Genomic DNA, 86,986 nt, shown 5'->3' on the forward strand with positions numbered 1-86,986 from the left:
GAACTCGCAAAAAAATGAAAATCCACAAGATGCCAATACGAAAAAATATGTAGAACAGCTACAACAAGTGAACCGCGTGCATGACTTAATAGAAGAAAAAGAATATGAACAAGCTGTCAAAACAGCCAATCAAACGATGGAGAAATATACGCTATTTTCCTTGTCCAAAAAGAATGATCTGATTTAAAGAAAACAGCTGAATCAAAACAAAAGGAAATAAAAAAAGAAACGACCAAAACAAATACAACACCTAAAACCCAAACAACACCTCAAAAAGAGAATCTATATGCAAGCTATATGAATAAGGCAACTCTCATCGGGCAGAATTTCGATGAAGCAGCATACGCAATAGACGGTGAACGTCAAGATAGCTTTGACCCTATGTTAAAAGCGTTTGATACAAGTTATAAGCAGTAGGATGCTCTATTAAATGAAATTTATGGCACATTAAAATCATGTCTATCTTCATCCGAATTCACTGTGCTACGTGATATACAGCGTAATTGGATTAAAGAACGTGATTATAATGCTGGTAGCGCATCTGCTTATAGCGAATATGCACCAGAGATTGCCTATACAGAATCTTTAGCTGCTTCAACAAGAGAACGCTGTTATGCACTTCTTGAACAATACCGCGAAACATTACGCTAACCTGTAATAAGCCACTTTAAACAATCTAAAGTGGCTCTTTTTTATGAAAACGCTTCGAATAAGAATAAATTGTGACAACCGTAAAAAACACTTCCATTTTTCTAAAAATCATGTAGAATAACTTATAACAAGTTTTGTTATACAACAACAACAACTTGTAATATAACAAAGAATGGAGAATGACCATGTGGGTTGTAACAATTTTCAATAATATTCATGATATTCGTATGTTTGAGTACACAAATAAGGATGCTGCTACAGAAAAGCTAAAAGGATGCAACAACGCTATTTTATCTTATACAAAATAAATCATGAGGTTAAAAAAATGAATCAAATGCTTTATGAACCCTTACCTTCTATCTCGCACAATTAGATAGAAGGTCTTTTTTTCGTTTGAATGCATGGAAGTAAAACGTAAAACACATACATTTCATACTATTACAGTTCTATTCTCTTTTACAGGAAAAAATAATATATGGATGAAATTGGATAAAAAACATATATAATTGAACTAGTAATTATAGAAAGGACTTTTTAACATGAAAAAATTCGTTATATTTTTAGGCATTGTGATTTTAATTGGGCTATCTATTTTTGGATACATCGAAACTAAAAAGTATCTGGTTAAAAATGATGTTCATACATATCTATTAAAGGAAAAAAATATAAAAGAAGCTGACATTGAAGTATTAGATCCATTCGTAGCTAACTTAGACGGAGATAAAAATTGGCTAGTTTATGTAAAAATCAAAAATGATCCTAAAAAATATTACTATTATAAAAACAGTGATACAGACCGTATTCTTTTAGAATCGGCTGAGTAAGACTAAGGAGACAATAAATTGAAAATCATCGGTCTTTTAATACTAGGTATACTATTAAGCTTATTTTTAGTCACATTTTTAGAGGATATCGGCTTACTAATGCTTGCTGGGTTAGGTCTTGGTAGTTTGTTTGTCATCATCTATCAATTAGAAAGAAACTACAAAAATAACCAATAGAAAAACGATTTAGTCGAAGCTGACTAAATCGTTTTTCTATTATTCCTCTTTAAATAATTCTTCTAACATCTTTTCACGATTTCTCAAAAAGTATGTGGAGATTTGTACATGTGATGTTTCTTCATAAGCTACTTCGTGAATCGTTTCATCAAATTCATAAATTTTTGCGTTGGGGTATCCCAGTAAAATTGGTGAGTGTGTCGCTATAATAAATTGTACATTCTGTTCTTTCTCTAAATCATGTAAAATCCGCAGTAATGTCAGCTGCTTTGCTGGAGACAATGCAGCTTCAGGCTCGTCCAATAAATAGATTGCCTTTTCACGAAAACGATGTTGAAAGAGAGACAAAAAAGATTCGCCATGCGATTGGTGATGCAATGACTTTCCCCCGTAAGATTTAAAACCATCCTCATCCACTTCGTCAATGTGAGATGCAAATTGATAAAATGTTTCCGCTCTTAAAAAGAAACCATCTGTCACTTTGGGCATCCAAGATAGACGTAAGTAATCACCTAAATGTGATTCACTCGCATGTACATTATAAGCTCTTACATTTTGTCGACTTCCTCCAGCTGTATGAAAGCCAATTTGATCGGCAATAGCTTCAAGTAAAGTTGATTTACCTGAACCATTCTCACCTACAAAAAACGTAACAGTTTGATTAAGCGATAAAGTATCTAAATGATGAATCGTCGGAATCGAGAACGGATATACAGAAAAATCTTGTACTTCTTCTCTCTTTAAACGACAGCTTTTTAAAAACATCACATGACTCCCTCTTCTTATTTCATCGGAACCCAACCCGGGCGACTTTTAATAATTTCAAACATCGTCGTTGGTAAAACAGGTGGATTTTTCGTATCAAGTGCTGTTTCCACTTGTTCACCACGTTGAATTTTCTCTACCCAATGTGGTTCAATTAATAATTCACGACCAATTGCGAGTAAGTCTGCACCGATATGTGATGCATTCTCTAAATCTTTTTTACTGTAAATTGAACCTACTGCAATTAGCGGTAGTCTGCCTGCGATTGTTTCTTGAAGTGCTTCTACACGTGTAGTCGCTTTACCACTATAGCGACGTGGCTCTGAATCAAACTGCATTTGTGAGACATGTAAGTAGTTAAGTGGTTGGTCTGCTAGAACATCTACTAATTCTAGTGTCTGATCCATTGTAATACCATCTTCTTCAGGCTCTTCTGGAGAGAAACGGTAACCAACGATAAATGCGTCATTCGCATATTTTTCTTTTGCTTGTTGTACAGCTTGTACGACTTCTAAAATAAATTTCATACGGTCTTCACCATACACATCTGTACGCTTATTCGTGAAGCCACTGAAGAATTGTTGTAATAGGTATGTGTTTGCACCATGAATTTCGACACCATCAAAGCCTGCTTCAATCGCACGTCTTGTCGCTTCATGGAAGTCACGTACAATTTGTTGTACTTCTTCTGTCGTTAAAGCACGTGGTGTTGGCTGTCCATCACTTGTAATATCCGTTGCGCCGACCACTTCTGGTACTTCATTCGCAGGACTTTGACGACCTGCGTGGAAAATTTGCAAAATCGCTTTTGCGCCTCCACTTTGAATTGTTTTCGCTAAACGACGTAAACTATCAATATAACGATCTTCATGCGCTGAGAATTGTCCTAGGAATCCCTTACCATGCTCTGATACATAGGCAACAGCTGTAATAACAGCACTTACGCCACCAGAACGTTCTTTATAGTAAGCAATCTCCTCATCTGAAACAGTACCATCTGGATTACCAGAATATGTTGTCATAGGGGCCATAACTAGGCGATTTTTTAATCTCACACCATTATTTAAAGTAATTGGTTCAAAAGCATTCATACAAAAATTCCCTCCTCATATCTATGAGAAAATTATGAACGTGTTACATCGAAATTTCAAAAAATATGCTTATCATTTTAGTTGGGATTATGAATGGCTACAGCGTTAATTCCAAAAACACATAAGGGTCTTGTCGAACTACTCGACCAAATTTCACATCTAATGCCTGTTGAAAACAGGGTCCATCGATAACTGTCGTATGAAATTCACCTTGTTCACCACATGGGTCAATTCCTCGCTCAATCAATTCATTCATGAACTCAATCGACAACTCACGCCCTAAATCCGATGCCTTCATTCCGAGTGACTCATTTATCGTGACAATAATGGCACGATATCCTCTTTCTACAACTTCTTTTACAATGGATTTACGTTCTTCTTGCCATAATGGCATAGCGAGCTGTAATCCTGCTCGCGCTGCCACTTGTTCATGCCAGAGACCATGCTCTAGTAAATCTATATCTCCTGTCACAAGTACTTCTGCCCCTGCTTCTTTTGCTGCTTTTAACGCTTCTACAAAAGCTTCCTCGTAAGTTGCCCAACTTGCTGATACTTCAAAAACAGGAAGACCTATTGCTTTTGCCTGCGCGCGTACAAGCTCTGAACCTGTCGCATGTGAACGTGAACGCTCTCCTTGTTCCTCCATCATAACGAGTAAGCCCATTACTTCTCCTTGCTTCATCGCCCATTCAAGTGCGAGTGTACTATCCTTACCACCACTATAAGACACGATACTCTTTTTATTAGCGGCATTCTGTTTCCATGTATTCATATGCTTCATTCCTTTGGTAATGTAATCGTAAAGCAGCTTCCCACATTCACTGTACTCGTTACTTGAATCGTTCCACCATGTTGCTCAACAATCTCTTTTGCAATCGCTAACCCAAGACCTTCACCACCAGTAGAACGCGCGCGGTCTGTATCAACACGATAAAATCGTCTAAAGATATAAGGTAACTTCTCCTGTTCAATTCCTCTACCTTCATCAATCACTTCAAGCTTTGTGCCATATGCTTTAATCGTAATCTTCGAACTATCGTCACTATAACGAATGGCATTTTGTATGAGATTCATGACAACTTGTTGCATCTTCATAACATCCATCTGTTGTGATTGTGCTGACTGTAATACATAATTCATCTCACGTTTTTCCCCTAGCACTTCCAAAACAGGCATTAAATCTTCTACTAACTCATTAAAACTAATCATTTCTAACTGTAAGGGTTCTTGGCGATCTAAACGTGATAACTGTAGTAGCCTCTCAATCAAAGCACTCATTCTTTCTGTTTGAAGATGAATTTGCGTAACAGAATCTTCTACTTGTTGTACATTTTCAAAATTCGAACGAAGAAGTACCTCTGTAAAACCACGAATCGATGTAAGTGGCGTTTTTAATTCATGTGATGCATCAGACACGAACTGCTCTAATACTTTCTTCGTCTCCTTCTCTTTTTCAAAGGCTTGTTGTACACGTTGTTGCATCTTTTGAATCGCCTTTTCTAATTGCTCTACCTCAATTGGCGCCTGTTTAACTGAGACTGCTTTTCCCATTTGATCGATGGTTAATTCACGCACTTGCTCAGATAATTCATCTAATGGACGCAATGTACGACGTAAGATTTTCTGATATAGCCAAAAAACAATCGTAAAAATAATCGCAACAACTACTGTATAAATAATTAATTGTGTGAACATAATTTCATTTTCTTCATGTGTTGGGAAAGAAACTTTGAGTGTTTGACCTGCTACTTCTCTTTCGATTGTACGTGATGTGACTTTATCATCGTCATCTCCACGAAATGAACGAATTACTTCTCCATCCCATTCAATGCGAGCATTTAAAAATTGCTTTTCGAGTAACTCACGTGATTCGGGTGTTAATTCACCATTTCTTATGTCTAATTGTTTACTCGCCATTTTCACATTATCTTGTTGTTGGTATTCTACAGAGTATTTAAAAATCCCAATTTGTAAAATACCGAGTATCACATATAAAATGGCAAAAATAATCGATGTTCGAACAAGTAATTGTTTTTTCATTCGGTCACATCCAATTTATAACCGAAGCCCCTCAATGTTTGAATCACTTGATGTTCAGGGTCTTGTAGCTTTTGACGCAACGTTTTTATATACGCTTCAACGACATTATCATTTCCGTAATAATCGTACCCCCATACAGCATTCAAAATCGCTTCTTTTGATAGCACTTTGTTTTTATGTTGAATAAAATAGCGTAATAATTTGTACTCGGTACGCGTTAATGTAAGTGCCTCTCCTTGATAGGTGATTTGTTTTTGTTCGTCATCAATTGAAAAAAGCCCTGTTAGTTGTTCTTCATATTGTGGTGTATTGCGCAGTCGTGCTTGTACACGCGCAATCAGTTCTTCAAAGCTAAATGGTTTTACCATATAATCATCTGCACCTGCATTTAACCCCGTTACACGGTCGGTCACTTCTCCTTTTGCAGAAAGTAAAATAACTTGGCAGTTTATATATTTTTTCAAACTACGACATACTTCATACCCATCCATACCAGGCATCATAATATCAACAATGGCAACATCTGGTTTCCATTTCTCTGCTAATTGAATGCCTGTCATTCCTTCAGAAGCAGTGATTACTTCATATCCTTCAGCTTCAAGCCCCATCTCCAAAAATTGTGTAATACTTTCCTCATCATCAATGGCTAAAATTCGTGTCATATCCCCATTCTCCTTTTTTCAGCTAATTTTCAGCTACCCTTCATTTGAAATACAGCATCCTTTTCTATACTTGGTTTAACAGAAAGGATGATTCGTATGAATGCTAAATGGCTATCATTTCTTATATTTCTTTTACCACTTCCATTAATCTTTTGGCAAATTACAACACAAGATCATGGATTCGCTTTTTGGAACGTTGTCACCGTATCATTCGGTGCAATCGCATATAGTTACCTGTGCTTCATCTTATTCTTAGGTACACGTCCAAGATGGATTAAATATGAAGTAGCACAAAAATTCCATCGTGTTTTACCAATTCTTGCAATCGCAGCGATTCTTCTTCATAGCCAAACAGAAGACTTTGTAAATAATCCACATGGTTTACATGGTGCTGGTAGCTACGGTGAACTATCACAAAATGTATTCTTAATTATGGGTGGATTGAGTATCTTATTCTTAGCAACAAAATGGTTACGTTATACACCTTCTATTGTACAGAAATTCATGAAGATGTTCTCCTTTATCCGTTATGACTGGATGAAATGGGTACATCACTTACAAATCTTCGGGATTATCTTTATGGCTATTCACGTAATTCTAGTGAATATCGCCTACAATACACCGATGACAGCTGTCCCTTATATTGTGTACTTCGGAGTGGCACTTGTATTCTATATCCCATTCCTACTAAAAAAATTCGCAAGACGCAATGCAACCGTAGCATCTGTTACAGCTTTAAGCTCTGTAATGTATGAATTAAAACTACACATGAACAGTAAAAAACATGCACAACTTGGACAAGCAGCATGGATTCGCATCAACGGTATGGAACATCCATTCACGATTGCAGATGTGAATGACGATGAAGTAACCATCATCTTTAAAAAGGTTGGACCATTTACAAAGAAAATGGCACAACTACAATCCGGAGATCGTCTATACATGACGAAGGGGTACGGAAAGCTACCGAAATTTGAAAAACCAACCATTTATATTGCTGGTGGTAGTGGTATTGCTGTAGCGATGAGTTATATTAAAGCTTGGTCTAAAAATCCAACACAACCATTCCATCTTTACTGGTCTGTTCGTAAAAGTGACGAGTTAGTATATGACCGTTATTTCCGTCAATTACAACAAACAATTCCAAACTTTTACTACACACCATACGTAACACAAGAAGGGTTATGTGAGCGATTAACATATAAAGAGTTAGAACAAAATCTTTATTTAGAACAAGCTCAATGCTTCATCTGTGCATCAGCTAAAGCTAGCTTCGCCTTTGAAAGAATGTTACACAAAGTACAAGCTGATGATGTACATGCTGAAAACTTCTAAAACACAAAAAAGGTTTCGACAAATGTCGAAACCTTTTTCTTATTTTGCATCTTTATTTGTATAGTCTATCGTAGAGGGTTCCGTTGCTTTAAAGCCTTCTGGTGTGTAGAAACGTAGTAAATCTCCATTTACAATCTTATCTGAGATACTTAATTTCTCTGACACTTCAGCTTTAATTTTTTCAGCTTCTGGAATTTGATCTTCGCTTAATAATTCCCCCGTTTTATTATCATAATATTTATCATCTACAAAGAAATAGTTAGGAGTAGCGAAACCACCGTTACGGAAAGCTACAATTTCTTTATGATCTTTTGATAATAAGTCTGTACCCAATTGTACATATTTCTGTGTATCAACACCTAAAAGATGTAATAACGTTGGTAAAAGGTCAATTTGACCACCGTATGTGTGATCAACGCCACCTTTCATACCTGGTACATGAATGAATAATGGTACACGTTGTAAATTCGTATTTTCATAGGGTGTAATCTCTTTATCCATAATTTGAGCCATCGCTTTGTTATGGTTGCTTGAAATACCATAGTGGTCACCATATAGAACAACCATCGTGTTATCATCTAAGCCATCTTTCTTCATTTGTTGGAAGAATTGTTTCACTGACTCATCTAAATAACGTGCCGTTTGGAAGTAATCGTCTACACTTTGGTCACCTGTTTTTTCTTTGCCAATCGTCACAAGATCTTGATCCATTTTATATGGGAAGTGGTTCCCTACTGTAATCAATTTTGTATAGAATGGTTCAGGTAATTCTTTTAGATATGGTTCAGATTGTTTAAAGAATGGCTTATCTAATAAACCATACTCAGCCATATCTTTTGGTGAGCTTGTATCATAGAAGCTTGCATCATAGAAATGATCGAAACCGAATTGCTTATAAATCACATTACGGTTCCAGAAGCTTCCGTTATTCCCGTGGAATACTGCTGATGTGTAACCTTCACCTTTTAGAATATTCGGTGCAGCTTGGTACGTATTTTGACCTTTTGTAATGTAAGCTGAACCTTGTGGTAAGCCAAATAATGAGTTTTCTAACATGAACTCTGCATCTGATGTCTTTCCTTGCCCTGTTTGGTGGAAGAAGTTATCGAAATACAATGTCTCTTGGTCTTTCATTAACTTGTTTAAGAATGGTGTTACTTCCTCACCATCCACTTTGTAATTCAATAAGAATGTTTGGAACGACTCCAAATGTAAATAGATGACGTTCATATCTTTGGCAGCGCCAAAGTATTCTTTATTCGGTTTTGCATAGTTTGAACGTGTATAGTTCAATACATCCGTAATATCACTACTATCAGCTAGTACACGTTCTGAAGAAGCTTGAACCGTTTCATATGTGTCATATGCTGTGTAGTTATACATACCCAAGTATTTTACGATGTACGTGCGGTCGAAACCACGTGATAATAATTGTGGACGATCAATTTCAGCTAATGCTAAGTTTACAATTGAGAAACCGACTGATACAGCTAAAATTAATGTAGCATTTTTTAGCGTTCCACGTTTTTCATTCACTAACTTATGCGTTTTCTTTGAGAAACGTAAATACATTAATGCAAATACATCAATAAAGAATAGAATGTCATACCATTTTAATAACGATAGTACACTACCGCCTAAATCACCAAAGTTTTGTGTTTGCGTTACAGTTGGCAACGTAATAAAATCACTGAAGAAGCGATAATATACAGCATTGGCAAATAATAAAATCGTCATCAATGTGTAGATCACAACAAGTGCAGTTAGTTTTCGTTTGTCTTTCTTAAAGAAGAAAGACAGACCGAGTAGTAACACAACAGCGCCTAGTGGATTAATAACAAGTAAAAATTGTTGCAACACACCTTTAACTTCCAAGTTAAATTGTGTGACTTGTACAATATATGTTTTAATCCATAGCACAAGTACGGCTACTAAATAAATTCCCGTAAAGCGATTCATAGACGAGAATTTTTTATCTTTCAACATATTTTTTACACCTACTTCATAAAAATTAAGTTCATTTTCAATAAATCATAAGCTATAACGTTTTTGTTTGTGAAATGTTTCATAAAAGAACACTTAGCTTATTTTACAGTATTTTTCTTTGAAGTTCTAATATAAATAACTTGATTTTTACATTCACTTATTAAGTGTACACAATTTTGGCGATTTATGTAAACTTTTATAGTCTTATTCTTATCGATTGTAACTTTTATGTAAAGAGGTCATACATCCTATTCTGTTGTTGTTTTATTGTTATTTTCCTTAAAAAAATAGAGGAGAACCAAATAAACACTTACACCTATTAGCATTTCCTTTGTCACAATTGAAATAATAAATGTGACCATACTTCCTTCATTAAAATGTGACGCCTTTGGTAAATATTTTTCTGTTCCAATATGTAAGGTCATTAAATAACTAGTTAACACAATCACTACATATAAAATAATACTCCCCAATAGTAGGAGGGGATTTTTTCGTTCATTCACTTCTAACCAAATCGCACTAAATAGTAAAAAGAATGGACTCATTACCAAGATAAACAGAGATATCATATCTATATTATAGTAGGTACACCCAAGTACAATACTAATTAACACAACTTCTAATGCAATATAAAAGTAGAATCTACCACTGATGTTTAACATCTTTTTCTCCTTAACTTAAACGAATGTGTTTTTTAGAATATATTTTAACTATTACTTTATTATTATTTACAACAAAAGCAAATATGTATATAACACTACCATTTTAACAAAGTTTGTAACATGGTATAAATTAACCCTGTGTTGATAAAATTATGCTATATAAAAATACTTTTATTTCATTTTTATTCTTAAAAGAAAATATGTAATAGAATTTATTTTAAAATTGATACTAAAAGACTTAAATGAATTGTTTTTTTATGTAGAGAGACTTATTTACAATTACTTTTTAAAAATATCTTTCCTTGCTTATTTCGAGATGATATAGTGCCTCTTGAAAGTTAAGTAATGAATAGATTGCTTCTTCTTTTGCTAAACTTTCCTCCCCTTTTATTTAAATAAGTGTAAAATGAATCGAAAAATCGCTAGAATTAGATTCAAGAGAAAACTCAAAAAACCTTGAATAATACCTTCCCAAATCACTTCACGAATTAGATTTTTTACATCTCGAAAAAAATGTCGAATTCGTCCTTCTTTTTTTCGCATAGAATCTTCCTTTTTTAGAGATAGTATAACAAAAAGCAGGTGCAAAAGAATATGCACCTGCTTCACTTAACTATTTGTATTCTTCAAATTGCTTGTCAATTTTAGCTTCTTCTTTTTCATCATAATGATCATATTTTTGAATTTCATGTAATAAACGCTTAAATTCATGAATGACTTTCTTCTCTTCATACCATTCCTTCATGCGATGTGACTTATCATCTTCTTTATTCGCTTCTAACTTTTCAAGTACTTCATCCAATTTCATTAACGTTTCCGCCATTTTATCAATCATTTTGTCCTTTTTTTCTTCATAGTTTGTCATATATAAAACACTCCTTCTAATTTAGTGTGTAAACCCATGTACATGTGGTTCATCATCATCGTGGAATAAGACACGTGCATGATTTAAATCTTCGATACACTGTAAGAAATCTTCTATTAAAGAGTCCGCTAGGTTTTGACCTAAATCGGCTCGACATACAAAACGTTGAATGACAATATCATCTAAATCGGCTGGTAATGGATATGCTGGAACTTGCCACCCCTTCATTTGAAGACGGTCAGCTAATTCATATAAATTCCAAGATACATCGGCATCTTCTTTTAACGTATAACAAACAATGGGCAGATTTTCGCCATCATTATACAATTTAAAGAGTCCTGTCTCTTCAATTGCTTTTGAGATATTCATGGCTGCTTTCTGTGAATGTTTATGAATCTCACGATACCCTTCATATCCTAAACGGTAGAAATTATAGAATTGGCCCACAACTTGACTCGCACTACGAGAGAAGTTAATCGCCATTGTTGGCATATTTCCTCCTAGATAGCTCACATCAAAAATTAATTCTTTTGGTAGATATTCTTGATTTCGCCATAAAATCCAGCCAACACCTGGATATACAAGCCCATATTTATGCCCAGATGTATTAATTGATACAACATTTTTCAATCTGAAATCCCATGCAAGATCAGGATCAACGAATGGTACAAACATTGCACCACTCGCACCGTCTACATGAATAACAAGCTGATGTTCATGTGTTTCGTTGTACTTTTCAACAAGTTGATCGAGCGCCTCAATATCATCAAACTTACCTGTGTACGTAATACCTAAGATACCCACAATTCCAATTGTGTACTCATCTACATAATCCATTACCTTATCTAAATTAATGCTTAAATGTTCTTCATCCATTGGTACTTCACGCATCTCAATATCCCAATAGACACAGAATTTTTCCCAACATACTTGATAACCTGAAGAAATCACAAGATTTGGTTTTTGTGCATTTAAATCGAGTCCGCGTTCACGTGCAAGATTTCGCCAACGAAACTTCATTGCCATACCGCCAAGCATACAAGCTTCACTTGAACCAACAGTAGACGTTCCCATCACTTCCTCGGCATCCGGTGCATTCCATAAATCAGCTAGTACATTCACACAACTCGTTTCTAAGCGTGCTACTTCTGGATATTCTGATTTATCAATTGCATTTTTCTCCATTGTTTCAGACATTAATTTTGTGACTTCTGGTTCCATATATGTTTGACAAAAAGTCGCTAAGTTTTGTCTTGCATTTCCTTCATCAATTAACTGATCCTTAATTAATTGATAGGCAATATGGGCACTAATTGGTTTTTTACGTAACTTTTTCAAAACAACGTCTTTACCTGATGCTAACGAACCATACAAAGGGCTTGCATCATCTGGTAAGTGTTTTTTCTTCATAAAAGAACCTCCTTTCTAATTCAACTCTTTAAATGCTTCTTCTTTTTGAACTTTAAACATTCTAGGTTCTGTTGATTGTAAAAGCTCATCGGTCATTTGTACTTTAGCAATCTGATAATTCTCATACGATGTGTAGTAATACGTAAGTGACGTGTTACACATCGTTCCGACATATTGAGAAAAATCTTCTCGGTCATCTGCTGTAACAACAATTCCTTTTGGAATACGAACTGTTGAAAGGATATGATAGGCATTCGATACGCCCTCTGTTTCGTTCTCAGCTTGTTTAATATGTTCTTTAAAGAATGCCGCTCGAACGAATCGCTCAGGAGGTGTATAACCACCAGGTAACCCCATCGTTCCCGTTCCCTGTGAGAAAGCTCTTGCTTCATATTCACCAAATTTCACAGGAGGATATTGTTTCGGACGCACATGTAAATAGTTATGCAAATTCGAAAAATGCCATTGAATATTCGGCGTATTTGTCATAACACCTACAGGATTCTCTGTAATTGTTAGATTTTCTGTTAGCGGTTCAATAACAACGCATCTTCCTGTACGATCTGTCACAATCCAATGCAGTGGTGTAATAATGTTAATAAGCGGTGCCGATTTTGCTACAAGATGTACTTGATGTAATTCTTTTTCTAACTCATCAATCGTTGCAAAACGTTCAATTGCCCATGTAATAAATTCATGTGGTGCTAAATTAATTGCTCCTTCCTTACTATCTTCTGCATAATAAGCTTCACCTGGTAAATAAAGTTCAGCCATTGATAAGCCTTTTTCATTTACACCATCGGCAACAGTATAGAGACCTTCAATCTCTGTTCCTGCACCTAGTACGCCATACTTACCAACATACTCTGTTCCATCCACTACTGACTCAAATGAATGTTCTCTTGGTAAATAAACAGGTTGTGTATCGAGTTCAAACGAAAAGTCCATCGTGCGTGATAATAGATACTTACCATCTTTTGTTACAGTAAAAATACTTGTACACATATTTACACATCCTTTACTTGTTTATATTTCATATAGAAATGGTAAAAAACAAATGGAATTGCAACAGTTATGATGAAGCCTACAGTCAATGTCAAAATATAAGTGGACCCTTGAGTACCCTTCAATTCACTCGGTATGATGAAGGCTGAGACAATAGCTAAAATCGACAAAATCAAACCACTTGAAGCGACAATTATTTTTGAGATATGGCCTCCGGGAACATTATAAGAGCGTTCCAATCCTTTGTTTTTTGCTTTTAAAATTAATAAGAAGTAACTAATAAACAACATGACATAGGCAACTAAGTAGATAATAACCGTTAAAGAGATTGCGGTTAAAAATGATACATTATTGCCACCACCACCAAATGTTAAGATAGCAGTCCATATGCTTACTAAAAGACCTTGCAAATAAATTAGGGGTACAGGTACTTCATTTTTATTGGTCTTCTTAAAATAAGCTGGTAGCAAACCTTTTTGTGCTACAAAATGAAGTCCTTCAGTAGGACTAACAATCCATGAACTTACTTGTGCGAGTACACCAATTGTTAAAAGAATGGCTGCTACTTTTACGAAGATGCCTAGCTCAGGATGTCCTGTTAAAACAAGCGTTTCAAAAGCCTGTACAACTCCTGAATTCAAAGATAACTTGTCACTTGGTACAACCATTGATACAACACTACCACCAATGGTGCTTAGAACAACTCCTGCAATAACGAGATAAATCATAATTTTCGGGTAATTCTTCTTCGGATCATCAAGTTGTTTGATATGCGGTGCAGATGCCTCTACACCCATATATGCCAACATGAAAGATACAAGTGCCGCAAAGTCTGTTTGGTTTTTTGGGAAGAATCCATTCTTTGTAAAGGAACTCGCAATTTCGTGTCCATTATTAAAATATTGAATCGATAAAACGAGTAAAAGAACTACTGGAATAATAATCCCTACAAAAAAACCTACTTTTGCAAGACGTGCTGTTAGTTGCGTTCCTCTAAATTGTAAAAATGTACAAGCCCAGAAAATAAGTAAAACTGCGATAAATTTATAAACTGGATTTTGATTTATAGCATTAAAATCTAATGCATATGCTAATGCACCAATAATGAAGTAAATCATCGTTACAAATCCAACCGTAATTTGAAACCACTGAAAGAAAATAGCCGCAAATCCAAAACGTTCGCCCATCATACGACTAACCCAAATGAATAAACCACCGTCCTGATTTCCTTTTACCGTAGCTAGCTCTGCTGAGCAGAGCGCTACTGGTAAAAACCAAAAAATACCGCAAAGGAGTAAATAAAAGACAAGCATGACACCTGACTCAGCGAATGTTGGATATTCGTACACCGTTATAAATAACGATGCGGTCATCGCAAAGAACCCAAACTTTGATATACTGCGTTTTTGTGTCATTCCATTACTCCCGTCTGTTTAAATATAAGAAAATCTATAGAAGTCCCGAATCTTCTAAAAGTTCTTCAATGAACGTATCTTTAATTTTCTTTAATTCATGCTTTGCCAACATGCCTTCTAAAATTGGAACTTTCATATCGCGAATACCTTTTTTATCATTTAAATAATAAGAGGCGCGCAGCAACATACGAATGTCATATGAAGAAGCGAATACTTCTGGTACGCCACGTTCAATATCTAGGAATGTGTAAACTGCTTCCATCGCTGTACGAACAGAATATTCTGTTGTAAATACCGTATCGCGTTCTGTTTCTGCAAAGTTACCGATGAACGCTAAGTTTTTAGATCCTTTGGGAACAACGAGTGGACGATCACCTAATGCACGTGGCATGAAGTAAGACGTAATATATGGCATGTAACATGGGACTGTATTACATGAGTTACGTGCTAAATCTTCAATTTCATTCACTGGTACACCCATGTGGTATAACCATTCACATGCAATTTCCATACCTGTACATTCTGTAATTGGTTTTTTAATATAGTTACCTGGTTGATCTGAAATCAATGCATATACCCAAACGACTAATTCGTCTTTTGACTGTGCTTTAAAATGTGGCTGTCGATTTAATGTATAACTCATTTTCCAATTAGAGTCTTTAGCATGAACAATACCACCTGTTACAACTTTACCTGCATAGGGATCACGTTTACTAATTCTCTCAATATATGGTGCTACTTTATCATCTAATGTTGTAACGGTTGCTGATACAAACCAACTTGCCTTAGGGATATTTTTGTAGAATTTTTCAGGATATCCAAAGTCCGCATCCTGTGCAGCTAAATTTTTCCACAAGTCCCATCCACCGCTTGTTTTATATGTTGGCGGTGCGGGTTCGTCTTGTGTTCCATATGTTGAACTATCTGTGATTGAACCATTCGTTACAAATACAAGGTCGTCTTCACTTAATTGAACGACTTGCTCTTCACCTTTTACTGTAAGATGAAGTTCTTTTGCAACCTTCTCTAGACCACCTTTACTCATCATCACATTTTTTACTACTGTGTCATATTGGAAATGAACACCTTGTTCTTTTAAATAATTCATTAACGGTAAAACTAGCGATTCATATTGATTATATTTAGTGAATTTTAATGAGGAGAAATCTGCGAGGGCATCAATATGGTGAATAAAGCGCATGAGGTAGCGACGCATTTCCATTGCAGAGTGCCATTCTTCAAAGGCAAACATTGTGCACCAATACGTCCAGAAGTTTGATTCAAAAAACTCTTTAGAAAAAACATCTGTAATTTTTTTATTTTGTAAGTTTTCTTCTTTTTGAAGGCATAAATGTAAAATCTCTTTAACGGATTTTTCGCTTAACGTGAATTGACCGTCTGTTGGATAACGTTCACCTTTTTTATGAATAATACGACAATGAGATGAGTTTGGATCATCTTTATTCAACCAGTAGAATTCATCAAGTACAGAAGCATTCTCTACTTCAAGTGAAGGGACAGAGCGGAACAAATCCCATAAACATTCAAAATGCGCTTCCATTTCACGACCGCCACGAATAACAAATCCAGCATCAGGACGATCAATGCCATCCAGTGATCCTCCTGGTATCGAGAGTTCCTCTAAAATATGAATACGCTCTCCCGGTACTTGACCGTCGCGCACTAAAAATGCTGCGGCTGCTAAAGATGCTAACCCTGAACCAACTAAATAAGCGGATACGCGATCGGCTCTTTCTGGTTTTCTCGGTCGTGCAAATGCTTCATAGTTACCATTACTTCTATACATAGTTGATTCCTCCCAAATTACATGTGTAGTCTTTTGTTAAAAAAACAGTCTACCAACTGCCTCTTCGGGTGACGAACAATCGGGCTGATTTTTGTCATTTAAAAACCAACCACTCTACCACAATCCGTTCCCCCTATTCCATAACTTTAACCATTTTTAGCCGATTCAATTTTCCATATCCATTAAAAAATTACACCCTTTAAAGAACCAAAACAAGAAGAATAAACCACCTTCCAATTTTAGTTATAAATGATTATAATGAGGGTGTCTTGTTATAACGAGCTATAAAAGGAGTTCATTCATAATGAAAAAGATTTATAGTTTAGTTACAACCTTATTGTTACTCGCACTACTGACCGCTTGTTCGAATACAGAGACTTCGAAAGAATCTTCATCTAAGCAGCCAGTCGACCTTACTGTGTCAGCTGCCGCTAGTTTGCAGGATGCTTTAGTGGAACTTCAAAAAACATATGAGAAGGAACACACAGATGTCAACGTACAGTTCAACTTTGGTGGGTCTGGTGCTTTAAAACAACAAATTGCGCAAGGAGCACCTGTTGATGTATTCTTTTCAGCAGCTTCAGAACCATTCGATGCATTAGTACAGAGTGGTGATATTGAAAAATCCAAGCAAGTGAACTTATTAGCCAATGAATTAGTTTTAATTACACCAAAAGATACAAACAACAATATTCAGTCTTTTAAAGACTTAACAACAGCAAAAAAAATTGCACTTGGTACACCTGAATCTGTACCTGCTGGGCAATACGGTCGCGAAACGCTTGAAGCTTTAAAGCTTTGGACAAGCGTAAAAGACAAAATCGTCTACACAAAAGATGTACGCCAAGTCTTAACCTATGTAGAATCGGGTAATGTAGATGCTGGTCTTGTTTATGAAACAGATGCGCGTACTTCCGACAAAGCTCAATTAGTTGCGACTGCTAAAAGTGATACACACCAGCCCATTATCTATCCTGTTGGAATCATTAAAGACAGTAAACATCCAAAAGAAGCACAAGCTTTTTATGATTTCTTACAAAGTGATGAAGCGATGAAAACATTCGAAAAATACGGGTTCAAAGGAGCGAAATAGTGTATGAATACGGACATTTGGACGCCACTCAAGCTGTCGCTACAAGTTGCATGCATCGCGAGTATTGTCGTCCTTATTGTCGGTATTTTGCTGGGCAAATGGATGGCACATCGGCAGTTTCGTGGGAAGGTACTCTTTGAGACACTCCTTCTACTCCCACTTGTGTTACCACCTACTGTTGTCGGCTTTTTACTCATTGTCATCTTCGGAAAAAACAGTTTTGTCGGTGACGCAATTGAATGGCTCTTTCACGCACCCATTATTTTCACGTTTTGGGCAGCTGTTCTGTCCTCGATTGTCGTCGCATTCCCATTAATGTATCAATCGACAAAAACAGGTTTTGAAGGTGTCAGTCGTGATATTGAAAATGCTGCGCGTGTAGACGGTGCAAGTGAATGGAAAGTCTTGCTATTCATCTCCATTCCACTTGCTGCCAAAGCCATTATATCGGGTGGTATTTTAAGCTTTGCGCGTGCATTAGGTGAATTTGGTGCTACATTAATGTTTGCAGGGAATATTCCTGGTAAAACACAGACTGCACCACTTGCCATCTATACTGCAATTGACTCAGGGAATATGAGTGTTGCATGGACACTCGTCATTTGTATGGTAGTCATCTCATTCATCATGTTACTCTGTGTTCATCTCATTCGAGTTGATGCATAGACAAAACATGTCACTTTTTTAGCGTTTGAAACAAAAAACTGGAACCGCGCCAAAGCGCGATTCCAGTTTTTCTTATGTTTATATACATGCATGCCCAGACTATTTTATTTAGCCGCCACTAATCGGTGGAATAAATGCTACTTGGTCCCCTTCATTGACAATTGTTTGGTCGCGCGCAAATTCTTCATTCACAGCTGTCATTACCTGTCCTAAAGAGAGTAATGGATACTCTTTCTCTAACCAAGTTTTCACTTCTGCCACTGTTTTCCCTTCTAATGGCACTTCCATCTGTGATTGCCCCATACTTTCTTGTAATTGTGCAAAGAATAAAATCGAAATCATCTTATTCCGCCTCCTCTGGTCGTCCGTTTGGATACGGTACATTTTCTAGTTGGTCTCCAATCCAAGCAGTCCCGTCTTCCCAATGTTCTTTTTTCCAAATCGGAACAATTTGTTTAATACGTTCAATCGCAAATTCATTCGCTTCATAGGCAACTTTACGATGTGGCGAAGATACTGCGATCACTACTGCAATATCTGAAATCGCTAATAACCCGACACGATGCGAAATCGCTAATCGTACATCTGGCCACTGTTCTAAAATTTCATGTTCGATTTGTTCGAACATTTTAATCGCCATTGGTGCATAGGCTTCGTATTGCAGTGACAATGTTTTTTTCCCTTTTGTCATCTCTCGAACCGTACCGATAAATAATGTAACTGCTCCTGCGTTACGATCCATCACCTTTGCACGCATCGCTTCTACATCAATTGGTTGGTCTACAATCTCAAACTTATTCTCCTGCATGTTCAAACCTCATTTCCTTACATAAAAATGCTAGATAATCCTCTTTTGCGTCAATTGAAAAAGTAGGATAATCCGTTGGTAATTCACCTGTATAAGTCGGCCAATACAGCACACACATAATCTCATGTAACTCCGTCAATAACTCATAATCTTCTTCCATCTGTAAGATGACGATTTTCGGGTAAGAAGCATGTTTATACCCTTCAATTAAAATTAAATCAATCGGAAAATGCTGATATAAATCAAGGATATCTTCTAAATTCCATTGGTCTCTTTTGGCACTTAACCGTAGAACCCCACCACCTTCTACTGCTGCCACTGCTGCACCTGCTCGTTCATGGCGCATGCTATCTTTTGAACTTTCTACATCAGGAATACCGCCATGCCCATGATGTTTGATTGTTGCTACACGTAATTCAGTCGCGGTGGCTTCTCGAATGAGTTGTTCCATCAATGTTGTCTTACCGCTATTTTGATACCCTACAACTTGGAGTATTTTTTGATATTGTCCCATGGCCATTCACTTCCCTGTACATCTTCTAACAGTAAAACATCTACTGGCATATCTTTTTCATAACCTCTCGAACCACCCGGCAATACGATGAACGCATTCGCAGTTGCTAAAGAAGATACCGCACTCGATTTATTAAAACCAGATGGTGTCGCTACTAATTGACCATCATTATAATGCAGCGTCGCTCGAATAAAGCGCGTAAATGGATTCGCTTTCGTAAAGTCCTCACCTAATATCGCTTTTTCTCTACGTAAATGTGGTGTTGGACTACCAAAGCTTTTTCGAATAATTGGACGAGTGAATAATTCAAATCCAACATAACAAGCCGATGGATTACCGGATAAACCATAGAGTAGCTGACCATCTAAAGCTGCAACAGTTGTTACGCTCCCTGGTCGCATCGCCACTTTATTGAATAGAACGGTTGCACCAATCGCTTCATAAATCGCTGGTAAATAGTCGTAATCTCCCACTGATACGCCACCTGTTGTAATTAAGATATCCACTTGTGATAAAGCTTTTTTCACTTCTTCAATACATACATCTAAATCATCACTAAACTGCCCGAAGTATTTCGCAGTTGCGCCTGCTCGCTCAATTTGCGCCATGATCATGTACGCATTACTATTACGAATTTTACCTGCTTGAAGCGGTTCATTCGGTTCAAGTAATTCGCTACCTGTTGCAATTACACCGACCACAGGCTTTTTAAAAACAGGTACTTCCGCATAACCAAATGTCGCGAGTAATGCGATCACACCTGGGTTAATAAATTGTCCTTTTTGAATGAGCACTTCACCTTTTCGAACATCTTCACCTTGATATGAAATATTCGTGCCTGCTTCATACGAACGGTTAATCGACATATACGTTTGTCCATCCCGTACTTCGTCTTTTGTTAGTTCCAACATCACAACAGCATCACAGCCTTTTGGAATCGGGGCGCCGGTCATAATACGCACTGCTTCAAAAGCTTGTACTTCCTGTTCATACACAAAGCCCGCACCAATCTCACCAACTACTTTGAATGATACTGGTGTTTCTTTTGTCGCTTTTTGACTATCCACTGCACGAATCGCAAAACCATCATAAGGAGAACGATCAAAAGAAGGGACATCTTGGTCTGCAGCAAGATTTTCTGCCAAGAAGCGTTCATTCGCCTCTATGAGTGGAACCCATTCTACTTTTTCTGTATAAGCATAGTCCATCACACGTTTAACTGCTTCTGAAACAGCAATCGGATTTCTTTTCTCTACCATATTGAACACTCCTTATCCTAGTAATTGATAATAAATTTTTTTTGCTTGTTGCGGGTCTTGTACACCATGAATGACGACGCGACCATCTTGGAATAAAACAAAGCGATATGTATCCGTTTGATACGATAATAAATACGGATTACACTGCACATTCCCTTGTTTTTCAAGTTTAGACTGTAGTGCTTGAAAATCATATTGAATCGCTTTTGGCGGACGAATTTGAACTGCATCGCGCCCACATAAAACATCTAATTTCGTCTGATTTTCGTAGGCTAAGTAAGGATGTGTGGCTTGTTCTCCACAACATGGACACGCGGTATTTTGCATCTTCTCCACATTAATTTCAAAATGTTGATTTTGCCAAACATCAAATGTTTTATATTTGCGGTTCACTGCTTCTATATTCCCCGTTAATATTTTCAGTGTTTCAGCTACTTGGTATGCTGCTACAATTTGCACTGCTGGACTAATAATTCCTGCCGTATCACAGGTCATCGTCGTTTTAGGAATGACGTCAACTAAACAGTAAAAACAAGGAGTTTCGTCTGGAATAACCGTATAAGTTGCACCATAGCTACTCACACACGAACCATACACCCAAGGAATTTTATATTTAGCACTAATATCATTTAAGATAAAACGAATATCAAAATTGTCAGTCGCATCAATTAAGACATCTACTGTTTCAACGAGTGTTGGCAGTAATTCGCTCGAGGCATCTGCAATATGCGCTTCGATTTCTACATCCGAATTAATCGCTTGTAAACGTGATTTAGCTGCAATCACTTTCGGAAGTTTTTCAGCTGCATCTGCTTCTGTATAAAGTTGTTGTCTTTGTAAATTGCTCCATTCGACATAGTCGCGGTCAATTAACGTTAATTTCCCTACACCAGCACGCGTTAATGCCTCTGCACTCGCACTTCCTAATGCGCCAACACCGACAATTAACACATGTTTTTCACTTAATAATTGTTGTCCTTTTTCACCAATTGGGCGAAATAATTCTTGTCTTGAGTAACGGTCATTCATGACGACTCGCCACCTTTCTCTTACAATTTTTGTTTGACGTTTTTATTTATAGCTTTATAATAAGACTCAAAATACGCACAAGGAGGTCGCTGTCTTTGCACCCTACACATCAAGAAGTAGCGATTCACGCAGCCATCTTAACGGTTAGTGATACGCGAACGAAGGATACCGATACCGGCGGACAATTAATTCATACACTGTTACAAGATGCAAAATTTGAAGTTGCCGACTATGTAATCGAACGCGACGAACCCATTCAAATACTCGAACATGTACGCCAATGGTCTGCTCAAGAACACATCAATACCATTATTATTACAGGTGGCACTGGATTTTCACAACGCGATCAAACATATGATGCGATTACACCTCTTTTTGAAAAAGAGATGATCGGCTTTGGTGAGCTATTCCGTTCATTAAGCTATGACGAAATTGGTCCAAAAGCGATGTTCAGCCGAGCTACTGCTGGTTGCTTTAAACAGACAGCCATCTATGTCATACCTGGTTCAAAAAATGCAGTCAATCTAGCCATGCAAAAACTCATTTTGCCTACTGTACAACACTTCGTAGGGGAGTTGCACCGCATATGAATATTGCAGGTGTCGTATTAGCTGGCGGACAGTCCTCTCGCTTTGGTCGTCCTAAAATGTTTGAACCCTTACATGATGTACCACTTTATCAATATAGTCTTCAATCCTTGAAAGAAAATCAATTATCACGTTATATTATCGCAACAAATGATGATTTATTCCCCTTCTTTCAACCAGATGAACAACTGACATTTCTCATTGAAAAAACAAAACATCAAGGACCTCTTTTCGTACTACATGAACTGCTTCAAACATTCAAAGAAGTCGATTGGTTCTTTTTAATCGCAGCAGATATGCCTTACATGACAGCTGACTTTGTTCAAAAAATGTTGCATGAGATAGACGAATCATACGACGCCATCATTCCAAAACAACATGAACGCATCCAGCCACTCGCTGGTTTATACCATCGAAAGATTTTTAAAAAAACCGCGGAACTCATCGCACAAGAGCGACGAAGTATGAAGGCTTTGCTCGACCTCATCCACGTTCATTACGTTCCATTCTCGGATAACGAGCGTGTATTTACAAATATTAACTACGAACAAGATTTACCAAAAGGAGATTAACTTATGACAAACTTTACACATTGGAACGACGAAGGTAGACCGAAAATGGTCGATATTTCAGATAAAGATATTTCAAAACGTACAGCGATTGCACGCAGTACAATTACACTATCCGACGAAGTGTACGAAGCCATTCAAAATGGCGGTATTAAAAAAGGTGATCCAACACAAGTGGCACAAATCGCTGGAATTATGGGTGCAAAGAAAACGTCCGATATAATCCCGATGTGTCACCCTATTATGTTACAAGGTACAGATTTTACATTCGATTATCAAAAAGCAGAACAAGGCTATGAACTGCATATCGAAGTAGCAGTCAAATGTAGCGGTAAAACAGGTGTTGAGATGGAAGCACTGACAGCTGTTTCGATTGCGGCACTGACATTCTACGATATGTGTAAAGCAGTTGATAAATCGATGGTGATTAAAGAAACCTATTTAGTTCAAAAAACGGGTGGTAAAAGCGGCGTTTATAACCATCAATAAAAAGAGAGAGGCAAAGGTGAAATACCTTGCCCCTTTTTTATTTATTTTGCTGCTGCTTTTTTCTTGTTGTACGCTACAAAGTAGATTGCACCAACAAAGATTGCGCCACCCACTGCATTACCTAAAAATGCTGGTACAACATTTGAAACTAAGTCTGCCCATGTTGCATGTCCTGCGAAAATAGCTGCTGGAATAACGAACATATTGGCAACAACGTGTTGGAAACCAAGTGTAACGAATGCCATGACTGGGAACCAAATACCAACGATTTTCCCGATGAAGTCTTGTGCACCGAATGATAGCCATACAGCTAAACATACTAACCAGTTACAACCGATTCCTGATACGAATGTATGTAGGAATGAATCCCCAATTTTAGCGTCTGCGACAGCAATTGTCTTATCTAAAAATGGACCTGTCTCTGTTAATCCTAAAAAATGACCGAAAGCAAATGCCACAAATAAAGCACCTAATAAGTTGGCTAGTGTTACCCAGAACCAGTTAATACATAATTGCGTGAATGTGATTTTTCTTGCGTATAATGCTAAAGGTACGGTCATCATATTACCAGTGATTAAATCAGCCCCTGCTAATAAGACAAGAATCAAACCAAGTGGGAAGACAGAAGCTCCAATTAATGTGATGAAGCTTCCCCACTCTGCTGGCATAGCTGCCATAACACGAATATCTAATAAAAATCCTAATGCGATAAATGCGCCGCCTAAAAAACCAAGAACGAGCATTTTTTTGATTGGTGATGCGACTTTCTCGACACCAACATTTACAGCAATTTCTGCAATTTCTGCAGGTTTATTAAAACTCATGACTTCTTACATCTCCTCAAATTTGTACATTATCCACCAATATGAGACATCTCGATTTTATGTTTCTTTCTCTCTTTCATCGTCTGCTCATTTCGTTCATCTGAATAACGATCGATTCTGTTTTCCCAAACACGTGAAATCTGTTTTAATACGATTTCATCATCTTCTTCATTGCGAATTAAGTCTCGTAAATCCGTTCCTTTTGTCGCAAATAAACATGTGTATAACTTCCCTTCAGCCGAAATACGCGCGCGTGAACATGTAGAGCAAAACGAGTCGGTAACGGATGATATGACACCAATCTCTGTCTTTTGATCTGCGTATTCAAAGCGGGATGCGACCTCCCCTTTATAGTTCGGGTCAATCGGTTGAATGGGCGAAAAAGCATTTACTTTTTCAACAATCTCTTTTTTCGAAACAACATCATCTAAACGCCAGCCGTTTGAATTTCCGACATCCATATATTCAATATAGCGAAGAATATGTTGTCTCTCCTTGAAGAAAGCAGCCATCTGTTCAATATCTTGATCATTGACCCCCTTCTTCACAACCATATTAATCTTCACTTGAAGTCCTACTTCAGCGGCTTTTTCAATACCTTCTAAAACAGTTTTCACTCGACCACGTCGACCATTCATCTCAAAGAATCGATCCTCATCTAATGAATCCAAGCTAATCGACACTCTTTGTAAACCTGCATCTTTTAAAGGTTGGGCGAATTTTTTTAATAGTGTCCCGTTCGTCGTCATCGCAATATCTTTCACGCCTTCTACAGCGTCAATCATGTGAATAAGTGTAGGTAAGTCTTTTCGTAATAAAGGTTCTCCACCTGTAATCCGAATTTTTTCAACTCCGAGCGATACAAATACTTTTACCAGTCTTTGAATTTCTTCAAAACTGAGGATTTTATCGTGTGGTAAAAAGGCATAATCAGGTCCAAATACTTCTGCTGGCATACAGTAGCTACAACGAAAATTACAACGATCTGTTACGGATATTCGTAAATCCCTAAGCGGTCTTTGAAGTTGGTCTTTAACATGATTCATATGAAATTCCTCCTTCTTTTTTCATCCAAATTAACATTCGTCTTGTAATTGAATGCGTTCTTGATGTGTATATACATTCATTCCCTCTTTTCGAATGAAGCCTACTGTTGTAATACCTAAATGGTCTGCTAATTCTAAAGCCAAAGCTGTTGGTGCAGATTTTGATAAGACGATTTCACAGCCAATTTTTGATACTTTCAGTAAAATTTCTGAAGAGATGCGTCCGCTGAATACAATGATTTTATCTTGCATCGAGATTTGATTACGTAGGCAATAACCATAAATTTTATCGAGTGCATTATGACGACCGATGTCCATACGACTTAATACGATACCTGAAGCATCACAGAGTGCAGCATTATGCACGCCGCCTGTTTCCTGAAAAATTGTCGCATCATTTTGCATGTTGTGCATAAGACGATGACATTCTTCTGGTGTAACGCGCACATGTACTTCTTCCATCTTCTTTGCCACTAAAGCATCATTCGCAAAGACAAACCCTTGACGACTGGCACCACAACACGATGTAATGTAGCGCTTATTTTGCATCTGTTGGAAATATGGATTGACGCGTTTCGTTTTCACATGTACAAATCCTTCTTTCTCTTGATGCCAAATTTGTTCGATATCATCAAAATCTCGAATGACACGTTCAGAAGCTAGATAACCAATAACCATATCTTCTACATATTCAGGTGTACAAACCATCGTGACAAATTCTTCTTGGTTTACTTTTACAGTAACCGCGTATTCTGTCACAATCGTATCTTCCATTTCTTTCGCATTATTTCCCACAATACGAAGAACATTTCTTTTTACTGTGTTTTCCATCTGGCATCTCCCTCTACTCCGTAATATTGTCCTCAAAGACAAAAACAGAGATGGCAATATCCTCTTCAATTTTAATATCAGAGAAAAGGTGAACAAGCTTAGAGCCAACTAACTCCTCCATGCCATCAGGTGTTTTTTCAGCATATAAATCTTGAATCATCGAAGTTCTCGCAGCGTGAACCATTTTAAGTCCTTCTGGTGAATTTGCGATGAATTTTTCCGTTGGTGTGATATTTCCCACCAATGTCGATACTGCCATATTCTCCACAAAAACGGTGTGAATTCGTTCTGGACCTTTACCGAATAAATCCTTTCGTAGCTTACGAATAATATCATTAAACGCATGAATTTTTTGAGACATATTAACCATTCTCCTCACATGTTTTTACTTGATTTTACCATTTCAACGACGAGCCCACCCTTACAATTGGTTAATGATAAAGCAACTCCTCAGAAATTTAAAGAGCTTTTTTTATTGATAATAATTCTCAATAAAGAATATTTCTCGGATGATGTTGTATAATTTAGTCAATAGGTCTATAATTGTGTCAGTTATATGGATTTTTCTTTTCGTTATGATTTTTGGGATTTTCTTATTCCATTCGAATGGGTAAATGCTATTTTTCTTAACGATGAGTTAAGTCTAACAATTTAAAAAGTAGATTGGATTTTTAGCAAGAGATGCTAAGAATTTTATCCACCATGTCTAATCAACATACAAACATTTTGTGTGCTGATTCATGGTGGATTTTTTTTTACAAAGTTTCGATACACAGATCATCACTTGTTTATTTATTTTGTGAAATTTAGGGAATAGAAATACATAACAAGACAATTTTTTTAAAAAAGCTCATTTTTTCTATTCCCTCATTTTTTTCAAAATGAACGCGCTGATGATAACGTATCAAAATACAAAACGGAGGAACTAGCCCATGACACAAATCAAAATTAACGGTTTGCCTTATGACGTTGAACCAGATGCAACGATTCTTGAGACAATCAATAAATACAACATCGAACATCCACAAGTATGTTATGTACCTTCAGTTGATCCCATTAAGACATGTGATACTTGTATCGTCGAAGTAGACGGTCAACTTGTACGCTCATGTTCAACAAAAGCGGTTGACGGTATGAACATTCAACTCGACTCCCCTAATGCCAAAGGTGCACAAACAGAAGCGATGGATCGTTTACTCGAAAACCATATGCTTTATTGCACAGTTTGTGATAACAACAATGGTAACTGTACATTGCACAACACAACTGAAATGATGGGTATTGAACATCAAAAATATCCTTTCTCTCCAAAAGAAGAACCAGAGAATGCAGTAGATAGCTCTCACCCATTCTACCGTTACGATGCCAACCAATGTATCGCTTGCGGTCAATGTGTTGAAGTATGTCAAAACCTACAAGTTAACGAAACATTATCACTTGATTGGGAAGCTGAACGTCCTCGTGTTATTTGGGATGAAGGCGTCGACATCAATGATTCTTCATGTGTAAGTTGTGGTCAATGTGTAACTGTATGTCCATGTAACGCACTAATGGAAAAATCAATGCTTGGTGAAGCTGGCTTCATGACAAGTATTAAACAAGATACATTAGAACCAATGATTGATTTAATCAAAGAAGTAGAACCAGGTTATAGCGGTATTTTTGCAATTTCTGAAATTGAAGCAGCGATGCGTAGTAAACGTACAAAGAAAACAAAAACAGTTTGTACATTCTGTGGTGTCGGTTGTTCATTCGAAGTTTGGACAAAAGGTCGTAAAATCTTAAAAGTTCAACCTTCTGAAGGACCTGTTAATGCCATCTCAACTTGTGTTAAAGGTAAATTCGGTTGGGACTTCGTCAACTCAGAAGAACGTATTACAAAACCATTAATCCGTAAAAATGATGAATTCGTTGAATCATCTTGGGATGAAGCACTTGATTTAATCGCTACAAAATTAGGCGGTATCCAAAAAGAACATGGTCCTGGCTCTGTCGGATTCATCTCTTCTTCAAAAATTACAAACGAAGAAAACTACTTAATTCAAAAAATGGCACGCCAATTATTCGAAACGAATGATGTCGATAACTGCTCACGCTACTGTCAATCACCTGCTTCAGATGGTTTACAACGTACAGTTGGTATCGGTGGTGACGCAGGTACGATTAAAGATATCGCAAAAGCAGGCTTAGTTATTATCGTTGGTGCAAATCCAGCAGAGGGACACCCTGTTTTAGCAACACGCGTAAAACGTGCACATAAATTACACGGTCAAAAATTAATCGTTTCGGACGTTCGTAAAAACGAAATGGCAGAGCGCTCAGACATTTACATGCATCCAAACCAAGGCACAGACCAAGTATGGTTAATGGCTGTGACAAAATACATCATCGACCAAGGATGGCATGATGAAGCGTTCATCCAAAACAACGTGAACTTCTATGAAGAATTCAAACAAGTTCTTGATAAATACACACTTGAATACGCTGAAAAAGAAACAGGTATTTCAAAAGAGACATTAATCGAAGTAGCGAAGATGATTAAAGAAGCAGACGGTACATGTGTACTGTGGGGTATGGGTGTTACACAAAATAACGGTGGTTCTTATACTTCAGCAGCTATCTCAAACTTACTACTTGCGACAGGTAACTACCGTCGCCCAGGCGCAGGCGCTTATCCATTACGTGGTCACAATAACGTACAAGGTGCTTGTGATATGGGTACATTACCAAATGTATTACCGGGTTACCAAAAAGTAACGGACGATGCAGCGCGTCAAAAATTCGAAGAAGCATATGGCTCAAAAATCCCAGCTGAACCAGGTCGTACAAACATGGCAATGCTGGATGCGATTACAGATGGCGATATGAAGGCGATGTATTTAGTTGGGGAAGATATGGCATTAGTAGACTGTGATTCAAACCACGTCGATTATGTATTATCACAACTTGAATTCTTCGTTGTACAAGATTGCTTCCTATCACGTACAGCTCAATATGCAGATGTCATCTTACCAGCATCTCCATCACTTGAAAAAGAAGGTACATTCACAAATACAGAACGTCGTGTTCAACGTCTATATCAAGTACTTCCATCTCTTGGCGAATCAAAACCAGACTGGGTTATTCTACAAGATGTAGCACGTCGTTTAGGTGCTGATTGGAACTACAGTCATCCAAGTGAAATCTTCGCTGAAATGGCAAGCTTAACACCATTCTTTGCACAAGCAAACTATGACGTTCTTGAAAACTGGGGTAGCTTCTGTTGGGGTAGCCTAGATGGTAAAGATACACCACTTCTTTACGAAGATGGCTTCAACTTCCCAGACAAAAAAGCACGCTTCGCATTAAATGACTGGATTCCACCAGTAGAATATGAAGCACAATATGATTGCTTAATTAATAACGGACGTATTTTAGAACACTTCCACGAAGGAAATATGACGAATAAATCACAAGGTATTCAATCAAAAGTACCTGAAATTTATGTCGAAGTATCACCTGAACTTGCAAAAGAACGTGGTATTGAAGAAGGTGCATTACTTCGATTAGTATCACCAAATGGCGCACTAAAATTACCAGCGTTAATTACAGACCGTGTACAAGGTAACGAACTATTCTTACCGATGAACTCGACAAGTAAAGATTCAGCAATCAACTTCTTAACAGGTCAAACATTAGATGTGAATACATCTACACCTGCTTATAAACAAACAAAAGTACGTGTGGAAGTTTTAAAATCAAAAGGTAAATCACCGCTTCCAAGAACAAATCCACGTTCTAAAAAACGTCATCCGCAAAACGGTGTTGAAGTACAACGTAAATGGGATCGCCCAGGTTATGTACACTTAACAACGAACGGGGGAGAATAATTATGGCTGCACCAATTAATACGATTAAAAAACAAGTTCTAACAGAAGAACAAGTAACAGAACAAAAGCTAGAAAACTTAAAGCAATTAGTGAGCGAAAACGACAGTGCCATTCAACAAATCATGCAATTGATTGGTGAACTTGATTCAATCGGCGCTTTAGACGCAGCAAACAAAATGCTTGAAGCAAAAGAAGACGTAGCAAATATCGCATTAGGTCAATTAACAAGTAAACCTGTAACGAACATCATCAATAATATGATGGGCGCTGCAGGGGCACTTGCCTCTTTAGATCCTGCTGTTACAACAAAGTTAGTAGCAGGTTTGATGAGTGGCGTGGACGAAGCGAATAAAGCAATCGCTGAACAAGATAAAATCAGCAAACTAAAACTCATCAAAATGATGAACGATCCAGATGTCAATCGCGCGATGAATTTCGGTATCCATTTCCTTAAAGGGCTTGGCAGTAATTTAAAATAGTAAGGTGGTATACCCCGTATGTTAACAAAAGAAAATGTGGTGAATGCATTAAAAGACGTGCAAGATCCTGAACTTCATAAAAGCGTTGTCGAACTAAATATGGTACGCAATGTTCAAATTGATGGTACGCATGTTTCGTTAGAAGTAGTGCTAACAATTAAAGGTTGTCCGCTAAAAGCTAAAATCCAACAAGACGTGGAAGATGCATTAAAAGCAATCGGCGCAACAGAAGTAGCATTACAATTCGGTACAATGACCGATGAAGAACGCATGGCTTTAACTGCTTCGTTAAAAACACAAAACGTCAACAAGCAAGGTATGCCGAAAATGTTAGAACCCGATTCAGGTGTACAATTTATCGCCATCACAAGTGGTAAAGGTGGCGTAGGTAAATCAACCGTAACGATTAACCTAGCGACTGCACTTGCGAGACTTGGCAAACGTGTTGGGATTGTGGACGCTGATATTTATGGCTTTAGTATTCCTGCTATGATGCGTACACAACAAAAACCAACAATGATTGACCAAACAGCGATTCCTGTAGAAGTAGCTGGCGTTAAAATTATGTCGATGGGCTTCTATACAAAAGACAATCAACCTGTGATGTGGCGTGGACCAATGCTAAATAAATGGATTCGTAACTTCCTTGTAAACACACATTGGGGCGAACTCGATTATTTACTGATTGACCTACCACCAGGAACAGGAGATGTCGCAATCGATGTCGCGGCGATGATTCCACAAGCAAAAGAAATCATCGTCACAACACCACATAACACCGCATCATACGTTGCCTCTCGTGCAGGTATGATGGCCATTCATACAAAACATGAAGTGTTAGGTGTCGTTGAAAACATGGCATACTTTGAAACACCAGATGGTCAGAAGAACTATATTCTAGGTCAAGGTGGCGGCGACAACCTTGCACGCTCACTAAAGTGTGACGTCATCGCACGCGTACCATTCGCAAAACCAGAAGAAAATCTTGGCTCATCGATTTACGATGAAGACTCTGTCGTAGGTGAAGTATTCACAAACCTTGCAGAAGACATCGTTTATGGCTAATTTAAAAACAGGCTGGAACATATACACTATGCTTCCAACCTGTTTTTTATTATTGAATGTACCCTGCTTTTCGCAACACTTGCATGAAGTAAAAGCGATATGTGTTTTGAACAAAACTCTCAAGTGATAATCCTACATTCAATTGATATTTTGAAAAGATAAAGAAGAAGCGCTTATCCCATTTTGAACGTAACAGCACACCAGCTTCTTCCCCGTACTTCTCTGTAAACTCCACAATGAGTGGTTCAATCATGACCACACAATATTCTTTTAACTTCTCTAAAGCATCCGCATCTTTTTCTTGTTGAAACTGTGTAATCCACAATTTTACTTGTTCATCCATACGTATTAAACATCCTTTTCAATCGAGTTTCTTCCTATTTAAATATTATACTATTTTTCGATTGAGAAATCTGCTCTCACTGCTGTTTAAATGTATGCCCATTAACAAACCCCAGTTAATTGCGTCTGTAGCTCTCTTACAAACTCAATCCCCTTTTCGTACGTATCACGTACATCACGCTCAAAAGCATCCGTTTGTAAAAATAAAAAGACGCGTCCACCCGACTGTCATCCGATAAAAGCTTGCTGTTCTTCATTCGAAGCACGCGCTAATAATAGATTCGTTCCATTCGAATTAGGTGGTGATACGACCACCCAACGCTTATTCTGCTCTGGTTGTTCTATATCTTCTACCAATGTAAAATGCAGTTTTTTTGTATAAAATGCAATCGCCTCATCATAATCTTTTACGACAAGTACGACATGTACAATCGATTATTTCATCTCGATTTTCCTATTAAAAAAGACTAAGGATTCCTCCTTAGCCTTCTCTCTTATAATGAACGCTTTAAAATTTCTTTTACGTCTTCTTTTGATAGTGGTACATAGCTACCGATTTTTTCAGCAACCATTGAACGCTCTGCCATTAAATCAAGCTGTGCATCATCAATATCAAAATCAGCTAATTTTGTTGGCGCACCAATTGAAGTCCAGAATTCTTGTAAAGCCGCAATCGTTTCTTTCGCAAGCTCTGCATCCGTCTTACCTGTCGCATCTAAATCAAAGACATTCTTACCTAGTTGCGCCACTTTTTCAGGTTTTTGTTCGCTAACGAATGACATCCAAGAAGGGAATAGAATCGCTAAACCGCCACCATGTGGAATATCATACACAGCAGACACCGCATGTTCAATCATATGTGTCGCCCAGTCTGTTTTTACACCCATTGATAAGACACCATTCAATGCGAATGTACTATTTAGCATCATCACTTCACGATATTCGTATGAATGTAAATCCTTCACTAATTTTGGTCCTACTTCAAGTACTGTACGCAGAATCGACTCACCAAAACGATCTTGTAGTGGTGTGTTCGTTGACGCATTGAAATATTGCTCGAATACATGCGACATCGTATCGACAATACCGTAAATTGTTTGATTCAATGGTACAGAATACGTCAATTCAGGATCTAAAATACTGAATTTCGGATACGTATGAATCGAACCGAATGAACGCTTATCATTCTCTTCCCAGTTTGTAATAACGCCACTACCATTCATTTCAGAACCTGTAGCCGCAATCGTTAATACCGTTCCAATTGGCACAGCTGATTGTGTGAATGCTTTTTTCGTTACAAGCTCCCACACATTCCCGTCATAATGCGAACCCGCTGCGATTCCTTTTGCACAGTCAATAACACTACCGCCACCAACAGCTAAAATAAAATCAAGTTCATGCTCTTTTACAAGATCAATCCCCTTTTGAACTGTTGTTAGACGTGGATTTGGTTCTACACCAGAAAGCTCGACTACCTCTTTACCAGCCTCTTTTAACTGCGCCATCACTTGGTCGTACACACCATTCTTCTTAATACTACCGCCACCGTATAATAGAAGAACGCGCTCTGCATCCGCTGGAATCTCTTGTCCTAGTGATTGAATTTGCCCCTTACCGAAAATGAGCTTCGTTGGGTTTTGATACTTAAAGTTTTCCATGCATGTTCCTCCTTGGATTCAGCTATCATTTTGAATGTACTTAGCTTACATTTTTTAACGCATGGATACAATTAATTAGCTCATTTTTTGAAAACGAGTGGTAATACATTCTCTAGAGTTGAAGGGATAATTTTATTCATCATCAAGATCTTTACCAAGAATGCTATCAACATCCATTAAAAACATTTCATATAGTGTAGTGTTTTGTATATCGTTTTCTTTTATATATTCGATCAGTACCATTAGTAAATTGTTAGGATTTCTTTTTAGAAATCCAATATCATCTGTAACATCGAGAATAGGCTCATTTAAGTAGATATGTGATTTAGGTTTAGTAAGGTATGTCCAATGTACTTGAGGGTAATTTTTAATAAGTGTTTCACCATAATAAATCGCAATATCCATTGCTAAAGCATAATCTTCTTCCTTTAATTCCACTGGATTTGCAAGAAGTCGTTCTTTTGCATCTTCAAAAGCGAAATCAGGATATTGAAGCAAATTTTCTAGTTTTGCTTCAATCTCTTCTTCAGATAGTTGATCAATCGTAATAGTTGATAGAAACCATGTAAAAAGAGGAATCAATGATTCTTTAGAGTAATCAAGCAGAATTTGTCCGTTTGACACTTGTTTTAAAATCGCCATTCGTTCTGGTATTTGTGATACATACCATTCAAAATATTGTTTCGCTTCTTTTTTATTCATCTCTTCAAAGGGTTTCATATTAAACGATGGTGTCATAGATGGATAATCCATTACATAACTCCTTTATTTTTATTGGTACTTTAAAAGGAATACGTCCTTTTCAACCTACCCTCACGATACATACTTCACTTGATTTTTCTTTTTTAGAACGAGTGGTAATACATTTAGTACAATCATACACACCGTAAAAATCCAATACACTATATGCATAGTCGGAACCACATCCGCTAAGGCGCTCATATCATTCTGACTGATCCAACCTACAATCATCGTTATAAACGAACACAGAGTTAACGCAGTTGCTGAAAGCGCCACCCACATCGCTATATAACCTCTCTTAAACTGTAAAAGCCTGATTACTGTTGCAACAAGCGCTATACTTAAAAAAATCATCTCCATGAACAATCCCTCCTTATGAAACATACATGACGTTTCATATGTTAGATTGTTCCAATTTTAAGGATAGACTTCATTTAACAGACCGTCTTCAATTCTAAAAATGCGCTGACATTGTTCAGCGATTTGTAAGTCATGTGTCACAATAATAATCGTTTTTCCTTCTGCATGAAGTTCATGTAAAATGTTCATGATTTCTTTGGAAGTCTTTTGATCTAAAGCACCTGTTGGTTCATCAGCTAATAAAATAGCTGGATTATTAATTAATGCACGTGCAATCGCGACACGCTGTTTTTGTCCACCAGATAAAGAAGTTACTTTTTGATTCTCTTTACTCGCTATATTGAGCTTTTGAAGCAATGGTAACAAATGTTGTTTTTGTTGTTGTCTCTTTTCTTTATTCTTTTCATACGTAAGTGGCAATAACACGTTCTTTTTCACAGAGTAGTCCTCAATTAATGAAAAGTCTTGCATTACAAAGCCAATCGATTGATTTCGTATGTGCGCTAATTCTTGATCCGTTTTCCCCTCAATATCAAAACCATTCAGATGATAATGACCTGTTGTTTGTGAATCAATACACCCTAAAATACGTAACAATGTAGATTTACCAGAACCAGATGTTCCAACAATTGCAATCATTTCTCCTTCATGAATGGTGAAGTTCACATCTTGCAAAGCTTGAACTTGCTCTTTTGATGAGATGCGATAACTCTTTGATAAATGTTTCACTTCTATTAATTTCTTCATGATTTTCTCCTTAGCATTTGATCAATTTTCATTTTTCGAATACGAATGATGGGTACAATCCATAAAATCATACAAGAAATCACCGTCATCATGATTGAGATTTGGAATCGATGAAGAATCATAAATACGACACTATTGGCAAGTGCAAATAATATAATAAGCTGGCTACATAAACGGAAGATAATTTGATTTTTCGTTGCACCTGTTAAAATATGTACACCTAGCTCAAACGTGTATTTTCGAATAAATTGTAAATACGATACGGTAATGCTAATCAATGTGAAAATACTAATTAAAATCGTAAGCATCAACTGCATTTGAATCCACTTTTTCTTATCTTCCATTACATAAGGCATCTGCTTACTTAAATCTCGATAAACAAAAGAGACATGCCCCTGATTTTGAATAAATGCCATCGTATCACGTATCTCTTGTTCATTTGAAGTTGGAATCATCGTCCCACTTAATAGCGCATAATAATCTGTATTATCCTCTAATACAGGTGTTGGCAGTAAGATTGCATAATCCAATGAGATAAAATCTTTTGATGCAGCGAGATTAATATAACTCATATTCTCTTCTAGAATACCAATAACACGATAATGTTCCTCATCACTCGTAAATTCACTACCCACTTGTAGTGACGCTGCTAATCCTGAACCAATAACAACCGGAATAGGTTGCTTTGTCGTTTGAATTTCATCCTGATGAAAGTATCTTCCCTGCGATAACTTCAATTGCGCAAAATCATAAAATGAAGCATTTGCAAAAGGTAAAACATCAATATAGACTTGATGTCCCTCCACAATGACATCACGTAAATTAGGTTCGAAATACTGTAAGTCAAATGGATATGTTGTTGTATATAATGAAAAGGCTCGACTATCTTTCTTCTCATAAATTTTTTTATAAATTGCTTTATAATCATCTAAATGTTTTGGCTGATTCAACGTCTGATCTAACTGTTTTTCCGTTGTTAAATCGTAGAAATAGTAAATTGGCTCTGACTTTGTTAAGCGATTCACTTCTTGTTTCATATTGGATAAATCTTTGATGTTTTCAATAACAAAATTCGCAATGAAAAGTAAAAGAATACACTGTAGCCATAATAATAGAGAGAGCCATTTACGCTTCCACAAATCCTCTAAGGCAAATTGTATTTGCTTCATCTATCGTTTTCGCTCCTTTTTCACAATATGCGTTTGATCGTAATAACGAATACTTGGATATGCAATACTCGTACCTAATACAAAACAGAAAATGAATGTATAGAGTACCGCATCAAAGCGAAACGTATGAATTAATGTATCAAATAGCTGAATCTGATAAATTGCATACGCAATGATTGTCCCGATGATAAAGCTACTGAAAATAATAAACCAATAATCTTTTAATAATCCCCATTGAATCCTTTGGTAGCTGCCACCAACCATATAACGAATATGAATTTCTTCTTTACGTGACTCAATCCATGTAATAATCGTCGCAATGGTATTAATCAAAATTAAAATAAGTGTCAGCATCAATACAATTAGTAAAATCATTTGTTCTTTAAAGACAAATGTTATACGTTCCATTAGAGATAATTGATTCGATGTAAGTTCCAAATCTACGCCTTCATGTTGCATTTGAAATGTATGTACAACCTCTTGTAATTTCTTTTTTTCGATTCCATCTATTAAAAAATCTCCTTCAAACTTCGCCTTCTGATTCATCGTGTAGTAAATCGTACTATTCATGCGCAAACTATCATTTGGGTTATTAAATGTTGCATACACTGTGTAGACCTTCCCAAAAGCACGAAGAGAGGGTTTACCTGAACCTTCATTAAAATTTTGTTTATAACTTTCATCGACGAAAGCACTTTGATTAGGTAACCCCTCGATTTTTTTATCACTTGCTAATCGGAAAGGATAGTTTTGAAGAAAGATTTCCTTACTAACATACGAAGCATCGCGCTTCATCACTAAAAAAGAGTCATCCTTTTTGCGAACGGTATCTAACCATTCTTTCACCGTAACGCTTGGACTTTGCTCTTGTGAAACAGTTAATTGAAAACTTTGTTCGGTTAAGTCATCTTCTAACTTCCCGCTATTCTCAAAAGAAGTAGCAAGTGAAGAAAAAACTAAACAAACAAATACGGTAAAAACAATATAATAAATAAATAAGTAAAACGATTTTTGATAAGGCATAATCTGATTATGTATGTACTTTAATGACACATACATACTCCCTTCATATAATTTCCTTATAAAAGGTTATCATACAAAATTAACCACTTCTATCATTCACTAAAAAAAGCATCTTTTTACTTATATATACTATTTCTTTCGCATCATGTTTGGGTCTCAGACAGTTGTTATCCGATTTCTTTTCAATCTCTCTAAATATCGCTTCATAATCCAGTAGCACCCATAGCCGATTGCTCCACCAAGCGTATTTAATAGTAAATCGTCCACATCAAATAGTCCGAGCGTGAAAATATATTGGATTGTTTCATAGAATAAACTACACATAAAAGTTGCCCCAATTACCTTCAGCCATGTTGGACGCTTGAAAATGATCAGTGCAGCAAAGAAGCCAAACGGTACAAAACCAATAACATTCCCAATAAGATTACGCATCGCACTCAAAAACGTTGTTCCCTCGATTTGTACATACGATTGAATCGTATGGAAAGGCACAAGATTCACTTCTTTCAAAAAGAATAGCCCTTCCTCTTGAAACAACAATAAGCGCCCAATCTGACTGATACTATAATATTTCATCAGTAATTGATACGTTAACAATAGTAAATAGAGCAGAAAAATTCCCCATAAAATACCCTTCATTGATTTTTGCATCTTACACCCCTTTAATTTTTGTCTATAAAATAGAACGCTTCACAAATGACAAAGTTACCATAAAAAGGGTTATATAGAAAAAATCTGTTTTATTCAAAAATAAACCCTACCTATATGCACAAAATATCCATGTAGGTAGGGTTAAATCAAATTCTATTTTAAATGCTTAGTTCTATAATGTTGGTTTGGAATAAAGTTTGATTAAAAGTATGCTGCAAATGTTAATTTTATAGAATGTTCATTTTATAGATAGAAGAAACCCACACATTTTGAACAAAGATTGATCAAAATATATAGGTTTCATATTTAAGCGGATTTACTTTTTATAAAAAAGATTGATCATTTTATAAATTTTTAAACCAACCATCTCCTTTAGTGTACCTTTGATGATTGATTAAATGAACATGTAAATGTTGTGTTGAATCTATTCTTAATTTGTTTTTATACATTCTTTGAAGAGAAGATTGATTCATCTTTTCAGTAGAATAATGAAAAATATGAACGTCCTTATTTTCCTCTTCTATTAAACTTCTAAACATTCCATTTATATGACCATCATCTCCGTTAAAACCATATCCAATAATTGCAATAGAATCACATTCTTTAAATTTTTCATACAGCTCAACATATCGTTGCGACATGTTGATAGATGTAAGCGGTTTAACCCCACTCTGAGTAAAAATAAAGGGAACCATACTATGGTTAAGTAGTTCAGTTTTGGAGTACAAAATGACAAAATGTACTTCAAAATGGACTACTTTTTTCATTTTAACTTACATACCAAATTACATACAAAATGATTTATAAAATGCAATTGAAAATGATAATTGAATGAAAATTTGTGATTTTGTGGTATTATGATAATATAACTTATAGAAAAAATTGCTTATTCAACTAACGGGCAGGATAATGAGAAAAGGTTTTTTGATAGAAATAAGAAATTAGATGGTAAATTAGTTAAAAAGGCTGTGTTATAAATGAAAGTTTCTTTGATTGCTGCGATGGATAAGAATAGAGTGATTGGCAAAGAGAATGACATTCCTTGGAGGATTCCCAAGGACTGGGAATATGTTAAAAATACTACAAAGGGACATCCGATAATATTAGGTAGGAAGAACCTTGAATCAATCGGAAGAGCCTTACCTGACAGAAGAAATATTATTCTGACGAGAGATAAGGGGTTTACCTTTAATGGTTGTGAAATTGTTCATTCAATAGAAGATGTTTTTGAGTTATGTAAAAACGAAGAAGAAATTTTTATTTTCGGAGGAGAACAGATTTATAATTTGTTTTTCCCTTATGTTGAGAAAATGTACATCACAAAAATACATCATGAATTCGAAGGAGATACTTTTTTTCCAGAAGTGAATTATGAGGAATGGAATGAGGTATTTGCCCAAAAAGGGATAAAGAATGATAAAAATCCGTATAACTACTATTTTCATGTATATGAAAGAAAAAACTTATTGAGTTAACGGGTGCGTTAATTGAAGAAGAACAGTAAAGATAAAGCACAAGAGCTTGGGATTACTCCAAGCTCTTTTTGTCATTTGAAATAAATTATATCTTTCCAATCAAATTGTTTATCTGTAATCCCTAATCTTTGAGCAGGTGTCAAAACCTTTTTATCCGCTGATTTAAAAGGGCGACAAAAGTTGTAGTAAGTTCTTAGAATTGTAATCGCAAATTGAGCATACTTCGGATTGAAGTTAGCGTAAATATAGCTCTTCTTATCACCACGAGCTGTTGTTAATGGTCTTTCAAGAGATGATATATAACGTCTTATCTGTTGAATAAAGCTATTGGTCGAATGGTCATTAACATTTAATAGCATCTTTGCGATTTCGTTTGGTTCCAGAGCAGATAAATCCGTTCTACAATCAACTGAATAAAATCCTTTATCCTTAGTGGCTAATGGATGTTTGATAGGGTTATCGGCATATTTGCGATATCTTTCTCCATCTTTACTAATAGCCTCTTCGTGGAATTGATGACTTGTTAGTAATTCAGTTAGATAATGAGATGCCAAAGTCCGTAGAAACTTTGTTTTGAATCCTCTGATATCTCCCCAATCGAGCAGTTCTGCTTTTGCTTGTCCGAATTCTTTTAAGCATTGTTTTCTGCTTTTCGTCTTGTTAACTTGGCAAATAAAATGATGTGCATCGCTCAACCTTAATTCTTTCGTGAATACTCTATAAAAGGCGTTTCTAATAGAGAAGTCATCATCACTAATCATTCGCCATTCGTCGGCATTAACCATTTGTTTAATTAACCAATAGTGAGCAGTTGTAGTATAAGGAGCATCAACATTTAAACCATCGACAAATCTACTCCTATTAGTAATTTTCCCTAATTCGTGAAGATAAGCATTCCTATTTTCGCTATCGTTAGCGGATGGTTCTTGTGGATAATAAGACCAATCTAACCTATCATTTTTACGACTAAAAGTATTGAGATGGTCTTCTTTGAATTTTCTTGTATCTTCATTTAATTCATCCATTGAAATATTCCAATCATAGGCAACATCAGAACGGAACACATATCTTGATAAGACCTCAGCAGATACAACTATATACGTTTGCATATTAAGGTCTTCAAACCCCGTATATTTCTTTGAACCTTGTCCTTTCTTACGGACGTTATTTAGGTAGTAGTGCATCTTGTCCGTATTAAGCCACATCTCGTTAAATTTCTTTGTTTGAAGGGGTTGTGTCTCATATCGTTCTAAAAACTCCAAACAACGCCTATACAGCCACTCCAGCTTATGATAGTAGGTTCCAACTCCAATTCCTAAAATATCACAAGTACGACTGACTGAAACCCTTCCAACAACCATCTTAGCGAACATTGGAAGAATGGTGTTCTTTTGTTGGTGATAAGTAGTGGTTTCTTCTCTTTTTGGTAGAACATTAGTGAACTTCTTACACGCCTTACATTGATAGCGTTGAGATTTGCCCCTACTTTTCCCCCTTTTGTAAAATTGCTTCGGCTCATTGAATGGGGTTGATTCTTCTTCCGAGCAGCCTTCTTTATGAAATTGATAATCTGGCTCAACATCTTGGATGCTATTGATTTCTATAAGGCGTTTAATTTCTTCAACAACAGACCAATTAGATAAAGGGGTTACTGTACAGTTTTGCGATACACCTCTGCCAATAGGATTGTCATTGCAGTACATACCTTTATGACCTTTATCTTTGGAACTACCAGTCATTTTATATCGACTTGGTTTCCCTTTTACATCTTTGAATTTGTGCTGTTCTTTCCCAAAATTACAACAAAACGGATTGATGCAGTAATTATATTGAATGGGATATTCAGAACCGTTCCATTTAAAAGACGTTGGCAAGAACAACATTTTGTTATACCTTGTTGCAAATCGTTTTGGAGTTAATAAATCATATTGTTTAGCCCTATCTTTTAATTCTTCGTTTGAAATCGGAATTTTAACATCTACAATTTCATCTTCCTTCGTGGCTAATCTTTTAAGCTTGGTCATTGTCTATCAACCCACTCTATCTTTGATACCCATTTTTTCAACAATCCGCTTATTACTTCGCTTGTTGGCAATCCATTCAATAAACTTCTTATCGTCTAAAATGTTCAATAAGAATTCATCCACTGCTTCGCTTTCAGTACGCTCTGCATATTCAGCGTATTGCTTAACTATCACCCTTACTTGCTCTGATATTTCCCAATCCACAGACTTAGCGTTCTTATTTTTTGGCTCAAGAAATTGCATAGGAAAATGCACCCCTTTTTGCTTAGTAAATTGTAACCATTTTAACACACCAATTTGCATTCCTACAATAATTATTTCACGTTCGCATTTTTATATACATTTTAACTTACATTTTGTGGTGTAAATTAACAACAAACGTTGATTTAACAATAAAAAACGAGTATCAAATTCAGTTGCAATTTGATACTCATTTAGGTTTACATTTTCACTTTTTGTACTCCAAAACTGAACTACTTATACTATGGTTATTGCTTCTTTTATTTTTTCTTTAGGTACTTTATTAATTTATTTTAATAACAAAAATGTAGTAGTACCTAATCATGTTAAAATTGCTCTTTTAGACTCAGGGCTATCAAAAAAAAAATATAGTGAAGTAATTGTAGAATCTTATGAAAAAACAACAGATACTCATGCAGATATCATGTTAAAAGCTATATTAAGCAAGATTGAGAAAAATAATCAGAAAAAAATAACAATTATTGATTATTCGGTAACAAGTTCTGGTACTAATGTTTCTGAACAGAAAGTATTAACAGCGTTGCAAAAAGCAATCGATCAAGATGTAGATATCATTAATATGAGTTTTGGATTTAAAAAAGATATTCCAGAATTAAAAGAATTGATTAATCAAGCTAAATGGATTCCAATTGCCATCGCAATTGGTGGCGTTATTATTAGAGGAGTAGCATCAGTAGCTGCAAAAAATCTAACAAAAAATTCAATTAAGATTGCAGGAAAAACTTACAAAGGACAACCTAAGAAAAAAGCAAAAAAGGCTTTGAAAGATTATAAAGGTGATACCTTTAAAGTAGGAAAAACAGGGAAAGTAGTAAAAATGGGCTCTAATACATTAGAACATATTTTAGTTGAACATCATCTTAAATATTGGAAAGGAGAAAAAGTAGAAGGAAAGACATTCTTTGATCCTGATATTAGTATTAAAAAAATTTGGAATTATATACAACAAACAATTAATAGTAACTCCAAACATATAGTTAAACGAGCAAAAGGAAAAGACAAATCTCAAATTATAGTTTATAAAAAAAAAAATAAATAAAGTAAATTATAAATTACGTATTAATATAGGGAATAAGAAAACATTAACAGTATCTTCTTTTTATCCTGCTGAAAGGAAGTAAGAAAAATGAAACTTGAAATTAAATCATACATTAAAATTCCACCTGAAAAAGAAGAGCTAGATGAAAATCAAACGTATCCAGGTTATATCGAAATGACAAATTTGGACGATTTAGATGTATTTAATTATGCATTTGGACGATCTGGGGGATATCCTGGAGGTAGAGTTGTTTTCTATGTAGATGGTGAACCATTGCTTTTTGATAAGTTTGATACAAAAGTAGATGAATTATATAATTTTTGGTTTACTCTAATTTCAACTTTATTACCACAAGATAAATCTCTTGATAGAAATACTTATTTAGCACTTTATGAGAGTGATTATGTTATGGATAATTTTAAAATCACAATTTTTTATCATAAAAAAACCGTAGAATTCCATTATGAAAAACAAGTAATCGCGACTTTTTCATTAGATACCTATAAAGAAGCCGTTTTACAAGGTTTTTTAGATTTCATGTGGCATACGAATTTAGAATTTGAAGCGATCACACATGATACTTACGATGAAGAAATTGACTATGTTGAATTACGAGAGGATACAGATGATGTAAGTGAGCTCTACGCTTGTCGTTATATTTTCTTACAATATATGAAGGAAATTTATAAACAAAAAAGTTATGATTTGAACAAATTAATAAATTTTGATTTTGATACAAGTTATTATAGTTCAAAGTTAAAATATGACTTAGGAGATTAAGTTATAAGATTACAAAAAAGCAAGATAATTGAAGTGATCCCTAAAAATTAGACATAGTTATTTCGTTTAAACATCTTGTAAAAAATGAGTTCGGTATTGTACCGAGCTCATTTTTTATTTTACCTTAATTCGTTTTATGTTGGGGTCCCGTCATAAAAATGCGGATTTACAACGTTAAGCCCTTATAGTTACTTTAAACTGCTTGATATAACAAAGATAAGGAATAACTGTCCTATAAACGACGGATTTTGATACAACCTAGTAATGCTGCTAAAAGTGGCTATATTTTGAGGATAATTTGTTTCAAAACATTGCTCAAAAACAAAATCTTACTAACCAACGTTATTAAAACTCCTTATCGTTGTAAATCTGCGGAAATCTGACGCTACCCCTTATAAGGCATTTGCCAACTTCACAACCGCTAAAGACCTCAATACAGCCTTTGAGATGTGGTTAGCGGATCACAAGAAGGAATTCGGCAGAAAAGAGCTACAAGCCCTTAAAACGATTGTGAGACACTCTGTAAAGGTGCCAGGAATCGCTACACTAAAATTAAAGACCGTTGTTAAAGTCGCAAAAGAAGAATTCGACTTTAGTTTTGATTTACGTACAGCCAAACGTGCCGTAGCCAAAGCGAAAAACTTAGGCATGCTTGTGACACTCGAAACACGCACAGCAAAAACAAATTTAAAGGGCCCATCTATTTATGTATGGCAACCGTACCAATGTCAAAATGTCCCTACGGAGAAAGTGGGGACAAACATCGAAAAAATTGCGAAAGAATGCGAAGAACTCAAGCGTAGCAAGCAATCAGACGAAGTCGCACAGTCACCAAACGCAAATATGGAAATGTCACCACATAAATCTGTCTTTATTAAAGCCATTAAAAATAAATTATTAAATACGTATTCATACGGGTTTAAAACCATTTCTAAATCAATCGCTATTAAGCAAGAACGAAAAATCACGCTGCTTACACAACCAGTGAAAAATCCAACGGACTTTAAGCCACTAAAATTCATTAGTCGATTAAAACAAGCCATGTACAACAGCCTAATGAACCGCAGATCCGATGTAAAAGCCGTAACAGAAATGATTTATAGCAAAGTACACAGCTTTACGAAGTTTGACGTGTGGAAAGAACATAAAGACATCATGCTTGAACACTTATTACGAGTTGTTGAGGTTTGTTTAGACGCACGTAAAAATAAAAAACTCGACCACATTAAATCCATGCGTGGATTTATTAACCATTGCTTAAACGAAGAGTTAACAGCGTATGTTTTCAACGAAATTGAAAAATTAACACCAGCACCTGCTAAAAAAATGAGCCAAGAAATTGGTGAATTATATCAAAATGCGTTGAACGAAAAACACGCTTTTTACGAAAATGAATTAGAAAAATATTATCGCTAGGGAATTCAAAATAAAAAAAGGATCGCCAACTTTTTGTTTTTTTCTCGCACAAAAATAAATTTTTCGGTTCCGTTTTTCTAAAAATGATTTTGCACTTTTTGAAATTTGTTTTGAACACGCATTTTGTCGATTAGTGAGAAAGAGCATAAGGGAAATGTGCTATCACTTACGTGATGGTCTAGGCAGAGCCTAGTATTTTCGTGATAGCGTGATTTTTTTCATTTGCCCACCGTATGCCCACCACTTTTGAGGGCTTTGCCCGCCATTTGCCCACCAAAAAAAATCGAATGTCCACCATTTGCCCACACATTTTTTTCGATTTTTGGTGAGGGCAAGCTACGGGATTACCATGGTAATCCCTAAAATTTCATTTTTGCTTGTTAGGAATTCCTAAAACCTTTTGTGTCGTTGCACTCGAAATGAAAAATAAAAGAGCTGCAAGGAACAGGGCGCACTTACACATCATGTTCATGATGCGTGCGAAAATCAAAAATCCCTGGCACAAAAATTTGGCGGATCGTACCGATGAGCCAAATTTTTTCAGACCGTTAAAAGCAAAATTTGCTGACGCAAAAATGAAAAAAACGAAAAAAAAAGTAACCAATTACGGCTACTTTTTTGCATGGAAAAGATTGGCTATTTCGTGTAAAGGGGTGTTATGGGAATATGCAGCTAGATGTAGAGAAAGTTAGGGTTATTGTTCAAAAAGAATATGATTATCAACCGGAATCTATTGCAATCTAAGAAGTATTAGATGCTAATCTATTTAACCACGATTTTTTTGATAACTTCAATGTCTTTTTTATAAATTTGCTAAGTGGAAATTTCTACTTTTCTACTTTTGCGAGAAATTATTCGAAATATTACATTTGTGTTACAAAAATAAATAGATAAAATCATAAAAAGGAGAAAATTTCAATCGATATTTTACACTGATGGTATCTTCTATAACAATGCCTTTTCTTATAAGCCCCCTAGTCGATTCAGAATATATGCTTTATTATTCTTTTCTTTTTTGGGGAATAGGAATAAAAAGGATAGCAATTATTGGGCCTAAATATAAAGAGTACTTAATTAGATTGTTTGTGGTATAACCCATTAAATAAGGTAATCCTACAAAAATCATAATAATACCTATTATAAAAAAGGTATATTTTACTTTTTTGTTCACAGTTCATTAGACCTCCTTTTATAAAAATTATAGATATAAATTCTTGTTTTCCTTTTATTTATTAATTTTACATGGTTTTTAATGTAAAGTATGTAAAAAGGAGTGGTTTTAATGAAAAAAATTATTAGTTTAATAATGATAGTCAACCTAGTTTTTATATCTAGCATTATATTTATTCCTAATAAAGCAAGTGCTGACAATAACCCTGTTATAGATCAATATGTTACAGCAAAATCTGTCACAAAAAATAAAGATGGAACTATTACAATTAAGTATAAAGTAAAAAAAGGTTTTTCTCCAGGGCATTCAATAACATCTGTAAATATTTCAGCAGGATATTCATGGCCTTCAAAATATAGAATTGGAAGCCACCATAACTACTATAAGGCAATTAAGAATAAAAAAGGAACCTATAGTATGACTATTCCAAAGCCTAAATTAAAAGTGATAGGCACGCTGTAACCGCTAAAATAAAATTAACAGTTTTTGCTCATTTCAATTGAACACTTTTTCACCAATTCAATAGTTTCCTGTAAACTGGAAATATCAGTTTAATAGGAGGCTGTACTAATGGAGGAGAAGCTTGTGTTACATATCGAAATTCATCAATTGCGTGATCGTGGATTAAGGATTGTGCAAATTGCAAAGCGACTAAGAATATCACGTAATACCGTGTATAAATATTTAGATATGTCATTTGAAGATGCAGTAAATGAGTTTAGTCAGACTGGCCGTAAGAAGAAGCTGGATGAATACAAAGATTGGATTGTAGGTTGGTTACTTGAGTTTCCAAGCTTAACAGGGGCACAAGTTTTAGATTGGCTACAAGAGAAATACCCTGAAATTGATGTTGGGGAAAGTACAGTTAGACGTTATGTAAATGAAATTCGCGAAATTTATCAAATTGATAAGGTAGATGAACCCCGTGAATACGAAGCGGTCATTGAGCTGCCACCAGGGAAGCAATTACAAGTAGATTGGGGACAAACTATTCAAAAAACATCAGGTGGTAAAGAAGTGAAATTATACTTCGTTGCCTTTGTGTTAGCGCACTCTCGACATAAATTCACTGTGTGGTTAGATCGTCCTTTTACGACAAGAGATACAATAGCCTGTCACGAAAAAGCTTTTCAGTTTTATGGCGGTATAACAGATGAAATTGTGTACGATCAAGACAATTTAATTGCGGTAAGTGAAAATGCAGGCGACCTCATTTTAACAAAGGAATTTCAACAGTATATAAAAGACCGGAAATTTAAAATCTATCTGTGCCGCAAAGCAGATCCCGAATCCAAAGGTAAAATAGAGAGTGTTGTAAAATACGTAAAATATAATTTCGCTAAAAATCGAATTTATACAACACTTGAGGACTGGAATGAGAGGTCTTTAAAATGGTTAGAACGTACCGGGAATTATAAAGTGCACAATACAACAAAAAAGAGACCTTTCGAAGTGTTTCTCCTGGAAAAGCAACACTTAAAAAAAGTCTCTACACCGCTTCCTATATTAGAAAGCAACCATACAGAAATTATAACAAGGAATGTCAACAAGGACAACACAGTCCGGTACACATCGAATCGATATTCCGTTCCACTAGGAACCTATACGAATTATCCAGTCGTACAAATAGTGCCCCAAGGGCAAAAATTAAAAATCTTAGCACCGCATACTGGCGAAATACTTGCGGAACATACCATCAGTTTAGAAAAAGGCAAGTTGATAAAAAATCTAAATCATGGACGTGATCGCTCTAAGTCGCTCGATGAGTTACAACGAAATGTGCTCACTTTATTTCCATATGATGGGGCCGAACAATATATTCAAGATGTTTGTCATACATACGGTCGATATCGTAGAGATCAATTATTGTTATTCCAAAAAATTGCGAAAGAGAATCCCGAATGGTTATCTGCAGCAATACATAAATGTATTCAAGAAAAGTTATACAGCGCAAATGAGTTCCGAGACGTTGTCGCCTATTTTAAGCGTACAAATATCGAACCTGAGCAGCCAATAACTACTGTAAAAGAATCAAAAGAATCGCTAGCAATAGCAGTTCAAACGAGAGATTTAAAAGAATACATTCAACGTATGGGAGGCAAATAATATGAGTAAAAGTGTGGCAGATATCCAACAGGCATTTAAGCAATTACGTTTAGCAGAAACCGCTGAGGGGCTCCCAGAGCTTCTCCGCCAAGCGGAACAAGTATCGTGGACATATTTAGAATTTATTGATGAACTAACAACATTAGAGCTTAGAAGACGAGAAGAAAAGAGTATCGAAAAGCGTTTATCGTGGGCACGTTTCCCATACCATAAGCCGTTGCATATGTTTCAGTTAGAGGAGCAAACAGCGATTACAGAGCGCCAAATGAAACAGCTGCAGGAGTTCCAATGGTTAGAGCAAAGTTACAATTTAATTCTTTTGGGACCACCTGGTGCAGGGAAAACATTATTGGCCGTAGGCTTAGGCATTGAAGCCATTCAAAAAGGCTTTCAAGTCTATTTCATAACAATGGGAGAATTAATTCAGTTATTGAAAACAGAAGAATTTACACATCGCTCACAAATCCAATTAAAACGTTTGAGAGCATCAGATTTAATTATTATTGATGATGTGATGTATATGGCTTTAGATCAACGGGAAGCCACTTTATTCTTTCAACTCGTACATCAGCTATACGAACAAAGTTCGCTAATATTGACATCAAATCGAAGTCCAGAAGAATGGACAGAGTTAGTGGATAACCAAGGGATGATGACTGCTATTTTAGACCGCCTGTTACACAGAGTCGAGGTCATTCATATGAACAATGAAAGTCATCGTTTAAAACATCAACAAAGAATCTTTACCGAATAAAAAGTGTTCATCCTTAATGAGCAAAAAATGTTCAATTTGGGTTGACGGTGACAACACGAAGTGTTTTGTCTTCATCCACATATAAACTACCTGCTCCACCAACAATAATTGCTCTTGTATCTGTTCCTTTTAATGCTTCAATTAAAGCATGACCTGCATCAACATGTACTTGTTCTTCACCAAGTGGCGCACCAAAAGCATTTACAATCACATCGAATGGTTTTACATCCTCTTGTGTTAGTTCTAAAATATTTTTCTCCACTACTGCCACATTTGCATCAGTGATCTTTTTCTGATCTCTGACAATAACTGTCACTTGATGACCACGATTCACCGCTTCTTTTAAAATAAGACTTCCTACTTTACCACTTGCTCCAATAATTCCAATATTCATTTTCTATTCCTCCTATATACTTTCACTTGTAATCAATTCGTTTATCTGTAATCATTATAGTTACAAGTTAGTGAGATGTCAACGAATACATTGCATATGTTTATTTCTTAACGTTATACTATACTTGTAACTACACGTATTACATGTTGTAAACAATGAAAGGAACGTGACAAAACATGGCGATTAGTAGCAGATTCTCTGTCGGCATTCACATATTAACATTACTCGAAATCAACAAAAACGAAGTAAACTCTTCTGAATATTTAGCTGGTAGCGTCAACACGAACCCAGCCGTTATACGAAAAATTATGGGTATGCTAAAAAAAGCAGGCTTAATCGAAGTACAACCTGGAATCGCTGGAGCCAAACTAGCCAAAGATTTATCTGAGATTACATTACTTGATGTCTATAAAGCCGTTCAAGTTGTAAAAGACCACGAACTATTCAGCGTACATGACAACCCGAACCCCGAATGTCCTGTCGGTCGAAACATTCAAAGTACCATTGAACCACTCTTCCTCCATGCACAAACCGCTATGGAAAAATCACTCCAACACGTAACCATTGAAGATGTAGTGAAGGATATTGCGGAGAAAGAATCGAAGTAAATTAAAGCGCTTAACAAAAAGCCGAAATCGTGCTATAACACGATTTCGGCTTTTTTACGCTTAGATTTTTCTCCAAACTTGTAAACTGACTATGAATAAAACGAGACTAATGAATATAAAATAGAGAGGCATTGCAAGTAACGTACCATTATGCCAGATGCTCATGCCATAAATCACTAAGCTAACTACTAGATAATAACCTAGACTGAATAATGCACTTGCTGAACCCAATACATCTTGAAAGTCGACTAATGCGAGGCTTAAACAATTCGGTAGAGCTGTCCCCATACCAAATAACAATACAAAAATACTAATGAGCATCGCTAACATTTGAATTGTTGTTGGTAATAAAACAACACTCGCTGAGAGTACCGCACCTAGTAACGTAATCGCTATACCTAACAAAATGATTTTTTCAGGCACAACTTTAGAGACTAAATACTTAGATAGATAAGCACCTGCAATGGTAGCACAGGCTACAAGAATACCCAACAATCCATAAGACATACTCGTAAATTCAAATAACTGTGTAAAAATAAAAGGTGCTTCTGTATAGTAACTAAACAATAAACCATTGATCCCACCAATTAAAACACCATAATACCAGAGACGTGAATTTCTCCACATACGCGTTATGATTGGACGAATTGGTTGTATCGTTAAAGGTAATTGAACCGTTTCTGGCAGACGGAAAAAAGCATAACAAAAAACAAAAATACTCATGAAAATTAATAAAACAAATACCCATTTAAACCCTACGTAATAATCTGTAAAGCCACCAATTAATGGACCGATTGCAGGTGTAAATGCTAAAGCAGCAGAAATTTGTGCAAAGCGCTGATGACGTTGCACCCCTGAAAAACTCTCACGCAAAATCGTTTGCGTAATAACAGAGCCCACACTTGCTCCAAATGCTTGAACAAAACGTGCAACGAGCAATACATCCATTTCCTTCGCTAACAAACAAAGTACACTGCCAATAAAATAGAAAAATAATCCGCACAGCATAGCTTTACGTCGTCCAATCCAATCAGACAAACGCCCAAAAAAGAATACACCCAATGCAAAAGCTACAAAATATATACTCATGACTAGCTGCACATCACTCATAGAAACTACAAAAGCACTTGCAACAGCTGGCAATGTCGGACTAAAAATCGTTTCACTAATCTGCGGAAAACCCACTAATATCGTTAATAATACTAAACTCGGTACATGATTTCCGATGTTTTTCTTCAAAATAAATCTCCCCTATAAAATCATTTTTAGGTTGAAAGAAAAACATCGTAACTTGGGAAATGGTGGCTTCACGAGCTTAATTCTCTCTAAATCACTCATGAATTCACTTCCTTTATAATACGGTTATTATAACAGTTATACATTCTATATAGTTATATTCTTTTTTTGCAATACACTTACCGCATGCGATGAACAAACTACTAAAAAGAGAATATATTTTCATCTTAAAAGATCACTTCTCTTAAATTATTTTCACCATTATATTCATTTGATATGAAGTAACATTTATAAATGGTCTTGAATGATTTTGAATATAAAAAAACCTTTAGACCAATATAGCCTAAAGGGTATAATTGTAGGTTTGGAATAAAGTTTGATTAAAATTCCAGTTAATGTTTGATTACACCTTCTGCACTCTCAATACCTCTATTGAATTCCTCCTCATTTTGAGTAACTCCTGAATCATATACTATATATAATTCATGTTTATATTTGCATGCGATGCAATATTTATACTTATTTCTTCTATGATTTTTGATTTCTTATCTTCACGCAATTTATTGACTATTTTACTGTTTCTAATACTATATTTTCAGTCATTATTTTTGTGAAAAGTTCTTCGAATTTGATATCTATCCAATCTCTTTTCCATTCTTTCAAAAAGAGAATATCTTCAGATTTAGGAAGAGGGTTGGCATCATTGATTTTTACTATACAAGGCGTTGATACTGCATCACCAATTAATAAAGCCTCTTTGGTATCTAGCATTGCTAAAGAATCTGTATAAACATCAAAACTATCTGGTAATAATCTTTTAACATAATTTTGATCATCAGGATTAGTTAAACGCATTACAACAAAATTATTACATTGTGAGAAAACTGTTGGTGAAATTTCAGAAGGTCTTTGAGACACTATCATACTTGATAATCCATATTTTCTTCCTTCCTTAGCTACTCTTTCTACTGCGATTCTTGTATTTTTATATTTAACATCATTTAATTTCGGTATATACTTATGTGCTTCTTCAAAAACTAATAGATAGGGCGTATCATTGGTGTCATTCGTTTTAGTTTTTAAAAAACAAAACTCAAATGTAAACCTTGTGATTATAGAAACAACTATTGATACTATTTCAAAAGGTAAAGAACTTAAATCGATTATAGTTATATTTGAAGCATCATCTTTTCCGTTATGATAACCTAACAAATTCTTAATAATTCTAAAGAAATCTACTGTTTTAAGACTTGTTTGTTTTAACATGAAATCTAGTCTATTATCTAATATTTTCGTTTCAAATCTAGAGAGAAATCTGTTAAATTCTCCATAAAAGAATCCTTTCGATACTTTCTTTTTTAAAATACCATGATTGCTATTACCAGTAGGTTGATAAAAATCTAGCCCTTGCCAAAATGCTTCCGGAATCTCATTATCCACACATTTTATTTTTTCTCCATTAGAAAGCGCATAGTATTCGATATCATCTATTGAATACCTGGACTCCCTATTTTTGTTACTTAGATACATAATAACCTCGTTAATGTTAAAATAAACAGGACTATCGTAAGTCACATTTAAATTAGGATTATGTTTAATTTTATTACTAATAACTGCTTTTTTAAATTGAGATAGTTGATTATGTGAGTTTGCTTCATTAGACTCAATAAAAAAATCTTCTAATTCTTCAGCATTCATAAGCCAATATGGTATTTCTAAATTATTTTCTTCAATATTGAGATATCTATAGCTTTTCTCAAATGCATGTGCGTATTCCCCATGAATATCAAAAATAATAATATGTGTGTTTTTTATAGCCTCATTATCACTTTTGTTAGCCTCTTGAATTAGCTTAGCCACAGTACAAGATTTTCCTGACCCTGTAGAACCAACAACTGCTAGATGTTTTGAAAAAAACTTATCTCCATCAACCACGATATCAACGTTCTCATTTGCACTATGCTTTGAAAAAACAAACGGCTGCTCTCTCTTTTCAAAAATAGCCTTGAATTCTTCTTCTAAAAGAAGACTAACTGAAGTCGGAGGAATACTAATATTTTTAATTCCTTTTTTAAATAATATTTCTCCATCAATGCTTTCTAGTTGACCTATAGGATATGTATCTAGTAAAAAGTGACCTTTAGGTTGGTCATTTTGTTGAACTACACTATCACCTAACAAATCTTCAGCCATTTTAAAACTTTGAATCATGGCGATAATTGATTTATCATTACCATCTTCAATTTTTAAAAATGAACCTATTTTTAAATCCACTCCTGTATTTTCAGATTTCCATTTATTAAAATCTATAATTTCAATGACAATTTTATTATTTTCAAAACTGCGTACACGCAATTGATCGTCTTTATCCACTCTTATCAACCTCCAAATAATTGCAAAATTTCTTGCTCGTTTAAATTATTTATAATAAATTTATTCATGTTAGAATAATTATCCAGTAATGCATAATCCTCTACATCATCTATAAAAATATGCAGTGGATAATCAAATAAAATATTTTTTTGGTGCGAGTTAAAAGTTTTAAAAGATATTAATTTGTAATTATAACTTGCATTTTCTATTTTTTGCCTATTTCCTTGTAAAGTAATTAATGGTGCTTTGTTAAAATACTTATGATTAAAATAAAACTCTTCATATCCATCATTAAAAACTAAATCAAGATTTTCTAAAATCGTTATTTGAGAAAGTTCTCGCTTTAATTTTTTTAATTGTTCCTCATCTGAATTAATTATTAGAGTAATGGGTTTTACATCTTTTCTTTCACCTGATACAAAAAATTTTTTTGCTAAATCAATGATAAATCTGGATGTTTTTGAATTAATGGTTGGTAAATAAAAAACATGTGACGTTGTATATGGTTTAACATTTTTAAAAGATAGATATTTTTTCAAAGTGGCTATATATTTATCCTTTCCATACAAACGTTGAATTATTGCTGCTTCATTTTTCAAATAATTTTTAGTTAAATAATCTATAAATTCTCGCTTAGTTATCTTCCTAGAATCCGGATTTTTTTGAATTGCTAATTTATTGATATAAAAAATAGCATTTGAAAAATAGCCCACCTTACTTTCAATTTCATTAACTTGAAATACATTCTTAATCACATCAATTAATTTTTTATAAGCATCATCAAATTTATCAGCTTTGGAAAATATTAAATATTTTAAAAACTTTTCTTCTAACTCTTCCGACCATGTATTATCTTTTAAGATACTTTGGGCTTCTGTATAATTTAAAATTGTATTAAGCTCTATAGTAGTTGTTATTAAATTCGGAGATATTTGTTTTCTTTTTTCATCAATCCCAAAAAAACAAAACAGAGTATATTTTGTTTTCCACTTTTTTTCTTTTGAATAGTTTTCAATAAAATGTTTGAACATCAAAGCTATAGGTTTTTGAATAGCTGAGAGTGTATACTTTTTTGCTTCATGATACTTGTATTGAACTAATTCTTCTTCCTTTACTGTAGAAACATCTAAATCTTCAATACCTTCAATAGTAAAAGAAGTATCTTCATTTTTTGTCTCTAAAATTTTAATCACTGTTTGTATAAATTGATATGTAAACCCCATAATACCCGCTTCTGCGCTTCTCTTACTGGCCAATTGAATCATTCCCTTTAACTTTATTAAAAAACAACTAAATATTTTATTTACAAAGATTATCTGATTATAAAACCTAATGTGTGGACTTCATTCCAAATTAAAAATTTGCTGTTGCTATGTTGTTTCCTCTTGTAAGCTAAATCTTATATACGCCTATTATACCATTTAAATGGAAATAGTAATTATCAAATAACATTATATTCTATTTTACAAAAAACTTATGGCCTATGATATTCATATCATTTTATTAATCATTAACTTTGCTCTATGTTTATAGCCTTTTTTACTATGCTTTACTTTTCATACGACTATATTTCTTCGTCCTAGATTTTCAAGAATCGCTCTTTCTCATATCTCGTTACTATTAACTATACTCAATGACAAACCACTAATTAATCAATCTCATAGAAAATAAAGTCAGCATAAAGAGTGCATGATTCTTGCGTTTTACTTCTAAATTTTTAAACTCCTTACTATTAAACGAATTAACTGGACTTAATAGATTGTAATTCTTTGTATTCTTCTAACTCTTGCAATACATGTTCAAATTCAATTAATTTCTGGACTTGCTATAAAGATTGATTTTCGATTCCTCTTACCAAAGATTTTTACACACCATTGTTTCATCTATCATTTTTCACTTTTTATTAAATTAAATAGATGATTTAAATGCATGTATCGTATATTTCATACTACAACTATATACTATACTCAAAAAACACTTATATGGATATTTCATCCATATAAGCAGGTCTTATCAAATTCTATTTTAAATGCATAATTTTTATGTTGGAGTGGAATAAAGTTTGATTAAAAGTACATTGCAAATGTTGATTTTATAATAGAAGAAACCCACGTATTTTGAATAAAGATTGATCAAAATGCGTGGGTTTTAGGTTCGAAGTATTGAAGTTTTTATAAAAAAAGATTGATTAAAAAGAGCTTTGTAAAATATTTTCAATTTGAATAGGAACATGAATACGATCTCTTGCTACTACTGTATCTTCATAAACAATATAACATTCTACGAAATGATCTCCATTGAAATCTGCTGATTCTGTACGCTTTTCCATTCCCTTTTTTATTTGCCCTCGAATACAGTTTCTACGAATTGCTTCGTCACCTCTATTCAGAACTTTCCAATATATATCGAATTTAATTTTTTCATCCGAACTAAAGCTATTTATTTGGTTACGTTCTTTAATAATTTGCTCAAATTCATTTTCAACAATAAAAAATTCAAGTGTCCTTTGGCGTTTAATTCTAATTTGACCTTTCAAAAGGTCTCTTAAAAATGTCGGTCTATAACCATCTTGTTTAATAATACAGTCAACTTTAAGCGAATAACGTATATCAACTCTAAATTTATTTTCAATGAATTCCTCGGTGTTAGTTGCTCTAGTATAAGCAGATTCAAAGTAGGCAACAGATTTATTAACTGTTTCTGGAACTGGGAAGGTTTGGCCAAATAAATATACTAGCGTTTCATATAAGTCTGTACTATCTTCATCTAAATCTTTAATTTTGTTATAAGCCTTCTTTGCTTTCTTTACGAACTTACACTTTTTATTGTAGACTTTTTGATTACTGCCTAGAGCATACCAATATGCTTGATCTTCATTCAAATCTTTTAAATACTTAAATAAGTCTTTTAACAAATCTAAATAATCAGTAAAATCTGCAGAATAATATTTAGAATTTGCGTTCAAGAATTTGTAGACTAATGTATCAAGCAGTAATCCGCCAAATTTAAACCCAATGTTATTTTTCCAAGCTCTAACTAAATAACAGACATAGCTAAAATTATTATTGGTAGTAATATTGAAAGCAGCTGCTTCATCAATTTCTGGAATAGGGTTTGTTTTTTTCCAACTCCCTCCGTTATTTGTATCTGGATATAAGTAGGAACCATCCGTTTGTTCAAATGCAGGACAAACTTCAACAATCTTTTTTAAACTTTCAAAACTTACAACTACAACTTGTCCGTCACCTCGAACAATTGTTTTTGGATAAAGTTCTTTTATTTCTTTTTTTATGTCTTGTAGTAGCTTTGATTGCCCATTGCCCTTATATTCATCATATTGCTTCTTTTTATTGGTTGGTAAAATAAATAGCATGTCTACATCACTAAATGATTTAATCGCAGTTTTTCTTCCAAGTGATCCAACAATCTCGCAGTGCTCTGTTTCGCTTTCACAATCCTCATAATAAGATTTATTTAATCTTTTTGTGATTTTTTTAACTCGCTTAGTCTCTTCTTCAATATCTTCAATCTTTAAAGAATCAATAAACTCTTCTATATGCGTAGCTAACATACCGTATCCCCTTTGCTTCTAATTTTCAATACAAAACTTTATTACAAAACTTAAAATTGTAATAATTATAATAACAATCCACATTCTCAAAGACATTGGAAATCTATCTTTCCAAGTAAAGCTTTTTTGCTCATCAATCCATTCATGCTGCGCTTGATAAAAGAATTTATAATGAGCATACCAATCACTAAATGTTATTTGCTTTGTGATGCTTATGGCATAATAGTCATTCAACAGTTTTTGTAGTTTTTCTTGCTCTGCATTGGTCACCTCAGATTCAGTAGAACTCTTTGTCTGATAATACATATCTTTTAATTCATTATGAATTTCTGTTAGTTTTATGCCAGCTTTCATATAATCTTCTTTATTAGAGTTGTATAGGTTTATTTGCAGTGCAACAACACTTACTAAAATAATCACAAGAGACACTTCTTTGCTATAGTCAAAAGACGGTGCATACAATTGCCATATCCCGATTAATAATGTAATCAAAGCTATTCCACTTGGTACTTTTTCAACAATATCATGGGTTGCAAAATGCTTTTTAGCGCCAAACATCACATTATAGCCATGTTCTGCTAACGACTTTAAAAAAATTTCTTTTTTCATATTAACTCCTTTTCTATTGAAAAAGCATTCTAATATTACGTAATACTAGAATGCTTTTTGATTGTTATATAAACATTTGTTGCATAAATCCTTTTTTTTGTTTTTGAAGTAATTCTAGTTTTTTTTGGTGAAAACTGATAATATCATCTAACTTTTTGAAGAACATACCTATTTTCACTTGTTCATCTTTATTAATAGTAAACTGAATGTCTTCATTTTTTAAAATAGTAAAGTGGCGTTTATATCCTTGAGGATCTGGTTTGTATCTCTCTAATGTGGCAAATAGGTATTTGCCATCAAAATTATCAGCCCCAATGATTTTAACTCCATCAGTTGCAACAAAAAACGGTTCTTTAGGCTTATATAAAGAAACAGTATGGTCACCAAATAAAGATACATCATCAAAATCTTCAAATGGCTCTCCATCAGCATAACCAACTACTGGCTTGTCTCCTTGCTGAATCACCTCATATTTTCCAGATTGACTTGGATTCATCAAATAAGATTGAAATGGATAAGTTTTTAGTATTTGTGCAAACTTACTCTGTTCCCATTCCCCTGTAAATCCATCAAACCGCATCTCTGGCTGTGTCTCACCAGCTTTAGGAAACATCTTTTGCAGGAATCCTTTTTTCTGTTCTTGCAGCAAATCAATTTTTTGTTGTTGGAGTTGGATTTTTTTATTTAATAAATTAAAGAAATCACCTATCTTTTTCTGTTCTTCTATAGAAGGCTTAGCTATTACCAATTCTCCCAAGACTTTAAAGTATAATCGAGTTCGCGTGCCACCTTTTTTCTGCAAGACACAATGCTTTTTAAATCTAGGAGAATTATTGATATAGTTAAAAAAATACTCATCTGTTAAAAAATTATTTGTCTTAAAAACAGGATACTCTGGACTTACTAACCCTAAATTATATTTCGTATTGTAGTTAATATGAAATGTATTATCATCACTCATTTGGCGATAAGTAAAAGTGTTTTTCGGAATTATAGAATATCCTTCTATATCTTTTTCTTCTCTACCATTAAAATATTCAGAACGCGGAAATAGACCCATTCTAGAAGAAGTCAGTACAACACCTTTAGTTGTATCTGTCGCTTTTTCTTCAATCTTTACTAATAAATTTGATAGTTTATTTTCTTCCCATTCCCCATCAAACTCTTTAAATCTCAACTTTGGTACGTTCATCTCCTACACCCCCAATTCTTTGAAGTATGCAGCGAGTTCTTCGTCCACTTTCGCAATTTCGGCATCAATGGCTTCGAGCTGTTTTGCGACTTCGGCTAGATCTACTGGTTCTTCTTCTTCGAATGTGTCGACGTAGCGTGGGATGTTTAAGTTATAGTCGTTTTCACGAATTTCATCTAATGTTGCTGCGTATGAATATTTATCAATCGTTTCGCGGCTTAAATACGTTGCGACGATTTTTTCAACATGCTCATCTGATAAGTGGTTTTGGTTTTTGCCTTTTTCAAACTCATTTGATGCATCAATAAAGATGACGTTATCATCGTGTTTACGGCATTTTTTGAATACTAAAATACATGTCGGAATGGATGTACCGAAGAAAATGTTCGCTGGTAAACCGATGACCGCATCTAAATAGTTTTTCTCTTCAATTAAATATTTACGGATCACGCCTTCTGCAGCGCCACGGAATAATACACCGTGTGGTAATACGACTGCGAATGTACCGTTGTCGTCTAAATGATGGATAAAGTGTTGGACGAATGCGAAGTCGGCTTTTGATTTTGGTGCCAGTTTCGCATAGTTACTGAAACGCTCGTCATCTTGGAATTTGTCATCTGCACTCCATTTCGCACTGTATGGCGGATTGGCAACGATGGCTTCAAATGTTTCGCCCATATGCTGAGGATCTTCCAATGTATCGGCATTTTTAATGTCGAAGTTTTGGTATGGAATATCATGTAGTAACATGTTCATGCGTGCTAAGTTGAATGTTGTTGATACTTTTTCTTGACCGTAATATTTGTATACTTTCGCTTCTTTACCAACGCGTAATAATAATGAACCCGATCCACATGTACCATCGTATACGCTTTTAACTTCTGTTTTACCAGCTGTCACGATTTTTGCTAAAATACGTGACACTTGTTGTGGTGTATAGAACTCACCAGCTTTTTTACCAGCGTTTGCGGCGAATTGAGAAATCATATATTCATAAGCATCACCTAATACATCGATTTCTACGTCGTCTTGTAGGAACGGTATATCGGCAATATTCACAATCACTTTTGAAATTAGCTCTGTACGTGCTTTTACCGTTTTGCCGAGTTTTGTCGAGTTTAAATCCATATCATCAAATAAGTTCTCGAAGTCTTCTTGGCTATCTGCGCCCATTGTTGAAGCTTCAATTGCTTTAACGCCATTTTGAAGCGTTTCAACGTCGAAATCACCGTTTACACCTAATTCAATTTCTTTCACGAATGTAGAGAATAAGTATTGTGGTGTAATCACATAACCTAATTCTTCGATTAAATATTCTTGTAAATCTTCACGATATTCTTCATTATCCCAAGCTTCCACAAATGTTAGTGCATCTTCTTCAAGTAATTTACCTGCACGAGCTTCAACCTTTTCTGATAAATAGCGGTAGAAAATTAAGCCTAAAATATAGTCTTTAAATTCACTCGCATCCATTTGACCACGTAAGTCATTGGCCATTGCCCAAAGTTTTTTGTGCAATTCTGCTTGTTGCTGACGTTGTTTTTCACTTGTTGTCATATTAATGACCTCCTAATTGTTCGATACTCTCTACCATTTCATAATGAAGGAGTAGTTGTTCTAATCGATTCTTCTCTTTTAAAAGCGCTGTTTTTCTCTTTTTTAATTGTGCAATCTTCCCTAATACTATTTGTTTTTCAATATTGGGTAGTTTCAATTCAATTTCTTTTACATTCGATAACTTCAATGAAGAAATAATGCTTCCTTCTGTAAATAATGCGATTTGCTTTTGAATAGAAGGATGTTCATTGAATAGCCATTCCATAAAGTGCACATCTACTTTTTCAAAAAAGCTTATTTTCATAAAATTATTTGTTAATAAAAGACCTTGATATTGCGGAGGAAACCATGCAACCTTTTGTGTTAATGTATGTAACACGAGGCTTTCCGGATCAGTTAATACTTCTTGTTTAATCTTTTCTTTATTTACATAAATCGATCGGTCTTTTTCTTGAGAAATTCGATAATCAATTCCAAGTAAATGATTAAACTCTTTTAATGTTACTAACTGCATCTGGACACTATCTTCACTTAGATTAGATATTTCAACTCGATTTGTGAAAACACCTTGTGTAACATCTGCACATTCTCTTAACTTCATCGCATAACCTCCTTTATAAACACCATATTAAACGATATTTTAAATAATATCAATATAAAAAGTCGTTTATTTGCGATATTTTTTAAAATAACATAAAAAAAGAGAGGCTATGCCTCCCTTTTCTTACGCTCCATATTTTGCAACTTGTTCTTGAATAAAGTGTTTAATCTTTTTAATCGCCTTATTTTTCTTTAAAAATGATCCTGATAATTGGTCCATAATTGCACGATCTTCAATGAGATTAGCGTATTCATAAGTCGCTACTTGTTCTTTTAAAACAGATTGCTCTAATCCTACTTCACTTGCAAATGTAGTCATTTCTTCTTCTTGTACTACTTCTTCATATTTTGAATATTCATCAAGAATCGATACATTTGTACCGAGCTGTGGCACAATTTTATCTAAGAAGTTATGAATCAGTTCAACTTTTAGACGTAACTTTTCATCTGACGCATGATCTAACTCTTGTTTGATTAACTTAATCTCTTGATCACGTGTTTTTTCATCATTCATTGTTAAATTAGCAATGAGATTCATAATATAAGTTACATTAATTTTATCTGTGTGCATAAGCTCTAGTTCAAAATCAATATCTTGCAAGATAGATTCCTTAAATGGATTCTCTTTCTTCAAACGATCATGAATTTTGAAGTATTTACTCTTATAGTCTTCATAAGATTGCTCTGTAATTTGCAGTTCATCTTCATCAAATTCAAAGTCAGAAAATGATTGCAGTCGTTGAAGCATTTTCGTTACATTTTTGAAAGCCACAATAAATTCTCGTTGATCTTCTTCAGTTTGAAGTGTGTCTACTTGCTCAGGCGATACTGCTACTTTTTTCAGACCTTTTAATGCTTCTTTAAATTTTGCTAGATAGGCATCATAGTTTTGCATTAAAACATCATCAACAGAATCTGTTTTAGAAAACAAACGAATTGTCGCATCTGTTTGATTCTTTAAATTGCGATAACAAACGACATTACCATAAGGTTTTGTCGCCTTTTCTACACGGTTTGTACGGCTATAAGCTTGTAATAAATTATGATATTGCAAGTTTTTATCGACATATAATGTATTAAGTGGCTTACTATCAAATCCTGTTAAGAACATATTTACAACGAGTAAAATATCAATTTGCGCATTTTTCATCTTTTTCGATACGTCAGAGAAGTAGCGATCCCATGTATCGGTTGAATAGTCTGTTCCAAACATTTTATTATAATCGACAATCATACGGTCTAATGCTTCACGTGAATGTTCTTCTGTACCATCACTTTCTTCGTTCGCACCAAATGAATAAATCCCTGCAATTTTCAAGTTATGATTTTTCGATTTAAATAAATCATAGTATTTAATTAACGTTTGAATCGAATCTACCGCAAAGATACCACAATACCCTTTACTTTTTGCGCGACGGTTGTGATTATCGACAATATGTTCTGTAATCATATTTAAACGCGTAGGGTGATGTAATACCTCATCTGTATCAATACCTTCCACTTTTGTATCATCAGATTCATCTGCTTTTGATTGGAATGTACTAATATATTCAACTGAAAAACCTAATACGTTCCCATCACGAATCGCATCTTTAATTAAATAGTTGTGTAAACATTTTTCAAATAAATCTGCAGTTGTACGACCATCCTGACTTTTATTTTCTTCAAAACGTGGCGTACCTGTAAAACCAAAGTATTGTGCATTTTGGAAGTGATGATCGATATCTTTTCGCATATCGCCGAATTGGCTACGATGGCATTCATCAATAATGAAAACAACATGTTCTTGTTTATACGGTTCCATGATTTTTTCATAACGTGGATTTTTAACTGCATTACTCATTTTTTGAATAGTCGTAACGATGAACCGTTTCATCGGATCTTTAATTTGCTTAATTAATTCCTCTGTTTTATCTGTGCGATCCACAGAACCTTTTTCAAACTTATTAAATTCTGCAGTCGTTTGGCTATCTAAATCTTGACGATCGACGAGGAAGAACACTTTTTTAATGCTCTCCTCATTCGCTAATATTTGTCCTGCTTTAAAAGAGGTTAACGTTTTCCCAGAACCTGTCGTATGCCAAATAAAACCGTTATTATTCGTTTCATTCGCACGTTTCACTAATGCTTCTACTGCATACACTTGATACGGACGCATCACCATTAATGCTTTGTCCGTATCATTAATAATCATGTAACGACTAACCATTTTTGCTAGATGGCATGGTTGTAAAAATACTTTCGTAAACTCTTGTAAGTTCGTAATAATATTATTTTCTTCATCTGACCAAAAGAACGTAAAACCAAACTGAATATCATAATCCGAGTTTGAGAAATATTTCGTATCAACACCATTACTCACAACAAAAATTTGCAGGAAATGATACAGTCCCTGAAATGAATGACGACGATAGCGCTGGATTTGATTAAAAGCTTCTTTGAAATCAAGTCCGCGACGCTTTAACTCGATTTGAACAATAGGTAATCCATTGATGAAAATGGTCACATCATAGCGATTTTCATACTTTCCAAACATCGTTGTTTGTGTTGTTACTTGGAATAAGTTTTTACACCACTGTTTTGTATTCATTAATTCTAAATATAATTCTGTTCCATCTTCACGTTCTATAAGTAATTTATCACGTAAAATTTTAGCCGATTCATAAATACTTTTACCTTCTATTGCTACTAGCACACGCTTAAATTCTTTATCTGTTAATAATTGGCCATTCAATTTTTTTTCATTAAATTTATTTAATTGTGCACGAAAGTTAGTTAAGACAGATTGATAATCAGATAATTGAACGGTTTCATAACCTTGTGTTTGCAGTTGCTCAACTAGATGCTTCTCTAATTGTGCTTCAGATTGATACCCCACGTGAATGCCTCCTCATATTTTTCTTATCTTATTATAACATTAATACAAAAATAGGAACTTCAAAGTGTATATGTACTTTAATTTTCTATTGAATATATCACTTTAATATAGAAAGTACGATAATTTATTAAAAATACCACATATAAAAAAGCTAATCTGATTAGACAACCACCTTTCGATAGATAATCTAGTCTGTGTAACTTTGAAATATAGTTTGAGCAAAAACACCTCGTAAACCCTTATTAAACGATAAATAAGAAGAATCCATTTTGAAAAAAGATTGATCAAAACGGATTCTTTCTTTATGAAGTATTACACTATTTTTATAAAAAAGTTTGATAATTCTCTACTGTATTCTTCAAAACAGTACCCAATTACGAAAGATCTTATTTTGATAATAACCCCATTATTTCTCCTTCATCATTAATCAACCCCTTAATTTTAGCTGTTGATCTTCAATGAAATATATACAATCTGCTACACAATCAATAAACCTGCGATCATGTGATACGAAGATAATAGTGCCTTTATATGCTGTAATAAATCTTTCTAACGCTTCAATAGCATAGATATCTAAAAAATTGGTTGGTTCATCTAACAATAAAATATTATACTCTCCTAAAAATAATTGACATAATTGTAGACGAATCGCTTCACCACCACTTAATGATTTTACACTTTTTAATATATCTGTGCCGACAAACAACATGGAATGTAGAACGCTTCGTAAAAATCTCTCATCGTATTCAGAACGATTTTTCAGAAATTCCAATACCGTTTCATCCCTTGTATATTGATAGCTCATTTGACGAAAGTATCCAATTTTTGCTTTTGGTGAAATTGTTAAACCGGGCGCATTGATAGCAATATGGTGGAGTAAAGTACTTTTGCCAGCACCATTTTTACCCGAAATTGCAATTTTTTTACCAAGCGGCATTTGAAAACTTACTTCATTTAATAATACTTTGTTATCCGCTTGAAGAGTAAATCGGTCTGCCATTATCGGAAATTTATTATGCAGCTCTAAATTTCTCGATTGATGGAAGTTTATTTGCCTATCCTCTTTTACAGCATCGACTTCCTGAAGTTTTTCCATTCGTTGCTCAATGGCCTTTGCTGCACGCTGCATAGCTTTTTGGCTCGTACCTTTGGATTTTGTCATAAAGGACTTATCCGGCTTTGCATTCGCATCTTTTTTTGACAATCGACCTGCTTGTGCAACTTTTTCAGCTTTCTTCATTTTTTCTTGTGCTGCTTTTTCTAGCCTGCTCTTTTCTTTTATGAACTGTTCATGTGCTTGACTCTGCTGTTCACGTTCTAACTTCTTTTGTGCCATGTAGTCGCTGTAATTTCCTGAATAGATTCGTACCTTACCTTCATGAACTTCCCAAATTGTCGTAACTAGTTCATCTAATACAGAACGGTCATGACTAATTAATACAAGCGCTCCGTAGTAATACCTAAGTTCATCGAGCAAAAACGAAATCCCCTCTTGGTCTAAGTGAGTAGTCGGCTCATCAATTAATAAAGCTTCATAATAATGAGTAAACAATTTAGCGAGTTTCATCCTTGTTTGTTCCCCACCGCTTAGCTGATTAGAGTCTTTTGGTACGTCTAATTTTCCAAGTAACACTGGATCAGCATCACGTACTGATGGAGTTTCAAGTTGCTCAAAATAGCCATTCTCAACAAGCCGATTCACCTTTCCCGTTGTTGGCTTAATGATACCCGCCAGTAATTTTAGTAACGTGCTTTTACCTGCACCATTTTTACCGACTATGCCGATACGGTCAAATTGGTGTACAGCTAATCTTTCAATCTTTAAAACCTCTTTATCTAGATATGTCACTTCTACATTTTCTAATTCAAAACAGATTTGTTCCATCTTTCGCTACCCCCGAAATATTTTTATTCCGTATCGATAGCTAGAATCGATACGAGCCTCTTTCTCAAAACCAAGCTCGTATCAAAAGAATAGTAAAAATTGCATGAAATTCCCCTCCTATTTTGCTTTCCTTACGATAACAGCATTTAATACAATTAATATACCTGTAATCAAAAATAATACGGCCACATTTGTTAAGTGGATCAGAACCCCAGCAAATGCGTAACCCAACGGTGTTGCAAGTAATGCCAAACTTCCAACAAAACTAAACACTCTCCCAAGTAAATGAGGTTCAATTTCGGTTTGGATAAGAGCATAAAACGGAGCTGAAAATAATGGACCAGACAATCCCACTAGACCAGCCATTACGATAAATCCATAGAATAAAGTTGATGGAAGTGTGCCAGAAATGAATAAGGCAATCCCCATCAGTATCATTCCGCTAACAATGAGTTTCAATTTTTCAAATCGATCTCCGAAAATCCCCATTAATATACCACCAAAGATGAGGCCAACAGCAAAAACAATTTCGATTATTCCAGCTTCAACTACGCCCTTCTCGAAATGATTTCGTGTCATAAGCGGAAAGTAAGTGCCTAGCGGAATATACAGCACCGAAACAATCGTAATCGTGACTGTTAACCTTAATAAAACAGGATGTTTTACAAGTGCATGATATCCTTCTTTCATATCGCTGATAAAACTAGAAGAATCAACAGTTTCTGAACTCTGTACATTTGGAATGTGAATAAATAGCAAAATACTACTAGCAATTACTGCCCCAAAGACATCTAGTAATAGAACCCACTCAACGGAGCTTATCGCTAGTAATGACATCCCCGCTGCTGGACCAACAATATTTGATATAGAAGCCACTGTCTGTCCCCATCCAGAAACTTTTGTCAAATGCTCTTTTGGGGCTATTAGTGGAATAGACGCTTGCATAGCCGGCATATGGAATGCAGTTGCTAATGAACGAACGATCAATACAATTATCACCAATATAATACTCGGATCATAAAAATACATTGATACAAATAAAGCTAAACTTCCAAGTGCAACCGTCATATCTGCAATTATCATAATCACTTTTCGTGAATAACGATCAGTAATAGTTCCTGCAAAAGGACCTAACAATGCTTGTGGCATAAATCCAGCCAGTCCTGCTAATGTTAAAATCAGTGGAGAACCTCCTGATGTATCTGTTAACCACCAAATGATACTAAATTGAACAGCAGCACTGCTTAATAGTGAAAAGAACTGCCCTGTAAAAATCGCAATAAATTTCCGTTTCCAATTCATATTATCCATTTTCCCTACCTCCAAATAATAAAAAAATCACAAGCATCTGCTTGTGATTTTAGAGTAAAGGGAAAGAGATCCATCCTTATTTTTTGTGACTTGTAGAAAGTCATCACTAAACATACCTAGCTCTAGCATGAGCATGGCTAAGAAAGTGAAAAAGATAAAAATAAAGAAAGGCAGAACAAGTCGCCTTTCTCATCATAACATCTTTCCATCCCAAATAAATCAAACAGTATATTGCCTACATCAAAATAGTTAGACAAACCACAAGTATGGATTGGGTGGATTTTTGAAATGAAGATTATTAAAAAAGGACAGACTACTCCCGTTTACTCTGTAAATACAAACAGAGCCTTTGAACGTATTTAATTACTTGTTCAAAGATAGGGAACGTAGTCTCATAGAATGTGTCATTTTTAATAATCCTCCTAATAGTTTATAAAATACATTAGTAATTATATATTTTTAATAAAAAAAGTCAAGTTAACTAAGACTATTTTTCTTGCACTGTACTGAATACCCTTTGGCATAAATACCAATATTTCAAAACTTAATATATATTTATCATAAATTTCTTCTGTTATGTGGTATTTTGGATAATGGCCCGTTTGCAGAAAAAAGATTACGGGTAGAAACTATAATCTCCCTTTCCATTTACTATTTTATAGATTGTTCTGCCTTGTATCAAGTGTTTGCCGTGCTTGCATAAAAAGTTGCATAAACAATGTTCCACTAAAAAAGAGACAAATGGCCGTTATATCAACGTTTGTCGCTTTTCCCTATGCCCCCAAACTTCCATTTGGGAACGTTATTATATTTATTGATGTATACGTTATAAATCCTTTTTAAACTACAGCACTTTCGTTTGTTTAAGTAGATTACTTCACAAATATAATAAATAAAATCTCATTTAACTATACTATCTACCAAAAAACAGGGTAACAGCGAGCTGGATTTAGGTCAAGGTTTCGGACACACAAAAGTTAAGTTTTTGTTTTGTCGCAACCACCATTTATGGAGTGTTCCATTTAAGTGTATTAAAAGGATTATTTATTAAACGTCTGAGATTTTACTGAATACCAACTTTTTAAAGTTACTCGTGTGCTTTACTTTATAAATCGCTAGGCTCTTTTCCCATTTAACTAAACCTTCTTTTAACCAACTACCTGAGCTGAATATAATGTATTTTAGTAAAGGCTCAATATGCAATTTAATATTTGAACAATCTAAGGATGTAATAATTAAAGTAGAAACACTACGCCCAGCGCGTTCAACTTCTAACAATGCAACTTCTTTTCCATTCCTTAGTTTTACATATGCCACTATATACTTTCTAGGAGTAATGCCATCATCTAAAAACGCAAATGAACGCTCTCCTATGTCAGTTAACTCACCAACATATGCCTCCACACTTTCTACAAAATAAGCTCTTGATAACTCATTTAATACTTCTTTAAAGTCCGCTAATTCACCATTAACATATGTATTTTGTAATGACTTAACTTCTAAGCCTCTTAATAGACTTGTTCCGCCAATATCCCCCATTGAACGGCTGTTATTAACTGCTTTGACAGTCTTTTTAGTGTTGTGATCAATTCCCTCGCGTTGTTTGGATGAAGTTATTCTTTGTTTAGTAATTACTAGAGCATCTACGTATTCATGAGTTAAAGTATCAGTCATTACTTCATCAAATTCATTTGTACGTCCATCAACTGTTACATCCGCTTCATAATCGCCTGAAGTTGAAAGGGGGAGAATTATACGTTTTCTTGGTTCATTCGATTTTTCATGACGAACAAGGCTAGGGTGAGTAATTTCCAAATTAGAAACCTGCAATTCTTTATCTAGCATCGCCTTAATATATAGAACTGTATATCCTGTTGGTGTTTTTTTCACACGTAGCTTTAGTTTGATTGGTGTTTGAAATGGCCATTCAAACTTAAGAGAGTCATTAAAATGAAAATTACTAGCTATACTTTCATATACTTTACGAGCGTTATTGTTCATTAATAGCCACACTAAATGATGTAAATACTCGTTCTTTAAATACTTTGCATTGTATGAAGACGCGAAGTGTAATCGTAATAAATCCGACTCATATTGTTCTGTGAAATATAACGGGAAAGAGTTCATTTCAAATAAACAATTCAACAGGAATGCATTCGGTGCAATGATTCCTCTAAGCACTTCAATTAAAGGTAGGTAGAAACGCTCCCCATTGTATTTGATAACGAAAGTTTGCGATATTTCTGTATATTTTGTCCCGCGTATTGAATAGTTTTGTTCAAAATAGCCAACGTAATTTGGATCTATTGTAATGATAATTTCTTCAGTTTGGTTAGGTGAGATAGGTTGCGTAATAACCCCATCTACGTAATAATGCTGGATTCTTAAAGAAGCTAATACAGTCCAATCAACTATTAACTTTTCAGTTGTATAATATCCATTAACTTTTCCACTAAAATAAACTGGCAGCACAATCTTTTTTTCGTATCTAAAAGGTGCACCGATCCATTCTAATTTCACGCGTGCACCTTGATCAAACGGCCAATTCTTAAGCTTTATATCTTTGCTTTTCATCGATTCCACCTTCCTGTAAATACGCCTCTAATATTGACCGAATCGTTTTAAAATCCTTTGACTTTATCCCTGCCAATCTTTGAACACGCCACAATTTCACATCGCTTGATTCATTTTTCAAATTATCAATGATTCTACAGCATCTGCGAATTTGAAATTGTTCCACACTTTCCGTAATTTGCTCAAGTAAACGCTTTGTAATAGGCAGCTGTTCTAAATGTCTTTCAAGATTGGCTATTATCCCTAAACGTTTACCTAAAAGAGATGTCGTAATTCGAATAGGCTTCTCAGACGCCCATAATTGCTCATATAGCGTTTTTATTGCAATTGTATATTGTTTGTCTCTTTTACTCCAATCGACGGTCTTAACCTCGTTATAACGCTTTTGATGGGCTGGTAATATACTAAACAACCATTCTTTATCGTGACGGTATAAATACATATATTCTTTTTGGTAAGTTTTACGTAATTGCGTTCTACTTGATTGCGGATGCTTTTGCACAATCGTAATAAATTCAGCTTTATATGAATCTAAGTTTGATACTGTAATAGGAACCTTTTGCTGGTCCTGTTTGAATGATGGCTGTTCTAAATATTTTTTTACGGTTTTAGAATCTACGCCTAACTCTCTTGCAATTGCTCTGATACTTATGTTTTCACATGAAAGTTCAATTAATTTTTGATGCCATACATGACCAAACTCTTTTACTCGACCTATCTTGAATATGTCTGTCGATTGTTTTCTTGCATAAATAAACCCACATGAGCATGTAAATGTGCCAATTAAATTTTTCGTTTTAGAATCCCTTGTTACGTCTACATCTTGAATGATGAACTGCTTGTAATGTGATGCAGCCTTATTTAAACAAGGAAATGGACCATTACCAAATGCACCTTGATCAGCTGAAGTAGTTCCAAAACTCTCTATATCCTGTTGTAAAAAATCCAGCAGAAATAAATGACGTAGCGGATGTACATGACGCTTGGAATTACGCAATAACACCTTCAACCAATTATATTCGTATGCCTCGTTTAATTCACTTTCATACAGTTGCAAAAAGTCCTTTGGGAAATGTGACTCGAACGCTTGATATAACTCCTTTTGTCGCACACAATTTGAGGCTGTTATTAAATTGCGCTCTCTTAATAACGCTCGATACTTAGAACTTATGATTTCCCTTGAAAGTCCATGTAAAGGTAATTGCAACAGTTGATATGCCTGCTTTGCTATTGTTACAGCTATATCCTTATATGGATCCGTTTCGTAAATAGCTGTTAAATTCATATGTTTTAATTCAAATCTGACATATTGTATCCGACTATCTGTTGTAGTTGGATATTTACGCAAAGACACTTCATGATGTAGACAATAATTAATTCCTTGAAGCTGATGCTCTCTATGAATGTACGGTTCTCCGTATTGTGCATCATCTGCTTTAGCACATTCGGCACAATAATATAAACCATCCTTTTTACAAACACTTCCCGCAATCATGCCAAGCCTTGTATATAATGCCTGTCCATCTTGTAATACATCCTGCAAAACTTCCTGCTGCCGTGCTTTCGATAAAAACGAAGCATAATACGGATAAATCGTATGGTTGGATAAAAGCGATTCTACCGAGTAATGCGGTCCTAGCTTTTCTGCCAAAACAGAAAAATAGCTGCCAATCTCCACACTCGGTATCACACAACGACTGCCAAACAACTCTTCCAACGTATCTTTACAATCAAGATTCCCACTATAAAAGTGGTAACGAGCAATGGCTGAATACAACAACTCATTTGGATATGGGTTTGTGAAGAAAGGTAGCATTTAATCACCTCATAGACATTAATAAATTATACAAATAACTTATTTGCATCCAAGTCGTAACCGGCATTCTTTAGTTCTTTAAATAAATCCATGTGCCAACCGTTCCCTGAATCATAATTAATATATACAACTCCTGATATATCATTTGGTTTTTCAATATCATCTTTAACTAATGCACACACATTAGACCTCCCCAATCTGCCAATTAAATAACCATGTTCAAATACAACGTTTTGTCTTGCTCTCATTTGTAGTTCATCACTAGCTTTAGCTTTCCCTAAATCACAAGGGGTATAAAGTACAATACCAAAACCTACATCTGCATTATTCTCTATTTTTTCAATAATTGTTGCCCCACCACTAGCTTGTTCATGTAGAATTATAGGTTTCAAGTCTAATCTTTCTAAAAACCTAGCGACAGAGATTTTCACACTCTCATCATGACCATGCACTATAAATACTTTTTTGTTATCTATTTCAACTTGAGAAGGATTCATTAATATATTTTCATAATCTTCCATTTTAATTTTAGCTTCTTTCATTATTTCCGATGTTACATCAAGGGTATAATCATCATCACTAAAAGCTTCTTCTTTAGTCACAATCCAGATAAAATTCTCTGGTAGTTCTGCATCTTTTCTTTCCACTATTGTTTTTATAGGGAATTCCGTAGTTTTAACCACTATTCTAACTACATTTTGAGAATTCAAAAAATAACCATTAAACTGTAGTTCTTCTTTTTTTAAGAATGGTAGAATAGTTTCTTCAATAATTTTATTTTTGTCTTCTTTATCATATTCGTATAAACTTAAGTTTTCACTAGCACCTGGAATATTTGTCACTTCCATAAATACTTGATACAACATTTATTTCATCCCCTTTTTTACAATAATAAAAATTAATAATGCTATATTTATCTAATATTTTCTACAGCTTTATATCTCTATTTTAATGTATCCTTTACTTTTTAATAAATCGTAAGGATGTATTTTTTTCTTCAATGCTTGCTCTCTTAAAATTAGTAAAGGTAATACTTTATCTATAGAAGCTATAGAATTCTTCTTTTCTTTTACTCTTTCATTCATCTCAATTAAATAAGGTATCAGTTTTGATTTCAGAACAATTTCATCCGTATCAGCTGGGGTATCTTCTACTATTTTTTGAGTAGCTTTTAGAATATCTGTTGAAGATAATGAGTGAAATATGCCTAAAGATGCGGCTTCTACGCTTAACGCTTCAATTAATTCTTTCCGCTTGTACTCTAACGTATTCTGACGTTCTTTCATTGCTGCTTGTACTTTACCTTCATACTGCGTATTCTTCTTATGATTCATCATCAGTTCATCTAGATTAATCATAATATCCTCATACTTATACATCGCAGTAAAATCATTATTCCTTATCGCCTTTAGCATTGGCTGAATAATTTTCATATCTTCTTTGGCCGTTTTTTTAATTACTTTAGATGTTAATATTTCTTCTTCATTTTGTTCATCAAATAAAACGCGTTCTTGCGCTAAAATAAACAGATTAACAGCTACCGACGTTATACCTTGGCACTCGTCATAAAACGTCTTTTTAACGTCTTCTGTGAGCTCTGAGCGTGTTTTAAGGCATTGCAATTTCCAAAGCGTTTCAAGAAAGAACTCCCATTCTTCACTTTCTTCGTCCATCCTATCCCAAATAATTGCTCCATCACTTGCCGCGCGTCGAGCTTGACGGAAATTTCCTTTGAACAGTTGCTGCGCTTTAGAAGTACCAATTAGGACTGTAGGAATTCCAACAGTATTAGATAATGTTACAAAGAAATTTAACATCTCTTCTTGATCATTTTTAGCATGTAACAAATGCTGAATCTCATCAATGACGAGTACACCAATCCCGTACATACTAGCTAAAGATGTCATATGGAGAAGCATTGTAGATGTAACTCGATTTAAATAACCGAACTTTTCTAAATAACGAGTTCCTAATAAATCATCGATTGCTTTAAAAAAGCTTTTGCATAACGTAGAGAGGCTTCCATCATATGGACAATCGATTTTCAACCACACTATTTGAGTACGATTAAATGGTTGGTCTTTGTAAATATCATGTTTAATGACTTGAGGATACATTAATAAAAGACGCTCTATTGCTGTCGTCTTACCAATTCCAGAAATCCCAATAATCGAAAGGCTATCGGCAGTTGAACGAATATAATATAAACGATCATCGATATATTTATGAGCTTGTTCCTCATCTTCCCGTAATTCATGCAATACTTTAAGACGTTCAAAAAATGTTTTATCTAATGGGTTTCTAGCTAAATATCCTCTGCGTATCAAAGTTGATAAACGACGTTCTACTTCAAAATGGATCGGTAATGGCTGAATGAAATTTTTCACACGCTTTAATACGTGATAACGAATATTAATATCTTTCTGCTTGTCTTCCTTACTTATCCGTGGGGTTACCATAAATCTATCTAATACGTCATCCTCATTGAAAATAGGCGGAAGAGCTTCTAGAAAAGGGTTATTTTTGTACTCTGGAAGGAGTTGTTGCTTGTAGACCGCTTCCTCATAATCGCCTTTTAAAACAACATTATTCGTCTTCTCCAAACTGCTCATCTCGCTTTCTTTTCAATTTACTCATTATGCCTGAACTCGATTTTTTAGGTGATTCTTCTTTTATTTTTGGGAATTCTAATATTTGTGTAGGTTGTTGATTCATTTTTGCTTCTCTATCAACTAAATCAAATTTTTCCTCTTCTCTTTGTAATGCTTTTTCCGCCTGTCTATTTACCTTTATATTACGAACTTGTTCGGTTTTTGAAGTTGGTTTGGGCTGCTTTTTCTTTTCTGATTTAGCTTTTTTAATAATGTCTTCAATTGTTGCATCCGTATTGATACTGTTATTTTTCTGTTCAACAAACTGCTCTGCCTTTAGTTCTTCAAGATATTCCTGATAAAATTCGATTTCATCTAACGTATTTCCTTTGTATTGTTCGCTTGTATCTAACAAGAAACAAATATCAAAGCTTTTACCATCATTAGATGGGATATAGATTTGATTCATATCTCTAGGGTCATATGCAACTTCAATGCTTGTACTTCTCAACTTCACATACCATTGCTCATTAATAGCCTTATCAGAACCATAAGAAAGCCCTTTAAATTTAATACCCGCTCTAGTAATACGAGCTTTTCCGCGTGGTAATATATTTAGCCTATATATGTTTTTGTCATTTGTAACTTGTAAGCGTCCTTTTTTATTAGCAATACCCCAGGACCAAAGATTAAGTGGGGTAGCCACTAAGCCATCTTCAATCATTGCTTTTTCTAAAGGATATTTATCAATAATTTTTTGATTATGTTGTAGCATTAAATGAATAACAATTTTAGTGAATTCCTTTAAATTTAACGTGGCATCTAATCTATAATCTCGATCTCCACGCTCACGATATTCTTTTTGAATCGCTCCTGGTGCTTTACGTTTTATTTTGCCATTGATGGTACCAAACTGACGTTCAATGACTCCTTTTAAATCCCCACGATAGGCAGAAGTGTTTTCAATTTTGATATTAAAGTTATTAATTAAACTTGTTACTGAATAACCTTCAAACTCGCCTCTATCTGCAATTATAATTTCTGGTAAATGTTTAGCTGGCCATTGTGAATCATTAATATAAATGTCATGTTCTGCACAGAAAGCAACTTTATCTGTAATCATATTATCTAGAGCCATCATCGCACCTATCCAAGAAGGACCTTCTAAACCAACGTATACACCTGTAAATAGCCTTGAATACACATCTATAATTCCGTAAACAACTGGACGTCCAATAATTAAAGAACGATTAAATGAGCTCACTAAGTAAATATCAGCAATCGTGGCATCAACTTGAAATCGAGTACCGGGTCCGTCTGCCTCCTGTGTAGAATTACTCAAAATTGGTCTATGCTTTAGTTCAAACTCTTTTTTACTTTTACGCATAGAAATATCTAACTGTGGATCCTCATACTTTTTAAACCAATAGTAAAATTGGTTATAACTCGGAATTATTGAAGCATCCCACACACTATATTTCACTTCACCATCTTCAACATATTTATTAGAGTAGAAGTCACGTAGTAAAAATTCATATGCATCTGTTAAAGTTATCTGCTCTTTTTTACGGTAGTACTGTTTTATTACATGTGCGAATTGTTTTTTCACATCGTCAGTAATATTAATACCTTCGTTTAAATCATTATTTAAGGCATATTTACGAGGTCTTCCTACTTTATTGGCCCCTGATAAATCTCTTTCCTTACCTTTACCACCTGATTTATTGTAGTCGGGTAGTAAAGCATTTTTATTTAAGCCTCTTTGCCAAAAACGAGTAAATAGTCTTTTTGCCTTGAGCTTTTTCAAATTAAACTTTTCAGCAATTTCGTCAAAGGTTACATCACGCGTTTTCTTTTCAAGCAGCTGCCATTTAAGTTCTTGCCATGAACTATTTATTACTTCCCAATCTCCATCTCGTTTTTCAACCTGCTTTGGAGTTAAATATTTATCATCTTGGCTCATAAAAAACGGGTCTGAAACTGCTAATAAAATACCTGCTTCGATTTCATCCTCAAATGTTTTCAAAGTGACTTTTTTAGGCATAGCAGTATCACCGTTTAGCTCCACATAGTAAACGAATGGATCGTCTAACTCGATAACACGTATTTTATTTTCATTATCTTTATTCACATACTGATACACCTGGTTATAAAAAATCATATTGCTTTCACCTTCTCAGAATAATCCTTATGAACAGATTGGATTTCAATAACACTATTTACATCTAATCTATTCATTAAATCTACTTCAATTGCTTTTGTAATAATCAGATGTTTGAATAGGGTAAGACCACAGCCAGGTGCTAAGTAAAATACCTCGTCTAAACGCGTACAAGCTTCTCTAACTGTTCTATCCTCCGTAAGTAAAGTCGAAATTAAGTGAACGCTAAATATATCAATATCCGCTTCACTAAATTCATTAAAATCTTCAATACTATTTAAATCAGCATAAGAATGTACAAAAGAAATGTTCATCGCCATTTCTTTCGGTACTTCTAACTCTGTTACAATGCCCCAATCAATACCTTTACGTTTCCAGTACTCTCGTTCGATTTCAAATTTTTCAATGACGCGTTTATCCATAAGGTCATTCTTATATTTTAATGTTCGAGCTACATTGATAGGCTTTCCTTGTTCCATTTTCGTAACTACAAAATCCGTTGTCATAACAATTGGCTCTTTCGTTTCAGGATGTGCTGGATGTTTAATACCCAACTCATTTGCAATAATCATTGTTTCCTCTAACTCTAATAATGGAAATTGCTCACGAATATCAACTACATAATCGGAATATTCCAACAAATAAAAGTAGTTACGTTCTAAGTCTGATAAAAACTCATACTGTCGAGGAATTTTAATACCTTTTAAGCGAGTGGAGCGACCAAGAGATGATACATCTTGAATAACTAGCCATGGCTTGTAATCTATTCCTATTCCTTGACCAAGACCGTCTTTTAGCTTTTTCTCTATCGGTGTTGTTCGTTTGCGTTTGGACAATTAAAATCCCCCCTTATAGTCCTAAATTATAATAGTCTTCCATAATTTTTTTGCGTAATTCTGTTTCTTCTGAAATTTTCTCTTCACTTCTTAACCTTTTTCCAAATATAGAATTACCTTCAGCATGAAGTGCATATAAATTTGTAAGCCTATTTAAATTTAGCAACAATGTATTTTCCTTAAATAATCTGTGCGCTCTTAAATCAGCAAGCTGATCCACTTGTACTACAATATCCCATAAATTGTAATCAACACCTGAGAGTTCTGAAATTAAAGGGTATAGTCTATCGTGAATATTCTTCTTTTCATCTTTCCCTACAACATCTTCAATAAAATCTTTATCGAATTTAACTGTATTAAAATAATCATCATATAAATTATGCTTTTTTAATAAATCTAATAAATCATCTTCATCATGTAATCTTATTTTAATTCCAAATTCTTCTTCCTTCACTTTTTTCCACTTTCTCCACCAACTTGCTTCCTTTTCAGACAAGATAAGGGGAACAGCTAATATCCATTCATTCAGTTCTGTTTTATCAACTGAACCAAGTGAATTTCGAATTTGGCTTTTTTGAGAATCTCCTAATTCGTTAATAAAAAATTTACACTGAACAACAATAAATTTATCAGGATAATCTATGTATACATCAATACCTCCATCACCATGCTGAACTCTTACTCGTTTAACTTCAGCGTCTGGATGTTCATTTTTATAGATTTTATAGCATACCTCTTCAAATTTATCTCGAGCACCTTCTTTGTACTTGTCCCATAACCAGTCAAAACTTCTCTCCATATAATGCCCTCCAAAAAGTCAGAAATAAAAAACAACCTCTTATGGATATTTTACCCATAGAGGTTATTTTTTATCAATCTTTATTATTAATTATCAATCTTTATTATAAATTATCAATCTTTATTAAAAACCAACAGTCTGATTAGCTTTAAAAATATCCTTACTCCACTGTCACACTTTTCGCTAGGTTACGTGGTTTATCCACATCACAGCCGCGTTGTAGGGCTGCGTAGTAGCTGATTAATTGTACTGGGACAACTGCTGCTAGTGGCGATAGTAACGGGTGTACGTGCGGAATTGTAATCGCATCGTTCGCTTCTTCCATGCCTTCCATTGAGATGATACATGGGTTTGCGCCACGTGCTACGACTTCCTTCACGTTACCGCGTAAGTTTAGTGCTACTTCTTTTTGTGTCGCAAGTGCGATGACAGGTGTGCCGTCTTCGATTAAAGCGATGGTACCATGCTTCAATTCACCGCCAGCAAATCCTTCTGCTTGAATATACGAGATTTCTTTTAATTTTAGTGCGCCTTCCATACTCACGTAGTAATCCATGCCACGTCCGATGAAGAATGCGTTACGTGTTGTTGCTAGGAATGATTCTGCTAGTTTAGCGAATTCTTCTTTGCGGTCAATAATTGATTGAATCGCATTCGCCGCAATGCCTAATTCTTTCTTCAATTCGATCTCTGGTTGGTCTGCCACAACATACGCTGTAATCGCCAATACCGCAACTTGTGCTACATAAGCTTTTGTTGACGCTACTGCGATTTCTGGACCTGCATGTAATAATAATGTGTAGTCGGCTTCACGTGATAATGTTGAGCCTGGTGCATTCGTTATCGTTAATGCTTGATAGCCTAATTCTTTCACCTTCACTAATACTTGGCGGCTATCTGCTGTTTCACCTGATTGTGAGATGAAGATGAATAATGGTTTTTTCGATAGTAATGGCATATTATAACCGAACTCACTTGCGATATGCACTTCTACAGGGATTTTGGCAAGCTTTTCAAAGTACTGTTTACCGATTAATCCTGCGTGGTAGCTCGTACCTGCAGCAATAATATATAGACGATCTGCTTCTTGAATCGCTTGTTGAATCGCTGGGTCAATCGTTAATTGACCTGCTTCATTTTCATACTTCTGTGTAATGCGACGAACGACTGCTGGTTGTTCATCCATCTCTTTTAACATGTAGTGTGGGTACGTGCCTTTGTCGATATCGCTCAAATCAAGTTCTGCTTTATACGGTGCGCGTTCTACAACGGTTCCGTCTAACTTTTGGATTTGAATTGAATCTGCTGTCACAATCACCATTTCTTTATCATGTAATTCGATAAATTGATCTGTTACGTGTAACATCGCCATAGCATCTGATGCCACAACATTGAACTGTTCACCAACACCTACTAATAGTGGGCTACCTTTTTTCGCTACATAAATGACATCTGCTTCTTCTGCATCTAATAAAGCTAACGCATAAGAACCTTCTACTAATGTTAGTGTTTTACGGAAAGCTTCTGCTGTTGTCATACCTTCATTTGAAAAGTGTTCAATTAATTGCGCAATGACTTCTGAATCCGTATCACTCGTCATTGTCACACCTTGTAAATATTCATCTTGTAATAAATGATAGTTTTCAATCACACCATTGTGTACTAATGTAAAACGTTTTGAAGCACTTTGATGTGGGTGTGCATTCACATAGTTCGGTACACCATGTGTCGCCCAGCGTGTATGTCCAATTCCTGTTGTTGCATCTACTGTCATGTCCACGACATCACGTAAATCTGCAATACGTCCTTTTTCTTTGAATACCTGTACGCCCGCTGCATTCTCTACTGCAATACCCGCTGAGTCATAACCACGATACTCTAATTTTTCTAGTCCCTTCAACAAAATTTCCTTTGCATCTAGTTGACCAATATAACCTACGATTCCACACATATTTAATTCCTCCGATATTTTGCAAATTATGAAAAGAGAAAAAGTCCATAGCAATGAAAGTTCGCATAGAAATTCCCTTACGAACAGTTTCTCTATCTCTCTATGATTTGCCGTTTCATCTCTTTGTCTAGCGAATCACTTCACTATTTTAAAGATGAACTTACGATCGGGCTGTCGACCGGGAGGCATCCGCCGAAACTTTCGATACTCCTCCACCTCGTCTACTGAAGATACTTGTCGTCCGATTTCTTCAGTACTGGCGCTATAACTGTTTTTCCGATTTACGCTTCTACACAATCCTCCTCAGCAAATTATCAGAACTATATCATAAACGGTAAAAGAATATACGTCAATTTAAAACATACAAATATCATTTTATTTATATAATATTCCCAATTTCCCAGGAAATAAACACGAAAAAAGACAGTGCCGGCTTATTTCCAACACTGTCTTTTGAATGATGTTATTCAGCTAAACCCATTTCTTCTTTTACAACTGCTGCAATGCGTTCGCAATATGCATCGCATTGTTCTTTCGTTGAAGCTTCGACCATTACACGTACAAGCGGTTCTGTACCTGATGCACGTACTAACACACGTCCATCACCATTCATTTCCGCTTCTACAGCTGCGATTGTTTCAGCTACTTTTTCATTTTGTGTCACAGCATGCTTATCTGTTACACGTACATTGATTAATTTTTGAGGGAAGATTGTCATTTCAGCTGCTAATTCTGATAGACGCTTACCTGTCATCTTCATTGTGTTCACCAGCTGTAAGCCTGTTAATAAGCCATCACCTGTCGTATTGTAATCAAGGAATACGATATGACCAGATTGCTCACCACCGACATTGTAGCCACCTTCACGCATCGCTTCTACAACGTAACGGTCTCCAACTTGTGTTTGAATACTCTCTATTCCTTCTGCTTCCAGTGCTTTATAGAAGCCCATGTTACTCATCACAGTTGAAACCACTGTATTCTTATTTAAACGACCTTTTGCATGATGATATTTTGCACAGATATACATAATTTGATCGCCATCTACAATCTGTCCTTTTTCATCGACTGCAATTAGACGGTCACCATCACCATCGAACGCTAAACCGACATCAGCACCCTTTTCAAGTACGAATTCAGCTAATGCTTCTGGATGTGTTGAACCTACGCCATCATTAATATTTAAACCGTTTGGTGAAGCACCCATTGATGATAGATCGGCTTCTAGATCAGCATATAAATGTGTCGCAAGTGATGACGTTGCACCATGTGCACAGTCAAAAGCAATATGAATATTTGAGAAATCTTCATCTACTGTTTGTTTTAAGTACTGGATATATTTAAGTCCACCTTCAAAGTAGTCACTCACAGAGCCTAAATCAGCACCTGTTGGACGAGGTAGTGTATCTTCATCTTGATCTAAAAGCGCTTCGATTTCCGCTTCTTGTTCATCTGATAATTTAAAACCATCTGGACCGAAGAATTTAATCCCATTATCTTCTACAGGATTGTGTGATGCTGAAATCATAACACCTGCATTTCCACTCATTGCGCGTGTTAAATAAGCAACGCCAGGTGTACTAATAACGCCCAAACGCATAACCTCAGCACCAATTGAGATTAGCCCTGCTACCAATGCACCTTCTAACATCTCACCTGAAATACGCGTATCGCGACCAATTAATACCTTTGGACGTTCTGTTGCGTCTTTTGTTAAGACGTATCCTCCAAAGCGACCTAATTTAAATGCTAACTCAGGAGTTAGCTCACTATTAGCGACGCCACGTACGCCGTCTGTACCAAAATATTTACCCATTTGATTTTTTCTCTCCTTCAAAACCATTCCTCATATACGTTAGTCTTGTTTCGTAAAACGAACTTTTATTTGATCTAACGACGGAGTCAATTCTATACCTTCTGAACTCTTTACTTGGATTGGTAGCTCTTGTATCCCATCATCAATTTTACTTGCATCAGCAAATGCTTGAATATCTGCTGTCGTCAGAGCTGAAATTAATTTAGAAGCGCCTTTTGCTATCACATTAATTTGCCCTGATGATGGTGTAATAAATTCTGCACTATAATCTGTAATGTTCATGCCTTGCAACTTCACATTTATATTTTTAAATGTTTTTTCGACGTCTTCCGTTGCAGTATCTTCTTCATCTTTTTTCGCTGTATCTGTTTCATTTTTGTTTTTCGCGCTCGTCTCATTTTCTTTTGATACTTTTACGCGTACATCAACTGCTGCAAATGATAAATCTGCTACACCTGTAGGTTTTTCGAGTGTTCCTTTAACAGTTGTCGTCTTTTTCAAACCTTCTACATCTGCATTTACAACAACCTGTTGTATTTTTTCTAAATTACCACGTGAACCATATACAAGTACTTTATCAGATTTAGGGGTTACACCATCAACTGTATAACCTTTTGCCGGTTTTCCTTTTTGGTTTACAACGAGTGGCACTTCTTTATTATACTCAGATAACTCAACTTTTACTTTAACGGTTTTTGGCTCTACGTCAACATTTAAAATGTTCATATTGCGGTCAAAGATTTTAATTCCCGCTACCTTTTCAAATGTCTTATCTGCATCTTTACTCGCTGAGACTGTCGCTTTTACATACGTAATGCGATCAATCGCACTCTTTGCACCAGATACAGTTACCGTTTCTGGCTCTGTTGTCATGTTTTTCACGTATTTTGTATCTGCAAGCTGCCCTTCATTAATTTCAGGTTCCACTTTCACATCTTTTGTAATACGTTCTTCTACATTTACTTTTGCTGTTTTCGGTTCGACTTCTACAGCTAGTTTATCAGAGAATCCTTCAGGTTCAAACTTAACGACATGCGTTCCCGAAGGCTGATCTTTGATATTCGCAACCACTTTAATATTACGACCTGTTTTCGTTGTGATAACAATGCCTACAGGACCGCTAATTTTAACATCAACAGTCTGTGGTACGCCTGTGACAACAAAGTTATTATCGTCGTATCGTAATTCAACAGGCACATCACGCAAAACTTCTTCTTTAATACCAGAGTTCGTCGAATCAATCGTATTACCGCTAGGTCTCACACTAAAAAACATTAGAATAGCTAGAGCTAAAGCTGTAATACGAAGCATCCAGGGGTTATCAATAAATTTATTCACTATTTTTTGCCCCCTTTCCATGACCAACGTGTTGTATTTTTCTCTGTCGTATCACCGAACCAAGCATTACGCAAACGTTGTTCAAACTCCTCCATTGAAAGGTCACGATGTAATTCACCGTTCACTGTTAAACTAATGCCACCTGTCTCTTCTGAAACAATGACAGTTACTGCATCTGTTACTTCACTAATTCCGATTGCTGCGCGGTGCCTTGTTCCTAATTCTTTTGAAATGAATGGACTCTCTGATAGCGGTAAATAACACGCTGCCGCTGCAATACGATTCTTTTGAATAATAACTGCACCATCATGTAATGGTGTATTTGGAATGAATACATTAATCAGTAATTCTGAAGAAATATCTGAGTTCATCTGAATACCTGTTTCAATGTAATCATTCAAACCCGTATCTTTTTCAATTGAAATCAATGCACCAATACGACGCTTCGCCATATAGCTAATTGATTTTGTCATCGCACTAATTAAACGATCGCGTTCCTCCTCTTCCTGCATACCACTTCGAGCAAAGAGCTTTCCGCGCCCTAACTGCTCTAGCGCTCGACGAAGTTCAGGTTGGAAGATAATAATAATTGCTAAAAAACCATAATCGATTACTTGATTTGTCATCCAGCCTAACGTTGTAAGCCCTAAATATTCCGTTATAATTCGAATAATAATAATGACGAAAATACCTTTTAATAATTGAACAGCTTTTGTGCCCTTAATTAATGTCAGTATTTTATAAATGACGAACCAAACAAGTAAGATATCTAAAATATTTAGAAATGTCCTTACTAGTTGATTCTCTGTTAAATTCGTTATTTCATTAATAAATGTCATGTGGAATCCCCCACTTTTCTAGCGCGTACGTATGGTAATAAGTATAGCATAACATACCCCGTCCTCGCCTTTTTCAAGCCAAAAAAGGATAGAATTTACTTATCATATAGCCTGATATTCAAAAGGACGGAAAAATGCAGCTGCAAGTTTCCGTCCCCTTTAGTTATTCGAATGTGAATAGCTTTTTTGTGCCGTCTTTGATGGTGTACCATAACCATTCAAATGTATCATCAATTTCTTCAATCTGGCCTGTTACATTTGCAGTAGAAGCCATGTACTTACCGTTAATAACGGTGACATCTCCTTCTACCTTTCCATCAATGACTAAATCACCATTCGTGACAACGATATCCCCTTTTACCGTTTGTCCTGCCGGTACAGTCACGCGATCTCCTTCAACAATCATCCCCGGATGTTCTGTTACAGAAAATGCTGAGCGGTCATTGTATCCTGATAATAAAGAAGCACTCATTAAAATCATGAACAGTGCGGCTGCGACAAGAATCGGATGCCTTCTCAACCATCGCTGCACACCGGACTTTAATTTTGGCTTTGGTAATCGGAACATAACGCGCTCTGTAAATCCTGCTGGTACAGGCATCGCTTGTAATGTTCCCACTAAGTAAACGACACGATTTAATTCATCCATATGTCGTTGACAATCCGGACATGTCTGTAAATGTTCAGTAAGCACTCGATCATGCTCAGAACTAATTTCTCCATCTAAACGCTCATGCATATAGTGGACAATCTCTTTTGGACATGTGTGCATCATGCTTCCCCCTACACGTCACCTAACTGCTTACGTAACGCTTCTCGTCCTCTGTGTACACGTGTTTTCACAGTACCTAGTGGTATTTCGAGAATATCGCTAATCTCTTGCAGCGGTAACTCCTCAATATACTTTAAAATAACGACCGTACGATATTTTTCTGGCAATCGACCAATTTCGTAATGAATACGTTCTTTTAACTCCATACGTTCTACTTCTTCGTCTGGTAGACGTTCTTCTGACGCAATTTGCGAATACATATCTAGTCCTTCAGTTCCCGGTACTTCGGCATCTAAGTAATAGTCCGGTTTCTTCTTTCGCAAACGGTCAATACAGAGATTCGTCGCAATACGAAACAACCATGTTGAAAATTTTCGCTTCGGATCAAATGTATGCAAATTTATATATGCGCGCACAAATGCTTCCTGTGCGATATCTTCAGCTTCTTGTTGATTCCCAACAATACGATAGCATACGTGATAAAGACTCTGCTGGTAAGAGTTCACAATGTCAGAATACGCATTTTGATCGCCCTTCAGCACCTGCTTTATTCGTTTGTGTATTAACGTGTCCATTGTGATGTTCCTTCCAACTAAACTGTACTTGATATACGTTTTATTCCATCATATAGTTTCAAAAATCGAGTACGTATATTATTGTAACATGAAGAAGGGGGTTATGACTTTTCAAACTATACCAGTGATTCACCTAATAGCGAACCCATTAAGCCTACAGCTACATTTGCTGTTGCATTCTTCGTATCTAAAACAGGATTCACTTCTACAAATTCAGCTGATGTTAACAGGTTCGACTCTTGCAGCATCTCCATCGCTAAGTGACTCTCACGATATGTAATCCCTCCTGGTACTGGTGTCCCCACACCTGGCGTATACATTGGATCTAAACCATCTAAATCTAAAGATAAATGCAAACCATCAATTTCACGAGAACGTAGATAAGCAAGTGCATCTTCCATAACAGCTGCCATTCCTAAACGGTCAATCTCATGCATTGAATATACTTTAATGCCCTTTTCTTTAATTAGTTCGCGCTCTCCTTCATCTACCGAACGTGCACCAATAATTACTAAATTTTTCGGATCAATCTTCGGCTGCTCCCCGCCAATATGCGTTAGCTTTTCATGTCCTAGTCCCATTGCTACTGCAAGCGGCATACCATGAATATTTCCTGATGGTGATGTTTCAGCTGTATTCATATCCGCATGCGCATCATACCAAATCACACCTAGATTTTTATAATGCTGCGCAAGACCTGCTAATGTTCCAATCGCAATACTATGGTCACCACCTAATACAAGTGGGAATTTTTTATGTTCAACTGCTGTCGCAACTTGTTCTGCTAATTTTGTACATGCTTCTACAACTGCGCCTAAATTACGCAATTTCGGATGTACTTCTAGTTTGGCTGCGTTTGGCACGTAGATATCCCCTTCATCTACAACTTCATGTCCTAATGCCTCTAAACGCTCTACAGCACCTGCATAACGAATAGCACTCGGTCCCATATCTACACCTCTACGCATTTGACCAAAATCGATTGGCACACCAATCATTGAAATATTTAATGTTTCCATTAAAACAACCCCCTTTGTTAGTTGTTTCTATTGTAAACATTTTTATGTAAATGGTTCAACTGCACATGAATTCGTATAATTATTCAAAAATAGCTATTTAAAGAATAGATTTTCTAAATGAAAACCCTATCTTTGTTTTTCATTT

The 86,986-nt window shown here is 35.2% G+C and carries 81 protein-coding genes and 3 pseudogenes (2 of these 84 only partly in view); 24 read left to right on the forward strand and 60 right to left on the reverse strand.

Features of this window, described 5'->3' with window-relative positions; genetic code table 11:
• Positions 1–18: the 3' portion of a hypothetical protein gene (locus QN089_RS14245; protein ID WP_285215576.1), read on the forward strand. Its footprint begins 168 nt before the window's first position; only the last 18 of its 186 coding nucleotides appear in the window; its start codon lies beyond the left edge, outside the window; it ends in the stop codon at positions 16–18.
• Positions 1–187: the 3' portion of a hypothetical protein gene (locus QN089_RS14250; RefSeq protein WP_285215577.1), read on the forward strand. The gene continues 2 nt to the left of window position 1, outside the view; the window shows 187 of its 189 coding nt (coding positions 3–189); only part of the start codon is in view: it crosses the left edge, with 1 base visible at position 1; the stop codon is at positions 185–187. Before QN089_RS14245 ends, QN089_RS14250 begins: the two co-directional genes overlap by 20 nt.
• Positions 188–429: 242 nt before the next feature.
• Positions 430–651 (forward strand): annotated as a pseudogene (locus QN089_RS14255) (lysozyme inhibitor LprI family protein); the annotation flags it as partial.
• Positions 652–836: 185 nt separating this feature from the next.
• Positions 837–959 carry a hypothetical protein gene (locus QN089_RS14260; protein WP_285215578.1) on the forward strand — a complete coding sequence of 41 codons (123 nt, stop codon included), beginning with the start codon at positions 837–839 and terminating at the stop codon, positions 957–959.
• 231 nt (positions 960–1,190) lie between these two features.
• Positions 1,191–1,475, forward strand: coding sequence for a DUF3139 domain-containing protein (locus QN089_RS14265; RefSeq protein ID WP_068450310.1), 285 nt, complete (start codon positions 1,191–1,193; stop codon positions 1,473–1,475).
• 18 nt (positions 1,476–1,493) lie between these two features.
• Positions 1,494–1,652 (forward strand): hypothetical protein, encoded by a 159-nt coding sequence (locus QN089_RS14270; RefSeq protein WP_156422317.1) that lies wholly within the window; start codon positions 1,494–1,496, stop codon positions 1,650–1,652.
• A gap of 39 nt (positions 1,653–1,691) precedes the next feature.
• Here QN089_RS14270 and QN089_RS14275 read toward each other — a convergent pair whose 3' ends face one another.
• The 5 genes from QN089_RS14275 to QN089_RS14295 form a co-directional block, all read right to left on the reverse strand.
• Positions 1,692–2,417, reverse strand: coding sequence for an AAA family ATPase (locus QN089_RS14275; protein ID WP_285216441.1), 726 nt, complete (start codon positions 2,415–2,417; stop codon positions 1,692–1,694).
• A gap of 17 nt (positions 2,418–2,434) precedes the next feature.
• A complete protein-coding gene (locus QN089_RS14280; RefSeq protein WP_285215579.1) occupies positions 2,435–3,508 on the reverse strand; it encodes an NADH-dependent flavin oxidoreductase in 1,074 nt (357 codons plus the stop codon).
• A 97-nt stretch (positions 3,509–3,605) separates the two neighbouring features.
• The gene (locus QN089_RS14285; protein WP_285215580.1) at positions 3,606–4,280 is read right to left on the reverse strand and encodes a Dph6-related ATP pyrophosphatase; all 675 of its coding nucleotides are present in this window, start codon (positions 4,278–4,280) and stop codon (positions 3,606–3,608) included.
• Between the two features lie 5 nt (positions 4,281–4,285).
• Positions 4,286–5,548 carry a sensor histidine kinase gene (locus QN089_RS14290; protein ID WP_285215581.1) on the reverse strand — a complete coding sequence of 421 codons (1,263 nt, stop codon included), beginning with the start codon at positions 5,546–5,548 and terminating at the stop codon, positions 4,286–4,288.
• Complete coding sequence (locus QN089_RS14295) at positions 5,545–6,210, reverse strand: response regulator transcription factor (protein ID WP_285215582.1); 666 nt, start codon at positions 6,208–6,210, stop codon at positions 5,545–5,547. Before QN089_RS14295 ends, QN089_RS14290 begins: the two co-directional genes overlap by 4 nt.
• Positions 6,211–6,306: 96 nt before the next feature.
• Here QN089_RS14295 and QN089_RS14300 point away from each other — a divergent pair, with 96 nt between their 5' ends.
• Positions 6,307–7,545: a ferric reductase-like transmembrane domain-containing protein gene (locus QN089_RS14300; RefSeq protein WP_285215583.1), complete on the forward strand. Its 1,239-nt coding sequence runs from the start codon at positions 6,307–6,309 to the stop codon at positions 7,543–7,545.
• A gap of 39 nt (positions 7,546–7,584) precedes the next feature.
• On the opposite strand, the gene ltaS is transcribed toward QN089_RS14300, so the two are convergent.
• The 7 genes from ltaS to QN089_RS14335 all read right to left on the reverse strand — a co-directional run bounded on the left by ltaS (position 7,585) and on the right by QN089_RS14335 (position 16,695).
• Positions 7,585–9,531 (reverse strand): lipoteichoic acid synthase, encoded by a 1,947-nt coding sequence (gene ltaS, locus QN089_RS14305; RefSeq protein ID WP_285215584.1) that lies wholly within the window; start codon positions 9,529–9,531, stop codon positions 7,585–7,587.
• 248 nt (positions 9,532–9,779) lie between these two features.
• Positions 9,780–10,193 (reverse strand): hypothetical protein, encoded by a 414-nt coding sequence (locus tag QN089_RS14310; RefSeq protein ID WP_285215585.1) that lies wholly within the window; start codon positions 10,191–10,193, stop codon positions 9,780–9,782.
• A 613-nt stretch (positions 10,194–10,806) separates the two neighbouring features.
• On the reverse strand, positions 10,807–11,058 hold the full coding sequence (locus tag QN089_RS14315; protein ID WP_087681031.1) for a hypothetical protein: 252 nt from the start codon (positions 11,056–11,058) through the stop codon (positions 10,807–10,809).
• 21 nt (positions 11,059–11,079) lie between these two features.
• The gene (gad, locus tag QN089_RS14320; protein ID WP_068450292.1) at positions 11,080–12,468 is read right to left on the reverse strand and encodes a glutamate decarboxylase; all 1,389 of its coding nucleotides are present in this window, start codon (positions 12,466–12,468) and stop codon (positions 11,080–11,082) included.
• Between the two features lie 15 nt (positions 12,469–12,483).
• The gene (locus QN089_RS14325; RefSeq protein ID WP_068450291.1) at positions 12,484–13,473 is read right to left on the reverse strand and encodes a choloylglycine hydrolase family protein; all 990 of its coding nucleotides are present in this window, start codon (positions 13,471–13,473) and stop codon (positions 12,484–12,486) included.
• A 2-nt stretch (positions 13,474–13,475) separates the two neighbouring features.
• A complete protein-coding gene (locus QN089_RS14330) occupies positions 13,476–14,888 on the reverse strand; it encodes an amino acid permease (protein ID WP_285215586.1) in 1,413 nt (470 codons plus the stop codon).
• Positions 14,889–14,922: 34 nt separating this feature from the next.
• The gene (locus QN089_RS14335; RefSeq protein ID WP_285215587.1) at positions 14,923–16,695 is read right to left on the reverse strand and encodes an oleate hydratase; all 1,773 of its coding nucleotides are present in this window, start codon (positions 16,693–16,695) and stop codon (positions 14,923–14,925) included.
• Between the two features lie 304 nt (positions 16,696–16,999).
• Here QN089_RS14335 and modA point away from each other — a divergent pair, with 304 nt between their 5' ends.
• Together modA and modB are read left to right on the forward strand one after the other, a co-directional pair.
• On the forward strand, positions 17,000–17,788 hold the full coding sequence (modA, locus tag QN089_RS14340) for a molybdate ABC transporter substrate-binding protein (RefSeq protein ID WP_068450284.1): 789 nt from the start codon (positions 17,000–17,002) through the stop codon (positions 17,786–17,788).
• A gap of 3 nt (positions 17,789–17,791) precedes the next feature.
• A complete protein-coding gene (modB, locus tag QN089_RS14345; RefSeq protein WP_068450283.1) occupies positions 17,792–18,454 on the forward strand; it encodes a molybdate ABC transporter permease subunit in 663 nt (220 codons plus the stop codon).
• A gap of 108 nt (positions 18,455–18,562) precedes the next feature.
• Here modB and moaD read toward each other — a convergent pair whose 3' ends face one another.
• The 5 genes from moaD to QN089_RS14370 are packed head-to-tail and all read right to left on the reverse strand — an operon-like array spanning position 18,563 to position 22,064.
• Complete coding sequence (gene moaD / locus QN089_RS14350; protein WP_121177694.1) at positions 18,563–18,796, reverse strand: molybdopterin converting factor subunit 1; 234 nt, start codon at positions 18,794–18,796, stop codon at positions 18,563–18,565.
• Position 18,797: 1 nt separating this feature from the next.
• Entirely contained in the window at positions 18,798–19,262 is a 465-nt protein-coding gene (locus QN089_RS14355) for a molybdenum cofactor biosynthesis protein MoaE (RefSeq protein WP_285215588.1), read from the reverse strand.
• Positions 19,249–19,776: a molybdopterin-guanine dinucleotide biosynthesis protein B gene (gene mobB / locus QN089_RS14360; protein ID WP_350310898.1), complete on the reverse strand. Its 528-nt coding sequence runs from the start codon at positions 19,774–19,776 to the stop codon at positions 19,249–19,251. Before mobB ends, QN089_RS14355 begins: the two co-directional genes overlap by 14 nt.
• Complete coding sequence (locus QN089_RS14365) at positions 19,743–21,035, reverse strand: molybdopterin molybdotransferase MoeA (RefSeq protein ID WP_285215590.1); 1,293 nt, start codon at positions 21,033–21,035, stop codon at positions 19,743–19,745. The genes mobB and QN089_RS14365 overlap by 34 nt, the downstream gene beginning before the upstream one ends.
• A gap of 12 nt (positions 21,036–21,047) precedes the next feature.
• The gene (locus tag QN089_RS14370) at positions 21,048–22,064 is read right to left on the reverse strand and encodes a MoeB/ThiF family adenylyltransferase (protein WP_087681019.1); all 1,017 of its coding nucleotides are present in this window, start codon (positions 22,062–22,064) and stop codon (positions 21,048–21,050) included.
• 95 nt (positions 22,065–22,159) lie between these two features.
• On the opposite strand from QN089_RS14370, the gene QN089_RS14375 reads away from it, so the two are divergent.
• The 3 genes from QN089_RS14375 to moaC are packed head-to-tail and all read left to right on the forward strand — an operon-like array spanning position 22,160 to position 23,709.
• Positions 22,160–22,654 (forward strand): MogA/MoaB family molybdenum cofactor biosynthesis protein, encoded by a 495-nt coding sequence (locus tag QN089_RS14375; RefSeq protein ID WP_087681018.1) that lies wholly within the window; start codon positions 22,160–22,162, stop codon positions 22,652–22,654.
• Complete coding sequence (gene mobA / locus QN089_RS14380; protein ID WP_285215591.1) at positions 22,651–23,223, forward strand: molybdenum cofactor guanylyltransferase; 573 nt, start codon at positions 22,651–22,653, stop codon at positions 23,221–23,223. The genes QN089_RS14375 and mobA overlap by 4 nt, the downstream gene beginning before the upstream one ends.
• A 3-nt stretch (positions 23,224–23,226) precedes the next feature.
• Entirely contained in the window at positions 23,227–23,709 is a 483-nt protein-coding gene (gene moaC / locus QN089_RS14385) for a cyclic pyranopterin monophosphate synthase MoaC (protein ID WP_121177706.1), read from the forward strand.
• A 41-nt stretch (positions 23,710–23,750) separates the two neighbouring features.
• Here moaC and QN089_RS14390 read toward each other — a convergent pair whose 3' ends face one another.
• From QN089_RS14390 to QN089_RS14405, 4 genes are read right to left on the reverse strand one after another with little or no spacing between them, the layout of a single operon-like run.
• On the reverse strand, positions 23,751–24,533 hold the full coding sequence (locus tag QN089_RS14390; protein ID WP_285215592.1) for a formate/nitrite transporter family protein: 783 nt from the start codon (positions 24,531–24,533) through the stop codon (positions 23,751–23,753).
• A gap of 29 nt (positions 24,534–24,562) precedes the next feature.
• Entirely contained in the window at positions 24,563–25,579 is a 1,017-nt protein-coding gene (gene moaA / locus QN089_RS14395) for a GTP 3',8-cyclase MoaA (protein ID WP_068450264.1), read from the reverse strand.
• Positions 25,580–25,609: 30 nt separating this feature from the next.
• Positions 25,610–26,410: a formate dehydrogenase accessory sulfurtransferase FdhD gene (fdhD, locus tag QN089_RS14400; protein WP_068450262.1), complete on the reverse strand. Its 801-nt coding sequence runs from the start codon at positions 26,408–26,410 to the stop codon at positions 25,610–25,612.
• A gap of 13 nt (positions 26,411–26,423) precedes the next feature.
• Complete coding sequence (locus QN089_RS14405; protein WP_068450260.1) at positions 26,424–26,771, reverse strand: Na-translocating system protein MpsC family protein; 348 nt, start codon at positions 26,769–26,771, stop codon at positions 26,424–26,426.
• A gap of 571 nt (positions 26,772–27,342) precedes the next feature.
• Here QN089_RS14405 and fdhF point away from each other — a divergent pair.
• The 3 genes from fdhF to QN089_RS14420 are packed head-to-tail and all read left to right on the forward strand — an operon-like array spanning position 27,343 to position 31,823.
• Positions 27,343–30,279, forward strand: coding sequence for a formate dehydrogenase subunit alpha (gene fdhF / locus QN089_RS14410; protein WP_285215593.1), 2,937 nt, complete (start codon positions 27,343–27,345; stop codon positions 30,277–30,279).
• Positions 30,280–30,281: 2 nt separating this feature from the next.
• Positions 30,282–30,758: a helical membrane plugin domain-containing protein gene (locus QN089_RS14415; RefSeq protein WP_121177714.1), complete on the forward strand. Its 477-nt coding sequence runs from the start codon at positions 30,282–30,284 to the stop codon at positions 30,756–30,758.
• Positions 30,759–30,776: 18 nt separating this feature from the next.
• Positions 30,777–31,823, forward strand: coding sequence for an Mrp/NBP35 family ATP-binding protein (locus QN089_RS14420; protein WP_285215594.1), 1,047 nt, complete (start codon positions 30,777–30,779; stop codon positions 31,821–31,823).
• Between the two features lie 49 nt (positions 31,824–31,872).
• Here QN089_RS14420 and QN089_RS14425 read toward each other — a convergent pair whose 3' ends face one another.
• The 10 genes and pseudogenes from QN089_RS14425 to QN089_RS14470 form a co-directional block, all read right to left on the reverse strand.
• Positions 31,873–32,166, reverse strand: a complete 294-nt coding sequence (locus QN089_RS14425) for a hypothetical protein (protein ID WP_087681010.1) — start codon at positions 32,164–32,166, stop codon at positions 31,873–31,875.
• Between the two features lie 107 nt (positions 32,167–32,273).
• Positions 32,274–32,597, reverse strand: a pseudogene (locus tag QN089_RS14430) (VOC family protein); the annotation flags it as partial.
• Positions 32,598–32,659: 62 nt separating this feature from the next.
• The gene (locus QN089_RS14435; RefSeq protein WP_285215595.1) at positions 32,660–33,823 is read right to left on the reverse strand and encodes an iron-containing alcohol dehydrogenase; all 1,164 of its coding nucleotides are present in this window, start codon (positions 33,821–33,823) and stop codon (positions 32,660–32,662) included.
• Positions 33,824–33,955: 132 nt separating this feature from the next.
• A complete protein-coding gene (locus QN089_RS14440; RefSeq protein ID WP_285215596.1) occupies positions 33,956–34,576 on the reverse strand; it encodes a hypothetical protein in 621 nt (206 codons plus the stop codon).
• Positions 34,577–34,636: 60 nt separating this feature from the next.
• Positions 34,637–34,924, reverse strand: coding sequence for a hypothetical protein (locus QN089_RS14445; RefSeq protein WP_285215597.1), 288 nt, complete (start codon positions 34,922–34,924; stop codon positions 34,637–34,639).
• A 57-nt stretch (positions 34,925–34,981) separates the two neighbouring features.
• Positions 34,982–35,671, reverse strand: coding sequence for an ABC transporter ATP-binding protein (locus QN089_RS14450; protein ID WP_285215598.1), 690 nt, complete (start codon positions 35,669–35,671; stop codon positions 34,982–34,984).
• The gene (locus tag QN089_RS14455) at positions 35,668–36,840 is read right to left on the reverse strand and encodes an ABC transporter permease (RefSeq protein ID WP_285215599.1); all 1,173 of its coding nucleotides are present in this window, start codon (positions 36,838–36,840) and stop codon (positions 35,668–35,670) included. Before QN089_RS14455 ends, QN089_RS14450 begins: the two co-directional genes overlap by 4 nt.
• Positions 36,841–37,893, reverse strand: coding sequence for an ABC transporter permease (locus QN089_RS14460; protein WP_285215600.1), 1,053 nt, complete (start codon positions 37,891–37,893; stop codon positions 36,841–36,843).
• Between the two features lie 126 nt (positions 37,894–38,019).
• Entirely contained in the window at positions 38,020–38,514 is a 495-nt protein-coding gene (locus tag QN089_RS14465) for a VanZ family protein (protein WP_285215601.1), read from the reverse strand.
• 344 nt (positions 38,515–38,858) lie between these two features.
• Positions 38,859–39,281 (reverse strand): hypothetical protein, encoded by a 423-nt coding sequence (locus QN089_RS14470; RefSeq protein ID WP_285215602.1) that lies wholly within the window; start codon positions 39,279–39,281, stop codon positions 38,859–38,861.
• A 210-nt stretch (positions 39,282–39,491) separates the two neighbouring features.
• Here QN089_RS14470 and dfrG point away from each other — a divergent pair, with 210 nt between their 5' ends.
• On the forward strand, positions 39,492–39,989 hold the full coding sequence (dfrG, locus tag QN089_RS14475; protein ID WP_000868795.1) for a trimethoprim-resistant dihydrofolate reductase DfrG: 498 nt from the start codon (positions 39,492–39,494) through the stop codon (positions 39,987–39,989).
• 71 nt (positions 39,990–40,060) lie between these two features.
• Here the strand turns inward: dfrG and QN089_RS14480 are convergent, their stop codons facing one another.
• Together QN089_RS14480 and QN089_RS14485 are read right to left on the reverse strand one after the other, a co-directional pair.
• Positions 40,061–42,013 carry a hypothetical protein gene (locus QN089_RS14480; protein WP_000163792.1) on the reverse strand — a complete coding sequence of 651 codons (1,953 nt, stop codon included), beginning with the start codon at positions 42,011–42,013 and terminating at the stop codon, positions 40,061–40,063.
• Positions 42,014–42,019: 6 nt separating this feature from the next.
• Positions 42,020–42,304 (reverse strand): hypothetical protein, encoded by a 285-nt coding sequence (locus QN089_RS14485; protein WP_000922261.1) that lies wholly within the window; start codon positions 42,302–42,304, stop codon positions 42,020–42,022.
• A 193-nt stretch (positions 42,305–42,497) separates the two neighbouring features.
• On the opposite strand from QN089_RS14485, the gene QN089_RS14490 reads away from it, so the two are divergent.
• The 4 genes from QN089_RS14490 (at position 42,498) to QN089_RS14505 (ending at position 46,201) form a co-directional block, all read left to right on the forward strand.
• Positions 42,498–43,313 (forward strand): S8 family serine peptidase, encoded by an 816-nt coding sequence (locus QN089_RS14490; protein ID WP_285215603.1) that lies wholly within the window; start codon positions 42,498–42,500, stop codon positions 43,311–43,313.
• Positions 43,314–43,400: 87 nt separating this feature from the next.
• Entirely contained in the window at positions 43,401–44,093 is a 693-nt protein-coding gene (locus QN089_RS14495) for a hypothetical protein (RefSeq protein WP_285215604.1), read from the forward strand.
• A gap of 447 nt (positions 44,094–44,540) precedes the next feature.
• The gene (locus QN089_RS14500; RefSeq protein ID WP_156422316.1) at positions 44,541–45,509 is read left to right on the forward strand and encodes a hypothetical protein; all 969 of its coding nucleotides are present in this window, start codon (positions 44,541–44,543) and stop codon (positions 45,507–45,509) included.
• 464 nt (positions 45,510–45,973) lie between these two features.
• Complete coding sequence (locus QN089_RS14505; RefSeq protein ID WP_156422315.1) at positions 45,974–46,201, forward strand: hypothetical protein; 228 nt, start codon at positions 45,974–45,976, stop codon at positions 46,199–46,201.
• A gap of 308 nt (positions 46,202–46,509) precedes the next feature.
• Here QN089_RS14505 and QN089_RS14510 read toward each other — a convergent pair whose 3' ends face one another.
• Entirely contained in the window at positions 46,510–46,680 is a 171-nt protein-coding gene (locus QN089_RS14510) for a hypothetical protein (RefSeq protein WP_156422314.1), read from the reverse strand.
• Between the two features lie 111 nt (positions 46,681–46,791).
• Between QN089_RS14510 and QN089_RS14515 the strand changes: the two genes are divergently transcribed.
• The 3 genes from QN089_RS14515 to istB all read left to right on the forward strand — a co-directional run bounded on the left by QN089_RS14515 (position 46,792) and on the right by istB (position 49,540).
• A complete protein-coding gene (locus tag QN089_RS14515; protein WP_285215605.1) occupies positions 46,792–47,142 on the forward strand; it encodes a hypothetical protein in 351 nt (116 codons plus the stop codon).
• Positions 47,143–47,265: 123 nt separating this feature from the next.
• On the forward strand, positions 47,266–48,786 hold the full coding sequence (istA, locus tag QN089_RS14520) for an IS21 family transposase (protein ID WP_405027609.1): 1,521 nt from the start codon (positions 47,266–47,268) through the stop codon (positions 48,784–48,786).
• Position 48,787: 1 nt separating this feature from the next.
• Complete coding sequence (istB, locus tag QN089_RS14525) at positions 48,788–49,540, forward strand: IS21-like element helper ATPase IstB (protein WP_074036667.1); 753 nt, start codon at positions 48,788–48,790, stop codon at positions 49,538–49,540.
• A 52-nt stretch (positions 49,541–49,592) separates the two neighbouring features.
• On the opposite strand, the pseudogene QN089_RS14530 reads toward istB, so the two are convergent.
• Positions 49,593–49,934, reverse strand: a pseudogene (locus QN089_RS14530) (NAD(P)-dependent oxidoreductase); the annotation flags it as partial.
• 176 nt (positions 49,935–50,110) lie between these two features.
• Here QN089_RS14530 and QN089_RS14535 point away from each other — a divergent pair.
• Positions 50,111–50,542 carry an Rrf2 family transcriptional regulator gene (locus QN089_RS14535; protein WP_285215607.1) on the forward strand — a complete coding sequence of 144 codons (432 nt, stop codon included), beginning with the start codon at positions 50,111–50,113 and terminating at the stop codon, positions 50,540–50,542.
• A gap of 60 nt (positions 50,543–50,602) precedes the next feature.
• Here the strand turns inward: QN089_RS14535 and QN089_RS14540 are convergent, their stop codons facing one another.
• From QN089_RS14540 to rocF, 25 genes are all read right to left on the reverse strand, one after another.
• On the reverse strand, positions 50,603–51,781 hold the full coding sequence (locus tag QN089_RS14540) for a multidrug effflux MFS transporter (protein ID WP_285215608.1): 1,179 nt from the start codon (positions 51,779–51,781) through the stop codon (positions 50,603–50,605).
• Between the two features lie 564 nt (positions 51,782–52,345).
• Complete coding sequence (locus QN089_RS14545) at positions 52,346–54,151, reverse strand: ATP-binding protein (protein ID WP_285215609.1); 1,806 nt, start codon at positions 54,149–54,151, stop codon at positions 52,346–52,348.
• A 5-nt stretch (positions 54,152–54,156) separates the two neighbouring features.
• The gene (locus QN089_RS14550; RefSeq protein ID WP_285215610.1) at positions 54,157–55,416 is read right to left on the reverse strand and encodes a hypothetical protein; all 1,260 of its coding nucleotides are present in this window, start codon (positions 55,414–55,416) and stop codon (positions 54,157–54,159) included.
• A 923-nt stretch (positions 55,417–56,339) separates the two neighbouring features.
• Positions 56,340–57,722 carry a nucleotide-binding domain-containing protein gene (locus tag QN089_RS14555; RefSeq protein ID WP_285215611.1) on the reverse strand — a complete coding sequence of 461 codons (1,383 nt, stop codon included), beginning with the start codon at positions 57,720–57,722 and terminating at the stop codon, positions 56,340–56,342.
• A gap of 18 nt (positions 57,723–57,740) precedes the next feature.
• Positions 57,741–58,331, reverse strand: a complete 591-nt coding sequence (locus QN089_RS14560) for an SLATT domain-containing protein (protein WP_285215612.1) — start codon at positions 58,329–58,331, stop codon at positions 57,741–57,743.
• Positions 58,332–58,395: 64 nt separating this feature from the next.
• Positions 58,396–59,523: a restriction endonuclease subunit S gene (locus QN089_RS14565; RefSeq protein ID WP_285215613.1), complete on the reverse strand. Its 1,128-nt coding sequence runs from the start codon at positions 59,521–59,523 to the stop codon at positions 58,396–58,398.
• A gap of 3 nt (positions 59,524–59,526) precedes the next feature.
• Positions 59,527–61,080 carry a type I restriction-modification system subunit M gene (locus QN089_RS14570; RefSeq protein ID WP_285215614.1) on the reverse strand — a complete coding sequence of 518 codons (1,554 nt, stop codon included), beginning with the start codon at positions 61,078–61,080 and terminating at the stop codon, positions 59,527–59,529.
• 1 nt (position 61,081) lies between these two features.
• Positions 61,082–61,681, reverse strand: a complete 600-nt coding sequence (locus QN089_RS14575) for a restriction endonuclease subunit S domain-containing protein (protein ID WP_285215615.1) — start codon at positions 61,679–61,681, stop codon at positions 61,082–61,084.
• A gap of 123 nt (positions 61,682–61,804) precedes the next feature.
• A complete protein-coding gene (locus QN089_RS14580) occupies positions 61,805–64,558 on the reverse strand; it encodes a type I restriction endonuclease subunit R (RefSeq protein WP_285215616.1) in 2,754 nt (917 codons plus the stop codon).
• 427 nt (positions 64,559–64,985) lie between these two features.
• Complete coding sequence (msr(G), locus tag QN089_RS14585) at positions 64,986–66,443, reverse strand: ABC-F type ribosomal protection protein Msr(G) (protein WP_195862629.1); 1,458 nt, start codon at positions 66,441–66,443, stop codon at positions 64,986–64,988.
• A gap of 117 nt (positions 66,444–66,560) precedes the next feature.
• Positions 66,561–67,754: a macrolide efflux MFS transporter Mef(F) gene (locus tag QN089_RS14590; RefSeq protein WP_101035418.1), complete on the reverse strand. Its 1,194-nt coding sequence runs from the start codon at positions 67,752–67,754 to the stop codon at positions 66,561–66,563.
• Between the two features lie 1,047 nt (positions 67,755–68,801).
• Positions 68,802–70,328 (reverse strand): Tn7-like element transposition protein TnsE, encoded by a 1,527-nt coding sequence (locus QN089_RS14595; protein WP_195862695.1) that lies wholly within the window; start codon positions 70,326–70,328, stop codon positions 68,802–68,804.
• Entirely contained in the window at positions 70,303–72,144 is a 1,842-nt protein-coding gene (locus QN089_RS14600; RefSeq protein WP_195862696.1) for a TnsD family Tn7-like transposition protein, read from the reverse strand. The genes QN089_RS14595 and QN089_RS14600 overlap by 26 nt, the downstream gene beginning before the upstream one ends.
• A gap of 26 nt (positions 72,145–72,170) precedes the next feature.
• A complete protein-coding gene (locus QN089_RS14605) occupies positions 72,171–73,010 on the reverse strand; it encodes a TIR domain-containing protein (RefSeq protein WP_101035421.1) in 840 nt (279 codons plus the stop codon).
• A 69-nt stretch (positions 73,011–73,079) separates the two neighbouring features.
• Complete coding sequence (locus tag QN089_RS14610; protein ID WP_195862697.1) at positions 73,080–74,756, reverse strand: ATP-binding protein; 1,677 nt, start codon at positions 74,754–74,756, stop codon at positions 73,080–73,082.
• Positions 74,731–76,896 carry a Mu transposase C-terminal domain-containing protein gene (locus QN089_RS14615; protein ID WP_101035423.1) on the reverse strand — a complete coding sequence of 722 codons (2,166 nt, stop codon included), beginning with the start codon at positions 76,894–76,896 and terminating at the stop codon, positions 74,731–74,733. The genes QN089_RS14610 and QN089_RS14615 overlap by 26 nt, the downstream gene beginning before the upstream one ends.
• Positions 76,893–77,732 (reverse strand): TnsA endonuclease N-terminal domain-containing protein, encoded by an 840-nt coding sequence (locus QN089_RS14620; RefSeq protein WP_101035424.1) that lies wholly within the window; start codon positions 77,730–77,732, stop codon positions 76,893–76,895. Before QN089_RS14620 ends, QN089_RS14615 begins: the two co-directional genes overlap by 4 nt.
• A 13-nt stretch (positions 77,733–77,745) precedes the next feature.
• A complete protein-coding gene (locus QN089_RS14625) occupies positions 77,746–78,531 on the reverse strand; it encodes a restriction endonuclease (RefSeq protein WP_101035425.1) in 786 nt (261 codons plus the stop codon).
• A gap of 160 nt (positions 78,532–78,691) precedes the next feature.
• On the reverse strand, positions 78,692–80,482 hold the full coding sequence (gene glmS / locus QN089_RS14630; RefSeq protein ID WP_285215617.1) for a glutamine--fructose-6-phosphate transaminase (isomerizing): 1,791 nt from the start codon (positions 80,480–80,482) through the stop codon (positions 78,692–78,694).
• A gap of 463 nt (positions 80,483–80,945) precedes the next feature.
• Positions 80,946–82,298, reverse strand: a complete 1,353-nt coding sequence (gene glmM / locus QN089_RS14635) for a phosphoglucosamine mutase (RefSeq protein ID WP_068450202.1) — start codon at positions 82,296–82,298, stop codon at positions 80,946–80,948.
• Positions 82,299–82,337: 39 nt separating this feature from the next.
• Complete coding sequence (locus tag QN089_RS14640; RefSeq protein ID WP_068450199.1) at positions 82,338–83,636, reverse strand: CdaR family protein; 1,299 nt, start codon at positions 83,634–83,636, stop codon at positions 82,338–82,340.
• Positions 83,636–84,475: a diadenylate cyclase CdaA gene (gene cdaA, locus QN089_RS14645; RefSeq protein ID WP_068450197.1), complete on the reverse strand. Its 840-nt coding sequence runs from the start codon at positions 84,473–84,475 to the stop codon at positions 83,636–83,638. Before cdaA ends, QN089_RS14640 begins: the two co-directional genes overlap by 1 nt.
• A 163-nt stretch (positions 84,476–84,638) precedes the next feature.
• Positions 84,639–85,247, reverse strand: coding sequence for a zf-HC2 domain-containing protein (locus QN089_RS14650; RefSeq protein WP_068450196.1), 609 nt, complete (start codon positions 85,245–85,247; stop codon positions 84,639–84,641).
• A gap of 11 nt (positions 85,248–85,258) precedes the next feature.
• Entirely contained in the window at positions 85,259–85,822 is a 564-nt protein-coding gene (gene sigW, locus QN089_RS14655) for an RNA polymerase sigma factor SigW (RefSeq protein ID WP_068450194.1), read from the reverse strand.
• Positions 85,823–85,938: 116 nt separating this feature from the next.
• Positions 85,939–86,841 carry an arginase gene (gene rocF, locus QN089_RS14660; RefSeq protein ID WP_068450192.1) on the reverse strand — a complete coding sequence of 301 codons (903 nt, stop codon included), beginning with the start codon at positions 86,839–86,841 and terminating at the stop codon, positions 85,939–85,941.
• Positions 86,842–86,986: the final 145 nt, after the last annotated feature.

Source organism: Kurthia sp. YJT4, from assembly GCF_030219945.1.
Classification (GTDB): Bacteria; Bacillota; Bacilli; order Bacillales_A; family Planococcaceae; genus Kurthia; species Kurthia gibsonii.

Excerpts from the sequence above, each read along its gene's own strand:
- QN089_RS14600 (WP_195862696.1), bottom strand. The coding sequence starts at position 72,144 with ATGCTACCTTTCTTCACAAACCCATATCCAAATGAGTTGTTGTATTCA.
- QN089_RS14285 (WP_285215580.1), bottom strand. The coding sequence starts at position 4,280 with ATGAATACATGGAAACAGAATGCCGCTAATAAAAAGAGTATCGTGTCT.
- glmM (WP_068450202.1), bottom strand. The coding sequence starts at position 82,298 with ATGGGTAAATATTTTGGTACAGACGGCGTACGTGGCGTCGCTAATAGT.
- sigW (WP_068450194.1), bottom strand. The coding sequence starts at position 85,822 with ATGGACACGTTAATACACAAACGAATAAAGCAGGTGCTGAAGGGCGAT.
- moaD (WP_121177694.1), bottom strand. The coding sequence starts at position 18,796 with ATGATTTCGATTTTATTCTTTGCACAATTACAAGAAAGTATGGGGCAA.
- QN089_RS14310 (WP_285215585.1), bottom strand. The coding sequence starts at position 10,193 with ATGTTAAACATCAGTGGTAGATTCTACTTTTATATTGCATTAGAAGTT.
- QN089_RS14515 (WP_285215605.1), top strand. The coding sequence starts at position 46,792 with ATGAAAAAAATTATTAGTTTAATAATGATAGTCAACCTAGTTTTTATA.
- gad (WP_068450292.1), bottom strand. The coding sequence starts at position 12,468 with ATGAAGAAAAAACACTTACCAGATGATGCAAGCCCTTTGTATGGTTCG.
- istB (WP_074036667.1), top strand. The coding sequence starts at position 48,788 with ATGAGTAAAAGTGTGGCAGATATCCAACAGGCATTTAAGCAATTACGT.
- QN089_RS14610 (WP_195862697.1), bottom strand. The coding sequence starts at position 74,756 with ATGAGCAGTTTGGAGAAGACGAATAATGTTGTTTTAAAAGGCGATTAT.
- QN089_RS14490 (WP_285215603.1), top strand. The coding sequence starts at position 42,498 with ATGGTTATTGCTTCTTTTATTTTTTCTTTAGGTACTTTATTAATTTAT.
- moaC (WP_121177706.1), top strand. The coding sequence starts at position 23,227 with ATGACAAACTTTACACATTGGAACGACGAAGGTAGACCGAAAATGGTC.
- glmS (WP_285215617.1), bottom strand. The coding sequence starts at position 80,482 with ATGTGTGGAATCGTAGGTTATATTGGTCAACTAGATGCAAAGGAAATT.
- QN089_RS14405 (WP_068450260.1), bottom strand. The coding sequence starts at position 26,771 with ATGTCTCAAAAAATTCATGCGTTTAATGATATTATTCGTAAGCTACGA.
- QN089_RS14355 (WP_285215588.1), bottom strand. The coding sequence starts at position 19,262 with ATGCAGGAGAATAAGTTTGAGATTGTAGACCAACCAATTGATGTAGAA.
- QN089_RS14590 (WP_101035418.1), bottom strand. The coding sequence starts at position 67,754 with ATGGATAATATGAATTGGAAACGGAAATTTATTGCGATTTTTACAGGG.
- QN089_RS14290 (WP_285215581.1), bottom strand. The coding sequence starts at position 5,548 with ATGAAAAAACAATTACTTGTTCGAACATCGATTATTTTTGCCATTTTA.
- QN089_RS14365 (WP_285215590.1), bottom strand. The coding sequence starts at position 21,035 with ATGGTAGAGAAAAGAAATCCGATTGCTGTTTCAGAAGCAGTTAAACGT.
- QN089_RS14480 (WP_000163792.1), bottom strand. The coding sequence starts at position 42,013 with ATGACCAAGCTTAAAAGATTAGCCACGAAGGAAGATGAAATTGTAGAT.
- QN089_RS14450 (WP_285215598.1), bottom strand. The coding sequence starts at position 35,671 with ATGAAGAAATTAATAGAAGTGAAACATTTATCAAAGAGTTATCGCATC.
- QN089_RS14535 (WP_285215607.1), top strand. The coding sequence starts at position 50,111 with ATGGCGATTAGTAGCAGATTCTCTGTCGGCATTCACATATTAACATTA.
- cdaA (WP_068450197.1), bottom strand. The coding sequence starts at position 84,475 with ATGACATTTATTAATGAAATAACGAATTTAACAGAGAATCAACTAGTA.
- modB (WP_068450283.1), top strand. The coding sequence starts at position 17,792 with ATGAATACGGACATTTGGACGCCACTCAAGCTGTCGCTACAAGTTGCA.
- QN089_RS14390 (WP_285215592.1), bottom strand. The coding sequence starts at position 24,533 with ATGAGTTTTAATAAACCTGCAGAAATTGCAGAAATTGCTGTAAATGTT.
- rocF (WP_068450192.1), bottom strand. The coding sequence starts at position 86,841 with ATGGAAACATTAAATATTTCAATGATTGGTGTGCCAATCGATTTTGGT.
- QN089_RS14505 (WP_156422315.1), top strand. The coding sequence starts at position 45,974 with ATGTTCATGATGCGTGCGAAAATCAAAAATCCCTGGCACAAAAATTTG.
- QN089_RS14260 (WP_285215578.1), top strand. The coding sequence starts at position 837 with ATGTGGGTTGTAACAATTTTCAATAATATTCATGATATTCGTATGTTT.
- QN089_RS14325 (WP_068450291.1), bottom strand. The coding sequence starts at position 13,473 with ATGTGTACAAGTATTTTTACTGTAACAAAAGATGGTAAGTATCTATTA.
- QN089_RS14315 (WP_087681031.1), bottom strand. The coding sequence starts at position 11,058 with ATGACAAACTATGAAGAAAAAAAGGACAAAATGATTGATAAAATGGCG.
- QN089_RS14330 (WP_285215586.1), bottom strand. The coding sequence starts at position 14,888 with ATGACACAAAAACGCAGTATATCAAAGTTTGGGTTCTTTGCGATGACC.
- QN089_RS14370 (WP_087681019.1), bottom strand. The coding sequence starts at position 22,064 with ATGAATGACCGTTACTCAAGACAAGAATTATTTCGCCCAATTGGTGAA.
- QN089_RS14335 (WP_285215587.1), bottom strand. The coding sequence starts at position 16,695 with ATGTATAGAAGTAATGGTAACTATGAAGCATTTGCACGACCGAGAAAA.
- mobA (WP_285215591.1), top strand. The coding sequence starts at position 22,651 with ATGAATATTGCAGGTGTCGTATTAGCTGGCGGACAGTCCTCTCGCTTT.
- dfrG (WP_000868795.1), top strand. The coding sequence starts at position 39,492 with ATGAAAGTTTCTTTGATTGCTGCGATGGATAAGAATAGAGTGATTGGC.
- QN089_RS14575 (WP_285215615.1), bottom strand. The coding sequence starts at position 61,681 with ATGAAGTTAAGAGAATGTGCAGATGTTACACAAGGTGTTTTCACAAAT.
- QN089_RS14595 (WP_195862695.1), bottom strand. The coding sequence starts at position 70,328 with ATGAAAAGCAAAGATATAAAGCTTAAGAATTGGCCGTTTGATCAAGGT.
- QN089_RS14495 (WP_285215604.1), top strand. The coding sequence starts at position 43,401 with ATGAAACTTGAAATTAAATCATACATTAAAATTCCACCTGAAAAAGAA.
- QN089_RS14420 (WP_285215594.1), top strand. The coding sequence starts at position 30,777 with ATGTTAACAAAAGAAAATGTGGTGAATGCATTAAAAGACGTGCAAGAT.
- QN089_RS14550 (WP_285215610.1), bottom strand. The coding sequence starts at position 55,416 with ATGATTCAATTGGCCAGTAAGAGAAGCGCAGAAGCGGGTATTATGGGG.
- QN089_RS14280 (WP_285215579.1), bottom strand. The coding sequence starts at position 3,508 with ATGAATGCTTTTGAACCAATTACTTTAAATAATGGTGTGAGATTAAAA.
- QN089_RS14465 (WP_285215601.1), bottom strand. The coding sequence starts at position 38,514 with ATGCAAAAATCAATGAAGGGTATTTTATGGGGAATTTTTCTGCTCTAT.
- QN089_RS14470 (WP_285215602.1), bottom strand. The coding sequence starts at position 39,281 with ATGAAAAAAGTAGTCCATTTTGAAGTACATTTTGTCATTTTGTACTCC.
- QN089_RS14565 (WP_285215613.1), bottom strand. The coding sequence starts at position 59,523 with ATGAACGTACCAAAGTTGAGATTTAAAGAGTTTGATGGGGAATGGGAA.
- QN089_RS14605 (WP_101035421.1), bottom strand. The coding sequence starts at position 73,010 with ATGTTGTATCAAGTATTTATGGAAGTGACAAATATTCCAGGTGCTAGT.
- fdhD (WP_068450262.1), bottom strand. The coding sequence starts at position 26,410 with ATGGAAAACACAGTAAAAAGAAATGTTCTTCGTATTGTGGGAAATAAT.
- QN089_RS14265 (WP_068450310.1), top strand. The coding sequence starts at position 1,191 with ATGAAAAAATTCGTTATATTTTTAGGCATTGTGATTTTAATTGGGCTA.
- QN089_RS14625 (WP_101035425.1), bottom strand. The coding sequence starts at position 78,531 with ATGGAGAGAAGTTTTGACTGGTTATGGGACAAGTACAAAGAAGGTGCT.
- QN089_RS14500 (WP_156422316.1), top strand. The coding sequence starts at position 44,541 with ATGTGGTTAGCGGATCACAAGAAGGAATTCGGCAGAAAAGAGCTACAA.
- QN089_RS14455 (WP_285215599.1), bottom strand. The coding sequence starts at position 36,840 with ATGAAGCAAATACAATTTGCCTTAGAGGATTTGTGGAAGCGTAAATGG.
- QN089_RS14440 (WP_285215596.1), bottom strand. The coding sequence starts at position 34,576 with ATGGATTATCCATCTATGACACCATCGTTTAATATGAAACCCTTTGAA.
- QN089_RS14560 (WP_285215612.1), bottom strand. The coding sequence starts at position 58,331 with ATGAAAAAAGAAATTTTTTTAAAGTCGTTAGCAGAACATGGCTATAAT.
- QN089_RS14555 (WP_285215611.1), bottom strand. The coding sequence starts at position 57,722 with ATGTTAGCTACGCATATAGAAGAGTTTATTGATTCTTTAAAGATTGAA.
- QN089_RS14300 (WP_285215583.1), top strand. The coding sequence starts at position 6,307 with ATGAATGCTAAATGGCTATCATTTCTTATATTTCTTTTACCACTTCCA.
- QN089_RS14435 (WP_285215595.1), bottom strand. The coding sequence starts at position 33,823 with ATGGAAAACTTTAAGTATCAAAACCCAACGAAGCTCATTTTCGGTAAG.
- modA (WP_068450284.1), top strand. The coding sequence starts at position 17,000 with ATGAAAAAGATTTATAGTTTAGTTACAACCTTATTGTTACTCGCACTA.
- QN089_RS14445 (WP_285215597.1), bottom strand. The coding sequence starts at position 34,924 with ATGGAGATGATTTTTTTAAGTATAGCGCTTGTTGCAACAGTAATCAGG.
- QN089_RS14650 (WP_068450196.1), bottom strand. The coding sequence starts at position 85,247 with ATGCACACATGTCCAAAAGAGATTGTCCACTATATGCATGAGCGTTTA.
- moaA (WP_068450264.1), bottom strand. The coding sequence starts at position 25,579 with ATGAATCATGTTAAAGACCAACTTCAAAGACCGCTTAGGGATTTACGA.
- QN089_RS14295 (WP_285215582.1), bottom strand. The coding sequence starts at position 6,210 with ATGACACGAATTTTAGCCATTGATGATGAGGAAAGTATTACACAATTT.
- fdhF (WP_285215593.1), top strand. The coding sequence starts at position 27,343 with ATGACACAAATCAAAATTAACGGTTTGCCTTATGACGTTGAACCAGAT.
- QN089_RS14615 (WP_101035423.1), bottom strand. The coding sequence starts at position 76,896 with ATGATTTTTTATAACCAGGTGTATCAGTATGTGAATAAAGATAATGAA.
- ltaS (WP_285215584.1), bottom strand. The coding sequence starts at position 9,531 with ATGTTGAAAGATAAAAAATTCTCGTCTATGAATCGCTTTACGGGAATT.
- QN089_RS14570 (WP_285215614.1), bottom strand. The coding sequence starts at position 61,080 with ATGACAACAAGTGAAAAACAACGTCAGCAACAAGCAGAATTGCACAAA.
- QN089_RS14425 (WP_087681010.1), bottom strand. The coding sequence starts at position 32,166 with ATGGATGAACAAGTAAAATTGTGGATTACACAGTTTCAACAAGAAAAA.
- QN089_RS14415 (WP_121177714.1), top strand. The coding sequence starts at position 30,282 with ATGGCTGCACCAATTAATACGATTAAAAAACAAGTTCTAACAGAAGAA.
- QN089_RS14275 (WP_285216441.1), bottom strand. The coding sequence starts at position 2,417 with ATGTTTTTAAAAAGCTGTCGTTTAAAGAGAGAAGAAGTACAAGATTTT.
- mobB (WP_350310898.1), bottom strand. The coding sequence starts at position 19,776 with ATGGGACAATATCAAAAAATACTCCAAGTTGTAGGGTATCAAAATAGC.